This is a genomic window from Streptomyces aureoversilis (assembly GCF_042657885.1).
GTDB classification, from domain to species: domain Bacteria; phylum Actinomycetota; class Actinomycetes; order Streptomycetales; family Streptomycetaceae; genus Streptomyces; species Streptomyces aureoversilis.
In genome coordinates this window covers 56,603-169,456 of the sequence record NZ_JBHSKJ010000011.1, presented here as the reverse complement: position 1 = coordinate 169,456, position 112,854 = coordinate 56,603, and the positions used below count along the sequence as shown (strand labels likewise).

General features: G+C 71.5%; 101 protein-coding genes and 4 pseudogenes (2 of these 105 only partly in view). 54 read left to right on the top strand and 51 right to left on the bottom strand.

From position 1 onward, the window contains the following. The 4 genes from ACFPP6_RS20665 to ACFPP6_RS20650 form a co-directional block, all read right to left on the bottom strand. Nucleotides 1-98, bottom strand: the 5' portion of a protein-coding gene (locus ACFPP6_RS20665; RefSeq protein WP_382044379.1) for a GNAT family N-acetyltransferase. It extends 448 nt beyond the left edge of the window; the window shows 98 of its 546 coding nt (coding positions 1-98); it begins with the start codon at nt 96-98; its stop codon lies off the left edge, out of view. Nucleotides 99-102: 4 nt separating this feature from the next. Then, nucleotides 103-762, bottom strand: coding sequence for a thiaminase II/PqqC family protein (locus ACFPP6_RS20660; RefSeq protein ID WP_382044376.1), 660 nt, complete (start codon nt 760-762; stop codon nt 103-105). 139 nt (nt 763-901) lie between these two features. Next, nucleotides 902-1,063 carry a DUF6126 family protein gene (locus ACFPP6_RS20655; RefSeq protein WP_160330199.1) on the bottom strand — a complete coding sequence of 54 codons (162 nt, stop codon included), beginning with the start codon at nt 1,061-1,063 and terminating at the stop codon, nt 902-904. Continuing rightward, nucleotides 1,060-1,686 (bottom strand): helix-turn-helix domain-containing protein, encoded by a 627-nt coding sequence (locus ACFPP6_RS20650; RefSeq protein WP_382044373.1) that lies wholly within the window; start codon nt 1,684-1,686, stop codon nt 1,060-1,062. The genes ACFPP6_RS20655 and ACFPP6_RS20650 overlap by 4 nt, the downstream gene beginning before the upstream one ends. A 192-nt stretch (nt 1,687-1,878) precedes the next feature. Between ACFPP6_RS20650 and ACFPP6_RS20645 the strand changes: the two genes are divergently transcribed. The 3 genes from ACFPP6_RS20645 to ACFPP6_RS20635 all read left to right on the top strand — a co-directional run bounded on the left by ACFPP6_RS20645 (nt 1,879) and on the right by ACFPP6_RS20635 (nt 5,524). Beyond that, nucleotides 1,879-2,334, top strand: a complete 456-nt coding sequence (locus tag ACFPP6_RS20645; protein ID WP_382044370.1) for a guanyl-specific ribonuclease — start codon at nt 1,879-1,881, stop codon at nt 2,332-2,334. A 120-nt stretch (nt 2,335-2,454) separates the two neighbouring features. Beyond that, nucleotides 2,455-4,266: a coagulation factor 5/8 type domain-containing protein gene (locus ACFPP6_RS20640; RefSeq protein WP_382044367.1), complete on the top strand. Its 1,812-nt coding sequence runs from the start codon at nt 2,455-2,457 to the stop codon at nt 4,264-4,266. 52 nt (nt 4,267-4,318) lie between these two features. Next, nucleotides 4,319-5,524 (top strand): cytochrome P450 family protein, encoded by a 1,206-nt coding sequence (locus ACFPP6_RS20635; protein WP_382044364.1) that lies wholly within the window; start codon nt 4,319-4,321, stop codon nt 5,522-5,524. A gap of 23 nt (nt 5,525-5,547) precedes the next feature. Here ACFPP6_RS20635 and ACFPP6_RS20630 read toward each other — a convergent pair whose 3' ends face one another. Both ACFPP6_RS20630 and ACFPP6_RS20625 read right to left on the bottom strand, forming a co-directional pair. After that, complete coding sequence (locus tag ACFPP6_RS20630; protein ID WP_382044362.1) at nt 5,548-6,255, bottom strand: DUF6875 domain-containing protein; 708 nt, start codon at nt 6,253-6,255, stop codon at nt 5,548-5,550. Between the two features lie 125 nt (nt 6,256-6,380). Further along, nucleotides 6,381-7,010 (bottom strand): LysE family transporter, encoded by a 630-nt coding sequence (locus ACFPP6_RS20625; protein ID WP_336008378.1) that lies wholly within the window; start codon nt 7,008-7,010, stop codon nt 6,381-6,383. A 226-nt stretch (nt 7,011-7,236) separates the two neighbouring features. Here ACFPP6_RS20625 and ACFPP6_RS20620 point away from each other — a divergent pair, with 226 nt between their 5' ends. The 6 genes from ACFPP6_RS20620 to ACFPP6_RS20595 all read left to right on the top strand — a co-directional run bounded on the left by ACFPP6_RS20620 (nt 7,237) and on the right by ACFPP6_RS20595 (nt 12,999). Continuing rightward, the gene (locus tag ACFPP6_RS20620) at nt 7,237-7,986 is read left to right on the top strand and encodes a GntR family transcriptional regulator (protein ID WP_382044358.1); all 750 of its coding nucleotides are present in this window, start codon (nt 7,237-7,239) and stop codon (nt 7,984-7,986) included. Nucleotides 7,987-8,219: 233 nt separating this feature from the next. Further along, nucleotides 8,220-9,233 (top strand): sugar ABC transporter substrate-binding protein, encoded by a 1,014-nt coding sequence (locus ACFPP6_RS20615; protein WP_465269378.1) that lies wholly within the window; start codon nt 8,220-8,222, stop codon nt 9,231-9,233. Beyond that, a complete protein-coding gene (locus ACFPP6_RS20610) occupies nt 9,230-10,282 on the top strand; it encodes an ABC transporter permease (RefSeq protein WP_382044355.1) in 1,053 nt (350 codons plus the stop codon). The genes ACFPP6_RS20615 and ACFPP6_RS20610 overlap by 4 nt, the downstream gene beginning before the upstream one ends. After that, on the top strand, nt 10,279-11,106 hold the full coding sequence (locus ACFPP6_RS20605) for an ATP-binding cassette domain-containing protein (protein WP_382044352.1): 828 nt from the start codon (nt 10,279-10,281) through the stop codon (nt 11,104-11,106). The genes ACFPP6_RS20610 and ACFPP6_RS20605 overlap by 4 nt, the downstream gene beginning before the upstream one ends. A gap of 202 nt (nt 11,107-11,308) precedes the next feature. Then, nucleotides 11,309-12,427 carry an ROK family glucokinase gene (locus ACFPP6_RS20600; protein ID WP_336013916.1) on the top strand — a complete coding sequence of 373 codons (1,119 nt, stop codon included), beginning with the start codon at nt 11,309-11,311 and terminating at the stop codon, nt 12,425-12,427. Next, on the top strand, nt 12,427-12,999 hold the full coding sequence (locus ACFPP6_RS20595; RefSeq protein WP_382044348.1) for a hypothetical protein: 573 nt from the start codon (nt 12,427-12,429) through the stop codon (nt 12,997-12,999). Before ACFPP6_RS20600 ends, ACFPP6_RS20595 begins: the two co-directional genes overlap by 1 nt. A gap of 68 nt (nt 13,000-13,067) precedes the next feature. Here ACFPP6_RS20595 and ACFPP6_RS20590 read toward each other — a convergent pair whose 3' ends face one another. After that, a complete protein-coding gene (locus ACFPP6_RS20590; RefSeq protein WP_382044345.1) occupies nt 13,068-13,292 on the bottom strand; it encodes a hypothetical protein in 225 nt (74 codons plus the stop codon). Between the two features lie 144 nt (nt 13,293-13,436). Here ACFPP6_RS20590 and ACFPP6_RS20585 point away from each other — a divergent pair, with 144 nt between their 5' ends. Beyond that, nucleotides 13,437-14,486, top strand: a complete 1,050-nt coding sequence (locus ACFPP6_RS20585) for a helix-turn-helix transcriptional regulator (RefSeq protein WP_382044342.1) — start codon at nt 13,437-13,439, stop codon at nt 14,484-14,486. A gap of 166 nt (nt 14,487-14,652) precedes the next feature. Then, nucleotides 14,653-16,125 (top strand): helix-turn-helix domain-containing protein, encoded by a 1,473-nt coding sequence (locus ACFPP6_RS20580; RefSeq protein WP_382044339.1) that lies wholly within the window; start codon nt 14,653-14,655, stop codon nt 16,123-16,125. A gap of 7 nt (nt 16,126-16,132) precedes the next feature. On the opposite strand, the pseudogene cysC reads toward ACFPP6_RS20580, so the two are convergent. Further along, a pseudogene (cysC, locus tag ACFPP6_RS20575) lies at nt 16,133-16,678 on the bottom strand (adenylyl-sulfate kinase); the annotation flags it as partial. A gap of 889 nt (nt 16,679-17,567) precedes the next feature. Here cysC and ACFPP6_RS20570 point away from each other — a divergent pair. From ACFPP6_RS20570 to ACFPP6_RS20555, 4 genes are all read left to right on the top strand, one after another. Beyond that, a complete protein-coding gene (locus ACFPP6_RS20570) occupies nt 17,568-18,437 on the top strand; it encodes a P-loop NTPase family protein (protein WP_382044336.1) in 870 nt (289 codons plus the stop codon). Continuing rightward, entirely contained in the window at nt 18,389-19,789 is a 1,401-nt protein-coding gene (locus ACFPP6_RS20565) for a M16 family metallopeptidase (protein WP_382044601.1), read from the top strand. Before ACFPP6_RS20570 ends, ACFPP6_RS20565 begins: the two co-directional genes overlap by 49 nt. A gap of 65 nt (nt 19,790-19,854) precedes the next feature. Beyond that, nucleotides 19,855-20,724, top strand: a complete 870-nt coding sequence (locus ACFPP6_RS20560; protein WP_382044333.1) for a nucleoside-diphosphate kinase — start codon at nt 19,855-19,857, stop codon at nt 20,722-20,724. Between the two features lie 90 nt (nt 20,725-20,814). Then, entirely contained in the window at nt 20,815-21,501 is a 687-nt protein-coding gene (locus ACFPP6_RS20555; protein WP_382044330.1) for a sulfotransferase family protein, read from the top strand. A 30-nt stretch (nt 21,502-21,531) separates the two neighbouring features. On the opposite strand, the gene ACFPP6_RS20550 is transcribed toward ACFPP6_RS20555, so the two are convergent. The 5 genes from ACFPP6_RS20550 to ACFPP6_RS20530 form a co-directional block, all read right to left on the bottom strand. Then, a complete protein-coding gene (locus ACFPP6_RS20550; protein WP_382044327.1) occupies nt 21,532-22,563 on the bottom strand; it encodes an alcohol dehydrogenase catalytic domain-containing protein in 1,032 nt (343 codons plus the stop codon). Beyond that, nucleotides 22,544-23,620: a hypothetical protein gene (locus ACFPP6_RS20545; RefSeq protein ID WP_382044324.1), complete on the bottom strand. Its 1,077-nt coding sequence runs from the start codon at nt 23,618-23,620 to the stop codon at nt 22,544-22,546. The genes ACFPP6_RS20550 and ACFPP6_RS20545 overlap by 20 nt, the downstream gene beginning before the upstream one ends. Beyond that, entirely contained in the window at nt 23,617-25,767 is a 2,151-nt protein-coding gene (locus ACFPP6_RS20540) for an ROK family protein (protein ID WP_382044322.1), read from the bottom strand. The genes ACFPP6_RS20545 and ACFPP6_RS20540 overlap by 4 nt, the downstream gene beginning before the upstream one ends. Continuing rightward, a complete protein-coding gene (locus ACFPP6_RS20535; protein WP_382044320.1) occupies nt 25,764-27,047 on the bottom strand; it encodes an aspartate aminotransferase family protein in 1,284 nt (427 codons plus the stop codon). Before ACFPP6_RS20535 ends, ACFPP6_RS20540 begins: the two co-directional genes overlap by 4 nt. Nucleotides 27,048-27,111: 64 nt before the next feature. Then, complete coding sequence (locus tag ACFPP6_RS20530) at nt 27,112-28,191, bottom strand: hypothetical protein (RefSeq protein WP_382044317.1); 1,080 nt, start codon at nt 28,189-28,191, stop codon at nt 27,112-27,114. 851 nt (nt 28,192-29,042) lie between these two features. Here ACFPP6_RS20530 and ACFPP6_RS20525 point away from each other — a divergent pair. The 8 genes from ACFPP6_RS20525 to ACFPP6_RS20490 all read left to right on the top strand — a co-directional run bounded on the left by ACFPP6_RS20525 (nt 29,043) and on the right by ACFPP6_RS20490 (nt 38,171). Beyond that, nucleotides 29,043-30,425, top strand: coding sequence for a TldD/PmbA family protein (locus tag ACFPP6_RS20525; protein ID WP_382044314.1), 1,383 nt, complete (start codon nt 29,043-29,045; stop codon nt 30,423-30,425). 4 nt (nt 30,426-30,429) lie between these two features. Next, nucleotides 30,430-31,785 (top strand): metallopeptidase TldD-related protein, encoded by a 1,356-nt coding sequence (locus tag ACFPP6_RS20520; protein ID WP_382044311.1) that lies wholly within the window; start codon nt 30,430-30,432, stop codon nt 31,783-31,785. A gap of 244 nt (nt 31,786-32,029) precedes the next feature. Then, entirely contained in the window at nt 32,030-33,016 is a 987-nt protein-coding gene (locus ACFPP6_RS20515) for an ABC transporter ATP-binding protein (RefSeq protein WP_382044308.1), read from the top strand. Continuing rightward, the gene (locus tag ACFPP6_RS20510) at nt 33,013-33,801 is read left to right on the top strand and encodes an ABC transporter permease (RefSeq protein WP_382044305.1); all 789 of its coding nucleotides are present in this window, start codon (nt 33,013-33,015) and stop codon (nt 33,799-33,801) included. The genes ACFPP6_RS20515 and ACFPP6_RS20510 overlap by 4 nt, the downstream gene beginning before the upstream one ends. Next, nucleotides 33,788-34,573, top strand: coding sequence for an ABC transporter permease (locus tag ACFPP6_RS20505; RefSeq protein ID WP_382044302.1), 786 nt, complete (start codon nt 33,788-33,790; stop codon nt 34,571-34,573). Before ACFPP6_RS20510 ends, ACFPP6_RS20505 begins: the two co-directional genes overlap by 14 nt. A gap of 10 nt (nt 34,574-34,583) precedes the next feature. Continuing rightward, nucleotides 34,584-35,504: a sulfate adenylyltransferase subunit CysD gene (gene cysD / locus ACFPP6_RS20500; protein ID WP_382044299.1), complete on the top strand. Its 921-nt coding sequence runs from the start codon at nt 34,584-34,586 to the stop codon at nt 35,502-35,504. Between the two features lie 2 nt (nt 35,505-35,506). Next, complete coding sequence (locus ACFPP6_RS20495; RefSeq protein WP_382044296.1) at nt 35,507-36,814, top strand: sulfate adenylyltransferase subunit 1; 1,308 nt, start codon at nt 35,507-35,509, stop codon at nt 36,812-36,814. Further along, complete coding sequence (locus ACFPP6_RS20490) at nt 36,807-38,171, top strand: FAD/NAD(P)-binding protein (RefSeq protein ID WP_382044293.1); 1,365 nt, start codon at nt 36,807-36,809, stop codon at nt 38,169-38,171. Before ACFPP6_RS20495 ends, ACFPP6_RS20490 begins: the two co-directional genes overlap by 8 nt. 251 nt (nt 38,172-38,422) lie before the next feature. Here the strand turns inward: ACFPP6_RS20490 and ACFPP6_RS20485 are convergent, their stop codons facing one another. The 3 genes and pseudogenes from ACFPP6_RS20485 to ACFPP6_RS20480 form a co-directional block, all read right to left on the bottom strand. Continuing rightward, nucleotides 38,423-39,094: a helix-turn-helix transcriptional regulator gene (locus ACFPP6_RS20485; protein ID WP_382044598.1), complete on the bottom strand. Its 672-nt coding sequence runs from the start codon at nt 39,092-39,094 to the stop codon at nt 38,423-38,425. A gap of 57 nt (nt 39,095-39,151) precedes the next feature. After that, a pseudogene (locus ACFPP6_RS36665) lies at nt 39,152-39,394 on the bottom strand (class III lanthionine synthetase LanKC N-terminal domain-containing protein); the annotation flags it as partial. Between the two features lie 279 nt (nt 39,395-39,673). Continuing rightward, on the bottom strand, nt 39,674-42,073 hold the full coding sequence (locus ACFPP6_RS20480; RefSeq protein ID WP_382044290.1) for an ATP-binding protein: 2,400 nt from the start codon (nt 42,071-42,073) through the stop codon (nt 39,674-39,676). Nucleotides 42,074-42,650: 577 nt separating this feature from the next. Here ACFPP6_RS20480 and ACFPP6_RS20475 point away from each other — a divergent pair. From ACFPP6_RS20475 to ACFPP6_RS20465, 3 genes are all read left to right on the top strand, one after another. After that, complete coding sequence (locus ACFPP6_RS20475; protein ID WP_382044287.1) at nt 42,651-42,872, top strand: hypothetical protein; 222 nt, start codon at nt 42,651-42,653, stop codon at nt 42,870-42,872. Between the two features lie 205 nt (nt 42,873-43,077). Next, the gene (locus ACFPP6_RS20470; protein ID WP_382044285.1) at nt 43,078-43,233 is read left to right on the top strand and encodes a hypothetical protein; all 156 of its coding nucleotides are present in this window, start codon (nt 43,078-43,080) and stop codon (nt 43,231-43,233) included. A gap of 498 nt (nt 43,234-43,731) precedes the next feature. Further along, complete coding sequence (locus ACFPP6_RS20465; protein ID WP_382044282.1) at nt 43,732-44,349, top strand: hypothetical protein; 618 nt, start codon at nt 43,732-43,734, stop codon at nt 44,347-44,349. 19 nt (nt 44,350-44,368) lie between these two features. Here the strand turns inward: ACFPP6_RS20465 and ACFPP6_RS20460 are convergent, their stop codons facing one another. From ACFPP6_RS20460 to ACFPP6_RS20445, 4 genes are all read right to left on the bottom strand, one after another. Continuing rightward, complete coding sequence (locus ACFPP6_RS20460; RefSeq protein WP_382044279.1) at nt 44,369-45,532, bottom strand: hypothetical protein; 1,164 nt, start codon at nt 45,530-45,532, stop codon at nt 44,369-44,371. Between the two features lie 3 nt (nt 45,533-45,535). Beyond that, on the bottom strand, nt 45,536-46,648 hold the full coding sequence (locus ACFPP6_RS20455; RefSeq protein ID WP_382044276.1) for a helix-turn-helix domain-containing protein: 1,113 nt from the start codon (nt 46,646-46,648) through the stop codon (nt 45,536-45,538). Between the two features lie 344 nt (nt 46,649-46,992). Beyond that, nucleotides 46,993-47,976, bottom strand: coding sequence for a hypothetical protein (locus ACFPP6_RS20450; RefSeq protein WP_382044273.1), 984 nt, complete (start codon nt 47,974-47,976; stop codon nt 46,993-46,995). Between the two features lie 93 nt (nt 47,977-48,069). Continuing rightward, complete coding sequence (locus ACFPP6_RS20445) at nt 48,070-51,144, bottom strand: NB-ARC domain-containing protein (RefSeq protein ID WP_382044270.1); 3,075 nt, start codon at nt 51,142-51,144, stop codon at nt 48,070-48,072. A gap of 173 nt (nt 51,145-51,317) precedes the next feature. Between ACFPP6_RS20445 and ACFPP6_RS20440 the strand changes: the two genes are divergently transcribed. From ACFPP6_RS20440 to ACFPP6_RS20415, 6 genes and pseudogenes are all read left to right on the top strand, one after another. Next, complete coding sequence (locus ACFPP6_RS20440) at nt 51,318-51,584, top strand: short-chain fatty acyl-CoA regulator family protein (RefSeq protein WP_382044595.1); 267 nt, start codon at nt 51,318-51,320, stop codon at nt 51,582-51,584. A gap of 405 nt (nt 51,585-51,989) precedes the next feature. Continuing rightward, nucleotides 51,990-53,091, top strand: a pseudogene (locus ACFPP6_RS20435) (IS110 family RNA-guided transposase). Nucleotides 53,092-53,123: 32 nt separating this feature from the next. After that, nucleotides 53,124-53,924: pseudogene (locus ACFPP6_RS20430) on the top strand (alpha/beta fold hydrolase); the annotation flags it as partial. Next, nucleotides 53,904-55,259, top strand: a complete 1,356-nt coding sequence (locus ACFPP6_RS20425; RefSeq protein ID WP_382044592.1) for a carboxymuconolactone decarboxylase family protein — start codon at nt 53,904-53,906, stop codon at nt 55,257-55,259. The pseudogene ACFPP6_RS20430 and the gene ACFPP6_RS20425, both read left to right, overlap by 21 nt. Nucleotides 55,260-55,271: 12 nt before the next feature. Further along, the gene (locus ACFPP6_RS20420; protein ID WP_240976406.1) at nt 55,272-55,919 is read left to right on the top strand and encodes an MBL fold metallo-hydrolase; all 648 of its coding nucleotides are present in this window, start codon (nt 55,272-55,274) and stop codon (nt 55,917-55,919) included. A 39-nt stretch (nt 55,920-55,958) separates the two neighbouring features. After that, entirely contained in the window at nt 55,959-56,738 is a 780-nt protein-coding gene (locus tag ACFPP6_RS20415) for an exodeoxyribonuclease III (RefSeq protein WP_179083252.1), read from the top strand. 66 nt (nt 56,739-56,804) lie between these two features. Here the strand turns inward: ACFPP6_RS20415 and ACFPP6_RS20410 are convergent, their stop codons facing one another. Continuing rightward, nucleotides 56,805-58,676 carry an SGNH/GDSL hydrolase family protein gene (locus ACFPP6_RS20410; protein ID WP_382044264.1) on the bottom strand — a complete coding sequence of 624 codons (1,872 nt, stop codon included), beginning with the start codon at nt 58,674-58,676 and terminating at the stop codon, nt 56,805-56,807. Between the two features lie 148 nt (nt 58,677-58,824). Between ACFPP6_RS20410 and ACFPP6_RS20405 the strand changes: the two genes are divergently transcribed. Then, nucleotides 58,825-59,265 carry a DUF6278 family protein gene (locus tag ACFPP6_RS20405; protein ID WP_382044261.1) on the top strand — a complete coding sequence of 147 codons (441 nt, stop codon included), beginning with the start codon at nt 58,825-58,827 and terminating at the stop codon, nt 59,263-59,265. Between the two features lie 80 nt (nt 59,266-59,345). On the opposite strand, the gene ACFPP6_RS20400 is transcribed toward ACFPP6_RS20405, so the two are convergent. Next, a complete protein-coding gene (locus tag ACFPP6_RS20400) occupies nt 59,346-60,161 on the bottom strand; it encodes a GntR family transcriptional regulator (protein ID WP_382044258.1) in 816 nt (271 codons plus the stop codon). Nucleotides 60,162-60,370: 209 nt separating this feature from the next. Between ACFPP6_RS20400 and ACFPP6_RS20395 the strand changes: the two genes are divergently transcribed. The 4 genes from ACFPP6_RS20395 to ACFPP6_RS20380 all read left to right on the top strand — a co-directional run bounded on the left by ACFPP6_RS20395 (nt 60,371) and on the right by ACFPP6_RS20380 (nt 63,733). Further along, entirely contained in the window at nt 60,371-61,114 is a 744-nt protein-coding gene (locus ACFPP6_RS20395) for an amino acid ABC transporter ATP-binding protein (protein WP_382044255.1), read from the top strand. 18 nt (nt 61,115-61,132) lie between these two features. Beyond that, on the top strand, nt 61,133-62,137 hold the full coding sequence (locus ACFPP6_RS20390; RefSeq protein WP_382044252.1) for a glutamate ABC transporter substrate-binding protein: 1,005 nt from the start codon (nt 61,133-61,135) through the stop codon (nt 62,135-62,137). A gap of 88 nt (nt 62,138-62,225) precedes the next feature. Next, entirely contained in the window at nt 62,226-62,870 is a 645-nt protein-coding gene (locus tag ACFPP6_RS20385; RefSeq protein ID WP_382044250.1) for an amino acid ABC transporter permease, read from the top strand. Further along, entirely contained in the window at nt 62,867-63,733 is an 867-nt protein-coding gene (locus tag ACFPP6_RS20380; protein WP_382044247.1) for an amino acid ABC transporter permease, read from the top strand. The genes ACFPP6_RS20385 and ACFPP6_RS20380 overlap by 4 nt, the downstream gene beginning before the upstream one ends. A 12-nt stretch (nt 63,734-63,745) precedes the next feature. Here ACFPP6_RS20380 and ACFPP6_RS20375 read toward each other — a convergent pair whose 3' ends face one another. The 3 genes from ACFPP6_RS20375 to ACFPP6_RS20365 form a co-directional block, all read right to left on the bottom strand. Then, nucleotides 63,746-64,111 carry a cupredoxin domain-containing protein gene (locus ACFPP6_RS20375; protein ID WP_382044245.1) on the bottom strand — a complete coding sequence of 122 codons (366 nt, stop codon included), beginning with the start codon at nt 64,109-64,111 and terminating at the stop codon, nt 63,746-63,748. A gap of 155 nt (nt 64,112-64,266) precedes the next feature. Next, nucleotides 64,267-65,457: a globin domain-containing protein gene (locus tag ACFPP6_RS20370; RefSeq protein ID WP_382044242.1), complete on the bottom strand. Its 1,191-nt coding sequence runs from the start codon at nt 65,455-65,457 to the stop codon at nt 64,267-64,269. A 76-nt stretch (nt 65,458-65,533) separates the two neighbouring features. Then, nucleotides 65,534-65,974, bottom strand: a complete 441-nt coding sequence (locus ACFPP6_RS20365) for an RrF2 family transcriptional regulator (protein ID WP_382044239.1) — start codon at nt 65,972-65,974, stop codon at nt 65,534-65,536. Between the two features lie 136 nt (nt 65,975-66,110). Between ACFPP6_RS20365 and ACFPP6_RS20360 the strand changes: the two genes are divergently transcribed. The 3 genes from ACFPP6_RS20360 (at nt 66,111) to ACFPP6_RS20350 (ending at nt 70,554) form a co-directional block, all read left to right on the top strand. Beyond that, nucleotides 66,111-67,013 (top strand): SGNH/GDSL hydrolase family protein, encoded by a 903-nt coding sequence (locus tag ACFPP6_RS20360; RefSeq protein WP_382044236.1) that lies wholly within the window; start codon nt 66,111-66,113, stop codon nt 67,011-67,013. A gap of 566 nt (nt 67,014-67,579) precedes the next feature. Then, a complete protein-coding gene (gene ggt / locus ACFPP6_RS20355) occupies nt 67,580-69,430 on the top strand; it encodes a gamma-glutamyltransferase (RefSeq protein ID WP_382044233.1) in 1,851 nt (616 codons plus the stop codon). A gap of 128 nt (nt 69,431-69,558) precedes the next feature. Beyond that, the gene (locus ACFPP6_RS20350; protein WP_382044230.1) at nt 69,559-70,554 is read left to right on the top strand and encodes a ligand-gated ion channel; all 996 of its coding nucleotides are present in this window, start codon (nt 69,559-69,561) and stop codon (nt 70,552-70,554) included. Between the two features lie 8 nt (nt 70,555-70,562). Here ACFPP6_RS20350 and ACFPP6_RS20345 read toward each other — a convergent pair whose 3' ends face one another. From ACFPP6_RS20345 to ACFPP6_RS20335, 3 genes are read right to left on the bottom strand one after another with little or no spacing between them, the layout of a single operon-like run. Further along, nucleotides 70,563-71,114: an isochorismatase family protein gene (locus ACFPP6_RS20345; protein ID WP_382044227.1), complete on the bottom strand. Its 552-nt coding sequence runs from the start codon at nt 71,112-71,114 to the stop codon at nt 70,563-70,565. 22 nt (nt 71,115-71,136) lie between these two features. Then, nucleotides 71,137-71,280 carry a hypothetical protein gene (locus ACFPP6_RS20340; RefSeq protein ID WP_382044224.1) on the bottom strand — a complete coding sequence of 48 codons (144 nt, stop codon included), beginning with the start codon at nt 71,278-71,280 and terminating at the stop codon, nt 71,137-71,139. After that, the gene (locus ACFPP6_RS20335) at nt 71,277-71,726 is read right to left on the bottom strand and encodes a MarR family winged helix-turn-helix transcriptional regulator (RefSeq protein WP_382044222.1); all 450 of its coding nucleotides are present in this window, start codon (nt 71,724-71,726) and stop codon (nt 71,277-71,279) included. The genes ACFPP6_RS20340 and ACFPP6_RS20335 overlap by 4 nt, the downstream gene beginning before the upstream one ends. A 192-nt stretch (nt 71,727-71,918) precedes the next feature. Here ACFPP6_RS20335 and ACFPP6_RS20330 point away from each other — a divergent pair, with 192 nt between their 5' ends. Genes ACFPP6_RS20330 through ACFPP6_RS20315 form a run of 4 tightly spaced genes read left to right on the top strand, consistent with a single transcriptional unit; the run spans nt 71,919 to nt 76,534 of the window. After that, a complete protein-coding gene (locus ACFPP6_RS20330; RefSeq protein ID WP_382044219.1) occupies nt 71,919-72,761 on the top strand; it encodes a nitrilase-related carbon-nitrogen hydrolase in 843 nt (280 codons plus the stop codon). Then, on the top strand, nt 72,758-74,098 hold the full coding sequence (locus ACFPP6_RS20325) for an aspartate aminotransferase family protein (RefSeq protein WP_382044217.1): 1,341 nt from the start codon (nt 72,758-72,760) through the stop codon (nt 74,096-74,098). Before ACFPP6_RS20330 ends, ACFPP6_RS20325 begins: the two co-directional genes overlap by 4 nt. Next, on the top strand, nt 74,095-75,495 hold the full coding sequence (hydA, locus tag ACFPP6_RS20320) for a dihydropyrimidinase (protein ID WP_382044214.1): 1,401 nt from the start codon (nt 74,095-74,097) through the stop codon (nt 75,493-75,495). The genes ACFPP6_RS20325 and hydA overlap by 4 nt, the downstream gene beginning before the upstream one ends. Before the next feature lie 40 nt (nt 75,496-75,535). Further along, entirely contained in the window at nt 75,536-76,534 is a 999-nt protein-coding gene (locus tag ACFPP6_RS20315; RefSeq protein WP_382044211.1) for a TIGR03842 family LLM class F420-dependent oxidoreductase, read from the top strand. A 97-nt stretch (nt 76,535-76,631) separates the two neighbouring features. Here ACFPP6_RS20315 and ACFPP6_RS20310 read toward each other — a convergent pair whose 3' ends face one another. Then, a complete protein-coding gene (locus tag ACFPP6_RS20310; protein WP_382044208.1) occupies nt 76,632-77,687 on the bottom strand; it encodes a lipoate--protein ligase family protein in 1,056 nt (351 codons plus the stop codon). A gap of 159 nt (nt 77,688-77,846) precedes the next feature. On the opposite strand from ACFPP6_RS20310, the gene ACFPP6_RS20305 reads away from it, so the two are divergent. From ACFPP6_RS20305 to ACFPP6_RS20295, 3 genes are all read left to right on the top strand, one after another. Beyond that, nucleotides 77,847-79,628, top strand: a complete 1,782-nt coding sequence (locus ACFPP6_RS20305) for a gamma-glutamyltransferase family protein (protein WP_382044205.1) — start codon at nt 77,847-77,849, stop codon at nt 79,626-79,628. Between the two features lie 169 nt (nt 79,629-79,797). Continuing rightward, entirely contained in the window at nt 79,798-80,625 is an 828-nt protein-coding gene (locus ACFPP6_RS20300; protein ID WP_382044203.1) for an inositol monophosphatase family protein, read from the top strand. Between the two features lie 41 nt (nt 80,626-80,666). Beyond that, nucleotides 80,667-82,073: a phytoene desaturase family protein gene (locus ACFPP6_RS20295; RefSeq protein WP_382044590.1), complete on the top strand. Its 1,407-nt coding sequence runs from the start codon at nt 80,667-80,669 to the stop codon at nt 82,071-82,073. A 49-nt stretch (nt 82,074-82,122) separates the two neighbouring features. On the opposite strand, the gene ACFPP6_RS20290 is transcribed toward ACFPP6_RS20295, so the two are convergent. From ACFPP6_RS20290 to ACFPP6_RS20270, 5 genes are all read right to left on the bottom strand, one after another. Further along, on the bottom strand, nt 82,123-82,716 hold the full coding sequence (locus ACFPP6_RS20290) for a Clp protease N-terminal domain-containing protein (RefSeq protein ID WP_382044200.1): 594 nt from the start codon (nt 82,714-82,716) through the stop codon (nt 82,123-82,125). A gap of 2 nt (nt 82,717-82,718) precedes the next feature. Then, the gene (locus ACFPP6_RS20285; protein ID WP_058042480.1) at nt 82,719-82,943 is read right to left on the bottom strand and encodes a helix-turn-helix domain-containing protein; all 225 of its coding nucleotides are present in this window, start codon (nt 82,941-82,943) and stop codon (nt 82,719-82,721) included. Between the two features lie 32 nt (nt 82,944-82,975). After that, entirely contained in the window at nt 82,976-83,584 is a 609-nt protein-coding gene (locus tag ACFPP6_RS20280) for a hypothetical protein (RefSeq protein ID WP_382044197.1), read from the bottom strand. Next, nucleotides 83,581-83,871: a hypothetical protein gene (locus tag ACFPP6_RS20275; protein ID WP_382044194.1), complete on the bottom strand. Its 291-nt coding sequence runs from the start codon at nt 83,869-83,871 to the stop codon at nt 83,581-83,583. The genes ACFPP6_RS20280 and ACFPP6_RS20275 overlap by 4 nt, the downstream gene beginning before the upstream one ends. Nucleotides 83,872-83,975: 104 nt before the next feature. Then, entirely contained in the window at nt 83,976-84,716 is a 741-nt protein-coding gene (locus ACFPP6_RS20270; protein ID WP_382044191.1) for an SIR2 family NAD-dependent protein deacylase, read from the bottom strand. A gap of 317 nt (nt 84,717-85,033) precedes the next feature. Between ACFPP6_RS20270 and ACFPP6_RS20265 the strand changes: the two genes are divergently transcribed. The 3 genes from ACFPP6_RS20265 (at nt 85,034) to ACFPP6_RS20255 (ending at nt 87,791) form a co-directional block, all read left to right on the top strand. Beyond that, nucleotides 85,034-86,053 (top strand): collagen-like domain-containing protein, encoded by a 1,020-nt coding sequence (locus ACFPP6_RS20265; protein ID WP_382044188.1) that lies wholly within the window; start codon nt 85,034-85,036, stop codon nt 86,051-86,053. 224 nt (nt 86,054-86,277) lie between these two features. Further along, complete coding sequence (locus ACFPP6_RS20260) at nt 86,278-86,856, top strand: TetR/AcrR family transcriptional regulator (protein WP_382044185.1); 579 nt, start codon at nt 86,278-86,280, stop codon at nt 86,854-86,856. A 149-nt stretch (nt 86,857-87,005) separates the two neighbouring features. After that, nucleotides 87,006-87,791, top strand: coding sequence for an SDR family oxidoreductase (locus ACFPP6_RS20255; protein WP_382044182.1), 786 nt, complete (start codon nt 87,006-87,008; stop codon nt 87,789-87,791). Between the two features lie 29 nt (nt 87,792-87,820). Here the strand turns inward: ACFPP6_RS20255 and ACFPP6_RS20250 are convergent, their stop codons facing one another. Further along, a complete protein-coding gene (locus ACFPP6_RS20250) occupies nt 87,821-89,554 on the bottom strand; it encodes a BCCT family transporter (protein WP_382044179.1) in 1,734 nt (577 codons plus the stop codon). A 146-nt stretch (nt 89,555-89,700) separates the two neighbouring features. On the opposite strand from ACFPP6_RS20250, the gene ACFPP6_RS20245 reads away from it, so the two are divergent. Beyond that, nucleotides 89,701-90,834 carry a glycerate kinase gene (locus tag ACFPP6_RS20245; protein ID WP_382044177.1) on the top strand — a complete coding sequence of 378 codons (1,134 nt, stop codon included), beginning with the start codon at nt 89,701-89,703 and terminating at the stop codon, nt 90,832-90,834. Between the two features lie 398 nt (nt 90,835-91,232). Here the strand turns inward: ACFPP6_RS20245 and pssA are convergent, their stop codons facing one another. The 9 genes from pssA to ACFPP6_RS20200 all read right to left on the bottom strand — a co-directional run bounded on the left by pssA (nt 91,233) and on the right by ACFPP6_RS20200 (nt 102,089). After that, nucleotides 91,233-92,081, bottom strand: coding sequence for a CDP-diacylglycerol--serine O-phosphatidyltransferase (gene pssA, locus ACFPP6_RS20240; RefSeq protein ID WP_168091146.1), 849 nt, complete (start codon nt 92,079-92,081; stop codon nt 91,233-91,235). Then, on the bottom strand, nt 92,068-92,724 hold the full coding sequence (locus ACFPP6_RS20235) for a phosphatidylserine decarboxylase (protein WP_382044175.1): 657 nt from the start codon (nt 92,722-92,724) through the stop codon (nt 92,068-92,070). Before ACFPP6_RS20235 ends, pssA begins: the two co-directional genes overlap by 14 nt. Nucleotides 92,725-92,893: 169 nt before the next feature. Further along, nucleotides 92,894-94,099, bottom strand: coding sequence for an acyl-CoA dehydrogenase family protein (locus ACFPP6_RS20230; RefSeq protein ID WP_382044172.1), 1,206 nt, complete (start codon nt 94,097-94,099; stop codon nt 92,894-92,896). Nucleotide 94,100: 1 nt separating this feature from the next. After that, a complete protein-coding gene (locus tag ACFPP6_RS20225) occupies nt 94,101-94,613 on the bottom strand; it encodes a MaoC family dehydratase (protein ID WP_382044169.1) in 513 nt (170 codons plus the stop codon). A gap of 5 nt (nt 94,614-94,618) precedes the next feature. Continuing rightward, entirely contained in the window at nt 94,619-95,590 is a 972-nt protein-coding gene (locus tag ACFPP6_RS20220; RefSeq protein ID WP_382044166.1) for an HpcH/HpaI aldolase/citrate lyase family protein, read from the bottom strand. Further along, entirely contained in the window at nt 95,587-97,599 is a 2,013-nt protein-coding gene (locus ACFPP6_RS20215; protein ID WP_382044164.1) for a protein meaA, read from the bottom strand. Before ACFPP6_RS20215 ends, ACFPP6_RS20220 begins: the two co-directional genes overlap by 4 nt. 10 nt (nt 97,600-97,609) lie before the next feature. Further along, nucleotides 97,610-98,947, bottom strand: coding sequence for a crotonyl-CoA carboxylase/reductase (gene ccrA, locus ACFPP6_RS20210; RefSeq protein ID WP_382044162.1), 1,338 nt, complete (start codon nt 98,945-98,947; stop codon nt 97,610-97,612). Between the two features lie 381 nt (nt 98,948-99,328). Then, nucleotides 99,329-100,168: a TetR family transcriptional regulator gene (locus ACFPP6_RS20205; protein ID WP_058042495.1), complete on the bottom strand. Its 840-nt coding sequence runs from the start codon at nt 100,166-100,168 to the stop codon at nt 99,329-99,331. 100 nt (nt 100,169-100,268) lie between these two features. Then, the gene (locus ACFPP6_RS20200) at nt 100,269-102,089 is read right to left on the bottom strand and encodes a 3-hydroxyacyl-CoA dehydrogenase family protein (protein WP_382044159.1); all 1,821 of its coding nucleotides are present in this window, start codon (nt 102,087-102,089) and stop codon (nt 100,269-100,271) included. Nucleotides 102,090-102,458: 369 nt separating this feature from the next. Here ACFPP6_RS20200 and ACFPP6_RS20195 point away from each other — a divergent pair, with 369 nt between their 5' ends. Beyond that, nucleotides 102,459-103,088 (top strand): HEAT repeat domain-containing protein, encoded by a 630-nt coding sequence (locus tag ACFPP6_RS20195; RefSeq protein ID WP_382044156.1) that lies wholly within the window; start codon nt 102,459-102,461, stop codon nt 103,086-103,088. Nucleotides 103,089-103,208: 120 nt separating this feature from the next. Here the strand turns inward: ACFPP6_RS20195 and ACFPP6_RS20190 are convergent, their stop codons facing one another. Further along, on the bottom strand, nt 103,209-104,240 hold the full coding sequence (locus ACFPP6_RS20190) for an Rv2578c family radical SAM protein (RefSeq protein ID WP_382044154.1): 1,032 nt from the start codon (nt 104,238-104,240) through the stop codon (nt 103,209-103,211). A gap of 173 nt (nt 104,241-104,413) precedes the next feature. Here ACFPP6_RS20190 and ACFPP6_RS20185 point away from each other — a divergent pair, with 173 nt between their 5' ends. Continuing rightward, a complete protein-coding gene (locus ACFPP6_RS20185; RefSeq protein WP_382044587.1) occupies nt 104,414-104,857 on the top strand; it encodes an SRPBCC family protein in 444 nt (147 codons plus the stop codon). 224 nt (nt 104,858-105,081) lie between these two features. Further along, the gene (locus tag ACFPP6_RS20180) at nt 105,082-107,466 is read left to right on the top strand and encodes an MFS transporter (protein WP_382044151.1); all 2,385 of its coding nucleotides are present in this window, start codon (nt 105,082-105,084) and stop codon (nt 107,464-107,466) included. Nucleotides 107,467-107,599: 133 nt separating this feature from the next. Here the strand turns inward: ACFPP6_RS20180 and ACFPP6_RS20175 are convergent, their stop codons facing one another. The 6 genes in view from ACFPP6_RS20175 to ACFPP6_RS20150 are tightly spaced (at most 55 nt apart) and all read right to left on the bottom strand, a layout consistent with a single transcriptional unit that may run on beyond the window. Continuing rightward, a complete protein-coding gene (locus ACFPP6_RS20175) occupies nt 107,600-108,109 on the bottom strand; it encodes a flavin reductase family protein (RefSeq protein WP_382044148.1) in 510 nt (169 codons plus the stop codon). After that, nucleotides 108,106-109,344: an MFS transporter gene (locus tag ACFPP6_RS20170; RefSeq protein WP_382044145.1), complete on the bottom strand. Its 1,239-nt coding sequence runs from the start codon at nt 109,342-109,344 to the stop codon at nt 108,106-108,108. Before ACFPP6_RS20170 ends, ACFPP6_RS20175 begins: the two co-directional genes overlap by 4 nt. Further along, a complete protein-coding gene (locus ACFPP6_RS20165; protein WP_382044142.1) occupies nt 109,341-110,540 on the bottom strand; it encodes an acyl-CoA dehydrogenase family protein in 1,200 nt (399 codons plus the stop codon). The genes ACFPP6_RS20170 and ACFPP6_RS20165 overlap by 4 nt, the downstream gene beginning before the upstream one ends. A gap of 55 nt (nt 110,541-110,595) precedes the next feature. Further along, entirely contained in the window at nt 110,596-111,777 is a 1,182-nt protein-coding gene (locus ACFPP6_RS20160; RefSeq protein WP_382044139.1) for an acyl-CoA dehydrogenase family protein, read from the bottom strand. Continuing rightward, entirely contained in the window at nt 111,774-112,037 is a 264-nt protein-coding gene (locus ACFPP6_RS20155; protein ID WP_382044137.1) for an acyl carrier protein, read from the bottom strand. The genes ACFPP6_RS20160 and ACFPP6_RS20155 overlap by 4 nt, the downstream gene beginning before the upstream one ends. Beyond that, on the bottom strand, nt 112,034-112,854 hold the 3' portion of the coding sequence (locus tag ACFPP6_RS20150) for an amino acid adenylation domain-containing protein (RefSeq protein ID WP_382044134.1). 808 nt of this gene lie beyond the right edge of the window; the window shows 821 of its 1,629 coding nt (coding positions 809-1,629); its start codon lies off the right edge, out of view; the stop codon is at nt 112,034-112,036. Before ACFPP6_RS20150 ends, ACFPP6_RS20155 begins: the two co-directional genes overlap by 4 nt.

Genomic DNA, 112,854 nt, shown 5'->3' with positions numbered 1-112,854 from the left:
GCCGTCGTGAAGGAGTTGTCGATCGCCTCGGCCGCGGCGTGCTCGCCGGGGAAGGCGGGGCGGTAGACGACGGCTGCGGGCTGTGCGGCTGCTGGCATGGTTTCACCGTACAGCGAGTCCGTCCCAGAACATCAACTCGTAGGCCTGGAGCAGCCGTCCGTAGCGGTGGGCCAGCGGCTCGGACAGCCGGCCGCCCGCCAGGCCGGCCTCCACGGCCTCGACGGACCGCTCCTCCACCTCGGGCGCGGGCCCGGCGAAGAAGTCGAAGAAGCCGCACGCGGGGTTGTCGAAGCCGTAGTGCTCGCGCAGGGCCGCGCCGACGGCGGCGCAGTAGCCGCCCCACGCCGCGAAGTTGGCGGTCAGGGCGACCGCCGCGTCGACGGGCTCGGCGTTGAGCGCGAGCCGGGCCACGTACGACGGGTAGGCCTGGCATTCCGGGCGCGGCTCGTGGGCGCGGACGGCCTCCTCGTCCAGCCCGCACGCGAGCGCCAGCGGCCCCAGCAGCGGCAGGGCCAGGTCCTCCCCCTGGGCGAGGGACTCGAAGAACCGGGCCGCGGCCGGGTCCCCGGCCGCGCGCCCGGCGAGGTGGGCGAAGCTGCGCCGGTCGGCGGCGATGACGTGGTGCTGCTCCAGGGCGAACGCGGCGATCACTTCGCGCGGGGCCTCGCCGGCGGAGATCAGCGGGACGAGCCGGTTGGCGCCTTCGCCGGGGGCGAGCCCCCGCACCGCGTCCGCCAGTACTTCCTGGGCCGTACGGGTCATCGCTCCGCCTTCCTGTCCCGGGACGGTCCGCGTGCTGCTCCCGCGATCGTAGTCCCGGGGCATGCCGTCCGCAGGCGGCGCGCGGACCGCCTCACCCGGGCGGGAGGGGCCGCCCCGGGAGGTCCGCCCGGCCCCGGCCTCACCCTCCGGCGAGGAAGAAGAGGAGGAAGAGGAAGGCGGCGAAGAAGTGGACGGCCACGAGGTAGATGACGACCCGGACGGTCATCCCCATGGGGGCCCGGTCCTCCTCGTCCATGCGCTTGCCGGTGTGCGCGGATGCGTCGTTCACGGCGTCGTTCACGGCATGTCCCTCCGAGTGGGAGCTGCGCCGCCGAGGCACAGCTCGGTCGCGCCGCTCTGCAGCAGCGTGTGCATGAACAGCAGGTCTGCGCCGCCGCGCGACGCGGCGGCGATGCGGTGCGGGGTGAGCGAGTCGAAGTGGGCGGCGTCGCCCGGGTCCAGGAGGTGGGTGCTCCCGCCCAGGGTGAGGCGCAGCCGCCCGCTCGTGACGTACAGCCACTCCTCGCCCGGGTGGATGCGCACCAGCTCCGCCTGGCCGCCCGCCTCCGGCGGCACGTGCAGGCGCAGGGCCTGCATGGCGCGGCCGGAGCCGCCGGCCCGCCAGTACGTCCAGCCCCCGGCCCGCTGGGGCTCCATGTGGCTCGCGCGCACGATGGGATCGCGCTCCGGCGCCGCCTCGCCCAGCAGGTCGGATACCGTTGTTCCGTAGGTGCGGGCCAGGGCCAGCAGCATCGGCAGCGACGGCGTCCGCCGGCCGGTCTCCAGCCGGGAGAGGTGGGCGGGGGAGAGGCCGACGCGGGCGGCGGCGGCCTCCAGCGTCAGCCCACTGCGGGTGCGCAGGTCACGCAGGCGCGGGGCCACGGTGGGCAGGTCGGCCGCGGGCTCGTCGGGCAGCGGTGTCATGCTTCCGGTATAGGACCGTTCCTGCCTGAAAGGCAAAAGTTTTGCCTCTGGGGCAAAGGCCCCGGACAGAGGTCCCGCAAAGGCTCCCGAGGCGAGGGAATCGCCCGGTCGGGCCACGTCCCCGGTTAACTCCTGGAAAACAGTCGGCGTTGTCGTTGACATGACAATAGCTACGCGCGTCATGCTGATCCCATGAAGGCAACCCCCCATCGCCCCACGCGCACTTCGCGCTTCGCCCGCACCGCCGTCCTCGCCGCGCTGGCCTCGGCGCTGTTCGCCGGCGGCACGGCCGTCGCCGCGCCGCTCGCCGCCCCGGCGGCCCCCGTGGCCGTCACCGCTGCGGCGCCGGCCGCCGTGAAGGCCGTCGGCGACATCTGCAAGTCGGCCCTGCCGTCCCAGGCCCACGACACGCTGCGCCTGATCGACGCCGGCGGCCCGTTCCCGTACCCCAAGGACGGCACGGTCTTCTCCAACCGCGAGGGCGTGCTGCCCAAGCACGACTCGGGCTACTACCACGAGTACACGGTCAAGACCCCCGACTCGCCCGACCGCGGTGCCCGCCGCATCGTCACCGGCCAGGGGGACCACGAGGACTACTACACCGGTGACCACTACCGGACGTTCAACCGGGTCGACTTCAGCTGCTGACCGGTCGTCATTTCGACGCCATCCGAGCGGATTCCGCTCACCAACCGTCTCCTCACGCTCGAAAACGGGTTTGATCCGGTCACCAGGCAGCCGACCGGCACGTGAGGAGACACCGGCCCCTTGTCCAGAACCCGGCCCGCGGGGTGCCGAGCCCGGCTCGGCACCCTCGCCCTGGCCGCCGTGGCCACCGCCTGTCTCGCCCTCGCCCCGCAGCGGCCGCCCGCGGCGCCCGCTGCGTCTGCCGCGCCCCGTGCACCCGGCGCCCCCGACCTCGGGCCGGGCGTCCACGTCTTCGACCCGGCCATGCCCCGGCAGCGGATCCAGCGCACGCTGGACGAGGTCTTCCGGCGGCAGGAGCGCGCCCAGTTCGGGCCCGGCCGCGAGGCGCTGCTGTTCAAGCCGGGCACCTACGACGTGGACGTCGACGTCGGCTTCTACACGCAGGTGGCGGGCCTGGGACTGCGGCCCGACGACGTCACGGTCAGAGGCGCGGTGCACGCCGAGGCCGACTGGTTCAAGGGCAACGCGACGCAGAACTTCTGGCGCGCCGCCGAGAACCTCTCCGTCACCCCCGCCTCCGGCGCCGACCGCTGGGCCGTCTCCCAGGCCGCCCCGTACCGCCGCATGCACCTGCGCGGCGACCTCCGCCTCGACGACGGCGGCTGGTCGAGCGGCGGGTTCACCGCCGACTCGCTGATCGACGGGAGGGTGTTCTCGGGGACGCAGCAGCAGTGGCTCACGCGCAACAGCGAGCTGCGCGGCGGCTGGTCCGGCGCCACCTGGAACATGGTGTTCGCCGGGGTGCGGGGCGCCCCGCCCACGACCTTCCCCGACCCGCCGCGCACCAGTGTCGGGCGCACCCCCGTCGTCCGCGAGAAGCCCTTCCTGCACGTCGACCGGTCGGGCGCCTACCGCGTCTTCGTCCCCGCCCTGCGCAGGGCCGCCCGGGGCACCACCTGGTCCGGCGGGACGGCCGGGCCCGGCGCCTCCCGCCCGCTCGGCCGCTTCTTCGTCGTCCGGCCGGGCACCGGCGCCGCCCGGATCAACGAGGCGCTCGCGCGGGGCAGGGACCTGCTGATCACGCCCGGCGTCCACCACCTCGACCGGCCCCTGCGCGTCACCCGCCCCGGCACCGTCGTCCTCGGCCTGGGGCTCGCCACGCTCGTGCCCGACCGGGGCACCGCCGCCCTGACCGTCGCCGACGTCGACGGCGTCCGCATCGCGGGCCTGCTCGTCGACGCCGGGCGCGCGGCCTCGCCGGTGCTGATGGAGATCGGCCCGCCCGGCGCCCGGCACCGCCACGCCGCCGACCCCGTCTCGCTGCACGACGTCTTCTTCCGCATCGGCGGCGCCGGTCCCGGACGGGCCGTCAGGAGCCTGGCGGTGCACAGCCCGGACGTGATCGGCGACAACCTGTGGCTGTGGCGGGCCGACCACGGCAGCGGCGTCGGATGGAACGTCAACACCGCCGCCGAGGGGCTGGTCGTCGACGGGGCGGACGTCACGATGTACGGCCTGTTCGTCGAGCACTACCAGCGGAACCAGACGCTGTGGAACGGCGAGGGCGGCCGTACGTACTTCTTCCAGAACGAGCTGCCCTACGACCCGCCCGGCCGCGCCGCCTGGAGCGACGGCCGGGCCACGGGCTACCCCGCCTACCGGGTCGCCCCCTCCGTGACCCGCCACGAGGCCTGGGGCCTGGGCAGCTACTGCCACTTCACGGCCGCGCCCGGGCTCGCGGCCGACCGCGCCTTCGCGGCGCCCCGCAGGCCCGGCGTGCGCCTGCACAGCCTCGTGGCCGTCTCGCTCGACGGCGGCTGCACGCTGCGTCACGTCGTCAACGACTCCGGAGGACCGGCCGGTGCCGCGGCCCGGGTCGCCACTCTCACCTCCTGGCCGGAAGGCGAACAGCTGTCCGGAAAGCGCCCTTGAGTCGATCACTCTCCGCAATTCATGATGATCTTCCGGAGCGAGGGGGGACGTCATGGGTGCGACCGAAGCAAGGGCGATCGTCGATCTGGAGGCCATGGGGGAGGAGTTCGCCCGGAATCCGCACCGGGTCTACGCGGGCCTGCGCGAGCAGGGCCCCGTGCACCGCGTGCGCATGCCGGAGGGGGCCGAGGCCTGGCTCGTCGTCGGCTACGACGAGGTGCGCGCCACGCTCAACGACCCCCGGCTGAGCAAGGACTGGGCGACGTCCAAGTCGGACATCAGCCTGATCCGGGCCTCCGTCGGGCCGAACATGCTCGTCCTGGACGCACCGGACCACACCCGGCTGCGCAAGCTCGTCGCCAAGGAGTTCACGCCGCGGCGCGTCGAGGGGATGGCGCCCCGCGTGCAGCAGATGACGGACGAGCTGCTCGACGCCATGCTGGCGGCGCCCGGCCGCCGCGCCGACCTGGTGGAGGCCCTGTCCTTCCCGCTGCCCATGGGCGTCATCTGCGACCTCCTCGGCGTGCCCGACCTCGACCGCGAGTCCTTCCGCCACTGGTCGAACATCGGCGTCGGCGCGGGCCCGGCCGAGGAGAAGGCGACCGCCGCCCGTGAGGTCACCGCCTATCTGAACGCGCTCATCGCCGCCAAGCGCCGGGACCCCGGCGACGACCTGATGAGCGCCCTGATCAGCGCCGCGGACGAGGGCGGCGACCGGCTCTCGCCCGAGGAGCTCCTCGGCACGGCCTGGCTGCTGCTCGTCGCGGGCCACGAGACCACGGTCAACCTGATCTCGAACGGCGTCCTCGCCCTCCTGCAGCACCCGGACCAGCTGGCCGCCCTGCGCGCCGACCCCGGCCTGCTGGACAACGCCGTCGAGGAGATGCTGCGCTACGACGGGCCGCTGGAGACCCCCACGTACCGCTTCACCACCGAGCCCCTGGAGATCGGCGGCACGCTCATACCCGGCGGGGGCGAGCTCGTGCTGCCCGTCCTGGCCGACGCCGACCGCGATCCGGACCGCTTCCCGGACGCCGCGCGGTTCGACATCCGCCGCGACGCCCGCGGCCACGTGGCCTTCGGCCACGGCATCCACTACTGCCTCGGCGCGCCGCTGGCCCGCCTGGAGGCCCGGGCCGCCATCGGCTCCCTGCTGGAGCGCTGCCCGGATCTCGCCCTGGACGCCCACCCGGACTCCCTCACCTGGCGCGAGGGCCTCCTCATCAGGGGCCCGCACCGGCTGCCCGTCCGCTTCTGAGGATGCCCGGCCGCCCTCCGGCCTCAGGCGGGCGGCGGGTGCCCCAGCTCGTCGCGGGCGCGCTCCAGTTCGACGCGGGCCCGCTGCCGGGCGACGGGGCTCGCCCCCGGCTGGTGCCTCAGGAAGGACTCGACGAAGCCTGCCCGCCGCGCCGGCGGGTAGCGCTGCTCGGCCAGGAACGGCAGGTCGTTGCCGACCATGCTGCGGGCCACGAGCAGCGGGGTGTCGCTGTGCAGCGGGCGGAAGTCGGGGTTGTGCAGCCCCGGCCCCGGGTGCCCGGGGAAGAACTCGCCGAGCATCATCCCCTCCGCCACGAACTCCGGTTTGAGCCGGTCGTGGACGCGGACCACCGTCGCGGCCGCCACCCCGGGCAGGACCAGGACTATGGTCTTGTCGATGGTGTGCTGGCCGCTGTGCGGCTCCATGGCCAGCCAGTGCGCCTTGAGCGCGGCGACGGCGGCCACGAGCCCGGCCTCGTCACGCACCGGCGGCTCGGCGAGCGCGTAGCGGATCAGCCCGAGCCGCTGGGAGAGCGGCACGAACGGGCAGACCGCCCCGCGGCGGCCGAGGTCGGGGTGCGGCCGGGCGACGTGTCCGGAGATCCATTCGTGGACGGGCCGCAGCAGCTCCTCCGCGGCGGCCTCCCGCTGGTCGTAGAGCCGGATGCGCGCGAGGCCGGAGTCCGCCCCGCCGCCGTCCGGGAGGGTGCAGTGATCGTTTCCGTGGTTCATGGGTTGTCCCCCCGTCACGGTCTCTTGTCGGTAAGAAAAACCCACCGGACCGGGATTGAGGTTGAGCGATCGGGGCAAAGTGGCACTTTTGCGCCCCTAGCGGGCGGCCGCCGGTACCAGAAGGGCTACGCCGTCAGTGCGGAGCCGAACTCCACCAGCAGTAAGGCCGAGGCCGCCAGCAGCAGTACGCCCGAGCCGCCGAGCAGCAGCCGGTAGCCGCGGGTGCCGATCCGGTGCCGCGCCCGGGCGACCACGACGGCGAGCGCGGCCTTGCTGCCGACCAGCAGCCCGTAGAAGCCGAAGAGGAAGCCGCCGGCGCCGGGCGGTCCGTTGCGCCAGGCGGCCACGAGCAGCGGCGCCCCCGTCGTCAGCCAGAACATCCACGGGTGCGGGCTGAGGAGGTTGACGAGCGCGCCCTGCCAGAGGGTCCGGCGGCCCTGGACCCGGGCCTCCGCGGTGTCGCACACCTCGGGCACCTCGGCCGTACGGGCCTCGCGCAGGGTCGAGACGGCCAGCCAGGCGAGGAAGAGGCCGCCGAGCACGCCGCCGCCGGCGATCGCCCGCTCGGGCAGCACGGCCAGCACGGTCACGGCCAGCACGATCACCGGCAGGTCGGTGAGCAGGGGCACGGCCGCCACGCGCAGCCCGACGCCGAGCCCGCCGCGCAGGGTCCCCGACAGCACCAGCGCGAGCAGCGGGCCCGGGCTGATCCCCGCGCTGAAGCCGAGCGCCACCCCCAGAGCCAGCTCTTCCACGGCGCCGCCCATCTCCCCTCACCGGCCCCCGCAGGGGCATAGGTGAAAATCAGTGGATATCCAGTGACATCAGTATTGAGATCTGTATTGCACAAGACGCCTGCAAGGGGCACGAGGTTGACGCCGCGGTCACTCGTATCGGTAACACCGGATACGCACCGTTGCATGTCCGGACAACCTGACCTTCGAACTTCCCGTCATCCGGTCCCGCGGCTAGGCTCCCTTCGTGGCGAACCAACCACCCCTCCAGTTCAGCCTGGACCGCAGCAGCCCCGTCCCGCTCTACTACCAGCTGTCCCAGCAGCTCGAAGCGGCGATCGAGCAGGGCGGGCTCGCTCCCGGCAGCCTGCTCGGCAACGAGATCGACCTCGCCGCGCGGCTCGGCCTGTCCCGGCCCACCGTCCGGCAGGCCATCCAGTCGCTGGTGGACAAGGGCCTGCTCATCCGCCGCCGCGGCGTCGGTACCCAGGTCCTGCACAGCCAGGTCAAGCGCCCCCTGGAGCTCAGCAGCCTCTACGACGACCTCGAAGCGGCGGGCCAGCAGCCCGCCACCCGGGTGCTGCACCACGGGACCGAGGCCGCCGCGGCGGGCGTCGCCGCGGCCCTCGGCGTGCCCGAGGGCACCGAGGTCCTGCGGATCGAGCGGCTGCGCCTCGCGCACGGCGAGCCCATGGCCCACCTGTGCAACCACCTGCCCGTGGGCCTCCTCGACGCCGGCCCCGCCCGCCTGGAGGAGACCGGCCTCTACCGCCTCATCCGTGCCGCCGGCATCACGCTGCACAGCGCCCGGCAGACGATCGGGGCCCGCGCCGCGACCGCCGAGGAGGGCGAGCGGCTGGCCGAGCCGGAGGGCGCGCCGCTGCTGACGATGGAGCGGACGACGTACGACGACACGGGGCGCGCCGTCGAGTACGGCTCGCACGTCTACCGCGCCTCGCGCTACTCCTTCGAGTTCCAGCTGCTGGTCCGCTCGTAGCGGCCCGCCCCGGCCCGGCCCCGTTACGTCATGCCGTCAGAATGTTCGGACAAAGCCTTGACGCAGTGGGGCGCCCGCCACTAGAACTCCACCCACATGCAGCAGCCCCCAGCGGTACCCGCTGAAGCCCCCGCGGTCAGCGGTGACGGATGGTGACGGATACTTGGGCGGTTGGGCCCGTCGGAATCGGGGTCCGGCCGCACCGTGACAGACAGTGAGAAGGGCAACTCCTCGTGGCAAGGGTTCGGACAGGCGTACGTGCGGTGAGCGCCGTGCTGGCAGCGGTGCTCGGCGCCACCCTGGCGGGGTGCAGCGCTACGGGCGGCAAGCGCGCGGAGGAGCGGGCGGCGGCCAAGGCCGCCCAGGGCCGCGCCGCGGTCGACACGCCCCGCTGGACCTTCGCGATGGTCACTCACTCGGGCGATGGCGACACCTTCTGGGACATCGTCCAGAGCGGCGCCAAGCAGGCGGCCGCGAAGGACAACATCAAATTCCTCTACGCCCATGACGTGGAGGGCAACAAGCAGGCGCAGAGCGTCCAGGCCATGATCGACCAGAAGGTCGACGGCCTGATCGTCACGCTCGCCAAGCCGGACGCCATGAAGGACGTCGTGGCCAAGGCCAAGAAGGCCGGCATCCCGGTGATCACCGTGAACTCGGGCTCCGACAAGTCCAAGGAGTTCGGCGCGCTCACCCACATCGGCCAGGACGAGGTCATCGCCGGCGAGGCCGTCGGCGAGCAGCTCAACGAGCGCGGGAAGAAGAAGGCGGTCTGCGTCCTGCACGAGCAGGGCAACGTCGGCCACGAGCAGCGCTGCGACGGCGTGAAGAAGTCCTTCAAGGGCGAGGTGCAGAACCTCTACGTCGAGGGCACGAACATGCCGGGCGTGCAGTCGTCCATCGAGGCGAAGCTGCAGTCCGACAAGGACATCGACGCCGTCGTCACGCTCGGCGCGCCCTTCGCCCCCACCGCGGTCAAGGCCGCCGAGCAGGCCGGCAGCAAGGCCGAGGTCGACACCTTCGACCTCAACGCCAAGGTCGCCGAGGCCCTGCAGTCCGGCAAGCTCGGCTTCGCCGTCGACCAGGACCCGTACCTGCAGGGCTACGAGGCCGTCGACCTGCTGTGGCTCTACCGCTACAACCGCGACATGCTCGGTGGCGGTCGCCCGGTCCTGACCGGCCCGCAGATCGTCACCAAGGACGACGCCAAGACCCTCGCCGAGTACGCCAAGCGGGGCACGCGATGAGCGCCCCCGCAACGGCCCCCGTCCAGGACGCCCCCGACGAACGGCTGGTGCACCGCTCGAACCTGCGCCGGCTGCTCGGCCGCCCCGAGCTCGGTGCGGTCGTCGGCGCGGTGGCGGTCTTCGTCTTCTTCTCGGTCGTCGCCGACAGCTTCCTGCAGACGTCGAGCCTGTCGACGGTGCTCTACGCCTCCTCGACCATCGGCATCATGGCCGTGCCCGTGGCGCTGCTGATGATCGGCGGCGAGTTCGACCTGTCGGCCGGTGTGATGGTGACCAGCGCCGCGCTGGTCTCCTCGATGTTCAGCTACCAGATGACGGCCAACGTCTGGGCCGGCGCCGGCGTCTCGCTGCTCGCCATGCTCGCCGTCGGCTTCTTCAACGGCTTCGTGCTCACCCGCACCAAGCTGCCCAGCTTCATCATCACGCTGGCCACCTTCCTGATGCTGACCGGTCTGAACCTGGGCTTCACCAAGCTGATCGGCGGCACCGTCTCCACCAAGACCATCGGGGACATGGAGGGCTTCGAGTCCGCCCGCACGGTCTTCGCCTCGCACCTGACGATCGGCGGCGTGGACCTCCAGGTCACCGTCCTGTGGTGGCTCGGCCTGGTGGCCCTGGCCACCTGGGTCCTGCTGCGCACCCGCGCCGGCAACTGGATCTTCGCGGTGGGCGGCAACTCCGAAGCGGCCCGCGCGGTCGGCGTCCCCGTCAAGGGCACCAAGATCGCCCTGTACATGGCGGTCGCCTTCTGCGCCTGGATCTCCGGCCAGCACCTGCTCATGTCGTACGACGTGGTGCAGTCCGGCGAGGGCGTCGGCAACGAACTCCTCTACATCATCGCGGCCGTCATCGGCGGCTGCCTGATGACCGGCGGCTACGGCTCCGCCATCGGCTCCGCGGTCGGCGCGTTCATCTTCGGCATGGCCAGCAAGGGCATCGTCTACGCGCAGTGGAACCCGGACTGGTTCAAGTTCTTCCTGGGCGCGATGCTGCTCCTGGCGACGCTGCTGAACGCCTGGGTGCGCAAGAGGGCGGAGGCCCGCAAATGAGTGATGCCGCCCTGGTCAAGCTGACCGGCGTCAGCAAGTTCTACGGGAACATCCGCGCCCTCGAAGGGGTCTCCCTGGAGGTCCACGCGGGCGAGATCACCTGTGTGCTCGGCGACAACGGCGCCGGCAAGTCCACCCTCATCAAGATCGTCGCGGGTCTGCACCAGCACGACGCCGGCAGCTTCGAGATCGAGGGCGAGGAGACGAAGCTCGCCTCCCCCCGCGAGGCCCTGGACCGCGGCATCGCCACGGTCTACCAGGACCTCGCGGTCGTCCCGCTCATGCCGGTCTGGCGGAACTTCTTCCTCGGCTCCGAGCCGGTGAAGGGCGCCGGCCCCTTCAAGCGGCTCGACGTGCAGCACATGCGCGAGACCACCCGCAGCGAGCTGCTGCGCATGGGCATCGACCTGCGCGACGTCGACCAGCCCATCGGCACCCTCTCCGGCGGCGAGCGGCAGTGCGTGGCCATCGCCCGGGCGGTCTACTTCGGCGCGAAGGTGCTCGTCCTCGACGAGCCGACCGCGGCGCTCGGCGTCAAGCAGTCGGGCGTGGTCCTGAAGTACGTGGCCGCGGCGCGCGACGCCGGCCTGGGCGTGGTGTTGATCACCCACAACCCGCACCACGCGTACCTGGTCGGTGACCGCTTCGTGCTGCTCAAGCGCGGTGCGATGGCCGGCAGCCACGCCAAGTCGGAGATCGCCCTCGACGAGCTCACCCGCCAGATGGCGGGCGGCAGCGAGCTCGAGCAGCTCAGCCACGAGCTGCAGCGGGCCCCCGGGCCGGACGTGATCGGCGGCAAACCGGTCGCCTCCGGCGAGGGGTGACGCAGCTCTCACGAAGCGGGCCCGCCGGCGGCGGGCCCGCTTCCCGCGATGCGGTACGCAACGCTTCCTTGAGGCACAATCGGCCACGACCGTATCCACGAGGCGGAGACCTCCCGAGACCACCGCAGGGACGACGACTCTTGCGAGCACGCAACCGGAGCGACCGTAGAACCGCACAGCTCCACGCCGTGGCGGTGGTGTCATGAGCATGTATCGCGACCTCCACCGGGGCGCGGCGAAGGCCACCGTGCTCCGGACCGTCGGCACGCGCGAGCGCCGCTCGCACCTGACCGCTCCGCGCGTCCCCACCGTCGGCATCGACATCGGCGGCACCAAGGTGATGGCGGGCGTCGTCGACGCCGACGGCATCATCCTGGAGAAGGTCCGCACCGAGACGCCGGACAAGTCCAAGAGCCCCAAGGTCGTCGAGGACACCATCGTCGAGCTGGTCCTCGACCTCTCCGACCGGCACGACGTCCACGCCGTGGGCATCGGCGCGGCCGGCTGGGTCGACGCCGACCGCAACCGCGTCCTGTTCGCCCCGCACCTGTCCTGGCGCAACGAGCCGCTGCGCGACCGCCTCGCCGGCCGCCTCGCCGTCCCCGTCATGGTCGACAACGACGCCAACACCGCCGCCTGGGCGGAGTGGCGCTTCGGCGCCGGCCGCGGCGAGGACCACCTCGTCATGATCACCCTCGGTACGGGCATCGGCGGCGCGATCCTCGAGGACGGCCAGGTCAAGCGCGGCAAGTTCGGCGTCGCCGGCGAGTTCGGGCACATGCAGGTCGTGCCCGGCGGCCACCGCTGCCCGTGCGGCAACCGCGGCTGCTGGGAGCAGTACAGCTCCGGCAACGCCCTGGTGCGCGAGGCCCGCGAGCTGGCCGCCGCCGAGTCCCCCGTCGCCTACGGGATCATCGACCGCGTCGGCGGCAACATCCCCGAGATCACCGGCCCCCTCATCACCGAGCTGGCCCGTTCCGGCGACGCCATGTGCGTCGAGCTGCTGCAGGACATCGGCCAGTGGCTCGGCGTCGGCATCGCCAACCTCGCCGCCGCCCTCGACCCCTCCTGCTTCGTCATCGGCGGCGGCGTCAGCGCCGCCGACGACCTGCTGATCGGCCCCGCCCGGGACGCCTTCCGCCGCCACCTCACCGGCCGCGGCTACCGCCCCGAGGCGCGCATCGTCAAGGCCCAGCTCGGCCCCGAGGCAGGCATGGTCGGCGCCGCGGACCTGGCCCGGCTCGTCGCCCGGCGCTTCCGGCGCGCCAACCGCCGCCGCGTCGAGCGCTACGAGCGGTACGCGAGGGCGGGGCGCGCCTGATGGCCACCACGGAACACTCCGAGCGCACGGCGCCGCCGCAGGGCCCCGGGCAGCCGGACGGCGGCTTCCGCCGCCGCTGCCTGAAGGCCGTCATAGTCTTCCTGCTCATCGCCATCCCCGCCGGCTACCTCTACATCTCCGCGATGCAGAGCCGCGGCGGCAGCGAGTCCAAGAAGGAGCAGGCGGCCGCGTCCGGCCTGGAGGAGGGCTGGCCCACCCGGCTGCAGCGCCGCCTCTACGAGGTGAGCGTCCCGTCCTACGCGGAGGACGTCGCCAGCTACGAGACCAACGCGTGGAAGGCGAGCTCGCTCTTCCTGCAGTTCACGACCACGCGCGAGAAGTTCGACAAGTGGCTCTCCGACGTCGGCACCAGCGCCTCCGAGCTGGAGGACGGCGAGGTCACCATCGACGAGGACGAGGCCGCCGAGGTCGGCTGGGACCTGGGCGGTGAGCACCGCTGGGCGGGCACCACCGTCGAACAGGACAAGCCCAAGCCCTCCCTGGAGATCACCGCCAATCTCGACGACCCGAAGTACCCGCGGGTCTTCGTGGTGTCCACGACCACGCCCTGATCGCCCTTCCGGGCCGCCGGACAGCGCGGCGCGCGCCGTCCGGCAGCTGCGGCGAGGGCGGCGGGGCCTCACATGAGGGGCTTGCCGGGGCACCAGGAGTCGCCCCACGCCGTGGTCGTGACGCAGTGGGGGTCGCGGGGCTTCTCCCAGTCGTCGGGGAGCTCGAACCCGACCGGGGCCGTCACGGTCGTGTCCCCCTGCGGGCGGCCGGTGTCGGCCGTGGCCGCACCGCTCCAGCCCAGGCACGTCCCCAGCACGATCCCCGCCACCGCAATCCGCGCGATTGCCCGCATGTCAGCCCTCAGTTCCGTTCGTATCCCCGGACCGCTCAAGCCGGTCCGGCCGACAAGGCGAGCCTGTCACCCGCCGATCATGAGCGGTAGCCGATTAAGGGATCATAAAAGTGCCATGGCACTTTTATGTTGCAAGGGGAGACATTGATCCACGCTGTCTCTGAGGAACCGCCCGCGCTCGACGACGACGCCGTCGTGCTCTACCGCTGGGCCCTCCGGAACCACCAGCTCACCCGCGACGACCTGCCGCAGGTGTGCGCCGAGACCGGTCTGGACGAGGAGGCCTCCCGCCGGGCGCTGGCGACCCTCACCCGGGCATGCCTGCTGCGCGAGGTCTCCCAGGGCGGATCCGTCGCCTGGCAGGCGCTCAGCCCGCAGGCCGCCTCGGACCGGCTGCTGGCCACCCGGGGCGCCGAACTCCGGCTGCGGGAGGACGAACTGCAACGCCAGCGCACCCGGCTGCAGCAGGAGGAGGAAGCCCTCGGCGCCCTGGTCCCGGTCTACCTCCAGTCCCGGCAGACCCCCTTCCCGCAGGCCACCATCGACCGGCTGCCCGACCAGGAGAGCGTACGCACCCTGCTCACCGAGGTCATCGACAGCTGCACCAGCGAGATCCTGGTGTCCAAGCACGGCGGCTCCTTCTCGCCCCGCGCGCTGCGCGAGGCCCTCCCGCGCGACCTGGCGCTCCTCGCGCGCGGCATCCGGATGCACTGCCTCTACCAGCACACCACCCGCTACGACCAGGCCACGCGCGCCCACGCGGCCGAGCTCATCCGCGCCGGGGCACAGATCCGCACCCTGCCCGAGGTCGTCCCGCAGATGATCGTGGTGGACGGCAGGATGGCCTTCCTCCCGGCGGGCAGGAACGGCGCGCTCGTGGTGCGCGAACCCGACCTGATCTCCTATCTCCTCACCGTCTTCCACCGCGACTGGGCCAACGCCACGCCGTTCGCCACCGGCCCCCGCGCCGCGCACGAGGTTTCCGGAACCCTCAAGCAGAGCATCCTGGTCCTGCTCGCCAAGGGCCTCAAGGACGACACCGTGGCCCGCAGGCTGGGCGTCTCGCTGCGCACCTGCCGGCGCCACATCTCCGAGCTCATGGACGAGCTCGGCGCCCGGAGCCGCTTCGAAGCGGGAGCCATCGCCGAACGCCGGGGGCTGACCGCCCACCCTCACCACGACGACGGCCCGTAAGGCGCGGGCCGGACCCCGCGACCGGTCACGGCGTCCTCCCGCCCCCATGCCTCCGCAACGTGCATGGCAGCTAGATGACCCATCGCTCGCCTACCACCGGTCGCCGGGGGGTGCCAGGGTCGTGGAGCGAAACGGAAGCCGGCGAGCGGAGCGGGGCGTACAGGACATGACTTTCGGGGTGACGCTGCGGGAAAGGCGGCTGGAACAGGGGCTTTCCCTCACGGGGCTGTCGAAGCTGATCCACTACAGCAAGGGGCACCTGAGCCGGATCGAATCGGGGGACAAGCGGGCCTCGGAGGACCTGGCCCGCCGGTGCGACGAGGCCCTCGGGGCACGCGGCGAGTTGCTCTCGGCCCACCGGACCGGCAGCGCCCGCCGCCCTTCGCGCCGGACGTCCCGGCCGCCGTTCCAGCTTCCTCCCGGCGCGTCCCACTTCACCGGGCGGCACGAGGAGACGGACGCGCTCGACGCGGCCGCGGCACGGCCGGACCCCGCGCGCGGGGGATCCGTGCCCTTGGTGCTGATCGACGGGAAGCCGGGCGTGGGCAAGACGGCGCTCGCGCTGAGATGGGCGCACCGCAACGCCGCGGCCTTCCCCGACGGCGTCCTCTTCCACGATCTCGGGGCGTACGGGCCCGCCGGATCCGCCGTCCGTCCGGACGAGGCCCTCACCGCCGGCCTGCACGCCTTGGGCGTCGAGCACGGGGCGGAGCCCGCCGACCCCCGGGAGCGGGCCGCGCTGTACCGGAGCCTGCTCTCGGGGCGATCGGTCCTCGTCGTCATCGACAATGCGGCGAGCGCCGACGAGGTCCGTGCGCTCCTTCCCGGGGCCCCCGGCTGCACCGTGCTCGTCACCAGCCGCAGCCGCATGGCCGGACTGGTGGCGCGGGACGGCGCGGAACGGCTCTCCCTGCAGCCCCTCTCCCCGGCCGAGTCGTCGCTCCTGCTGGCCAGGACCGCCCCGTCCGGGCTGCGGGACGCCTGCTCCGGGACGGTCTCCGCGCTCGCCGAGCACTGCGGCCTGCTGCCCCTGGCCCTGCGCATCGCCGCCGAACGGCTCTCGGCCTTCCCTCCCGGACAACTGGACGGCGTGGTCCGGGAACTGGGCGAACCGGAAGCGCTGCTGGACTTCCTGGACTGCCCGGACGACACGACCGCTTCGGTGCGCGCCGCGTTCTCCTGGTCGTACGGCCGGCTGGGGGAGGACGCGGCCAGGGCCTTCCGGCTGATCGGCCCGCGCGCCGGGGCGGGCATGCCCGTCACGGACGCGGCCGGTCTGCTCGGGGTACCGGAGGCCGCCGCCGCGCGGCTGATGGAGGTCCTGCGCCAGAACAACCTCCTGGAACTGACGGCTCCGGGCCGGTACCGCTGCGACTCCCTCCTCGGCGCCTACGCGGCGGAGCTGGCCGTGCGGGATCAACGCCGGACCAGGGCCGGCGCCCGGTCGATGGACGCGTCCAGCCGCTCGTCCGGCAACACCGACCGGCCCCGCCGCCTCTCCGGGGACGAACGCAACTTCGTTGCTCGCTGCACCCATCCGATCAGCCGACCTCGGAGTGGTCGCAGAGCCGTTCCGCTGACCAAGGCCCGGCACTCGGCCCCACCACGCCGCCGTACGCCAACACCCCCGACAACGTGACAACGCCCGCGAGACCCCTCTCGGTCAGGAAGGCGTGCAGCTCTGCGGCGGACTCCGCCACCGTGCGGCCCTGTGTCTGGATGCGGAGCTCCGGGTTCTCCGGGGCTTCGTACGGGTCGTCGATGCCTGTGAGTCCCGAGATCTCCCCAGTGGCCTGCTTCGCGTAGAGGCCCTTGACGTCGCGCTCGGAGCAGAGCTCGACGGGGGTGGCGACGTGGACCTCCAGGAACTCGGTGCCGGCTGCGTTGTGCCGCTCGCGGACGGCGGCGCGGGAGTCGGCGTAGGGGGCGATCACGGGGGCGAGCACCTTGACGCCGTTGGCGGCCAGTTTCTGGGCGACGAAGCCGATCCGGGTGACGTTGGTGTGCCGGTCCTCGCGGCTGAACCCGAGGCCCTTGGAGAGGAATTCGCGGATCTCGTCGCCGTCCAGGACCTCGACCCGGTGGCCCTCGGCGCGCAGTCGCTCGGCCAGCGCGAGGGCGAGCGTGGTCTTGCCCGCGCTCGGCAGCCCGGTCAGCCACACCGTGGCGCCGATGGAGTATGAGCTTTTCATGGTTACCTCCGGTTGCTGCGACAGTGTCCGGAAACTCCACCGCAGCAAATCAAGCCCGCCAGGCAACCCGAGAGGACAGCTGGTTCGAATAGTCAAGCCACTAAAGGCAATGTGATGACCGGTCTTTGATGTGTGCCGACCTTGCGTAAGCGTCCGCGGGGCGTCGAAGAGATCTCGGGAAAATCATCTCCTCGCCAACGCAAGCTACCCCGGGGGGACATCCGGTCGCAACAGCCGGCTGCAACCAGAATGCAACGGACGCTATTCTCCCGCAACGCGACTGCCCGAAAGGGCAATTCTTTCGGCCCGAAAGGGCAGCCTTCCGGCCCGAAAGGGCAATGTGGCGCAGGCCTCGAAACGCTGCTTGACAACGATTCGGCCCGGCGGTTAGAAACGTCTCGAACGAAATTCCGGCGCATCGCATCCGGTACGGGTCGCGGATTCCAATTCATCAGGAAAAGCAGCGGCAGCGAGTCGTGCAGACTCGTCGAGCTGGGATCGACCGCCGCCGTTTCCGCGACCGGGACCTGCTCGCCTGGTTCATCCCGGAGCGGGCAGCGATGCCGGGCACAGCGAACCGCTCGACCGGAGCGGTTCCACGAGACCGTGGAAGGGAGGTACCACCATGTTCGACATCATCGAGGACGGCGACTACTCCGCCGAGCGCGCGAAGATCTGAGGCACTGTGCGGTGCCTGGCTTCGGCCGGGCACCGCACACTCGCTTGCTCCCCCAGCATGAGCACCGGCATCTCCGGCCATTCGTGCACCGAAAGAGACGGTTCCCAGACGCCGAGGCCGCTGTCACCCGGCTGCCACAGGCGCTGCCGGGCGGCTTCTTGACGTTGGCCCGCCGGAGTGTCCGGGGCCCAGGAATGAGAGAAGCGAAGTATGACGGATGCGCCGTTGCCACGTGGCGTTACGCTCATCGCTCCCAGTTCCGGTACTGGTAAGACGGCGGTGGCGGTCGGGATCACCCGCGCTCTTCGCCGCCAGAACATCGCGGTCGACCCGTTCAAAGCCACGAGCGTCGTTGACATATCGGATCGATCGAGCAGTCCGCTCAAGGTGTACGAGCGCGGGGTCTTCCACAACTGCGGTGCGGCCGGAGTCCCGGTGCGGTGGTGGAACAACCCTGTGGTAGCCGTGACGAGCGGAAATGGCCGCAGTCAACTGTACGTGCGAGGAGAGGCACTCGGCGAGGTGCCGGTCTTCGGCCAGGACAGTCTGGACCTGCGCGCGTTCCCCCCTGACCTGCGTACCAGGTGTCTGGACGCCGTCACCGAGGCCCTGGCCATTCTGGCCGAGCGTGGTTCCTTTGTCGTCATCGAGGGATCCGGAGGTGCCGGGAACCTGCCGTCCCGGGCGGATCTGGCCAACGATGTCGTGCCGCTGCGGGCAGGACTGCCGGTGGTGCTCATCGGCAACGTCAACCAGGAGGGGCACCTGACGTCCCTGGCGGGCCTGCCGGGTGTGCTGGGCGAGCCCTACCGCCGACTGATGGCCGGGTACATCCTCAACGGCGTCCGGGACAGCACCCGCCTCGCCGATGCACGAGAGCGGTTGGCGCAGGCCATGCCGATACCGGAACTGGCGGCCGTGCCCAGCTACATACCGCCTGACGGGTATGAAGACTCGCCGGATGCCTGTGAGGTCGTCTACGAGAAGCGCGCTGACCATGTCGCGTCCCCGGCCCTGATGGCCGCCATCTCATCCCATGCCCTGACGCCACTGCTGGTGTCGGCTCCGGGGGAGTCCTGACGCCGTTCTCCTTCTCGTACCTCACGTCCCGCAGGGTTCCCTCGACACGGCATTCCTGTGGGTTCCCGCAGATTCACCCTTCAGCCTGTGCAGGTGACGTCATAGCCGACCAGATCCCCACAACGCGCGTCGCGCAGCTCGACGGCGGTCTGCCGCTGCTGCTGACCTCGACGGCCGACCAGCATGCTGTCAGCATCGCACTCTCGCTCGGCCTCGGAAGCCGGGACGACCCACAGGACCTGAGCGGCGCCGCACACCTGCTGGAGCGCCTCGTCATGTCGGTGCCGCTACAGGGCGGCCCCTCACTGAGCGCGCGCATCGAACAGCTCGGCGGGACGTCGAGCGCCGTGACCGGACCCGAGTCGCTGACGATCCATGCCTGGGTGCTGACCGATGACGCTCCCGTAGTCGCCGGCTGGATGCTCGACGCGCTGACTCAACCAGCGCTGTCGAATGAGGCGCTCGACCGGGAACGGCAGGTCGTCGCGCAGGAGTTGGCAGTGGCCGCGGCCGACCCCGCCGATGCCCTGCAGGCGGCGTTTCTCGACGCCGTCTTTCCCGGTCACCCGCTGGGTACGGCGGTGGGCGGCACACCGAGCAGTGTCGAGCGGATCACCCTCGACCCGCTTCTGCAGGTGCATCAGCAGGCGCTGGCGACGGTTCCGCTGGCGCTGGCATGCGTCGGGAACGTGCAGGAGGCGGCACTGCGCAAACGAATGTCCCCCCTGGCGATGGCCAGGGCCGGCGGCGTCCGCCCGCGGCGCTCCCCCCACGCCCCCATCCGTCGTCCGAACCCGCAGGATCCCACCTGGCCGGACGGGTTCTGCCGGCTCCTCGCCGGTGCGCCGGCTCCGGCCGTCACGGACCCGCGGCATTACGCGTTCGTCCTTCTCGGCCACCTGCTCGGCGCGAGCCCGGCGTCCCGGATGTACCGGCGCCTTCGTGATGAGCACGGCCTCGCGTACGCGTTTCGGGCACGGACCCGCGCGTACAGCGATGCGGGGTTCTGGTGCTTCCTGGCCGGTGCCGACGGCGCCAACGGCCCCGCAGTGGTCCAGCTGCTCCACGCGGAACTCACCCGACTGGCGCAGCGGGGTCCAGCACCGGCGGACCTCGAGGCCGCGGTCCGCCACGCGCGGACGGAGTTGCTTCGGAAGGCGGAGAACGGTGTCGAGTCCGCGGTCGTCATGGCGAGCGACTACTGCGTCAACGGTGTCGTCCGGTGCCCTGAGGCGGAGGCGGCGCGGCTGGCCCACGTCACGGCGGCGGACGTCGCCGGCGCCGCCGCGGTGGTGGCGGATGGCCTGCTTGTTGTCGTACGCCCGGACGGGCGGGCCCGCCATGAGTGTTGATTCCCCTCTGTCGTGATGCCCTCTGCCGTGATGCCCTCGGACGTTCTACCGACGCTGGAGTACCTTTGCTGATCACGCCGGACACCCACCGTCGCAACGGCGCCGGACCAACGGAACGCGGTTTCCTGCTGTTCAAGCCGGACGCCCTCGAGCGGCGCCTCGTGAAGGACTGCGTGGCGGACATCGCCCAGGCGGGTCTGCGGGTGCTGAGGCAGCGCACCTTGCGCCTGACGGAGGCCCAGATCGCAGCCGTGTGGTCCGGCATCGACCCTGACCGCAGACCACTCACCGCAGGTCTCATGCGACGCTACCTGTCCGCGGGCCCGAGCAGGCTGGTACTGGTCGAGGGGACCGAGGCCACCACCCGGCTACTGGCACTCAAGTCGACGATCCGTCGTCGGCACGGCGCCGTCTACTACGCCAACCTCGTCCACAGTCCGGACTCGGCCGACGAGGCCCGTCGGGAGCTCGCGGTCCTTCTCGACGGCCGGTGCGACCCGCATGCGCTGTTCCGTCCCACCACCGCGACCTGGCGCGGCTGGAACATGGAAACGATCGAGGCGGGGCTCGACAGCTGGTGGGCATCCGTCCCCGAACAGCGCGGCCGGCAGCAGACCCATTGGAATCCGCCACTGCCGGCCGCGGGCCATCCCGTCCACATCCATGCCAAGCGCCATTGGGCGGTGGCGTTTGACGACATGGCAGGCTTCCTGGCCGAGACGGCGGGCGTCGACGACCTGGAATTCGCCGTGCGAGCCGGATTCGCGGTGCTGTACGACCGCGATGGATTCGTTCTTCCGACGACGTCGGCGAAGGCTGCCCACGAGACCTGCCGGGCGGTTCGCGCATTCGGCCTGATCGCCTACGGGCCCGGCGATACCGGGCAGTCCGACCCCGGTGCCGGAACCGCCCCTCGGTCGGACCCACGGGATTAGGGGGATGCGCGATGCGTTCACCGCCCCCGTACTGGGATGACCGTCCGGGGTTTATCTGATGAATGACACGACTTCCTCTGAGGTGGCTTCATGCAATTGCTCATCTGCGGTATGCATCGTTCCGGCACGAGCGCTGTGGCTCATATGCTCTCCGAGTCGTGCCGGCGAACCTTGCTGGAGGATCCTGACTGGGCCATGACCGGCCGCCTGATCGACGTGTCGGCTCCCGCGGAGGAGATCGCCCGGTTCGACATAGTGAAATGCCCGCGGATGACCGAAGTGCTCCCCGACGCGTTGGACGCCTATCCGCAGGCCCGCGCCGCGGTGTTGGTCCGTGACCCCCGTGACGTGCTGTGTTCCATCCTTGAGAAGGTGAACGCGGGGATGCCCACTCGCATGCTCGAATTCACCCGCCTGGGCGTTGCGGAGACCGGCGCGGCCGGCTTCGCAAGGGCGTACGCCACCTACGCCCGCACCATCCTCACCGCATCTGCCGGCGCAGGTGCTGGGCGCGTGCATCTTGTGCCCTACGAAGAGTTCTGCGCTGATCGGCCGGCCAGGATCGCCGCCCTGGCCGACTGGCTCGGTTGGACGTCCGACCGCCAGGTCTCCGAATCGATCCAGTCCCGTCAGCTGGGCCCGTTCCACACCAAGCACCCCAGCGATCAGTCGATCAAGGGGGCGGGCCGGTGGCGTACTGAGCTGAGCGAGTCCGACCAGGCCGCCCTCGAGCCCGCCCTGACTGCCTACGCGAGCCTGCGCGAAGCGGCTCGGTAGAGCGGGCTCGAGTGCGGTGGACGCCGGTCGCTACCGGCGGATGTCCACCACGTGTTTTCCGATCGGGTCCCTGCCCGTCCTGACCGCATCGTTGAGCAGCGCGGCCAGGCCAGGCAGGGTCACCCGGTCCACAATGAGCTCCTCGACGTGGCTGGTCGTCCAGGGAAGCGGCGCCGCCAGCACCGCGCCGGCCGCGGCGAAGTCGGCGCCGGTGGCGCCGTGCGTACCCACCAACAGCGCGCGGCGCCCGCCCCGCTCCAGCTCGCGCATCTGTTCACTGCGACGGATGCCGTCCAGCAGCACCTGCGTGCCCGGTACCCGCCAGTCCGGCCTGATGCCGCCGAACAGGACGAGACGTCCACCGTCCTGCGGCAACAGGTCCCAGGCGCTGTCGAAGGTGGCGCCGTCGAGCGACGCCGTGGTGACGACCACGGTGCTGAACGTGCGCGTTCCCACCTCGCGGCTGAGGACCTTCGGCACCTCCCGCAGCAAGGCCGTCCGGGAGAGAGCGGTCAGCCGTTCGGGGCTCCTGTTGACCAGTGTGACCTGGCACCCCTTGAGTCTCAGCAGCACCGTCAGCAGTACCCCCGCGGTTCCCGCACCGATGATCGCAACCTGGGAACCGGCCGGGACGTTGCCGGCGCAGTGGGCGGCGCACGCGAGAGGCTCGGTGAAGACCGCCCGGTCGTCCGGCGTGCCGTCGGGCACGGTCGGCAGGGCGGCGCGCAGCTGGTCGGGCGGTCCTTCCAGCAGTGCCGTCTCACCGAACGCGGTTGTCCGTGTCACCGGGATATGAGGGTCCAGGCACACCCTCAGGCCGGGCGGAAAGTCGTCCGTACTGCTGCTGTGAACCAGACCGACCATTTCGTGACCGAAGTCGGACCGGACATCGCGGCTCCGGTGGACCTCCTTGAGGTCCGAGCTGCACAGGCCTACGGTCTGTGGAGAGACCAGCACCCAGGACGGGGACGTCGAGCGCGGCCACGGACAGGTGGTGAGCCGAACCCCGCCGGGCACCAGTTCCAGGCGCCTGCTCCATCGTTCATCCATGGCGACCGCCATCAGGGAAGCGGACGACGACCTTGACGATTTCAGAGCCGTCAGCGGTCCGGAACTGTCCGTCGAGCCGACGATTGATCACATCCACTGCATCCTCGGGACTCAACTCGTGGGTGATGAGGGCGCCGTACCCACCGGGATCTGCGCGGAGGGCCGATTCTGCCGCGTGCAACTGAGCCAAGGAGGTACCCCGATGCCCGGTGAGCACCAGTGGTTTGCCCTCGTGCGAGACCGCCGTGACCATGCCCAGCTCAGGATCGACATTGCCGCAGACGTTGTGCCGACGCACCCGGCCGACCGTGGCGTCGACGAAGGTGGGAGCCGCTGCCGCCGCATCGAGCGCGGTGACGAGCACCATCGTCCCGTCGGGCCGCAGTGCGTCCGCTGCCTCCCGGACGGCGCTCGCCATCGCCAGCCTCGGGGCACAGACGATCGCTACATCGAGTGGCCGCGGCGTGCGGTGCCCGGTCACGGAGAGGTGGACGGGCGCGAGGCGGGAATGGTCCTCCACCCAGGCCAGACGTTCCGGCCGCGCCTCGACCAGCTCGACATCGTGTCCCTGATCGATCGCTCTGCGCACGTGGAGCAACCCGATCGGGCCCGCGCCCCAGATGCCGACCGACAAGGGGCCGGCCGGGGCCGAGCGCTCGATCAGCTCCCACGAGTAGAGGACGGTGCCGAGCGGCTCGCACAGCGTGAGGACCGCCATCGGGTCCAGCGGCTGGACCTCCTGCAACGTGCTGAGCGGCAGCTCCGGCCCCAGGGGGACCCAGCTGCGGAACAGGCCGTCGAAGCTGTGGCCGAGTATCGAATCCTGGTCTCGCACATCCACGGGGTTGAACACGACCATCCGATCGCCACCCGGGACGCCGTGCAGAATCCCGACGCCTTCGTGACCGAGCACCCCGGCCACGTCCCCCCGGTGGCCGGCGCCGATCTGAACATCGGTGCCGCACAGCCCCACGGCGAGCATCGACACGTACGGCTGGTCACCCCGTAGCCTCTCCATCGGCACGATCCGGACCCGGCGGCCGGAGCGGACCAGCTGCCACCCGGTCACGACGCCACCTGCAACTGCCGGGCCTGAAGCGCCGCCAGCGCCTCGCCCAGTTCTGCCTCGGTCACATCGTTGACGAACACGGCGCGGCCGACGTCCTCCAGCAGGGGCAGGCGTTGTTGGCCGTCACGGTGCAGGCTGGTATGGGCCAATGCCTCGACCAGCAGGTCGAGGGTCATGTCCCGATGAATCGTCGGCAGGCCCAAGCCGGTCAGGACGCGAATGATGCGGTCGGCGACGGCCGACGGCAGAAGACCTCGGTTCCGCGAGAGCATGACGGTCACAGCAAGGTCGATGGCGACGGCCTCACCGTGCAGAAGCGTGGGCTCGAGGGACATCTCCATGGCACCGGAGAACGCGTGCCCGATGTCTGCGAGCCGGTCCAGCCGGTCCTCGCCGAGATTTCCGACGAGTTCGCCGAGCATGGCCGAGATGCTGCGCTCGATGACCTCGGACTCCACTCGCGGGTCCGGCGTGCCCGCGGCCAGAGCACGGCTGTGCGTGTCGAGGAGGTCGAACAGCGCCGCATCGGCCACGACCGCTATCTTGATCGATTCGCCGAGGCCGCAGCGGTACTCGCGGGGGTCCAGCGTGCGCAGGAACCCCGGGTCGATGACGACTCGGCTCGGACGGCTGTAGGTGCCCAGCCGGCTCTTGTGCCCGCCGTAGTTGATCGCCGTCTTGACACCGATGCCCGCATCGATCATCCCCAGCAGGGTGGTCGGCACCTTGATGAGCGGAACACCCCGCCGGTAGATGCCGGCGGTGAAGCTCGCGAGGTCGAGCAGCACGCCGCCACCCACCGCGATGACCGGTTCCGATCGACGCAGCAGACCGAACCGGTCGAAGGCGTCCACCAGATCGGACACCGCCGCCAGGTTCTTGCACGACTCGTCCAGCTCGAGCAGCAACGTGTCGAGGGCGACGTTCTCCGATCCACCCGTCAGCGCGTCCGTCAGCGCGTCCCCGTAGAGCTCCCACACCCGCTTGTCGGCTACGACGAGTCGCCGTGCGGCGCCGTGCGTGCCCAGCCCTGCCGCTGCCCGCAGCGTGCTTCGGCCGGAAGCGAGCATGTCCGGAGCCATGACCACGCTGTACGACTTCGGATGGTCACCCGGCACGATCCAGCTTCGCGATCCGGCGGCGCCGGAGCGGGCCAGCATCCCGGCTCCCTGCAGCGCAGGCTCGGCACCGGGTGCAACCACCTGAATCCTGTCGGCCAGTGAGCCCGACCGTCCGTAGAGCCCCACCGCATCCATCCGGGCCGTCAGACACGCCAGATATTCACTGCCGAGCCCCTCGGGCACGCCACCGGTGAGAACCAGACGGTCGATCTCGGCATCGGTGCTGAGAACTGACAGCAACGCGTGTGCGAGCGGCCGCGTCACGGCTTCGAGCACTGTGAGCGCCTCTCGCTCACCACCGGCCACAGCCTGTGCGAACTGGCTGTTCAGAGGAGCGTCAGCGGCCAGCCAGGACGTGCCCTCGGCGGCGAGCAGCTTGAGAATCCGGTCGATGCCGCGACCCGACGCGTACGCGCTGAGATGCCCGGTCGCACCGCAGTCACAGGGCAACACGATCTCCCGTGCGCCGATACGGAACCCGGCCGGCAGATGCCCGATCTCACCCTGCAGTCCGGTGTCCGCGGATACGGGGACCCTGCCGGTGCCGACCTCGATGGTCCGCAGCCCGATACCGCTGCCGACGACGACAGCAGCCAGCCGGCGCAGGCGCTGGACGTCCGGCTGTGCCGCCAACGCCACCGCGGTCGCGGTGACGTCGTTGACGACCGTCCACCGGAACTCGGGCGCTGCGTCCCGTAGCGCCGCGGCGGTGTCGAACCGGTGCCCGACCCCGTCACCCCACAGGGGACCTGATCCCACCGTCATGCCGGTGCGTGCATCGATCGCCACGCCCAGCGACACTCCGACCGCGGTCACCGTATGGCGGCGGGCCAGCCGACGCGCATCGGCGACGATCAGATCCACGAGACGCCGGTGCAGCGAGGCCGCCCCCTCACCCGGGCAGCTGGTCCAGGACGGCGCCGCCTGAACGGCGAGGTCGTGCAGGCGGTTCTCGCCGTCCAGCACCGCCGAGCGCGCGTGGGTACCGCCGACGTCGAAGACCATCACGGTGTCGTCGGACATCATGAGCGCACCCGCATCATCTCCAGTGCCTCCCCGAAGCGTTCGACCACGAGCCGAGCGTCCTCGTGGGTCAGAATCAGCGGGGGCCGCAGTTCGATGGTGTTTCCCTCGCTGTGCTCGGACACCCGGGTGATGACCCCGCGGTCCATCAGCGCCGCATGCAGCGCATTGGCCAGGCGCGGCGATTTCGACCCGTCCGGCTCCGACAGCTCGATACCGAGCATCAGCCCCAGACCACGGACGTCACAGATCTCCGGGTACGTGCGACCGAGGTCGAGCAAGGCGGCCTTGAGGGCGGCTCCGACCGAACGGACGTTCTCGAGGAACTCCGGCCGGCGGACCAGCGTCAGCGTGGCGATGGCAGCCGCAGCGGCGACCGGGTGTCCGCCCGAGGTGAAGCCGTGCTGCGACCGGTCCATGCCTACGAGCCGCTCCTCGGTGATGATCGCCGCCAACGGCAGACCGGAACCGCTCAGCCCCTTCGACACGGTCATCATGTGCGGCTCGACACCGAAGGCCTCGGCTGCTGTCAGGAATCCGGTACGTCCGAACGACGTCTGGGTCTCGTCGAAGATGAGGACGATGTCCCGCTCGTCACAGAACTCCCGCAGACGCTTCAGGTATCCCGGCGGGGGGACGATGTTGCCGCCGGCACCACTGATCGGCTCGATCAGGATGGTCGCGACGCTGCCCGAACCGGCATACCTGATGAAGTCGTCTATGCGATCGATGCAGAGGAAATCGCAACTGCTGGGCTTCTGCCGGTAGAAACATCGGTGACAGTAAGGGTCCGGGACGTTGACCGCACCCGGGTAGACCGTCGGAAACGGCGCTCGCAGTCGGGACATGCCGTTCCAGCCACTGGCTGCGAGCGTCTGCCCGACGTGTCCCCGGAACGGCACGATCACATCGCGGCGCCCCGTGTGCAGCTGCGCGATCTTCACCGCCCCTTCCGTGGCCGTCGAGCCACCACTGCTGCGGAGGTTGACCCGGGTGAGGTTCGCAGGGCTCAGCTCGACGAGCATCTCCATCACCCGATTGGAGACGTCGGTCTGAAACATCGAGCTCGCGAACAGCAGGTCGTCGGTCTGCGCCTTGATGGCGTCCACCACGGCCGGGTGGTTGTGCCCGAGGGAGAGGTTGAAAGTGCCTGCCGCACAGTCCAGATACTCACGCCCGTCGGCGTCCCAGACCCGCAGGCCGCTCCCGCCGACCAGTCGGGCGGGGCCCAGCTGGTAGTAGGCAGGCGGAGGCTGGGTTGATTTGTCAAACGTATCGCTCATCGGGAATCGTTCTTCCTTGGGTGGACAGGCAGGTACCAGGGCTGGACGCGGTCGGCCGGTTGTCTCAGCCGGCCGACCGGTCCGCGGCCGGCTCCTCGACCGCGCCCAGCTCGACGAGTCGGGCGATCGCCGCGTCGAACTCGTCGTGCGCCGAACTGTCCTCGCCCAGCACCTCGGCACGGACCTGCTCGATGCTGCGGCCGTCGAGGGCCAACCAAAGCCGCGCGAGCGCAGGAGTCACCTTGTAGCCCCTGTCCGCCCCGGCGAGGGAGATCCCGTCAAGGTACTGGACCAGCCCGAAGTAAGGGCTGCGCAGCGGGCCTTCGGCGTCGTTGCGGTACTCGGGGAGTTCGGTCAGTGGCACGGTCCAGCCCGTCGTCACCGCGTGGCCGACGAGGAAGGACGCCAGCCGGCAGCGGCGGCGCGCCACGTCGAAGACCCGCTCCTTGGATCCGCCGTGCTCGAGAGGCGTGTGGAAGAGCTCCCAGACGACGTCCATCAGCGGCTGGAAGACCGCCGACCGGGCCAGCCTGCGGTAGAGGAACTTCTGGCCGTCGTAGATGTCCCCGCCGGCCACCAGCGCTATGTCGCATGCCTCCTGGAGAGCGAGGTAGGACGCCTGGTCGGCGGTGTAAGGGTCCTCGCTCAGGATCGCGCCGGCGACGTCCTCCTGCCAGCTCGCCGTGGCGAGAGCCCGCGGGAGGTTCAGGGACTGCTGGACGGCGATGCGGTCCATCCCGGCCAGGGTGCGGTCGAAATCCGCATCGGCGTGCAAGAGTTCACCGATGGACAGCCGGATGAGCAGGCGCCGCTCGGCCGGCGAGAGACGCAGCGCGTCCCGGTTGGTCGCGGTCATCGCGAAGCTGCCCGCCCGAGCCGCGATCCGCTCGGCCGCCGCCCGATCCACCTCGGTGACCTGCACCATGAAGCCGCGGCGCGGGTACGCGACGCTCTCGACCGGGGCGTTGTCGACGCGCGTGACGTACAGGTCCACATCGGAGGCGCTGTGGCCGAGCCCGGCTGCGAAGCTGCCGGACAGCATCAGGAGCGAGAACTGCTCGACGCCTCCGAGCTGCTCGATCACCTCCTGTGCGGCAGCGCGGTGTTCGTCCGTAAGGGAGACGTCGTGGGTGGTCCACAGCATGGGTGTGGCTCCTCTCAGCTTCTGCCCGGCAGGGCTGCCGAGCACGGTTGGCGTGATGCGGATGCGGTACGGGATCGAGACGTGGAGTAACTGCCGCCCTGGGTGAGGGTGCTGCGTCGCCGCACCACTGCGGGCGACGTCCCGGCCCGGCCCACCGCCTCGCCCTCGACCCGGCCGATCGTCAGCCGCATGTCAAGCGACGCCGGCAGGTCCTGCGGCGAGGGGCAGAAGAGGATGTTGAGCGGGTGGACGTCCTCGTACGAACCGAATTCCTGTGCGGCAGGATCGGAGGAGTTTCTCAGAAGAGTCAGAATTCTCGGAGGGGCGCCCGGCACCGAGTCCCGGCGGTCACCTCAGGAGAAGGTATTCCGGATGGTTTCCGGCGGAGCGAAGGCAGCGCCACCCGAGTTCTCCACGCCCGCCGCGCCCCTTTACTTCAAAGCCCTGCAACGGTCACGGGAATTCTGACCACAACAAACCAGGGGGATTTCCCCTGGCATCACGCAAGCTACCCCAGGGGGACATCCGGTCGCAACAGCAGGTTGCAACCAGAATGCAATGGACGCCATGCTCCCCCGAAAGAACCCGTGCGCGACGGGCCCGAAGTGCTGTGCGGACAACGCGACTGCCCGAAAGGGCAATTCTTTCTGCCCGAAAGGGCAGCCTTCCGGCCCGAAAGGGCAATGTGGCGCAGGCCTCGAAACAATGCTTGACAACGCTTCGGCCCGGCGGTTAGAAACGTCTCGAACGAAATTCCGACGCATCGCATCCGATGCGGGTCGCGGATTTCAATTCATCAGGAAAAGCAGCGGCAGCGAGTCATACAGAACCGGAACCGGAAGGAGAGTGAAATGATCGACCCTTCCGACGCCGCGTTGCGGCAGATGTTCTCCGCCGCCCTTTCGAGTGGCGGGGCATGGGCTGAACTGTTCACCGAGCGCACCACGGTCACCGAGCTCACCGGCACGACCAGGAGCGGGCTGACTGCCGCTCGCAGTCGTGTCCAGGGGGTCGGCCTGCGGGTGGGACTGGGGCGCGACACGGCCCTCGTCTACTCCACGGACCACGACCACGCCTCGCTCGTCGAGCTGGGATCGACCGCCGCCGCCGTCTTCCGGGCCATTCACGGCCGCCGGCCGGCCGAGCGGATTCCCGCCGTGCGCATCGGACGGACGGGCCGGGCCGGGATACCGGTGACCGGGCAGCTCCTGGATCTCGCGGACAAGCGCCGTCTTGTCGAGACCGCCCTCGGCGCCGCCCGGCAGCAGGGGGGCCGGGTCCGTGCGGCCTACGCCGACCGGGAGCGTGAGATCGGTGTCTGGGACAGCCTTGGCGGACATGCCGCGAAGACCGACTGGCAGACCCGGCTGCAGGTGGACGTCGCACTCGCCGGCCCCTCCGCGACCGGGACGGGAACCTGGTGCCGGGCGCTCCCCTCGTCGGCCCTGACCCCGGACGAGGCGGCCGCCGTCGGCGTCAGCGCGGCCGACCAGGCGCTGCGACTCGAATCGGCGGTGCCGGCACGTTCCGGCACCCGGGCCCTGGTCTGCGGGCCCGACGCGGCCGGGCTGCTCGTCCACGAGCTGTGCGGGCACGCGCTGGAGGCCGACGCACTGGCCCTCGGCTCCTCGATCTTCGCCGACTCGCTCGGCAAGGCGGTCGCGGACAGTGCGGTCACGGTCGTCGACGGTGGGGCTCCGGTCGGCGTCTGGGGGGTGTCCGCCGTCGACGATGAGGGGACCACCCCCGAACGCACCGAACTCATCCGCGCCGGGGTCATGGTGGGCAGCATGACCGATCGGCTGCACGCCGGTGCGTCAGGGGACCCGCGTTCCTCCGGCAACGCCCGCAGGCGCAGCTTCGAACACCCGCCGCTGCCCCGGATGACCCAGACCACCCTGGAGAGCGGTACGACCAGCCGGCAGGACATCATCGCCGGCGTCGGCACCGGACTGCTCGTCCTGGAAGCCACCGGCGGAACGGTGGATCCGGTCACCGGGCGCTTCAGCCTGGTGGTGAAGGAGGGCTGGGAGATCGAGTCCGGCGAGCCGACCCGGATCGTCTCCGGCTCGGTGCTCACCGGAGACGCACTCTCCAGCCTGCGTGACATCTGCGCGATCGGCGACGATCCACAGACGTTCGGGGCGTTCTGCGGAAAGAGCGGGCAATGGCTGCCGGTCTCCTACCGTTCGCCCTCGCTGGCTCTGGCCCGCATCACGGTGGGAGGGGTCTAGACCGATGAGCCGATCCGAACAGCTTGCCGCAGAGCTCGAGCCGCTCCTGTCCGAGGCCCGGCCGGGCGAGGACATCGAAGTGTTCGCCCGGTACGAGCGCCACACCCAGGTGGCTGTGCGACAGAGCACACCGAGCCAGGCGGGCGTCGCAGGCATACTGCGTGTCCACGTCCGCAGCGTGGGGAGTTCCTCCTCCGGCGCTGCCGTGGTCAGCAGCACCGATCCCGAATCTCTGCGCTGGGCGCTGGCCGGGGCCCGGCAGCTGCGCCGGCTGTCGCTCGGCGAGGGGCCTGTCAGCGCCGCGCCTGCCTTCGCCCCCGGGCCCGAGGCGGAAGCGCAGGACACGGAGGCCCGCGACAGCGTGACCGAGTGCATCGAGCAGGCACGGGAACTGGACCGTGCGGCACTGGCCACCCACTCGTCGGCGCGCCATGTGCCGGAGGCCTCGGTCCGCCGGTTCGACCTCTCGGCGGCTGTGGTGAACAGCCGCGGACTGCGCATCCACTACGCACACCAGGAGGCGGTGGCAGCCGTCCGCGTGGTGGCCGAGGAGCGGGACAGCCGAGTCACCGCACGGGCCGACTGCGCCGCCCGGATGCCTGCCGAACTCCCGCTGCTGGAAACGGCGCAGGCCGCGGCCGAGTCGGCGGTGCGACTGCTGCACCCGACCACACTGGACGCGACCGAGCTGCCGCTGATCCTGTCACCGAAGGCAACAGCCGGCCTGCTCGCCATGCTGGCCCCACGCTTCCACGGGGACCGGGCCGCTGCCAGCGACGCCGACCGGGCCACCCGGCTGTTCGCCGCCGGATTCGACCTGGTCGACCAGGGCCGCTCACCGGGCGGCCTGATCCGGGTTCCCTGCGACGACGAGGGCACCCCTACCCAGGACACCGTCCTGGTCCGTGACGGGTTCCCCACCGGCCTGCTGCAGAACCGGAGTTCGGCCGAGCGCGGAGCCACCGCGCCGACCGGAAACGGCTGGGTGAGCAGCACCCAGCCCACTGCGATCATCTCGGCGACGAACCTGGTCCTGCGGGGCCCGGAACTGCCGGCGCAGGAGTTGCTGACGCGTCCGGCCGAGGCGATTCACGTGGTGGACATCGGCCGCGCCCGCGGAGGCGTCGACCCGCACGCGGGCACCCTGAGCCTGGCCCTCGTCGGCTACCGGCTCCGGCACGGCGAGCCGGGGCCCGCCGTGGACGGCGCGGTGATCCACCTGCCGCTGGGAGCCTTTCTGCGCAGCGTGGTCGCTCTCAGCCCCACCGGTGGCTTCCACCGCCCGGGGCCCGCCGTGGCCGGTGCGCTACTGCTGCTCGACCCGGTCCGGGTCGAGGGCCGCGGTCGGACACCGCACTAGAGACTTCCGGCGTTCTGCTCGCCTGGTTCATCCCGGAGCGGGCAGCGACGCCGGGGCACAGCGAACCGCTCGACCGGAGCGGTTCCACGAGACCGTGGAAGGGAGGTACCACCATGTTCGACATCATCGAGGACGGCGACTACTCCGCCGAGCGCGCGAAGATCTGAGGCACTGTGCGGTGCCCGGCTTCGGCCGGGCACCGCACACTCGCTTGCTCCCCCAGACCCCCGGTTTCCGTTAGGACATGATGACCAGTCATCCCACACTGGAAGTAGTGGGCCTGCGCCGCACGTTCAGTGGCTCCGCCATGCCCAAGGTGGCGTTGGAGCACGTGGACCTGCAGATCGCCGAAGGTGAGATCGTCGGGGTGCTCGGTGTCAACGGAGCCGGCAAGACGACGCTGATCAAGATCCTCTCCACGCTGCTGCTCCCCACCGCGGGCACCGTCCGGGTGTGCGGACACGACGTCGTCCGCGAGGCCAAGCGGGTCCGAGCCCTCACCTCAATGGTCCTGGGCGGGGAACGCGGACTCTACGGCCGGCTCACCGCCCTGGACAACCTGCACTTCTTCGCCATGCTCTCCGGCCTGTCCCGAGCCGAGGTCAAGCGGTCCGCGCTGCCGGCCCTGGAGGCTGTGGGCCTTGGCGAGGCGGCCGGGGTACGCGTGGAGACGTTCTCGCGCGGAATGCGGCAACGGCTGCACCTGGCGATCGGCCTGATCGGCAGCCCCAGACTCCTCCTGCTGGACGAACCGACGGCAGGCCTGGACCCACCGGAGGCGGAGCGACTGCGTCAGTCCGTCGCGAAGCTCCGCTCCGAGGGCGTCTCCATCCTGCTGACCAGCCACCAACTGCTGGATATCGAGCGGCTGGCCGACCGGGTCGTCCTGCTGCAGGGCGGCCGGATCACGCACGACCTGGCGCTGCCGGAGTTCCTGCGCCAGGCCAGTTCCGTGGCGACCCTGGCCATCAGCGGCACCGGCACGGTCCTGAGCGCGATGACCGAGCACCCTGTGGTACGCGAGGGCCAGACCCGGCTGACCGCCGCGGAGAACTCCTGGACCCTGGAGCTGCCCGTGGAGCGCTGGACTCCGGAGCTGCTGCACTCGGTGGAGCAACTCGTGGGCCTTGCCGGGACCGCGGACGTTCAGGTCCGCCCGGTCGGACTCGAGGACGTCTTCCAGCTGCTGACCGGGTCCGCCGGTTCGGAGCCCCGGACGGACTCGCGATGAGCGCCGCGGCTCGAGCCCTGCGCTATCTGGAGGTCGGGCTGGCCGCCGCGCGGCTCCAGATCGCCGGCATGAGGGGAAGCCCCTTCCCCATCCTGCTCGGAGTGGTGCAGCCGGCGGCCTACCTCGTCATCACCATGTACGGTCGGGCCCTGACGCCCGAGGCCGCCACCACCGACATGCTCGGCATCGCGATGATGTCGCTGTGGGGCAGCACGATCTGGTCGGCCGGCGGCATCCTGCGACGCGAACGTGCGCAGGGCACGATGCCGCAGCTGGTCCGCAGCTGGTGCGACGCACGCGTGGTGCTGTTCGGCAAGTGCCTCGGCGCGGTGGCCGTCTCCGGAACGGCCATCAGCGTCACCACCACGGTGATGATGCTGGCCCTGGGGGCTCCGGTGCACATCAACCGCCCGCTGCTTTTCGCCGCCCTCATGGTGCTGGCGGCACTGAGCACCGTCGGGCTGGCCATGCTGCTCGGCTCTCTGTTCATCCTCACCCGGGCCGCGGTGCGCATCTCGGAGGCGCTGATGTACCCGGTGGTGCTGGCCGGTGGTCTGCTCATCCCCCTGACGCTGATGCCGAGTTGGTTGCGCTGGCCGTCCTGGTTCATCAGTCTGCACTGGGCGCAGGTACTCACCAGCGAATGTGCGCTGGGCAATTCGGTCCGACCGGGGCAGGTGGCGGCGCTGGTAGCGCTCGGCGTGCTCTACGCCACGGCCGGAGTCGTGGTCTTCGGACGCGCGGTCGATCTGGGACGGAGGCGGGGCACCCTTGAGTTCTTCTGACGTGGTGTGGCGGGCCCGGCTGGTCTTCCGGCTGTCCCTGCGCGACTTCCTGGTCGTCTACCCGGCCCGGGTCCTCCTCTCCAGCATGGTTCCGCAGGCCCTGATGCAGGTCCTGTTCCTCGTCCTGCTCGGGAGGATGCTGCACCTGGGCGACGACACCTTCCTGATGACCGGCGCCCTGGCGCAGGTCATGGTCGGCGAGACGGTCATCGCGGTCGCGGACGTCCTGGTCGACGACAAGGACTCCGGCACGATGCCGAGCCTGCGCCGGGGCGTCATGCCCGTCGGTCTGGTGGCGGCGCTACGGGCCTTGGTGCACGGCGCACACGGTCTCGTCCTGCTGGTGTGCTGTCTGCTGGTGGATTCGCTCCTGCTCGGCTCCCCCGGTCTGATCCTGCGCGTCCTGCCGCTTCTCCCGCTCTACGCCCTGATGGCGCTGTCCAGTCTGGGCCTGGGTCTGGCCGGCGCGGCGGTCGCCACCGGACGGCGCTCCGATGTCCTGGTCGGCAACCTCCTGAACACAGCGATCATGCTCGGTTCGGGCGTCCTGGTGTCGCTGGGCCACCCCGGTGGCTGGCTCAGGACCCTGACCGAGCTCCTCCCGGTCACCCACGGCCTCACCGCGGTAAGGGAGTTCATGGCAGGGCGGAGCGACTACGCCGACGTGGGCTGGGAGTGCGTGGTGGCCCTCGGCTGGTTCGGCGTCATGGCGGCCGTCCTGCAGGTCCAGAGTGTCCGGGCCCGCCGCACCGGTTTCGACGAGTTCGCCTGAGGGGCACGGTATGACGACAGTAACCGGCGGTTGCACTTTCACGCTCTCGCAGCTGGAGACGCTGGAGGCGGAGTCGGTGCACATTTTCCGCGAGGTGGCGGGGGAGTTCGAGCGTCCGGTGATCCTGTTCTCCGGTGGCAAGGACTCCATCGTGATGCTGCATCTGGCAATGAAGGCATTCCGGCCCGCGCCGGTTCCGTTCCCGCTGCTGCACGTCGACACCGGGCACAACTTCCCCGAGGTCATCGAGTACCGCGACCGCACCGTCGCCCGGCACGACCTGCGCCTGCACGTGGCGCACGTGCAGGACTTCATCGACGACGGCCGGCTGCGCGAGCGCCCGGACGGCACCCGCAACCCGCTGCAGACCGTTCCGCTGCTGGACGCCATCGAGTCGAACAGGTTCGACGCCGTCTTCGGCGGCGGTCGCCGCGACGAGGAGAAGGCCCGCGCCAAGGAGCGGGTCTTCTCGCTGCGCGACGCGTTCGGCACCTGGGACCCGCGTCGCCAGCGGCCCGAGCTCTGGTCGCTCTACAACGGCAGGCACGCGCCCGGCGAGCACGTACGGGTCTTCCCGCTCTCCAACTGGACCGAGCTGGACGTCTGGCAGTACATCGAGCGCGAGAGCATCGAACTCCCCGGGATCTACTACGCCCACCGGCGCGACGTCTTCGCCCGCAACGGCATGTGGCTCACCGCCGGCGACTGGGGCGGCCCCAAGGACCACGAGACGGTCCAGCGCCGCCTGATCCGCTACCGCACGGTCGGCGACATGTCCTGCACCGGAGCCGTCGACTCCCACGCCGCCACCATCGCCGACGTGATCACCGAGATCGCCGCCAGCCGCCTCACCGAACGCGGCGCCACCCGGGCCGACGACAAGATGTCCGAAGCCGCCATGGAAGACCGCAAGCGCGAGGGGTACTTCTGACCATGACCGCCACCACGGTCCGCACCGGACCCGCCTCGCTGCTGCGCTTCGCCACCGCCGGATCGGTCGACGACGGCAAGTCCACCCTGGTCGGCCGCCTGCTGCACGACTCCAAGTCCGTCCTCGCCGACCAGTTGGAGGCCGTCGAACGCGCCTCCCGAAGCCGCGGCCGGAACGCACCCGACCTCGCGCTGCTCACCGACGGCCTGCGGGCCGAACGCGAGCAGGGCATCACCATCGACGTCGCCTACCGCTACTTCGCCACCCCCCGGCGCCGGTTCATCCTCGCCGACACCCCCGGCCACGTGCAGTACACCCGCAACATGGCCACCGGAGCCTCCACCGCCGAACTCACCGTCATCCTCGTCGACGCCCGCAACGGCGTCGTCGAGCAGACCCGCCGCCACGCAGCCGTCGCGGCGCTCCTGCGCGTCCCGCACGTCGTGCTGGCCGTCAACAAGATGGACCTGGTCGACTACGCCGAGCCGGTCTTCGCCGCCATCGCCGAGGAATTCACCGTGCTCGCCGCGGCATTGGGTGTTCCCGAGATCACCGCGATCCCGATCTCCGCGCTCGCCGGCGACAACGTGGCGGAGCCCTCCGCGCGGATGGACTGGTACGGCGGCCCCACCGTGCTCGAGCACCTGGAGACCGTCCCCGTCAGCCACGACCTGACAGCCTGCCCGGCCCGCTTTCCCGTGCAGTACGTGATCCGCCCGCAGACCGCCGAACATCCGGACTACCGCGGATACGCGGGCCAGTTGGCCTCTGGTGTGCTGCGTGTCGGCGACCCGGTCACCGTGCTGCCCTCCGGTCGCACCAGCACCGTCGCAGCCCTGGACCTGCTCGGCGAGCCCGTCGACACTGCCTGGGCACCGCAGTCGGTGACGGTGCTGCTCGCCGACGAGGTGGACGTCTCACGCGGCGACCTCATCGCCACCGACCCGCTGCCGGCGCTCACCCGCGATGTCGAAGCTGCCGTCTGCCACCTCCACGAGCGCCCGCTGCTCCCCGGTGCCAAGGTGCTCCTCAAGCACACCACCCGCACGGTGCGGGCCCTGGTGGTGGAGGTCTCCCACCGGATCGACACCGACACCCTCGCCGCCGAGCTCGCCCCCGACGGACTCGGCATCAACGACATCGGCCGCGTCGTCCTGCGCTCCGCCGAGCCACTGGCTCTGGACCACTACTCCGACCATCGCCGTACCGGGTCGTTGCTTCTGATCGACCCGGCCGACGGCACCACCCTCACCGCCGGCATGGTGGGCGGGGCACGCTGGATCTTCCGAGGTGAACGCACCGATGCCTGAGACGCCCCGCATCGCCGTGGTCGGCGCCGGAGCCGCCGGCACCCTCACCGCGGCGCAGCTTCTCCGCAGGGCGGCCGCGCTCCAGGCCGAACTGCAGGTGTTGCTGATCGACCCGGGTGTCACCGGTCGAGGCGTTGCCTACGCCTCGACCGCCGCGCACCATCTGCTCAACGTCCCCGCCGGCCGAATGAGCGCGTACCACGACGCACCGGACCACTTCGTCCGCTGGCTGACCCGACGCGCCCCCGGCGTGCATGCCGGCGCCGATCACGTCCCCCGGGCCCTCTACGGCGAGTACCTCGCCGACGTGCTGGACGCCGCGGCGTCCGGGCCTGGCCCCGGACGCCTGCACCGGGTCCACGAACGGGCGGTGGGCCTACGCCGGACCGACCACGGCGTGACCCTCGACCTCGGCTCCGACGAGCCGGTGCCGGCGGATGCGGCCGTCCTCGCTCTGGGCAACTTTCCCCCCGGTTCGGCCTGGGTGCCGCCCGCCCTGCACCGCTCCTCCCGGTACCTGCCCGCCCCTTGGGCCCCGGGGGCCCTCGAATGCCTGCCGGACCACGGCGACGTCCTCCTCGTCGGGACCGGACTGACCATGGTCGATGTCGCACTCACCCTCAGTCGCGCGGGCCGTGCGGTCCGGGCGATTTCCCGGCACGGCCTGTTGCCCCAGCCGCACGCCGAATCGCCGCTACCCGTGGCTCCCCCGCCCTCCTTCGACTCGGGCGCGGACATCCGGCAGATCCGCCGCAGCCTGCTGAGCCACGTTTCGGCCTGTCGCCGCACGTACGGCGATTGGCGGGTGGGAATCGACGGCCTCCGCCCGGTTACCGCCGAACTGTGGCAGCACCTCTCCCCGGCCGCTCAGGCCCACTTCCTCCACCACGACCAGGCGTTGTGGAACAGCCACCGCCACCGCATCCCGCCGACCGTTGCCCGGGCCCTGCAGGACGAAATCGCCGCGGGCCGGATACAGGTCGGCCCGGGCGAGATCGCCGACGCCGCTGCGACTCAGGACTCCGTCCTGGTACGCCTGCGCGACGGCCGCACGCTGAGCGTCGGCGCCGTCGTCAACTGCACCGGGCCTCAAGCAGATGTACGCCACGTGGACGATCCGCTCGTCGCCGGCCTCCTCGCCACCGGCCTCGCTGCCCCCGACCCCACCGGCCTCGGCTTTCACACCACCCCCAACGGCCGCCTGCTCCCCGCTGATGGCACCGCCTCGGACGTCCTGTGGACCCTCGGCTCGCTGCGCCGGGGCGCCTTGTTCGAATCCACCGCCATTCCCGAGATCCGCGCCCAGGCTCACGCCCTCGCCGCCGATCTCCTCGGCTCCAAGAAGGCTGGGCGGTGAGGCGGAAGTCCTGGACTCCACATGTCCCTGCCGCCCGGCCCCGGGGTGCCCGTGCACAACGGCCCACTGCACAGCTCCGCCTTCACCCTGACCAGTCCGGCGGAACATCGACCAGCTGCCGCCGAACTCGCCCCGACGGCCTCGGGGCCCCGACTGCATCGCAGCCGGGGCCCTCACCGTTTTTTGGTTGGTCGCCCTGCTGTCCCCTTGCCTTGCCGACGTGAAGCGCCGATCACCGACTGACCGGGCCGTCAGATAAAGCCCTCACGCAGGGCGTAGGCCACGGCGTGCGTCCGGTTGCGCAGGCGGAGGCGGGTGGTCAAGCCGTGCAGCACGTTCTTGACGGTGCGTACCGAGCAGCCGAGACGGGCGCCTATCTCCGCGGTGTCCAGGCCGTCAGCGATCAGACGCAGGATGTCGGTCTCACGCGCGGCGAGGTCGGTCGGGACGCGGCAGGTGCCGTCACCGGCGTTGCGCTGCGACCGCCCGACCTGGTCGAGCAGGCGCCCCAGCAGGTCGGCGGGGAGGTCGCCCTGACTGCGGGCCGCCGCCAGAACGGCCCGCCGCAGGGCCTCCGGACCGGCCTCGTGCCGCCACAGGATCGCGCTGACGCCGCACTCCAGCACATGCATCAGCTCGGGCTCGCGGATCCGCCCGACGACCAGGACCACCCGTGCGGTGCCGCTGCGAGCCAACCGGCGCAGCTGCAGCAGGGCCGGCGTGTCCAGGGTGTCGGAGAGCACCACGGCGACGGAGGCCCCGGAGCTCTGCGGCCCATCGCCGATCAGGTCCATCTCGGGGTGCAGCCGGAGCTGGCTGACCGCCCCCGCCCGGGAGATCGGGTCGGAGGCATGGACCTCGACGGTGATGCGAGCGGTCTCGGTAGGCCGCTCATGCGTCTGAAGCACGGGTGACTCGCCGATCGTCTGCCTGTCCTGCGCACTCGTACTTTGGCAACGCGCCGAACGGGCCTCCTGCGACAGCGGGGTGGCCGAGACGTGCAGCTTCCGGCCCTGGGCGCGCGGGGGCGCGCCGGACGGGACGGCGTGGCACCAGAACTCGCCCGGTTGGATCCGCCAACCGTCCTGTCCGCTGCGGGAGACGGCCGCCCGGACGAGGTCGGGCAGCGGTGCGGCATCGGCGGTGCGTTCGGCGTGGGTGCGGCGGGGGCCCTGGACGGGTGGGTCGGCGGGGGCCCGAGTGGTGTTCAAAGCGGATGTCACGGCTGTTCGACCTTCCGGCTGTTCCGCTGTCTCCAGGCGGGTTGAGCGGTTCCTCGAGATGGATCCTGCTGTGTCGATCCGGTGTGCTCAACGTGTTGCCCGTTGCCCAATTGAACGGGCAACGTTCCACGCCGGGGGGCATTCGCGATGCCGGCGCCGGGGGGCCCGCAAAACGGAGCCTTCCCCCTGTTCGCGTGCCACGTACAGCTGGGGAGCCCGTGCGGGGGTCAAGTGGTCCGGATATGCGTGCTCCGGGCAGTGCTGTGCCTGCCGGCCCGGTCAGTCCTGTCGCGAGCGGAAGCCGTGGAGCCTGGTTGTCTGTCCCCCAGGGGGGTTCGACAACCGCCGGCTGCCGCCGCCCGCCACCCGGCAGGGCGCCAGCCCGGCGAGGCAGGTCCGGACATCCTGACCGCGAGGATCCCCCAGCGCCTCGTAGAACGCCCACGCTCGCAGCCAGGCCCGCCGAGCCTGCTGAGTCTTCCCCTGGTTGCTCAGGCAGACGCCGAGCTGGTGCAGGGCCTGTGCGGTGCCGGCGCGCATTCCGGTACGGCCGTGGAGTGCCAGCGCCTGTCGGTAGCACTCCTCGGCGCGCGCGTGTTCGCCCAGATCCCGGTACGCGGTCCCGGTGAGCGTCCAGGTCGACGCCTGCAACCACAACGAGCCGTGTGCACAGTGCAGTTCGTTCGCCCGGGCCAGCGGCTCGAGAGCCGCGTCCGGACGGCCCTGTGCGAGGCACGCCTCGCCGAGCCCGGACAGGGCCAGCGCCGTTCCCCAGGTGTTGCCTGCGGCTGTGAACAGTTCCAGCGCCCGGTCCACGTGCCCGGCCGCTTCCGCCGCGCGGCCCTGACGCAGGCAGGACATGACGTACCCGAGCAGCACGCTCGCCTCGCCCATGTGGTCCCCGGCGGCGGCGAATCGGTCGACCGCTCTGCGGTAGTGACCGTCTGCGGCCGCGTGCTCCCGCAGCCCGGCACGGGCACTGGCCAGAACCACTTCGGCACACGCCTCGGCCAACGGGCCGCCGTCGTCGGTGGCGGCCCGGCGGGCGATGAGCCCGGTATTCAGCTGGTCGTGGTGGTGGTAACGCAGGAAGAAGAAACCCCAGAGCGCATAGGGCAGTTGCCAAGCCATCGCGCCGCCCGCCGCACCCGCGGCCCGGGAGCAGGCCAGCAGGTTCACGCGCTCACTCTCGCACCACTGCAGAGCCTCGGCGGTGGACGCGAAGCGCAGGGGCTCGCAGCCCTTGGGCGGAGGGCCGATCGGTACACGGTGGCGCCCCTGCCCCAGCAGCTGGTCGGCCGCAGCCTCGGCCGTGTGCAGATACCAGGCGAGCACCCGCTCGGTGGAGGTACCGAGCGCCGCCGCGGACTCCTCGGCCTCGGCGCGTTCCAGCGCGTACTCCCGAAGCAGATCGTGCATCCGGTATCGGCCCGGCGCGACCTCCGTCACCAGGTGGGTGGCGTGCAGCTCGGCGAGCATCCGCGAGGCGACGGCAGTCGACTCGCCCAACAGCGCAGCCACGGCGCCCACCCCGGCCACGACGCCCGGATGAAGCGCCAACAGCCGGAACGCCCGGGCCTGTTCGGCCGGAAGCATCCGGTACGACCAGGCGAACGCCGAACGCACTGCGGTCTCGGCCTCTCCCGGTATCGCCAGTACGTCCAGCCGGGAACTCGCGCGCCCCAGTTCCTCGGCCAGCGAGGCGGCGAAGGCGAGTCCCTGCTCCGCCAGCCGCTCGGCCGTGATCTTCAGGGCTAACGGGAGATATGCACAGTGCCGCGCGATCGCCGTCAGCGCGCTGTCGGCGCTACCGGATCCGGTCGATGAGGCAGCTTCGACCGATCCGCTCCGCACGGTCGGCAGTGTACGGTGGCCGATCGCCCGTCGCAGCAGCAGCACGGCCTCATCAGTGGCCAACGGCTCCAGGCTCAGGCGAAGTGCACCGTGCCGAACGCTCAGGCCCATCAACCGTCGCCTGCTGGTGACCAGCACCAGACTGCTCCCCGCCCCAGGCAGCAGCGGTGCCACCTGCGCGGCCGAGGCCGCGTCATCGAGTATCACGACCACCCGGCGCTCGGCCAGGGCGCTTCGCAGCAGCGCCGTTTGCTCGGCCGGCCCGACGGCCAGGTCCTCCGGGGCCGTCCCAAGGGTGCGCAGCAGTCCGGTGGCCACGTCGCCCGGCATCACCGGGGCACCGGCCGGGCCGTGCGCCTGCAGGTCGGCGAAGAGCGCCCCGTCGGGGTAGTGCGGGCTCAGGCGCCGGGCCAGCGAGATGGCGAAGGTCGTCTTGCCGACACCTCCCATCCCGTCGACTGCGATCACGGCGGGGCCGTGCTGCTGCGCGAGGATCGCCTCGACGCCGGCCAGCTCCCTGTGCCGACCCCACATTTCCCCGGCGGCGGGGAGCTGCGCAGGGACGGGACGCCTGCGGTTCCCCGCTGCCGGAGCCGCCGGCTCCCGGTGCTCCCAGGTCTGCGGTCCCGCCATGGCCAGCCGGGCCAACTCGCCGTCCGTACCCATGACCTGGTCGCACAGGCGGGCCAGTTCGAGGGACGGCGCACGGGTACCGTTCTCGACCCGGCTCAGATAGCTCTTGCTGTAGTGAACGAGTTGCGACAGCTGTGCCAGGGACCAGCCGTGTTCCACACGCAAGGCCCGGATTCGTTCCCCGATCAGCACCCGTGCCCCCGCACTGTTGGCGGTTTGCCTGTCATGCACACCGTCCGAGGGAACATCCTAGGGCGTATGCCGAAAGCTCAAGGGTTCCGGCAGCGTCCGGATCCGCCGTGGCGAGAGGGCCGAGGCCCGCCAGGTTCACCCCGACGATGTGAGATCTCGTGACGGATGAGAGGGTCTGGCGGGTGACTGAGACACCGGTGAACACCCTGCAATACCGCTCTGACGGGCCAGAAGACGCCCCAGTCCTGGTTTTGGGCCCGGCCCTCGGCACCACATGGCACATGTCGTAGAAACCGTCTTCTGGCGTCATTGTGATCCAAGTCGGGGGCGTTTGGCCTGTTCAGGACCTTGTGGCGCAAGGGCGTCGACTCAGTTGGTGACATGGATGTGACTGATAAGACCCCCGTCGGCTCGTTCCGGCGGGGTCTTGGCGGCAGAGACGGGGTGCCGCATCGGCCGACCGTCGCTTGCCATCGATTCCTTGAACATCGGCTACTGGCTTCTCTCGCAGGTCCCTTGCTCCTTCGAGACAGAATGGTCTTCTGCTTGTAGCCGCTGTGCTCTGGGGAGGGGCGTCGTGGAGTTCAAGAAGAGAACGTTGGAGAGGCTCGGCGACCTCATCTGTGGAAGCTTCGGTGCCGACGTTCCACGAGGGGACACCGAGCCCCCTTACTTTCCATATCGATCGAGCAAGTACTTAACCGAATTCTTCGGCGAGCTCGACATGGATTGGGAGCATGATGGTTCGATGCGGCATCGCTGGGTAGCTGGCGTGCTCGAGCAGTTGCTGGCGGAGTAGCACGAGGGTCCTACCCACCCGCCGGAGTCGTTCTGCCGAGTCATGGATCACCTGATGGACCCGGCCAGCGCACTCAAATGGAACGAACAGTGTCTCGAGACCGGCCCAGAACCCGCACCGCCCCCTGAGTGTCGCCGAGACGCAGCGGCGTTCGGCCCTGGCTGCTTTCCTGGACACCTGCAGTGAAGACGCTCTCATTGAGGAAGTGCTGCTTCCATTGTTCCAGCAACTGGGCTTCCACCGCATTACCGCAGCCGGACACCGAGACAAGGCGCAGGAGTACGGGACCGAATTGATCAGCGGCTACCTCGACTTCAGCATCGGATCCCCGCTCGTCGTCGACTTCGCCGACTCCGGCTGAACCTTGGCTTCAGGCGCACCGATCACGCGTCTGGTCTGTAGCGGCCAGGGCCATGTACAGGGAGCAACAGCGTGCGCCTGCCGTGTAGTGATTGCGCTTTCAACTTCTGGTGGGATGGTAAGTGCCAGAATATTCGAACAAATGTAGGCGTCGTGGTCTGAGGTGGCTACGATCGTAGTCGTTCGTCGGCGCCCTGCTGCGGGCGCACCTTGGACGGCGATGGGCCGCTGATGACCGGTTCGGAGTCATCCGGGGAGGTGGTACATGATCGTACGAGCGTCCGCACTAGCCTTGGTATTCATGGGAAGCGTTCCGTACTTGGGCCGGTTTGGGTCGGTTGGCTCTTCGGTGCGTCATCCGCGCTGCGGTACAGCGGCGGAAGAAGACTCGTAGTAGGTCGACCGAAATTGCTTCCGATGGTGCAGGGCAAGCGGTAAGGATGAGCGCGTACAGCCCCGCTGGGGAGAGCGTCAGGTCAGGACGAGAGCGGGATGGTTCATGGCGATCGCGGCACGGAAGCCCATGGATGTGGTCGCGGGAGCGCTGGCTCCCGGCGATTTCGTACCCCGCGAGGCAAAGCTGGCGGTTGTCGAGGCTTTCGGGGCGAAGGCTGTGGCGGCATACCGGTACGAGGCGCAAGAGCGGGAGCGGCGGACAGCCGTGGGGATGCCACCGCTGACGCGCCCGGAGGTACTGAATCTCCTAATGGCCCTTCCACTCGGTGAGCCAGTTCCCGCTGGCTCGTTGAGTGAGAAGGAACGTCGGGTGTTGAAGTCTCTGCCGAAGGGCGCGGTGGTTCGCCGCGACGGATTGATCACCCGACAGGCGACGCAGCCAGTGCACATCGACATGGTGTTTGTGCCGGGACGCAGCTGGGAGTCGGCGATGGAGCAGGCTGAGCGGTTCACGCCGTTCACTGCTCGTTCGGTGTTGGTCGATGGTGTGCTGCGGCGCAGAGATGAGGCTGTGATGCGCGCGGACTTCTACGGCATCGGGTTGTTCCTGACCCAGGGGGACGCGGTCGAGGTTGTCGTGCCGCCGAGCCCCTTCGTGCGCAGGCGCCACACGGTTGCCGCCTGGAAGTTCCTGGAAGAAATCCACCGTCAGCTTCCCTGAGGGCTCTGCTTGCGACTGGCTAAGGAGCGACGGGCAGCGTCGCCCATGCTTTGAGTGGCGGGGGTACCTGGAATCCGGATCTTGAGCTTGCGCCCTGCCCGATGCGCTGATTCTCCAGCGCGTAGCGGTCGACGGCCGCAGTGCATTTGTTGCGCCACCACGTCTTGCGCTCGGTACCGGCTCGGTAGCTGGCCATTTCGCTGACCCAGCCGCTCCAGGTGGCGATGGTGTGGTTGTCGGCCTCGCGTCGCGTGTCGCCGTCGGGCAGGAAGAAGCGGTCGAGACCGCGCCCGTCGCATTCCTCGCAGTCGCAGGTTGCAGGATCCACGTTGGCGTAGAGGTTGGACAGGGACTCGGCACCCTTGAAGCACATCAACTGTGGCATCAGCACGTGCGGGTACGTGGGGCCGCCACCTCGCTTGCCTATCTGGGCCTTCTCGTCGGGAGGTATCGCGTGGCGGAGCGAGCTCTGGACGCCGATGCCCGCACAGAGGGCGCCATGCGCCAGCACATCGAGAGCTGCGAGATCCGTGCGCAGCAGTGCCATGTGCTCGACCTCGGTGAACAGCCGCCGCAGGTTGGCCGGAACGTCCTTCGCCTGTTCCAGCGGGTCGAACTGGCGGAAGAGGATCACGGCTTTGGGGTGACGGATCTTGGCGCAGACCGCGATGAGTTGACCGATGTTCTCCCGATTGAGCCAGGCGACGTCGATCGGGAGGGAGACCAGCGTGTCAGCCCGCTCGATCCGGTTGGCGTCCCGCATCACTGCTTTGAGGGCGCGGGAGCTCGCCGGCGGTATGTATCCGGTGGGAGTCAGCGCTGCGGTTGCCCCTCGAGCCTTCTGGAAGTTCAAGGAGTCGTCCACGGTGGCGAACAGTTCGTCGGGAGGCGCCATGAACGGCTCTTCCGCCGTTGCCGTGTAGGTGCTGTAGGCGGCGCTGTCTATCAGCAGAGTCCCCTCGTAACCAACGGCGGTGCGGAGCTGGAACGCTCGAGCGTCGGCGTTGGCGCCGGTCAACACCACGCCGCTCAGCTCATCATCCAGGGTGAGGCGGGGTCGAGGAATGTTGCGGGCATGCTCGTGCAGCAGCACGCGTCCCTGCAGGAGCGGCACAGCCGCCACCGTGTGGTCGAGCGTCTTCAAGGCGGGCGGCCGCCGCCTCGGATCATGGGCGTTGCTCATGAATCACCTCGCAGAAGGGTCCGGCACGTCCTTGTGTCCAGACGCAGAAGAAGCGCACACGTAGATCTCGTGGAACTCCTCGCGACCTAGGCCCGCCAGGTGGGCGGTCTCGGTCGGACTGAGGTGGAGCTGCTCCTCAAGCCGGGTGACGGCCTGAGCGATATGGCGCGGGGTTTCGCGCCGGATGATCGTCGGTTCGTTCGTGCGGTAGCCGAGTGCGGACAACTCGACCATGAACGTGCGGTACTGCCACTCGCTGATGACCCCCAGGTCGACGGCCCGCCGGATGAGAGCGGCCATCGAAACCCCCCACCTGGCTTTGAGATCCATGAGGCGGGCGGCGTCGATGCTGGGCTTCAGCTCGCTCAGGATCACCTCGTGTGGCATGAGGAACTCGGCGGCGAACCGGTCGGCCTGTGCCTCTTGGACGCGCCCCTCACCGGGCTCGCGATGCATGATCAGATGGCCCAGCTCATGCGCGAGGCTGAACCGTGAACGATCGCCAGGCGCTGCGGAGTTGAGGAGTATCAGCGGCGCCCTGCTGGGCGGCCACTGGCTCACGGCGTCGAGATCGGTGGTGCCAAGGTCGCGGACGACGACCTGCGCGCCGGCATCTTCGAGCAGCGCGACCAGGTTGTCGACGGGGCCGGCGGGAACGTTCCACTCTTCGCGTACCGTCTCGGCGGCGTCCGCGGGAGTGTCGAAGTCATTGACCTCAATGTGTCTGAACAGGTTGACATGGCGGAGGGCGGCTGCCTGGGTCACCGCTTCGACCTGGTAGCGGGTAAGTGCCAACGTGGCATGGATCCGGCGCAGCGCGGGGGCTCCCAGGGAGGCGCGCTTGCGGTGATGTATCAGCCCGATGCTGACCCCGGTTGTATCAGCGCCTTGGCACAGCGTTTCGGGCGTGAAGCGAAGTGCGGCGGCGAACAGGTGTACCCGTTCAGCTCGGACTGGGATGCGTCCGGCTTCGGCCCGGCTCACGTACCCCTGCGTCACGCGGCTGCCGTCCACGCGCGACATCTGCTCGGCAAGCTCGGATTGGGTCCAACCGCGCGAGTCGCGTGCGAGGGCGAGCATGGAGGGGTCTGCGACCAACTCCTTGTAACCACTCACGGCCACTCCATCCCTGACAAGTCGCGACTCTACTGAGGATACAGGACTTTATGCCTCGGAATATTCCGAACATGATCTTTGGAGTGCACTGCCTTCAGGGATACCACGCTCCACTGACAATCCAACTGGGCTGGGGCTGGCCGTTGTTGGGTCTCATTGGTACCTCAGCCCGAAACCCGATGCCGGGCTGAACGGCGGCGCCTGCTGCTCGGTGCCTGCGCGCGCTGAGGCCCCGCCCGGAAGTGCCGGTGGCGGTCTTGTGGAGACAGGCGACGGGCAGCGCCGCGGCGGGGTCGTGCTCGATGAGCGGCATGGTCGTCCTTAAGGAGGGCGTGGTCTGGGGGTCAGAGCTTCTCGAACCGTTGAGCCAGGCATCGCGGGCACATGCCGGGATCGTCCTCACCGGGCTCGTACAGGGCAGCACAGTTGGTGCACGTCGCGGTCTGCGGGCCGAGGGAGGTGGCACAGCCGAAGCACAGGGTGCGCGGGCTGGCGGGGGCGGCCGCAACGCGGGTCTGGCGGAGCATCTCCTCGTGGCCGCAGTCAGGACACTCCTCGGTGAGCTGGCCGGGCCGGTCGAAGGCCCTGAGGTAGTCGAACAGCAGCCCGTAGGAGTGGACCCAGCCCATGTGGCAGAAGCTGCACTGTGGGTCGGGGAAGCCGACCTGGACGGCGAACTGCGCGCACACCGGGCACTCGACGACGCTGTCCGCCACCAGGGCCAGCTCCGCGCGGATCTCGTTGTGACGCTGCTTCAGGTAGGACGTGATGGTGCCCAGCCGGGCCCGGATATCGGCCAGGTCCCGCTGCACGAGCTTGTCCTCGTCGATGCTCAGGTCGGGCTGGAGTTCGGTGGTGAAGAACTCCATGAGGAAGGTGAGCACTTCGGCGGCGCGGGCCTCGACGGCAGGGGCGGAGGTGGTCAGCCCATAGTGCTGCAATGCGTTGCGGGACTTGGTCAGCACGCCGAGCGTCTTCACGGCCTTGTCCGCGATGGTGACGCCGGCGATGCCCGCCAGCCGGTCGAGCGCAGCATCGGTGGTACAGCTCTCGAAGTCACCGGACTCGAACCGCACGCGGGTGGCGGCACCGGGGTTCTTGAAGACTTGGGACCAGTGCTCGCGTTGCAGGCGGGCCTTGAGGAGTACTTCGACGGCGGCCTGGAGGTGCAGGATCGCGTACTTCAGGTCCCGAGGCTCGGGCGGATCGCCGTGGGTGAGGTGGTCGGTGACGCTCAGGAGGTAGTCGATGCCGTTCTGGACCGGCGGGAAATCGACGTCTGGCTGGCTGCCGAGGGGTTCACGGCGGTTCCGGGGTCTGATCTCCAAGGTCTGCCTCCTCTTTGAGGGCCAAGTGGCCTGGGCTGAAGGGAAGTTAGAATCAAATCCTGGCCTAGTGGTAGTCACCGTTCAGAGACCAGCTCAAGCACCGCGCAGCATCAGGCTGACAGCGGATGCGATGACGGCCTCGGACAGCAACCGCCAACCGATTTCGTCATCCCGGGTGAGAGCCGCTGAGTCGTGCTCGGTGAGACCCGTGTGGGTGGTGCGAATTCTTTCGTGGTCCTGATCGCACACGGCCTCGAGGAGACGGAGCGTCTGCATCTTGAATGGCATGCACCTCATCCCGGCCTCGAGGCTGAGGTGTCCCGCGGGCATGTGCGCCACCATGCTGATGAGGGTGGACAGGAGCGGCCGGCACTCAGGGGCAGGCGATGCGTCGGCTCCGCCGATCAGAAGAGTCAACGCAATGCGGCACTCGGGCACGCCGGAGGCCATGGCCAGCCCAACCCGCAAGCCGACGTTGTGCACGGTCCTGGCCATCAACTGAGGGTGCAGCGGCCACTCGACCATGTACTCGCGGATGGCTTGCAGATTGTCCAGGGCATCGCTCCACTGGTGCTGAAACGCCAGGGCCTCGGTCAGGAACGCGGTCAGTTGGAGGCGCTGCGGGCGGGGAAGGCCCTCGTCCTCCAAGAGCGATCGGCAGCGCAGCTCGACTTCCTCGTCCGACATGTGCCCGTTGCTCAAAGCCAAGTTGATCTGGCGAATCTCGCGCTGTACCTGCGTGTGCCGCGTGCCTGGCACTCGCTCCTGCAGTGACTCAAGATCGTCTGCGAGGGCCTGTATCGCCGGGTCCGCAACCCCACGGCCCGCGTGACCGCCGAGGATCGTCAGGCAGTTGCTTACAACAAGGGAGACATCCTCGGGCCAGGAATCGACGAGTTGGCCGGCAAGGTCTCGGGCGTGGTAGAGCTGCTTCAGCCAGACTGCCAATTCTTCTCCGACGTTTCGCAGTACATCGGCGAGCTGGGCGCGGGTCTTGAGTTCAAGCAAGGGCGTGGGCTCCTTGCGGGCGAGGATGTGCGCCAGTTCGCTCTCAAGTGCCTCTCGGGCTTCGTCCAGCTCTCCCAGCAGGACGTATGCGCCAGCCAGGTTGCCCCACAAGACAGCCAGCATGTCGGTGGCGATGCCCAGCCGCCGTGCATGGTTGGCGAGGTTCTGGACGTGAGGCAGGACAGCGAGGAGGTGTTTCTCGTCATTCGCCTCGATGAATGCCGCCAGCCAACCCTGCGCATGGAAGGCGGCCTGGCTTAGGATGGCCGGCACCTCGTTGCCGGATTCGGCCAGTGTGCGGATGACGTGCTGCACAATCTCGTTGACGCTTATGGTGTCGTCGACGCCCTCGCAGTGAGCGGCCGACCATTGCTCCTGAGGCAGCGTGCACAGAGGTTCATCTCGCTGGGCAAGCGACTCGGTACGCAGTGCGCGATGCATTTCGTGGGCCGTGAAGGGCACCGTGGCTGACGGGCCCAAGACCGCTGGATGGCGAAGGCCCGCGCGGGCGGCATCTTCGCTGGACATCAGGGTGGCGAAGTAGAGCAGCCAGATTGGGATCTGCCGGGAAGCGAAGTAGGCAGCCGGGAACAGCGCGTAGGCGGCGCCATCCGACGCTGGCTGCAGCTCCTGTTTGTTCATCAGGCGCTGCAGTGCCAGCCGGATCGTTCCGACCAGCGTTTCGGGGTATCCATGCGGGATGGAGTACCTGTCATTCAGTGCCAGATCACGGATCTGCTCGAGGTAGGCGTCCGCCTCGCTAAGCCCGAACTCGCATCCGGCAAGGTAGCCGCAGGCGAGCTCCATCGCCAGCGGCCAGTACTCGAGACGCTCTGCAAGAGCTGCGGCAGTCCGTTCGCTGCGCGCGTCCCAACCTTCCTGCTCGCCCAGGCGCATCTGGATCAGTGCCGTCGCCTGATCGGGGGTCATGACCTGAACCGCGACCCTGGCTGAGTGAGTTGCCCAACTGACCTGGTTGGTCGAGGTGATGAGGATGTGGCCGCGCCCGCTGGACGGCATCCAGGGCTGTACGAGACGGCGGTCGATGACATTATCGATGATCATGAGCCAGGGTCGCGCCGAGGCGCCGAGCAATGTGCGCACTCTGTCGCGGAGCCGGCTGCCGTCCGCATCAGCGCCCTCGATCCCGCGGGAGACCAGCCAGTCATGAATGGACTGAAAGGAAGCTCGCAGGGACGCGCTGCTCTCGCCGTTGACCCAGAAGATGTGGTCGTAGGCATCGGCCCTGTCGTGGGCATAGCTGGCTGCGATACTGGTTTTACCGATGCCGGATGGGCCGAGTACCGCGCAGATGCTCACCGCGCGTGCCCTGTCACCGCCGGTCAGCGCCGTACGGATGTGATCGATAAGGTCTGGGCGGGGGATGCCCGGGGGAGCAGGCACCGCGCTCACCATGATTCCCCAGTCGAACTCGCCGAGTTCGTATGCGAGATGGCGGCCTGGAGTCAGTAGATCGTCGCGGAACTGTGTGAGGGTGAACACCCCGTGGAACTCGCCCGAAGCGCGCCGGTGGATTTCGAACGCCAGGTAGTTCGTGAGGCGGCCTGCAGAGGCATGGCCGAGCCCGTCGCGGTGCTCGTTGCGCAGCCGTCGCATGCGTTCCCGGAGCTGATTACGCAACTGATACCGCTCCCGGGAATCGACCGAGATTCGTGCCCGGTGGAGCCGGTCCAGCTCTTCGTCGCTCATCGCCGCAGGCTCTTGGCGCCAGCGGCTTCGCTCCATCAATCGTTGAAGCTGCTCGCGGAGGTCTTGCGGATCGTCGGTGCTCAAGGCTCGGTTGAGCTGCATGGCCTTGGGATGGAGCCGCATATTCGTGATCAGGCTGTAGGACTGTGCCCGGGGCCGTGCACGGATCATTCGAAGGAGGATGCCGAAGGCGTCGGGGGCCGACATTTCCGTGCCTGAGCCGCCCGATTTCACCTGCGCGGCGTGCAAGGTGCCGTTGTCGTGGTCGACGAGCTCAAAGTCGATTGCGTCGGGGTCGGTCGAGTCTTGATCGGGGGTGACGGCGGGTTCGATCAGTGCTGCGGCGACTCGGGGGATACGGTCTTCCGCGGCATCGAGGAGCGCTTCCAGCGTCACGAGGTACTGGTACTGAAATCCATCTGCTGCCGCCTGGCCTCCGCGCTCCGCCACTCCGGCTCCCATCTGTATGAAGGGATCAACTTACCGGTCACCTCGGGCAGCTGTTCTCGAAGGCTACGGAGCGGGAGTAAAGGGTGTGTAGGGTTTGCCCCGAAACGTGGACATCTCTTGAAGGTTGGATCGTGGGATCCGATGAGGAGGTGTCCAGGTAGCGGGGCAAGCCCATCGCGTGCCTGCCCCGACCACAGCCCCGAGAACCCAGCCCGCCACGCTCGCCCTCGGCTTTTACTTGCAGCGAGGTCCGCCAGGCCCACCGGCTCTTCCACCCCGACCGCCTCGACCTCGGCCGCACCGCGATCGTCACCCCCATCGGGATGGGCTACCGGGTCTGCGGACGCTTCGAGTGCCCACAGCGGACGCGTCGCCGCTTGGCCGCCCACTGCGGATCGGACCCGATCACCAGCACGTTGATGCGCTGTGCCGTGGTGTAGACGGTCGTGGAGAAGCCGCCCCGGTCGTGATGCGACCTGAGCAAAGATGCCGACTTTTGTGCCGTATATCGATCGGCCGGAGTCAGATCCGGATGTTCCAGGAGTTGGGACTGAGCATGCTCGGTGTTTCTGGGTGGGGTGCGGTGACGGGCGGGAGGATGGGTGGGTGCTGTCCCGGATCCGGGGTCTGACTCATGACTTTTCTGACCAAAGTGTCCTGATGTCACAATGTCGGCCGATGGTCGGGGATGGCGCGTTGTCGGTGCCGGGCCGACGGAGCGTGTCCCGATAGGGGCCTGCCGATTGTTGTGGCGTCCTCACGATTCTGACCGTCCGACGCGGCCCGGTACCGGCAACGCGACGCGCTATCAGACCGGAAGGGGAGCGGACATGTCCACATCGACCATGTCCAGTACGCCGCCTGCTTCGCAGAACCGCCGTCGCCGCCCTGCGGGGGAGGTGGTTCTGGGAGCGGACACGCACCGGGATGCCCATGTGGCTGCAGTGCTCGCCGTGATGGGGACGGTGCTGGCCACCGGCGAGTTCCCGGCCACCGCTGCGGGATACCGCGATCTGCTGAAGTGGGCCAGGAAGTGGGGAGCCGTGAAGCGGGCCGGTGTGGAAGGGACCGGCTCTTACGGGGCGTCCCTGTCCCGCTATCTGCTGTCCCAGGGCATAGATGTGTTTGACGTGAATCGGATGGACCGGGCAGATCGTCGCCGGCGCGGCAAGTCGGATCCGCTCGATGCCCAGAACGCGGCGCGAGCCGTATTGAGTGGGCGGGCGACTGCCCGGGCGAAAGCCGGCGACGGGCCGGTGCAGATCGCGAGAATGTACAAGCTCACGAAGGCGTCGGCGGTCAAAGCCCGTACCCAGGCTATCAACCAGCTCAAGTCCGTCCTCGTTACTGCTGACCCCGTCTTGCGGGAAGAACTGGCCGGACTGGGCAATGCCGAACTCTTCCGGACCTGTGCGCGGTTCGCCGACGTGAGCGGTCACGAGGAGGTCGGCGAGGAGTCGGTGCTGCAGGCGACTCGGATCACGCTGGGTCTGCTGGCCCAGCGGATCGGCCAGCTCTCCGAGCAGATCCGCGATGTGGACGCTCGTCTGGCTCGCCTCGTGGAATGTCATGCCCCGCAGTTGCTCGACGTGGTGGGCATCGGTCCGGACACGGCCGTCGCTTTGCTGATCACGGTGGGGGACAATCCGGAACGCCTGGGCAGTGAGGCTTCCTTCGCCGCCTTGTGCGGGGTCAGTCCTGTCGAGCGTTCCTCGGGACGACGTGCAGTACCGTCGCCTCAACCGTGGTGTCGACCGTCAGGCAAATGCTGCGCTCCATCGCATCGTGTTCACCCGTCTGTGGGTCGACCTGCGCACCCAGGGCAATTACGAGCGCCGGATCAAGGAGGGTAAGACCCGTCGCGAAATCGTCCGATGCCTCAAACGCTACGCGGCCCGGGAGGTCTTCCACCTGGTCAGACCGCTACAGCCAGGACCCCGCTCATAGGGGCTGTCGTGACAGATGAGAGGGTCTGGCGGGTGAGTGAGACACCGGCGAACACCCTCCAATACCGCTCTGACGGGCCAGAAGACGCCCCGGTCCTGGTCCTGGGGCCTGCGCTGGGTACCACATGGCACATGTGGGACCGCCAGACACCCGAGCTGACCCGGCACTGGCGGGTGCTCCGTTTCGACCTGCCCGGCCACGGCGGCGCCCCCGCCGCGCCCGCCCCCACCGTCGGCGAACTCGGCGACCGGCTCGTCGCCACGCTCGACTCGCTCGGCGTCGACCGCTTCGGCTACGCCGGCTGCTCCCTGAGCGCCGCCGTCGGCATCGACCTGGCCCTGCGCCACCCGCACCGGCTCGCCTCCCTCGCCCTCGTCGCCGCCTCCGCCCGCTACGGCACGGCCGACTCCTGGCGGCAGCGCGGTGCCGCGGTCCGCAGGGACGGCCTCGATCCCGTCGCCCGCTCCGCGCCCGAGCGCTGGTTCACCGCGAACTTCTCCGGCGCCCAGCCCGCCATCGTCGACTGGGCCGTGCAGATGGTCGGCACCACCGACACCTACTCCTACATCGCCGCGTGCGACGCGCTGGCCGCCTTCGACGTACGGGCCGAGCTGACCCGCATCAGCGTGCCGGCGCTGGTCATCGTCGGCGCCGAGGACACCACGACGCCGCCCGCCGACGCGCGCGTCCTGGTCGCGGGCATCCACGACGCGAAGCTGGCCGTGGTGCCGGGCGCGTCGCACCTGGCCCCGGTGGAACAGCCGTCGGCGGTGACGGACCTGCTGGTCCGCCACTTCACGACGGCCTGGCAGATGTCGACGCAGCAGGGGTTGTCGGCGGTCACGGGGGCGTCCACGGGGCAGGGCGCGGCGGGCTCGGCCGGCGGCGTGCCCGGAGCCGGCTTCGGTGCGCCGGGGTCCGGCGCGGGCGGGGCTTTCGGTACGGGCGCGCCGTCCGGCGGCCCGGGGTCCGGTACGGCTTCGGCCATGCCGCCGGGCACGGGCCGGGACGGCGCGAACCCGGCCTTCGGTGCGCCGGGCTCCGGTACGGGCGGCGCCTTCGGCGGCCCGGCGGCGGGCACGGGGCCGGCGGTGCCGCCGGGAGCGGGTGCGGCGGGGGCCGCCGAGACCGGCGTCGGCGCGCCGGGCACGACCCCGCCGGGCGCAGGCTCCGGCTTCGGCGCACCGGGGACGGGCCCCGCCGTTCCCGCTCCCGGCACGCCCGGCACGCCCGGCCCCGGCGCTTCCGGTCCGGGTGGTCAGGGTGGTCCAGGTGGACCGGGTGTGCCGGGCGCTTCGGGTACCGGTTTCGGCCCGGTGCGGCCGGGGGCCGGTGCCCAGGATGCCGCGGGCCCTGGCGCTACCGGTTCCGGTGCGGGCACCTCGGGGACTCCGGGGGCGGGCCCCGGGCCGGTGGGGCAGCCGGCCGGTGTTCACGGTTCCGCGGGATCCGGGGCCAACGGGCCCGGCGCGGAGTCGCCGGCACCTTCCGGTACCGGTTTCGGAGCCGTCGGGCAGGGGGCGGGTGCGCAGGAGACTGCGGGGAACGGAGCCTCCGGTTCCGGCGTGGGCGTCCCCGGCCCGGGGGCGCCCGGCGCGATACCCGGGCCGGCGTCGGCCGGTGGCGGATTCGGGGGCGTGGGCCTGGGCCTGCCCGCTCCCGGGGCGGGGCTGCCCGGCACGGCCGGTCACGCCGGTGCCGGCTTCGGCACGCCCGCAGGCGGCCCCGGCAGCGGCCCCGCGGCACCCGGCCCCGCCGCCCCGCTCGGGTTCGGGCCGCCCCCGGCGGACATGCACGGCCCCGCCGACGACCGCGAGCGCGGCGAGCGCGTCCGGCGCGAGGTCCTCGGCGAGGAGCCCGCCGACCGGGACGGCTTCACCGGCGACTTCCACGACCTCGTCACCCGTTCCGCCTGGGGCGGCGCCTGGTCCCGGCCCGGTCTCGACCGCCGTACCCGGGCCCTGATCACCCTGACCGCCCTCACGGCCCGCGGCCACGTCGACGAGATCGCCCCGTACACCCGCGGAGCGCTCCGCAGCGGCGTCACCCCCGACGAGATCAAGGAGACGCTGCTGCACACGGCCGTCTACTGCGGCCTGCCGGCCGCGGGCGCCGCGTTCGCCGCCGCGCAGCGTGTCATCGCCGAGGAGGCGGGCTCCGGGGCGTAGCAGTATGGGCTCATGGAGCTGAAGCTGAAGCTGACGAAGAAGAGCCACGCGTGCGTCCGCCTGGAGAAGGACGGCCGCACGCTCGCCATCGACCCCGGGGCCTTCAGCGAGGCGGACGCGGCCGTCGGTGCCGACGCGATCCTCGTGACCCACGAGCACCCCGACCACTTCGCCGAGGACCGGCTGCGGGCCGCGCTGGAGGCGAACCCCGCGGCCGAGCTGTGGACGCTGCGCAGCGTTGCGGAGCAGATCGCTCCGGCCTTCCCGGGCCGGGTGCACACGGTGGGGGAGGGGGACGCCTTCACGGCGGCGGGTTTCGACGTGCAGGTGCACGGGCAGCTGCACGCCGTGATCCACCCGGACATCCCGCGGATCACGAACGTCGGCTATCTCGTGGACGGTTCGGTCTTCCACCCGGGCGACGCGCTGACGCTGCCGGACGTGCCGGTGGACACGCTGATGCTGCCGGTCATGGCGCCCTGGAACAAGATCTCGGAGGTCATCGACTACGTGCGGGAGCTGGCGCCGCGCCTCGCGATCGACGTTCACGACGCGCTGCTCACCGACCTCGCGCGGCCGGTGTACGACCGGATGCTGACGCCCGCCCGGGTGGGCGCCGAGCACGCCCGGCTGGCGCCCGGGGAGTCCGTGACCCTCTGACGCACGGGGAATGTCGGACCCGGCCGTTAGGGTTGCTCCATGCGCATCGCCACCTGGAACGTGAACTCGATCACCGCCCGTCTCCCGAGGCTGCTGGCCTGGCTGGAGAGCAGCGGCACGGACGTGCTGTGCATACAGGAGACGAAGTGCGCGGAGGAGGCCTTCCCCTTCGACGAGCTCCGCGAGCTGGGCTACGAGGCCGCGGTGAACGCCACCGGCCGGTGGAACGGCGTGGCGATCGTCTCCCGGGTGGGCCTGGAGGACGTGGTGAGCGGCCTGCCGGGCGGGCCCGACTACGACGGTGGGCAGGAGCCCCGCGCGATCTCGGCGACGTGCGGCGGCGTCCGCGTCTGGTCGGTCTACGTGCCCAACGGCCGGGAGGTCGGCCACGACCACTACGCGTACAAGCTCCGCTGGCTGGAGACCCTGCGGGACGCCGTCGCCGCCGATGCGGAGGGCGAGCGCCCGTTCGCCGTCCTCGGTGACTACAACATCGCCCCGACCGACGAGGACGTCTACGACCCGGCCGTCTTCGAGGGCGCCACGCACGTCACCCCGGCCGAGCGGGCGGCGCTGGGCGCCCTGCGCGACCTGGGCCTGTCCGACGTCGTGCCGCGCCCGCTGAAGTACGACCGCCCGTACACGTACTGGGACTACCGCCAGCTGTGCTTCCCCAAGAACCGGGGCATGCGCATCGACCTCGTCTACGGCAACACCCCCTTCGTGAAGGCGAAGCAGGACGCGTTCGTCGACCGCGAGGAGCGCAAGGGCAAGGGCGCCTCGGACCACGCCCCGGTCGTCGTCGACCTGGACGTCTGAGCCCGGGCGCCCCGCCCGCCGCGCTCTGCCGCACGCGCCGCCGCGCACTGCCGGCGGTGGGCGCGGTCAGACCAGCTTGCGCAGGTCGATCGCGTCGCTGAACGCCTTCATGCCGGCGTCGTTGGGGTGCAGGTGGTCGCCGCCGTCGTAGGCCGGCAGCATCCGGTCCGGCCGCTGCGGGTCCCGGATCGCCGCGTCGAAGTCGAAGACGGCGTCGTACGTGCCGCCGCCGGCCAGGATGTGCCGGTTGATGGCGGTGCGCTGGGCCTCGGCGTCCGGCGTGCAGTCGTAGAAGCCGCCGCAGGGCGCGATGGTCGCGGCGACGACCCGCAGCCCGCGCTCGTGGGCGCGCGCCGCGATCTCCTTGAGCCCGGCGATGACCTGCTCGGCCTTCGTGCCGGACCGGATGTCGTTGACGCCCTCGAAGACGATGACCGTACGGGCCGAGGTCTGCGCCAGCACGTCCCGCTCCAGCCGGTGCTGGGCGCTGACGCCGCTCATGATGGTGCTGGTCCCGTCGCCGGGGTAGCGGTCGGTCACCACGCGGTTGCCGGAGATGCCGTGGTTGAGGATCCCGAACCGCGGCACGCCGTGCTGCCCCTGCAGCCGCCGCGCCAGCAGGTCGGGCCAGCGGCCGTTGGCGCCGGGCGTCGACCGCTCGCCGTCGGTGATGGAGTCGCCCAGGGTCACCACGGACCCGGGCCCGTCCGCGACGTCCACGCCCGTCAGCAGCGGCCACGTCGAGAGCGTGCCGGTGTACGCGCCCGCGCCGCGCTCGCCCGTCCGGTCGCCGCTGCCGTCACCGGTGAGGTAGGAGACCTGGCTGGTGTAGCTGTGCACGGGCACGGCCGGCACCGTGCCGGGCAGGTGGATGCTCACCAGTAGGTTGGTGTCCTCGGGCACCCGGAAGCCCAGCGGGTCGCTGAACGCCTGGGCGCCTGCGGGGATCACCGTGCCCGGCCGCCCGCCGAAGGCCAGGGCCCGCGGCGCGCCGGCCGTGGCCGCGCCCTTGCCCTGCAGGGCGACGGTGGCGTGGCCGATGCGCACCGGGCGCGGCGCGAAGGTGTTCTCCAGCCGGATGCGCGTCGCGGGCCCGCCGGCGCTGGAGTGCACGACCAGCCGCAGCGTGCGGTCCGTCCACGGCCCGACGGCCGCGTAGCCGGAGGTGGAGGCGGCCCAGGTGCCGGTCCAGCCGCGGGTGCCGCCGCGCAGCGCGAGCGAGAACACGTGCAGGTCGCGCTCGGGTCCGGGGTCCTGCGGCAGCACGACGGATTCGACGTCGCGGCCGGGCGCGACGGGCACGGACACCGTGTACAGCCGGGTGGTCGCGGTCTTCCGCCCGCTGCCCGTGTTGAGGTGGGGGAGGCCGACGGCCTTCGTGGTCAGGAGGCCGCCGCGCCAGTCCGGCGCGGCGAGCCGGTAGGTGCTGCGCGAGCCGTCGCGGTAGCGCACCGTGCCGGTGCCGGCGGCGTCGCCGCCCGGCGCGCCCTTGGTGGTGCCGGCGACGAGGAACGTCAGGGCCTCCCCGCGGCCGCCGAGGCGGACGGCCTGGCCGGCGGCGCGGACGTTGTCGGGCTTCCCGGGCGCGGAGCGGGGCCAGTGCAGCCGCGCGCCGTCGAAGGCGAGTTCGCGGCCGGGCGTCCAGCCGGCGGCCGTGAGGTCCTGGGCGGAGAGGGAGTTGCCGGCCCCGTCGAAGTCGGCACCGCCGGGGCGGGCGTCGTCGCTGACCGCCCGGTTGTCGAAGAGCCGCTCCAGCGGGAGCGGCTCTCTGTAGGGTTGCGCACCGGGTTGTGGTCCGGCGGCGAGCGCCGGAGTGTTTGCGGCAGCGACGGCGCAGGCGGCGCCCACGATCCCCACCGCGGCGGCCCGGGCCGTGGCCCGCGCCGCCGTCCACCGTCTGTGCCGTTTCCCGCCCGGTGTCTGCGTTCGGAGCAGCATGTGTCTCATGCCTCCCTTGGTTCCCCGCTCGGTCAGTGGCTGCATGAAGCTAAGGAGACGTATGGGCAACGTCAAGGAGGCCATCCGGTCACGTCGGGCGCCGCGCGCCTGTGGTGGGGCCATCCGTGCGAGTGCGATCCTGTCCGGTATGAACATTCCCTTCTTGGACAGTTGGCGAAAGCGACACGGACCGGAGCGCGGCGCGGCACTGGCGAACGCGGTCGACCGCGACCCGGAAGGTCTTGCGGAGCTGCTGTCCGAGTGCGAACTGCTGCGCACGCACGCGCAGTCCGCAGGGGTGGTGCTCGACGACTCCCCCGCTTCCCTGGAGGCGCTGGACCAGCTGCAGCCTCGCTGGCGGGACGACCCGGAGCTGGTGCCCTGGCTGGGCAACGACGCGGGTCTCTACCTGGGCACGGTCGTCATCCGTACGGTGCCGGGCGCGGGGTGGTGGATCTGGCCGGACGGCCAGCCGGTGGTGCGGCTCGCCAACGGCCGGGAGGTCGACGTGGTCGAGGCGGGCCGGGAGTGGGCGGCCGACGGTGCGCCGGAGCTGTCGCAGCTGTACGCGGAGCTCGCGGAGAACTGACCGGGCAAGCGGGGGCGGGGCGGCCGGGGGCGGCGGGGCAGGACGGGGACGGGCGGGGGCGGTGGGCCGGGGGAGCGGCCTCAGCTGGTGAAGGCGATGTCGTACTCGACCCGCCAGCGGTCGGCGCGCACGACGATGTCGGAGGTCTCCACGGCCCGGCCGTCGCCGTCGAAGTGCGTGCGCTCGATGACCGTGACGCAGCTCCCCGCGGGGCAGCCGAGCGCCTCGGCCTCCGGTGTGCTTGCCGGCCGTGAACCCACGAGCTCCCGGGCCCGCACGACCCGGATGCCGATGGCCGCGAGCCGCCCGCGGACCCCGCGCCGGGCGTAGGGGCCGCGCTCGGGCAGGGCGACGTCCGTGCCCTCGGTGATGGCGAGCGGCTCCCAGCTGGTGGCGAGCTGCACGGGGTGCCGGTTGGCCAGGTACTCGTAGTGCGTGCAGAGCACGCGGGTGCCCGCGCCGATGTGCAGCCGCTCGGCGATCCGCTCCGGAGCGGCGGTCTCGGTGGACGACGCTTCCCACGTAAGGGTGGTGTTGCGGGCGGTGCCGCCGTCGGGCGGGGGCTGCCGGCCGGACTGCTCGCCCCGGCGCGGGACGGGCGGCCCGTACCCCCGGATCTGGGCGGCGAAGGGGGAGTCGACGGCCCCGGTGGAGCGGAGCAGGCTGCCGAGGGGCGCCCGGTCGGTGACGAACACACCCCGCCCGAACTGGCCTTCCGCGTACCCGGCGGCCTTCAGCACGCGCACCGCCCGGTCCACGGTCTGGTCGCTCGCCGCGTAGGTGCGCTTGAGCTCGGAGCGGGAGGGGATGCGCTCGCCCACGGCGAGCCCGCCCTCGTCGATGCGCCGGCGCAGATCGTCCGCGATGCGCTGGTAGACGGGCCTGCTGTCGCCCACCCCCGGCTCCTTTCCCCCGAGTTCCCCCAGTCCGTCCCCCTCAGGCTAGGTACCCAGGCCCGGTCTGTGTACCTAGGGCAAATGGCGGGCAATGTGCAACGAATGCCCATATGAATGCGTGTCATGGCTGAAGTCCCCTATAGAGGGGAATAGCTTGCCCGGATGGTGAGCGTCGACCCGAAGAGCGCGGAGAGTGGGCGGGACTGGGCATGGCCGTCGATCCCCTGATCGAACTACGTGGTGTCAACAAGCACTACGGCAAGCTGCACGTCCTGCGGGACATCGACCTCACCGTCGGCCGGGGCGAGGTGGTCGTCGTCATCGGCCCCTCCGGCTCCGGCAAGTCCACCCTGTGCCGGGCGATCAACCGGCTGGAACCCGTCGAGTCCGGCACCATTCTCCTCGACGGGCGGCCGCTGCCCGAGGAGGGGCGCGAGCTCGCCAAGCTGCGCGCCGAGGTCGGGATGGTCTTCCAGTCCTTCAACCTCTTCGCGCACAAGACCGTGCTCGCCAACGTCTCCCTGGCGCCGCTGAAGGTCCGCAAGCGGTCCAAGGAGGAGGCCGACCGGCGCTCGCGCGAGCTGCTGGAGCGCGTCGGCCTGCTCGCCCACGCGGACAAGTACCCGGCCCAGCTCTCGGGCGGCCAGCAGCAGCGCGTGGCCATTGCCCGCGCCCTGGCCATGGAGCCGAAGGTGATGCTCTTCGACGAGCCGACGTCCGCGCTCGACCCGGAGATGATCAACGAGGTGCTGGAGGTCATGCAGCAGCTCGCCCGGGACGGCATGACGATGGTCGTCGTCACCCACGAGATGGGCTTCGCCCGCTCCGCCGCCAACCGCGTGGTCTTCATGGCCGACGGCCGCATCGTCGAGGACCGCTCCCCCGAGCAGTTCTTCACCGCACCCGAGAGCGAGCGCGCCAAGGACTTCCTCTCCAAGATCCTCAAGCACTGAGCGGGGAGTGCTGCGCACATGAACAGGCAAGGGAACCGGAACAGGCAAGGGAACGGGCGGGGGAGCAGGCAGGAGAACGGGCAAGGCAACCGGCACCTTCCGGGAGCCCGCACGCGGGGCCGCCGAGCCGCCGGCGGCCTGGTCCTCGCCGGGCTCGCCCTGCTCGCCGCCGCCTGCGGCAAGCCCGGCAGCCCGCCCGTCAAGGGCCCCAAACCCGAAGAACTGCCCGTCTACACGGTCGACAAGGGCTTCCAGCTCCCCGGCTCGCCCACCTGGCGGGCCGCGAAGGCCCGCGGCCACCTGGTCGTCGGCGCCAAGGAGGACCAGCCGTACCTGGGCGAGAAGGACCCCGCCACCGGCGTCTACTCCGGCTACGACATCGAGATCGCCCGCATGATGTCCGCCTCCCTGGGCTTCGACCCCAAGACCATCCGGTTCCGCACCATCGCCTCCGCCAACCGCGAAACCGCCCTCCAGAACGGCCAGATCGACTACTACGTCGGCACCTACACCATCAACGCCCTGCGCAAGAAGCAGGTCGGCTTCGCCGGGCCGTACTACATCGCCGGGCAGTCGCTGCTGGTCCGCACCGACGAGACGGACATCAACGGGCCCCAGGACCTGGCGGGCAAGCGCGTCTGCTCGGCCGCCGGCTCCACCCCGCTGCAGCGCATCCAGCGCGAGTACCCCAAGGCCATCGCCGTCGCCTACGACACCTACTCGGTCTGCGTGGACAACCTCCTCAGCCTCCAGGTCGACGCCGTCACCACCGACGACACCATCCTCATGGGTTTCGCGGCCAAGGCCCCCGACGAGCTGAAGATCGCCGGGAAGCCCTTCTCCAAGGAGCCCTACGGCATCGGCGTGCCCCGCGGCGACAACGCCCTGCGCTTCGCCCTGGACGACGCGATCCAGGCGCACGAGAAGAACGGCGACTGGAAGAAGGCGTACGACGCGACGCTCGGCCTCTCCGGGGTGCCCGCCCCGGCGCCGCCCGCCGTCGACCGCTACCCGGCGAGCTGAGGAGCCCCGTGCTGCATTCTCCCGGGGAACACCCCCCGATCCTCCGGCCGGAACGGCCCGCCCGTCACCTCACCGGGAGGCGCCCGCTGTGAACGTACTCACCGACAACCTCTCCCTCTACGGGGACGGCCTCCTCGGCACCGTGGAACTCACCGTCTACGCCTCGCTGCTCGCCCTCGTCCTGGGTTTCGTGATGGCCTCCTTCCGGGTCGCCCCCGTCGGCTCCCTGCGGGTCTTCGGCACGGTGTGGGTGACGGTGCTGCGCAACACCCCGCTGACGCTGCTGTTCTTCGCGGTGCTGCTCGGCCTGCCGCGCTTCGGCGTCGTCCTGCCCTTCGAGCTGTTCGCCGTCCTCGCCCTCGGCTGCTACACCTCGGCCTTCATCTGCGAGGCCCTGCGCTCGGGCATCAACACCGTGCCGACCGGGCAGGGCGAGGCGGCCCGCAGCCTGGGCATGACCTTCGCGCAGACCCTGAGCCTCGTCGTGCTGCCGCAGGCCTTCCGCTCCGTCATCCCGCCGGTCGGCTCCACCCTGATCGCGCTCGCCAAGAACTCCGCGATCGCCGGGTCCTTCAGCGTGACCGAGCTCCTCGGCACGTACAAGCCGCTCAACGAGCTCGGCTACAGCGTCATCTGGTCCTTCATCTGGATCGCCGTCGGCTATCTGATCGTCACCCTGTCCATCAGCGCGATCTTCAACGTGCTGGAGAAGCGCTGGGGAGTACCCCGATGACCGACACCGCGCTCTACGACATCCCGGGGCCGATGGCCCGGCGGCGCCACCTGATCTACGGACTGGTCTCCACCGCCGTGATCCTGGGGATCGTCGCCGGGGTGATCTACCTGCTGTTCGACACCCACCAGTTCACGGCGGAGAAGTGGCGGCCCTTCGCGTACGAGGGCATCCAGGAGCTGCTGCTGCGCGGCCTCGGCAACACGCTCAAGGCCTTCGCCTTCGCCGCCGTGCTCTCCCTCGCCCTCGGCGGGCTGCTCGCCGCGGGCCGGCTGTCCGAGCACCGGATCCTGCGCTGGACCGCCACGCTCCTCGTGGAGTTCTTCCGGGCCATGCCGGTCCTGGTCATGATCTTCTTCGTCTTCGTGGCCCTCAAGGTCCAGCCCCTGCCGGCCCTCGTCACCGGGCTCACCCTCTACAACGGCTCGGTGCTCGCCGAGGTCTTCCGCAGCGGGGTGAACTCCGTCGACCGCGGCCAGCGGGAGGCGGCGTACGCCCTCGGGATGCGCAAGACGCAGGTGATGACCCACGTCCTCGTGCCGCAGGCGGTCCGCGCCATGCTGCCGACGATCATCAGCCAGCTGGTGGTGGCGCTCAAGGACACCTCTCTGGGCTTCCTGATCACCTACGAGGAGTTCCTGCACGCGGGCAAGCTCATCGCCAGCAACCTCGACTACGGGCTGCCGTTCATCCCCGTCGTCATGGTCATCTCCCCGATCTACATCGGCATGTGCATGCTCCTGTCGTGGTTCGCGACGTGGGTCGCCAAGCGCCAGCGCCGCAGCCCGAAGACGGAGGCGGTGGAGGTCGCCCCGGCGGAGCCCGGCACCCTGCTGCCGGGCACCGGGCAGATCCATCCGTGACGCTCGCGGCGGCTACTGGACGGTGATGGTGCCCGTCATACCGAGCCCGGCGTGCGGGGTGCAGTGGTAGGGGAAGGTCCCCGGGGTGTTGAAGGACACGGGCGGGGACGACTGGCCGGGGCCGACGGTGAAGTCCCAGCGCGGTGCGTCGGACGTGGTGGTGTGCGTGCTGCCGCTGTTGTTGACCCAGGTGACCGTGTCACCGGCGTTGACCGTCAGCGTCTGCGGGACGAACTGGAAGTTCACCATCGAGACCGTGCGCGCGGCGAAGGGCTTGCTCTCGGCGGCTGTGGGGCCGGCCATGAGAGCCCCCAGCGAGAGGGCTGCGAGCAGGGTGGTGAGGAGGCGGAGGAGCGAACGGGCGGATGAGTGCGGCATGAGAGCCCTCCTCGGACGTGAGTGCGATGACTCTTCCCTCCGGCCGACCGGAGAACCGCCCGTCACTCGAAGGTGCTAACGAATAGGGGAGCGGGTGTACGGATGAGGCGCCGGTGGGTGACGGCGCCTCATCGATGGCTCGCGGTCCCTGCCGGTCAGGTGTCCTGCCCGAGCCACAGGTCCGGGCCGAAGACCTCGTAGTGGATGTCCGCGGCCGCGACCCCCGCCGCCAGGAGCTGCGTACGGGCCGAGCGGAGGAAGGGCAGCGGGCCGCAGAGGTAGGCCGTGGTGCCCACGGGGATGTCGATGCGGGAGAGGTCGGCGTAACCGGTGCGGTCGGCGGGCCAGTCGCCCTCGGGCTGCTCGTACCAGATGTGCGCGACCGCGTCGGGGAGCTTCTCCGTGAGCCGCAGCAGGTCGGTGCGGAAGGCGTGGGTGGCCTCGCTGCGGTCGGCGTGGACGGCGATCACGCGGCGGCGCGAGCCGGTCGCGGCCAGGTGGGAGAGCATCCCGGTCATCGGGGTGCACCCGATGCCGGCGGAGGCCAGCAGGACGGGGGAGGTGCCGTCGTCGAGGGCCACGTCCCCGCAGGGCGCGCCGATCATCAGCGTGGTGCCCACGCGCGCGTGGTCGTGGAGGTGGTGGGAGACCTCGCCGTCCGGGTCGCCGGTCACGCGCTTGACGGAGAACTGCAGGGCGTCGTCGGGGTGGCCGGAAAGGCTGTACTGGCGGATCTGCCGCGCGCCGTCCGCGAGCTCCGTCCGGACCGAGACGTACTGCCCGGGGCGGGCGGCGGGCAGCGGGCGGCCGTCCAGCGGCTGGACCAGGAAGGTCGTGACCTCCGCGGTCTCCTCGATGCGGCCGGTGACGCGGTACGGGCGGAAGACGTCCCCGGCGGCGGCGCCGGCCTGCTCGTACAGGCGGGCCTCCAGGGCGATGAGGGCGTTGGCCATCAGCCAGTAGACCTCGTCCCAGGCGGCCGCCACCTCCTCGGTGACCGCCTCGCCCAGCACCTCCGCGATGGCGGCGAAGAGGTGCAGGTGGACGACGTGGTACTGCGCGGGGGCGATCCCCAGCGAGACGTGCTTGTGGGCGATGCGCGAGAGCATCGCGTCGGGGCGGGTCCCCGGGTGCTCGAGCAGGGCGGTCGCGAAGGCGGCTATGGAGCCTGCGAGGGCCTGCTGCTGGGTGCCGTTCGCCTGGTTGCCGCGGTTGAAGAGGTCGCGCAGGAGCTCGGGGTGGGCGGCGAAGAGCTTGTCGTAGAAGAGCGGCGTGATCTCGCCGATGGCGCCGCCGACGGCGGGGAGGGTGGCGCGGACGATCTCGGTCGACTTGGGGGACAGCATCGGCGCTCCTTAATAGGCATCTTGAATGCGTATTTTTGATCGTGCGAAGGGCCACGGGGAGGGGAGGGGAGGGGCTTCAGTCCTGCGGCTTCGTGCCGAGGCTCAGCAGGACCGGCCCGGTCGGCGGGCCGGTCAGCTCCTCGACCGTGAGGGGGTCCAGGGCGGCGTAGAACGCCTCCTGTGCGTTCCGCAGGGCCCCGCGCAGCCGGCAGGCCGCGCGCAGAGGGCAGGGTGGATCGTCCTCGCAGCCGACGACGTCGCCGGTGCCTTCGAGCTCGCGCACCAGCCGGCCGACAGAGCCTGTCCGTCCGGCGGTGGTGAGGGTGAGTCCGCCGCCGCGGCCCCGGCGGGCCTCGACGACGCCCAGGTGCTGCATCCTGCTGACCACCTTGGCGGCATGGGTGTACGGCACGCCGACCGCCTCGGCCACCTCGCGGGTGGTCGGGCTGTCGTCGCCGGTCACGGCCAGGCGCATGGCGATGCGCAGCGCTATGTCGGTGCTCTTGGTCAATCGCACATCTGCACTCTACCTAATTCGAGTCTTGTACTCCAATTTAGCCTTGGGTTGTTAGTTGACAGACGGTCACCGCCCGGCGAGTCTGACGTCCGCGATCATCGCAAGACGTACACCGGACAATTTCATGGAGGCACTGGTGGCACACGCGCACAAACGTGGTGGGCGGTACGGGAAGGGACTCGCGGCGCTCGGCGTGGCGGCGGCCCTGGCGGCGTCCGTCGCCGGCACTGCGACGGCGGCGGACGCCGAGGCGACCGCGACCCCCGCGGGCGGCCAGCGCTACGTCGCCCTCGGCGACTCCTACACCTCCGCCCCCGGCGTCCCCGAGCAGAGCGGCGGCGACTGCGCCCGCTCCAGCGTCAACTACCCGGCGCTCACCGCGAAGGCCCTGCACCAGACGTCCTTCAAGGACGTCAGCTGCAGCGGCGCCAAGACCGACGACATGTGGCGCGCCCAGGGCGACAACCCGCCGCAGCTCAACGCGCTCGGCCCGAACACCCGCCTCGTCACGCTCGGCATCGGCGGCAACGACATCGGCTTCGGCGACATCATCGGCACCTGCGCCCAGCTGTCCGTCACCGACCCGGCCGGCGCCCCCTGCCGCACGAAGTACACCGAGGGCGGCACGGACCAGCTCACCGGCCGCATCGCCGATGCCGCGCCCAAGGTCGCCAAGGTGCTGAAGGACGTGCACAAGCGCGCCCCGCACGCGCGCGTGGTGCTCGTCGGCTACCCGGCGATCATGCCGGAGGACGGCGTCGGCTGCTTCCCGGCCGTGCCGATCGCCGCGGGCGACGTCCCGTACCTGCGGGACACCGAGAAGAAGCTCAACACGATGCTGCAGGGCGAGGCCCGCAAGGCCGGCGTCCGCTTCGCGGACACCTACAAGCCGACCCTCGGCCACGACGTGTGCAAGCCCACCGCGGACCGCTGGATCGAAGGTGCCCAGCCGGAGAACCCGGCCGCGCCGTTCCACCCCAACGCCAAGGGCGAGGCGGCCATGGCCACCGCGGTGACGTCGGCGGCCCGCGGCCGCTGACCCGCCGGCCACGAGCGCCGCACCGGGTCGCACCCGGCACCCCGCCGTCCCCCGACGGCCCGGGTGCCGGGCTTTTCCTTCCGCCGCAGCGGTGGCGTGCCACGACGGTGGTGTCCGGCGGTGCCGCACGGCCTGAGGCCGGTGCGGCACCGCCGTTCGCGTTGGGTGGGGGTTGCGCGCCGCGGCGGCGGGGGTGACTTGTTGCGGGGGGGCGAGTGCGCAAGCCGTCTCCTCTCGCCGCGACGGCGGCGCGCCACGACGGTGGTGTCCGGCGGTGCCGTACAGGCCGAGGCCGGTGCGGCATTGCCGGTCGCGGCGGTGGGAGTGGCTTGTTGCGGAGGTTTCTGCGCGTGCGCAGGCTTTTCCTTCCGCCGCAGCCGTGGCGCGCCACGACGGCGATGTTCGGCGGTGCCGTACAGGCCGAGGCCGGTGCGGCACCGCCGTTCGCGCGGTGGGTGAAGTCGGCGCACGGGCCGCACCGTCGGCGCCGCCGATTGCGTCCGGTGGGGTTGCGCGACGTGGCGGCGGGGGTAGGCTCCGGGGCCCGCTCGCCGCTTGGAGGCAGAATGGCCCGCCCGAGAACGAAGAAGCCATCCCACCGACGTCTGCCCGTACTCGCCGCGGCGGCCTCGCTGGTCGTCGGACTCGGCGCCCTCCCGGCCGCCGCCCAGCCCGGCGGCCCGGCCGCCGAGCCCGGCCGCGCCCCCGCCAAGACCCCCGTCGCCGCCGGCTACGGCGGCGCCGTGGCCAGCGTCGACGCCGACGCCTCGGCCGCCGGCATCGAAGTGCTCCGCAAGGGCGGCAACGCCGTCGACGCCGCCGTGGCGACCGCGGCCGCACTCGGCGTCACCGAGCCGTACTCCGCGGGCATCGGCGGGGGCGGCTACTTCGTCCACTACGACGCGAAGCGGCGCCAGGTCTCCACCATCGACGGCCGCGAACGCGCCCCGCTGAGCGCGGACAAGGACCTCTTCCTGGAGAAGGGGAAACCGGTCCCCTTCGCCGACGCCGTCACCAGCGGCCTGAGCGTCGGCACCCCCGGCACCCCCGCCACCTGGGACACCGCCCTGCGCACCTGGGGCACCCGCTCGCTCGCCCAGCTGCTGCGGCCCGCCGAGCGCATCGCGCGCTCGGGCTTCACCGTCGACGCCACCTTCCGTCAGCAGACGGCCGACAACGAGGCCCGCTTCAAGGACTTCCCGGCGACGGCGAAGCTCTTCCTGCCCGGCGGCCGCCCGCCCGCCGTCGGCAGCACCCTCAAGAACCCCGACCTCGCCCGCACTTACGCGCTGCTGGGCGAGCGCGGCGTCGGCGCCCTGTACCGCGGCGAGGTGGGCCGCGACATCGTCCGGACCGTGCGCAAGCCGCCCGTCGACCCCGCCTCCGGGCGCGTGGCCCGCCCCGGCGACCTGACCGAGCGGGACCTGCGGGCGTACGCGGCGAAGCGCCAGGCGCCGACCCGCACGTCCTACCGCGGCCTGGACGTCTACGGCATCGGCCCCTCGTCCTCCGGCGGCACGACGGTCGCCGAGGCCCTCAACATCCTGGAGAAGAGCGACGTTTCGAAGCTCGACGCGAAGACCTACCTGCACCGCTACATCGAGGCCGGCAGGATCGCCTTCGCCGACCGCAACCGCTGGGTGGGCGACCCGGCCTTCGAGTCCGTGCCCACCAAGGCCCTCACCTCCCAGCGCTACGCGGACTCGCGCGCGTGCCTGATCAAGGACGGCGCGGTGCTCACCAGCCCGCTGGCGCCCGGCGACCCGCGCCGCCCGGTGCCCTGCGGCACCCACGGCAAGGCCGCACCCACGCCCTACGAGGGCGAGCACACCACCCACCTGACGGTGGCCGACAAGTGGGGCAACGTCGTCGCCTACACGCTCACCATCGAGCAGACCGGCGGCAGCGGCATCACCGTCCCCGGCCGCGGCTTCCTGCTCAACAACGAGCTGACCGACTTCTCCTTCGTCCCCGTCACCCCGGGCGTCCACGACCCGAACCTGCCCGGTCCGGGCAAGCGCCCGCGCTCGTCGGTGTCGCCCACGATCGTCCTCGACCACGGGCGGCCCGCGTTCGCCCTCGGCTCGCCCGGCGGCGCCACGATCATCACCACGGTGCTGCAGACCCTCCTCAACCACGTCGACCGCGGGATGCCGCTCGTCGACGCGATCGCGGCGCCGCGCGCGAGCCAGCGCAACGCCGCCGCCACCGAGCTGGAACCCGGCCTGTGGAACAGCCCGCTGCGCGGCCGCCTGGAGGGCATCGGGCACGCTTTCAAGCTCAACCCCGAGATCGGCGCGGCGACCGGCGTCCAGCTCCTGCCGGACGGACGGTGGGCGGCCGCAGCCGAACGGACCCGGCGCGGCGGGGGCTCGGCGATGGTGGTGCACCCGAGCGGCAAGCCGCCGGTGCGCTGAAATGCGCCCGGGCGGGTGAGGGAGGAGGGTGAATCACCGGCCCCCGTTCCGGTCAGGATCACCGGCATATGGCTGTGCACTGTGGGGAAACCATTGGCCTGCGCCGGGCTCTCACCCGCGTCCCGGGCATGCTGGCAGCGCTGTTCGGCGCGCTCGCGGCGTGGCTGCTCGGCAGTCCCGCCGCGAGCGCGGCGGAGCCGAACACCTGCCGGACCGGCGCCTACCTCAGCGATCTCTACGGCCTCGACCCCGTCGGGCACACCTTCGGGGCACGGGTGACGGTGTGGAGCGTCTGCCCGCGGCGCGAACTGGACCCGCTGCCCGGCGTGGCGTTCAGCAACTACAACGACGACCTGGAGCGGAGCAAACCGGAACTGACCAGCGAGAAGGGCATGTTCCGGGACGTCGTCAGGATCCAGGGGACCTTCCGGCAGGACTGGGGCGTGCGGGCCTTCCCCTTCGACCGCCACCGCATCGAAATCAAGATCACCTCTCGTAAAGAGGCCGACCAGTTCCGCTTCGTGGCCGACAACGAGGACTCCGGGGTGAACTCCGGGATCGCGCCGCCCGGCTGGCGGATCACCGGCTTCCGGCTCGTCGCGGCCGACCGCCACTTCCCCACCAACTTCGGCGACGCCACCCTCCCCAGGGGCAAGGGCAGCACGCGCAGCCGGCTGCTCGTCCAGATCTCCCTGTCGCGCAGCGACCCCGTCATCTTCTGGAAGCTGACGGGCCCGCTCTACCTGATGCTGCTCATCGGCACCGCCACCTTCCTGCTGCCCTCGCACAGTGAGCAACTGGGCATGGGGGAGAAGCTCGACTCGATGCAGAGCCGGCTGTCCCTGCTGGGCGGCGGACTGTTCGTCGTCATGATCAACATGCAGCAGGTGAACACGGTCATCACCAGCACCGTGGGGCTCACGCTCATCGACGCGCTGCACCTGCTCACGCTCGTCTACGTGCTGCTGGCCGTGGTCGCCACCGTGCTGTTCTGGCGCTGGACCGTCCGCGGCGGCGACCCGGAGCGCGTCGAGAAGCTGCACCACCGCGGTGCGGTCATCGCCCTCGCGGCGTACGCGGCCGTCGCCGGGGCGATGGTCGCGTACGCCGCCTATGTGGGTTAGCCGCCGCGTCAGCCCAGCAGCTCGATCACCTCGTCCGTCGTACCGGTCTCCGCCAGCCGCGGCAGGACCTTCTCCACGGCGATGCGGTGCACCTCCGGGTCGGGGTCGGTGACGGCGTCGGTCACGACCGTCACGTGGTAGCCGTGCTCGTGGGCGGCGCGCGCGGTGGACTCCACGCCCGCGCCCGTGGCGATGCCCGCGAGGACGATCTGGGTGACGCCGCGGCGTCGCAGATGCAGGTCCAGGTCGGTGGCGTGGAACGCGCCCCAGGTGTGCTTGGTGACCACGATGTCGCCCTCCTCCCGGCCGAGTTCGGGCACGAGGTCGGCGAAATCGGCCGGCGGGCGCCCGTCGCGCAGGGGCGCCTCGGAGCGGCCGGGGGCGGTGCCGACGACGCGGACGAGGACGACCGGCAGGCCGCGGTCGCGGAAGGCGGCGGCCAGGCGCGCGCCGCGCTCGACGATCTCCCGGGCGGGGTGGGCGGTGGGCATCGCAACGATGCCCTTCTGGAGGTCGGTGAGCACGAGGGCGGTGGTGGTGTCGAGGGTGGTGACGGGCATGGCCGTGGGCTCCGTTTCGGGGTCAGGTGCGGGTACGCGCGCGAAGGGGCGCGGAGGAGGTGCAGCCGCGGGCTTCCTCCAGCCATTGGGCGTATCCGTACAGGGCGCAGTGGATCGCCAGGCAGACGAGCCCGTGGCGCAGGCAGGTGCGGCCTTGAGGCTTCACTCCTCCACCAGGCGCTTGAGCAGGAGGGCGGCGTCGGCGAGGGTCCGCTGCTCGTCCGGGGCGAGCCGGTGGGCGATGGCGTCGGCGAGCCAGGCGTGCTTGGAGTGCCGTACGGAGGCGACGGCCTCTTCGCCGTCCCCGGTGAGGGAGAACAGGACCCGGCGTCCGTCCGTGGGATGCGGGGAGCGGGCGACCAGGCCCAGCTCCTCCAGCCTGGCGACGATGACGCGCATGGACTGCGGCCGGACGAGCTCCGCGCGGGCCAGGTCCGCGGTGGTGGCGGGCCCGCCGTTGGCGAGGCGGCCCAGGACCGTGCGCTGGGAGGGGGTGAGGGAGCCCTGCGGGGACGCCACGCGCAGGCGGCGCATGAGCTGGGAGACCGTCGCGGCCAGATCGGCGGCGGCGCGTTCCTGATCGGTTTCCTGGTCGGTTTCCTGGTCGGGCATGCGCCCACCGTAAATATCGACAGGCAAACTTGCAAGTTTGTCTGTCCTGTCTTGCGGGGGCCGGGTTATCCACAGGACGATCGATGGTCTTGCCGCGCGGCGTGCCGCGTCCTACGGTCGCAACCACACGTGGATCTACGCGTGTCAGCCTGGCCGGTCGGCCCGGCTGACGCCCCCGTGAAGGAGCAGCTCATGGCCAATGTCGTCCGCGCCGCTCTGGTCCAGGCCACCTGGACCGGCGACACCGAATCCATGCTCGCCAAGCACGAGGAGCACGCCCGCGCGGCCGCCGCCCAGGGCGCGCAGGTGATCGGGTTCCAGGAGGTCTTCAACGCCCCCTACTTCTGCCAGGTGCAGGAGAGCGAGCACTACCGCTGGGCCGAGCCCGTCCCCGACGGGCCCACGGTCCGCCGCATGCAGGAGCTGGCCCGCGAGACCGGCATGGTGATCGTCGTCCCCGTCTTCGAGACCGAGGGCCCCGGTTTCTACTACAACACCGCCGCCGTCATCGACGCCGACGGCCGCTACCTCGGCAAATACCGCAAGCACCACATCCCCCAGGTCAAGGGCTTCTGGGAGAAGTACTACTTCGCCCCGGGCAACCTCGGCTGGCCCGTCTTCGACACGGCCGTCGGCAAGGTCGGCGTCTACATCTGCTACGACCGCCACTTCCCCGAGGGCTGGCGCCAGCTCGGCCTCAACGGCGCCCAGCTCGTCTACAACCCCTCGGCCACCTCCCGCGGCCTCTCCGGCCACCTCTGGAAGCTGGAGCAGCCCGCCGCGGCCGTCGCCAACGAGTACTTCGTCGCCGCCATCAACCGCGTCGGCCGCGAGGAGTACGGCGACAACGACTTCTACGGCACCTCCTACTTCGTCGACCCCCGCGGGCAGTTCGTCGGTGACGTGGCGAGCGACACCAAGGAGGAACTCGTCGTCCGCGACCTGGACTTCGGCCTCATCGACGAGGTCCGGCAGCAGTGGGCCTTCTACCGCGACCGCCGGCCCGACGCCTACGACGGGCTGGTCCGGCCATGACCTCCGCGCCCGGGCCCGGGGGCTCCCCGGCCACCCACCTGCACGCCCGGCACCGCGCGGTGATGCCCGAGTGGCTCTCCCTCTACTACCGCGAACCCCTGGAGATCACCCACGGCGAGGGCCGGCACGTCTGGGACGCCCACGGCCGGCGCTACCTCGATTTCTTCGGCGGCATCCTCACCACCATGACCGCCCACGCCCTGCCCGAGGTCACCAAGGCCGTATCCGAGCAGGCCGGGCGCATTCTGCACACCTCCACCCTCTACCTCGACCGGCACATGGTCGAGCTCGCCGAGCGCATCGCCGCCCTCTCCGGCATCCCCGACGCCCGCGTCTTCTTCACCACCTCCGGCACCGAGGCCAACGACGCGGCCCTCCTGCTGGCCACCTCCTACCGCGGCTCCAACCAGATCCTGGCGATGCGCAACAGCTACCACGGCCGCTCCTTCTCCGCCGTGGGCATCACCGGCAACTCCGCCTGGTCGCCCACCAGCCTCTCGCCCCTCCAGACCCTCTACGTCCACGGCGGAGTGCGCACCTCCGGCCCCTACGCCCACCTGTCCGACGCCGCCTTCACCGCCGCCTGCGTCGCCGACCTCGAGGACATGCTCGGCCAGACCCACGGCCGGGTGGCGGCCCTGATCGCCGAACCGGTGCAGGGCGTCGGCGGGTTCACCTCCCCGCCCGACGGCTTCTACGCCGCCTTCCGCGAGGTCCTCGCCGCCCGCGGCATCCTCTGGATCACCGACGAGGTGCAGACCGGCTGGGGCCGCACCGGCGACCACTTCTGGGGCTGGCAGGCCCACGCCGAGCACGGCCCGCCCGACCTCCTCACCTTCGCCAAGGGCATCGGCAACGGCATGTCGGTCGGCGGCGTCGTCGCCCGCGCCGAGGTCATGAACTGCCTCGACGCCAACTCCATCTCCACCTTCGGCGGCAGCCCCGTCACCACGGCCGCCGGCCTCGCCAACCTCACCCACCTCCTGGAGCACGACCTCCAGGGCAACGCCCGCCGGGTCGGCGGCCTGCTCATCGAGCGGCTCCGCGCCGTCGCCGCCGGCTTCCCCGTCGTCCGCGAGGTGCGCGGCCGCGGCCTGATGATCGGCATCGAGCTGGTCGAGCACGACGGGTCGCCCTCGCCCGAAGCGGCCTCCCTCGCCCTCGAACTGGCCAGGGAGGAAGGCCTGCTGATCGGCAAGGGCGGCCGCGAGGCCAACGTCCTGCGCATCGCGCCTCCGCTGTCGCTCACCATCGCCGAGGCGGAGGAGGGGGCCGCCGCCCTCGAAACCGTGCTGCAGCAGGTGCAGTTCACCATCGCCGGAAAGGAACGGCCATGACCACGACGGCCATCCGCGGCGGCCTCGTCATCACCGCCGCCGAGGAGACCCGCGCCGACGTCCTCGTCGAGGACGGCAAGGTCGCGGCCCTCGCCGCGTCCGGCAGCGCCTTCGCCCAGGGCTGGCACGCCGACCGCACCCTGGACGCCACTGGGAAGTACGTCATCCCCGGCGGCGTCGACGCCCACACGCACCTCGACTTCCCCTTCGGCGGCACCGCCTCCTCCGACGACTTCGAGAGCGGCACCCGGGCCGCCGCCTGGGGCGGCACCACCACCATCGTCGACTTCGCCGTCCAGAGCCGCGGCCAGGCCCTGCGCGAAGGCCTCGACCGCTGGCACGCCAAAGCCGCCGGCCGCTGCGCCGTCGACTACGCCTTCCACATGATCCTCTCCGATGTGAACGAGGGCTCCCTGAAGGAGATGGACCTCCTCGTCGCCGAAGGGGTCACCTCCTTCAAGCTCTTCATGGCCTACCCCGGCGTCCTCTACAGCGACGACGGGCAGATCCTGCGCGCCATGCAGCGCGCCGCCGGCAACGGCGGGCTGATCATGATGCACGCCGAGAACGGCATCGCCATCGACGTCCTCGTCGAACAGGCCCTCGCCGCCGGGCACACCGACCCCCGCTACCACGGCGAGGTCCGCAAGGCGCTGCTGGAGGCCGAGGCCACCCACCGGGCGATCCAGCTCGCCCGCGTCGCCGGCAGCCCCCTGTACGTCGTGCACGTCTCGGCCGAGGAATCCGTCGCCGAGCTCGCGCAGGCCCGGGACAAGGGCCTGCCCGTCTTCGGCGAGACCTGCCCGCAGTACCTCTTCCTGTCCACCGACAACCTCGCCGAGCCGGGCTTCGAGGGCGCGAAATACGTCTGCTCCACGCCGCTGCGCCCCCGCGAGCACCAGGCCGCCCTCTGGCGCGGCCTGCGCACCGACGACCTCCAGGTCGTCTCCACCGACCACTGCCCGTTCTGCTTCTCCGGCCAGAAGGAGCTCGGCCGCGGCGACTTCTCGAAGATCCCCAACGGCCTGCCCGGCATCGAGAACCGCATGGACCTCCTGCACCAGGCCGTCGTCGACGGCCACATCACCCGCCGCCGCTGGATCGAGATCGCCTGCGCCGCCCCCGCCCGGATGTTCGGCCTCGCCCCGCACAAGGGCACCATCACCCCCGGCGGCGACGCCGACATCGTCATCTACGACCCGCACGCCGAGCAGACCCTCTCGGCCGCCACCCACCACATGAACGTCGACTACTCCGCCTACGAGGGCAAGCGCGTCACCGGACGCGTCGAGACCGTCCTCTCCCGCGGCGAAGCCGTCATCGAGGAGCGGAAGTTCACCGGACGCGCCGGCCACGGTCGCTACGTCCCCCGCGCCACCTGCCAGTACCTGACGTGAGACGCAATGACGCACCACGTATGACGTAAGGAGCACCGCCGTGGACTTCGGCCTCGTCCTGCAGACCGACCCGCCCGCCACCGCCGTCGTCGACCTGATGCGTCGCGCCGAGCGCTCGGGCTTCCGCTACGGCTGGACGTTCGACTCCTCCGTGCTGTGGCAGGAGCCGTTCGTCATCTACAGCCGCATCCTGGAGCACACCGAGCGGCTCGTCGTGGGGCCGATGGTCACCAACCCCTCCACCCGCACCCCCGAGGTCACCGCCTCCACCTTCGCCACCCTCAACGACATGTACGGCAACCGCACGGTGTGCGGCATCGGCCGGGGGGACTCCGCGATGCGGGTGGCCGGCCGCAAGCCCAACACCCTCGCCTCGCTGCGGGAGGCCATCCGCGTCATCCGCGACCTCGCCGAGGGCCGTGAGGCCGACGTCGGCGGCACGGCGCTGAAGATCCCCTGGATCCGGGACGGCAGGCTGCCCGTGTGGATGGCCGCCTACGGGCCGAAGGCCCTCGCCCTCGCGGGCCAGGAGGCCGACGGCTTCATCCTCCAGCTCGCCGACCCGTTCCTCACCGAATGGATGATCAAGCACGTGCGGGACGCCGCCGCCGAGGCCGGCCGGGACCCGGCCGCGGTCAGCATCTGCGTGGCCGCCCCCGCCTACGTGGGCGACGACCTCGCCCACGCCCGCGAGCAGTGCCGCTGGTTCGGGGGCATGGTCGGCAACCACGTCGCCGACCTGGTCGAGCGCTACGGCGAACACTCCGGCCTGGTGCCCGAGGCCCTCACGGCCTACATCAAGCAGCGCCACGGCTACGACTACAGCCACCACGGCCGCGCCGGGAACCCCTCCACCGACTTCGTCCCCGACGAGATCGTGGACCGCTTCTGCCTCCTGGGCCCCGTGGCGGCCCACCGCGAACGGCTGGAGCACCTGCGCGACCTCGGAGTGGACCAGTTCGCGGTCTACGCCATGCACGACGCGAAGGAGGCGACCATCGACGCCTACGGCGAGCACCTGATCCCCGCGCTGAGCTGAGTTGAGCTGAGCTGAACCGAGCCGAGGCGAGCGGGGTGGGCCCGCCCCGCCGGACCACGGCGCACGTGCCCGCCCACCGTCCGCCCGCCCACCGGCCCTACGGCACGCGCGCCGTCCACTCCGGAGAGGAGAACTTCGCCGCCGCCAGCTCCTGTGCCCGCGCCATCTCCTCGGGGGTGACCGAGGAGGCCGTCAGCCCGTACCGGCCCCGGAAGGACTCGATCATCTTCTCGATCACGTCGGCACGCGGCAGCCCGGTCTGGCGGCGCAGGGGGTCGACGCGCTTCTTCGCGCTCTTCGTCCCCTTGTCCGACAGCTTCTCCTTGCCGATGCGCAGCACGTCCAGCATCTTGTCCGCGTCGATGTCGTACGCCATCGTCACGTGATGGAGGACGGCCCCCGCGCTGCCCACCAGCCGCTTCTGCGCCGCGCCCGCGATCTTCCCCGACTCGGTGGCGATGTCGTTGAGCGGCTGGTACCAGGCCTTCACGCCCATGCCCTCCAGCGCGCCCAGCACCCAGTCGTCCAGGTAGGCGTAGCTGTCGGCGAAGGACAGGCCCTGCACCAGGGCGTCCGGCACGCACAGCGAGTAGGTGATGGTGTTGCCCGGCTCGATGAACATGGCCCCGCCGCCGCTGATCCGGCGCACCACCGTCATCCCGTGGCGCTCCGCGCCCTCCGGGTCCACCTCGTTGCGCAGCGACTGGAAGCTGCCGATGACCACCGCGGGGGAGCCCCACTCCCACACGCGCAGGGTCGGCGGCCGCCGTCCGGCCGCCACCTCGGCCGTGAGCACCTCGTCCAGCGCCATGTGCAGCGCGGGGGACTGGGGGCCGTCGTGGATCAGCTGCCACTCGTAGTCGGTCCAGTCCGTGGCCTGGGCCAGGGCCCGGCGCACCGCCACGCCCACCGCCTCGGCGGAGAAGCCGAACATGACCGTGCCCTCCGGCAGGGCCGCGTCGATGCGCGCCGCGAGCTGCGGGGCGGTCAGGTCGGCGGGCGCGCCCTCCAGGGCGCGGTTGATGTCGAGGAGCGCCTCGTCGGGTTCGAGGAAGAAGTCCCCGCCCACCCGTACGTCGCGCAGCACCCCGTCGGCGACGTCCAGGTCGACGACGACGAGCTTGCCGCCCGGCACCTTGTATTCACCGTGCACGGCGCATCCTCCAGCTTGTTTTCCCCGGCCGGCCCGGCTGCCGGCAGCGGAATCAACCGTAACGCCGTGCCCTGTGCGGACGGCCCTCGGACGGACGGCCCACGGGTCCCCCGCAGGCGGTATTGCGCACCGGCGGGAGGATCTGCCTTTCTGGACGCCATGTTCACCACCCGGCCCACCCTGCAGGGCACCTTCGGCATGGTGTCGACCACCCACTGGCTGGCCTCGCAGTCCGCGATGGCCGTACTGGAGAGCGGTGGCAACGCCTTCGACGCCGCCGTCGCCGCCGGATTCGTCCTGCACGTCGTCGAGCCGCACATGAACGGCCCGGCCGGCGAGGTGCCCGCCGTGTTCGCGCCGGCCGGCGGCCCGGTGCAGGTGCTCTGCGGCCAGGGCCCCGCGCCCCGGGGCGCGACCATCGGGCACTACCGCTCGCTCGGCCTCGACCTGGTTCCCGGCACCGGCCCGCTCGCGGCCGCCGTACCGGGCGCGTTCGACGCCTGGATGCTGCTCCTGCGCGACCACGGCACCAAGCCGCTCGCCGACGTCCTCTCGTATGCCATCGGCTATGCGGAGCACGGCCACGCGCCCGTCGAGGCCATCGGCCGGACCGTGGCCACCGTCCGCAAGATCTTCGAGACGGAGTGGACGTCCTCCGCCGCGCTCTACCTGCCCGGCGGCCGCCCGCCGGCCCCCGGCACGCTCCTGCGCAACCCCGCCCTCGCCGCCACCTGGCGCCGCCTCCTCGCCGAGGCCGAGGCGGGCGGCGGCAGCCGGGAGCAGCGCATCGACGCGGCCCGCCGCGTCTGGCGCGAGGGCTTCGTCGCCGAAGCGCTCGTGGCCGCCGCGGCGCGCCCGACCCTCGACACCTCCGGCGAGCGCCACACCGCGCCCCTCACCGGCGACGACCTCGCCGGCTTCCGCGCGGCCTACGAGGAGCCGGTGCGCCACGACTGGAACGGCTGGACGGTCTGCAAGCCCGGCCCCTGGTCGCAGGGCCCGGTCCTCCTCCAGCAGCTCGCCCTGCTCGACGGGCCGCCGGACTACGGCACCCCGGAGTACGTCCACACCCTCATCGAGGGCAGCAAGCTCGCCATGGCCGACCGCGAGGCCTGGTACGGCGACGCCGCGGACGTGCCGCTGAAGGCCCTGCTCTCCGAGGGCTACAACGCCGCCCGCCGCGCGCTGATCGGCGACCTCGCCTCGTACACCCTGCGCCCGGGCAGCCCGGAGGGCCGCAGCCCGCACCTGGCCCGGCACGTCGTCGCCGCGGCGGAGCGGACCGCCCCGGCCGCGGCGGGCGCGGGCGAGCCGACCGTCACCGTCAGCGGAGCGACCCGCGGCGACACCTGCCACCTCGACGTCGTCGACCGCTGGGGCAACATGATCTCCGCGACCCCCAGCGGCGGCTGGCTGCAGTCCAACCCCGTCGTCCCGGAGCTCGGCTTCCCGCTCGGCACCCGGCTGCAGATGGCCTGGCTCGAACCCGGGCTGCCCAACTCCCTCACCCCCGGACGCCGCCCGCGCACCACCCTCACCCCGTCCCTGGCCCTGCGGGACGGCGAGCCCGTCCTCGCCTTCGGCACCCCCGGCGGCGACCAGCAGGACCAGTGGCAGCTGCACTTCTTCCTCGCCGTCGCCCTGCGCCCGCCCGTCCGCGGCGGCCTGGACCTGCAGGGCGCGATCGACGCGCCCAACTGGCACCAGGACTCCTTCCCCGGCTCCTTCTACCCGCGCACCATGAGCCCCGGAGCGGTCGTCGTCGAGCGGCGGATGGGCGAGACGGCGATCGGGGAGCTGCGCCGGCGGGGTCACCGGGTGACGGTGGGCGAGTCGTGGTCGGAGGGACGGCTGTGCGCGGTGGCGCGCGATCCGCGCACGGGCGTGCTGTCGGCGGCGGCCAATCCGCGCGGCATGCAGGGGTACGCCGTGGGCCGCTGACGGGGCCCGGCGGGCTGCGGCGGGCCCGTGGGCACCGGGCGAACATCCTGTGGTCCACCGAGCCCGCATCCCGGGGTTCACCGGGCGAACATCCCGGGGTTCACCGGGGAGACAACCGGGGGACGCCGGCCCGCCACCGATTGTCGGTGGGGCGTGGTTCGATGGACACATGCTCGAAGACTTTCTCGCAGGTGATCTGACCGACGTCGAGGAGGCGGTCCGCAAGGCGGCCGCCGCCGAGATCATGCCCCGCTTCCGGCAGCTCGCCGTGGACGAGATCGTCCAGAAGAACGGCCCGCACGACCTCGTCACCGTCGCCGACCGGCGCGCCGAGGAGCACCTCGCCGCCGCCCTCACGGCCCTGCTGCCCGGCTCGGTCGTGGTCGGCGAGGAGGCCGTGCACGCGGATCCGGGCATCCTCGGCGCCGTCGGCGGCGACGCGCCCGTGTGGATCGTCGACCCGGTCGACGGCACCCGCCAGTTCGTCAACGGCGAGCCCGGCTTCGCCACGCTCGTCTGCCTCGCCCACCGCGGCGAGCTCCTCGCCTCCTGGACGTACGCGCCCGCGCTCGACCTGATGGCCGTCGCCCGCCGCGGCGCCGGGGCCCGGCTCAACGGCGAGCCGCTGAGCGCCGGCTCGCCCGCCCCGGGCAAGGTCCTGGAAGTGGCGATCTCCCACTACGACTTCACCGACGACGAGCAGAAGCGCGTCCTGTCGGCGCTCGCCACGGAGGGCGTCGCGCCCCGCCCCTGCGGCTCGGCCGGCCTGGAGTACCTCAACGTGGCGCGGGGCGTCATCGACGGCCTCGCCTTCAGCTGGGAGAACCCCTGGGACCACGCCGCAGGGCTGCTGCTGGTCGCCGAGGCGGGCGGGGCGAGCGGGACCGTCGCCGGGGAGTCCTTCCGCATAGCCGGCGGCAACGCCCTCCCCTTCGCCGCCGCGCGGGACGAGGCGACGCTCCGTCATATCCTGGACCTGCTGGCGTCCGCCGGCTGATCCCGAGGACGAGACGAGGGGAGTGGCGTCCGGTGCCGACCATGCTCGACGCCGTCGTCGTAGGTGCCGGGCCCAACGGGCTCACCGCCGCCGTGGAGCTGGCCCGGCGCGGCCTGTCGGTGGAGGTCTTCGAGGCCGCCGGTGCCGTCGGCGGCGGCGCGCGGACCGAGGAGCTCACGCTCCCCGGCTTCCGGCACGACCCGTGCTCCGCCGTGCACCCGCTCGCCGCGGGCTCGCCCGCCTTCGCCGCGATGCCGCTGGACCGGCACGGCCTGGAGTGGGTGCACCCCGAGCTGCCCATGGCGCACCCCTTCCCGGACGGCACGGCCGCCGTCCTCGCCCGCAGCGTGGGGGAGACGGCGCACTCGTTCGGGCCGCGCGACGCCGGGGCGTACCGGCGCCTCGTCGAGCCCTTCCACGGCAGGTGGGAGACGCTCGCGGCCGACTTCCTGCGCACCCAGTGGGACGGCCTGCCGCGCGACCCCCTCCTCTACGCCCGCTTCGGCCTGGCCGGCATCCAGTCCGCGTCCCTGCTGGCCCGCCGCTTCCGGGACGAGAAGGCGGCGGCCCTGATCGCGGGCCTCGCCGCGCACGGCATCGCCCCCCTCACCGGCCCCGGCACCGGCGGCATGGCGCTGATCTTCGCGCTGGCCGCGCACGCGGGCGGCTGGCCGGTGCCGCGCGGCGGCTCCCAGTCCATCGCCGACGCCCTGGCCTCGTACCTGCGCGCGTGCGGCGGCGCCGTGCACACCGGCTTCGAGGTCAAGCGCCTGGACGACCTGCCGCCCGCCCGCGCCTACGTCTTCGACACCTCGCCCACCGCCCTCGCCCGGATCGCGGGCCTGGGCAACGCCTACCGCGGCTACCGCTACGGCCCCAGCGTCTTCAAGATCGACTATGCGCTGTCGGGCCCCGTTCCGTGGACGGCGCAGGAGGCCCGCCGCGCCGGCACGGTCCACATCGGCCCGACGTATGGCGAGATCGACGCCGCCCTCGGCGCCGCGCTGCAGGGCCGGGACCCGTCGGTGCCCTTCCTCATCACCGCCCAGCCCAGCCTCGTCGACCCCACCCGTGCGCCCGAGGGCAAGCACACCTTCTGGGTGTACGGGCACGTGCCGAGCGGCTGGGAGGGCGACGCCACCGAGGTGATTGAGCGTCAGATCGAGCGCTTCGCCCCCGGTTTCCGCGACCTCGTCCTGGCCCGCGCCACGGCCGGCCCCCCGCAGCTGGCCGCCCGCAACGCCAACTACGTGGGCGGCGACTTCGCCATCGGCTCCGTGGCGGGCCTCCGCCTGGTCATCCGGCCCAAACTCGCCCGCGTGCCCTACGCCACGGCCCACCCGGCCGTCTTCCTCTGTTCCTCCGCCACCCCGCCCGGCCCCGGCGTCCACGGCATGTGCGGGCACCACGCGGCGAAGGCGGTGTGGAGGAGGCTGCGCACGCGGTAGGCGGGCGCCGTGCGGCCGGGCGGCGCAGAGCCGCTCAGGTGCAGGCTGCTCAGGCGGCGCCCGGCAGGTCCGCCAGGATCCCGTTCCGTACGGCGACGGCGTCGGTCCCCAGCTTCCGCAGGACGCCGCCCGTCACCTTGTCGTCCGGGTGGAGGATGCCCAGGAGGACGTGTTCCGCGCCGATGTGGCGTTCCTTGCGGGCCAGGGCCTCGCGCAGGGAACGCTCCAAGGCCTTCTTCGCGCGGGGCGTGAAGGGGATGTGGCCCTGCCCGCCGGGTTCGCCCCGGCGGCGGCCGAACGGCAGGAACCGCCGCCGCCTCTCCTCCGGCGGACCGGTCCGGTCCAGGGCCCCCGGCCCGAACGTGCCCTCGGCCTGCGCCCGTACGGCTTCCAGGTCGATGCCGAAGGCGCGCAGTGCCTCCGCGTCGTCCGTACCGAGGGCTCCGGCGGGCGCGACCGCGCTCCGGCACCTCTCGGGCGTGATGCCGAACCGGGCCAGCGTGGCGACTCCGGGCGCCCCGTCCTGCATGAGGACGCCGAGCAGCAGGTGCTCGCTGCCGATCCACGGATGACCCAGCGTGCGGGCCTCCTCCTGCGCCTGTACGACGGCGACACGTGCATCCCGGGTGAACCGTTCGAACATGCCTACCTCCTGGCGTGTTTCTTGTGCACTGCCTGCCTGCTGACTCCGAGCGCGGCCCCGATCTCCTCCCAGGACCAGCCCTGCCGGCGCGCACTGTCGACCTGGAGCGCCTCCAGGCGCTCGACGAGCCGGCGCAGCGCGGCGACGGCGCGCAGTCCCACATGGGGATCGCTGTCCATGGCGGCCTCGGTGGTGCCGACCGCGTCCTTCGCATCCGTTCCGGCCATGCTGTCAACCTAGGATGACAGGCGCGGAGGTGTCAACGGTTGTTGACGGATGGGTCGTTGACGGATGGGTCGTTGGCGGGTGGGTCCAGCGGGCGCTTGAAGTAGCTCCACGGAAAGGAGTCCGTGCCCACCTGGGTCCACCCGTCCGCCTCCATGCGCCGCCGGCGCCCGGCGACCGCGAGCGGGACGCGGCGGTACTCCCACTGCCGGTCGGACGCCTCCACCGCGTGGTACAGCGGGCCGAACTCGATCAGCTCCCAGCGGTCCAGGCCCGCTTCGGCCAGGGCGGCCATCTCGTTGAACGCGGTCAGCGGGGTGAGGATCCGGCGCTCGGGGGATCCCTCGGGGACGGCTCCGCTCTTGGCGGCGAAGCGCTGCTGGGCGGCCTGGCGGCTCACGCCCAGCAGGCGTCCGATGGTGTCCCAGCTGTGCCCCGCGGCCCGGGCGCCCTGTACGGCCTCGCACAGCAGCCTGCTCGTCTCCTCCGCGCCGGTCCGGGTGGCGGCCACCAGGCGCAGATAGCCCTCCGGGTCGTGCTCCAGGGACTCGGCGAGCCCTTCCGGCGCACCGAGGACGGCGCTCGCGATGCCCTCGCGGATGCGGGCTTCCTCCTCCGGGCTGAGCGGCGTCATTTCGCTCATCGCCGCTCGCCGCCGTGCAGCGGTTCGAGGGCGTCCAGGGCCTCCTCGTCGCGCTGCCGCTGGGCGGTGTCGGCGATGCTCTGCGCGTGCACCGACCCGTAGAGGGCGCCCATCGTGGCGATGAGGACGATCTCGGCGGCGATCAGCGCGAAGAACGCCCCGTCGCCGAGGTCGTCGGAGATCGACAGGGCGAGCGTGATCAGGGCGATGGCGCTCATCAGCAGCGCGATGGCGGTGTTGACGAGGGTGGACTGCGAGGCGGCCCCGGGCCGCGGCGAACCGATCATGACGTCAACTTTTCCTTGACGCCACCTCTTTGTCAACCTTTCCTTGACGCGCGCCCGGGCCGGACGCCCGCCTGCCTGCCGACCGGCCTGTTCGACCGGGCAGGCTACCCCGCGGCGATCCGCTCCAGCAGCGCCGGGAGCGCCGTCCCGATCGGCTCGCGCACCAGTTCGTCGGCCCGGTCGTCGTACGGCGTCGGCTCCGCGTTGACGATCACCAGCCGCGCGCCGTGGTCGGCCGCCAGTCCCGCCAGCGATGCGGCGGGGTGCACCTGCAGGCTCGTGCCGACGGCGATGAAGACCTCGCACGCCTTGGTCACGGCCACCGCCTCGCCCAGCACCACCGGGTCGAGGCCCTCGCCGAACATGACCGTCGCCGACTTGAGGATGCCGCCGCACGCCTCGCACGCCGGATCCGGATCGCCCGCCGCCACCCGCTCCAGCGCCGCCTCCATGCCGGAACGCGCCTTGCAGCGGGTGCACTGCACGGCCCGCGCCGAGCCGTGCAGTTCGAGGACCTTGCGCTCCGGCATCCCCGCCAGCTGGTGCAGCCCGTCCACGTTCTGCGTGATCACCCGTACCGGGACGCCCGACTCCTCCAGGCGCACCACCGCCTCGTGCGCGACGTTCGGCCGGGCGCGCAGCGCGGGTCCCTCGCGCCGCATCCGCCACGACCGGCGCCGGATCTCCGGGTCGGACATGTAGTACGTGTACGTGACGAGCTTCTCGGCCTCCGGGTCGCGGCGCCACAACCCGTCGGGGCCGCGGTAGTCCGGGATGCCGGAATCCGTGGAGATCCCGGCGCCGCTGAGGATGGCCACCAGGGGGCGCTTCTTGGGGGTGTTCATGGCGGGAGCGTAGGTGGGCCGGTGGCCGCCCGGCGACGGGTTTTCCTATGGATCTGTCGATATTTCGGGCCCTTGGCCGGACCTCGCCGAGCGGGCCGTCGAGCTAATGATTTATCGACTTTTCCGCGCGTCATTCCAATGGCGTCGTTTTTTATGCCCGGGGCTCCTTCGCGCGGGTGAATGCGGAGGCGGCATCCGGGCCAAGGGCCGGACTCGCCTCGCCGGTGTGCGGCCACGGCTGTGTTCCTGTGCCATTCCGGGTCCCTGGGAGTGAAAGGAGCGATATGTCGCTAAAACAGAGACGTGCCGGGGTCTTTGTGGCGGGAAGCGGTGTCGTCGCGCTGGGCGTGCTGTTCACGTTCTGCGCCGCGGCGGGCGCAGGGGTGTCCGACGGCAACGAAGACGCGCGCGGTGGAGTGCCGGGTGAAGTGATCTCGCGGGTGGGTCAGAAGGTGCGCAAGAGTCCTGCGCTCTCCGCGCCGGTCGTCGGCAGCTACGGGCCCGGAGCGCATGTGCTCATCGCCTGCCAGGCCGCCGGTGGACGGGTGGAGGGCGACGGCCTCTGGTACCGGCTGGCCGACGGACGGGGGTGGCTGAGCGCTCACTACGTCCACGTGTCCGGGCTCGTCCCGGTCTGCAAGGGCGGCGGAAGCGGGGGCTCAGGCAAGCCGGCGGGCGCCAAGGGGCAGCAGGGCGGCCCGAAGGGGCAGAAGGGTGACCCCGGGCGTGGCGGCCCGTCGGGCCCTGTGGCCGGTGCGGGAGTGCCGGACCCGCAGGGGGCGCCCGGGACTGCCGGTCCCGCGGGCCAGGCGAGCCCGCCCGCCGCCGGAGGCGAGGACGGTGCCGGCTCGACCGGTCCCGCCCGGCCCGCCGTGCCCGTCAAGCCTGCCGCCCCCGCCAAGCCCGCTGCGCCGGTCAAGCCTGCCGGTGCCGCCAAACCCCACAAGCCCGCCAAACCTACTAAGCCCACCAAGCCCACCAAGCCCACTAAACCCGTCAAACCCACCGGCGCCACCAAGCCGACCGGACCGGTCGGCCCCGGCGGCTCCGCGGGCCTGCCGGACGTCCCCGGCGCCTCCGGCCGGATGCAGACCGTCGCGCAGGACTACACCGTCCCGCCGATGTCCCTCCGTCAGCTGCTGAGGAGCCCCACATGCCCCGACGGCACGCGGATCGCCGGAGGGGGCTACTTCCAGCCCGGCGGCCGGATCGGCGGCGTGGAGACGGTCGACGCGTACCCCAGCGTCACCGGGAACGTCTATCTGGTGGGCGTGAACAACACGAGCCCCGCCGCCGTCAACCTGCGGGTCTTCGCCGTCTGCCAGCCGGTGGCCTGACCGGTGGCCTGACCGGTCGTCCGGCCAGTTGTCCAGTCGGCCGTCCGGCCGATTGCGCGGCCGGGGGCGGCGGAGCGGCGGCAGTGGAGCGCCGGCAGTGAAGCGGCGGCGGCCCGTCCGGCATGGCGGGCCGCCCGCCCTCCGCTCCGCGCGCGACCGGGGTCACGGGCAGGCCACGACCCCAAATAATTGACCTGCAGGTCAAAAAGTCATACGGTCCCCCCATGGGAAGACCCAAGCAGTTCGACCCGGACGTGGCCGTCGGCAAGGCCATGGACGTCTTCTGGCGCAAGGGCTACGCGGCCACCACACCGCAGGACCTCGTCGACGAGCTCGGCATCGGAAAGGGCAGCCTCTACAACGCCTTCGGCAGCAAGCACGCGCTCTTCGAGCGCACGCTGGAGCGCTACCGCGACACCCAGTCGGCGGCGCTGGTCGAGCTGCTCGATCAGGCGGGCCCCGTCCGGCCGCTGCTGCGTTCCGCGCTGGAGCTGCTGATCGAGACCGACCTCGGCCCGGCCGGCCGCCGCGGCTGCTTCGCCGTCAACACCGCCACCGAGCTCGGGGGGAGGGACGACGCCTCCACCGAGCTCGTACGCCGCATGTTCGAGCGCACCGAGGGCGCCTTCAAGGCGGCCGTCGAGCGCGGGCAGCGCACGGGCGAGTTCCCCCCGGACCGGGACGCGGACGCGGCGGCGAGCCTGATGCTCGCGGCGCTCGTCGGGATGCGGGTCATCGCCCGGGCCCAGGGTGGCCGGGAGCGGCTGCACCGCATCGTGGACGCGGTGCTCGACTCGCTGTGAGGCGCGCCCTCCGGCGGGCTCCGAGGCCTTCCGGGGCTTCCGGAGCCTCCTTGGCTGCGGCTCTTCCCGCGGTTCCGTTTGCTGTTCCGTTTGCTCCGCGGTCCCGCTTATCCAAATTTTGTACCTACAGGTAAAGAAAGAGTGTCCTCATGGATCTCCACCTCAACGGCAGGACCGCCCTCGTCACCGGTGCCAGCCGCGGCATCGGCCTCGCCACCGTCCGGTCGCTCGCCGCCGAGGGCGTACGGGTCGTCGGCGCCGCCCGGACGATCACCCCCGAGCTGAAGGAGGCCGCCACCGCGGTCGTCGCCGTGGACCTCAGCACCCCCGACGGCGGGCGCCGCCTCGTCGAGCAGGCGGTCGCCGGGCTCGGGGACGGGCTCGACCTGCTGGTCAACAACGTCGGCGGCGGCGACGAGGTCGTGCTCGGCGGGTTCCTCGACTCCGGCGACGCCGAGTTCCAGGCGAACCTCGACCTCAACTTCCTCAGCGCCGTGCGCGTCAGCCGCGCCGCCCTGCCGTCCCTGGTCGAGCGGCGCGGGTCCGTCGTCAACGTCTCCTCCATCAACGCGCGGCTCCCCGCCGCCGGACCCGTCGCCTACAGCGTGGCCAAGGCCGCGCTCACCGCGTTCGGCAAGTCCCTGTCCGAGGAGTTCGGGCCGCGGGGCGTGCGCGTCAACACCGTCTCGCCGGGCGTGGTCCGCACGGCGATCTGGGAGGACCCGGAGGGGTTCGGCGGCAAGGTGGCCGCGGCGGCCGGCGTCGGCCACGCCGAGTTCCTGGAGCAGCTCCCGGAGCGCTTCGGCATGGCCAGCCCGCGGATCACCGAGCCCGGCGAGGTCGCGGCCCTCATCACCTTCCTGCTCTCCGACGTGGCGGCCAACATCAACGGCGCGGACCACGTCATCGACGGCGGCACGGTGAAGACCGTCTGACGCACCGCCCGGCCCGGCCGCGGGCGGCCCTAGCCCCGCGGCCCGCCGCCCTTCGGGCCGTCGTCGCGGTCGTCGCGCTCGCGGACGCTCTCCGCGACCCGGCGCAGCCGCGGGTGGCGCACCGGGCCCGGGGCCCGCTCCTCCATCGCGTCGCCGACCATCGTCCGCAGCGCGTCCCGCAGCCCGTGCACCGCGTGGTGCCGGGCCGGGCCCGCGCCCGGGTCCTCGCGCAGCTCCTTCATCAGCGACCAGCACAGCGCCAGCATCACCAGCACGAACGGCAGCGCCACCAGGATCGTCGCCGACTGCAGCGACTGCAGCCCGCCGGCCACCAGCAGGACCGCCGCCACCGCCGCCATCAGCACCCCCCACGTCACCACCAGCCACGTGCGCGGGTGCAGCGCGCCCCGGCTGGAGAGCGAGCCCATCACCAGGGACGCGGAATCCGCGCTGGTGATGAAGTACGTCATCACCAGCGCCATCGCGATCCACGAGGTGAGCGTCTCCAGCGGCAGGGTGTCCAGGAGCGCGAACAGGGACGCCTCCGCGCCGTCCTTGACGGTCCCGGCCATGTCGGCCGCGCCCGTCATGTCCAGCCGCAGCGCGCTCCCGCCCATCACGCAGAACCACACCACCGTCGCCCCGCTGGGCACGAGCAGCACGCCGACGAGGAACTCGCGGATCGTCCGCCCGCGCGAGATCCGGGCGATGAAGGTGCCCACGAACGGCGCCCACGACAGCCACCACGCCCAGTAGAAGATCGTCCACGCGCCGAGCCACTTCGAGTCGGTGAACGCGCCCGTACGGGTCGCGAGCGTCAGCAGGTCGTGCAGATAGCCGCCGGTGGCCGCGGGGATGGTGTTGAGGACGAAGACGGTGGGGCCGAGGAGGAAGACGAAGAGCATCAGGCAGGCGGCCAGCGCGATGTTGAGCGTGCTGAGCCACTTCACGCCCTTGTGCAGCCCGGAGAAGGCCGACAGCACGAACGCGGCCGAGAGCCCGCCGATGATCACCAGCTCCAGGGCCGTGCTGTCCTGCACGCCCGTCGTGATGTTGAGCCCCTTGGACACCTGGAGGGCGCCCAGGCCCAGGCTGGTCGCCGTGCCGAACACGGTCGCGAAGACCGCGAGCAGGTCGATCACCCGGCCCGGCCATCCCGCCGCCCGCTCCTCGCCGAGCAGCGGCACGAACGCCGAGCTCAGCCGGTTGCCGCGGCCCTTGCGGAAGCCGGCGTAGGCGAGCGCGAGGCCGGCCATGCCGTAGATCGCCCACGGGTGCAGGGTCCAGTGGAAGAACGAGTACTCCAGCGCCGTGCGGGCCGCCGCGGGCGTGTTCGCCGTGATGCCGCTGCCCGGCGGCGGGGAGACGAAGTGCAGGAGCGGCTCGCCGACGCCGTAGAACATCAGGCCGATGCCCATGCCCGCGCTGAACATCATCGCGATCCACGCGAGGTTGCCGAACTCCGGCCGGTCGTCGTCCCGGCCGAGCCGGATCCGGCCGAAGCGGCTGATGGCGATGACCACGCACAGGACGAGGAAGACGTCGGCAGCGATCACGAACAGCCACGCGAAGTTGGACAGCACCCAGTCCAGCGCCGACTTCGTCACCCGGTCGAAGGAGTGCTTGCCCAGCGCCGCCCACGCGACGACCGCGAGCACCGCGGCACCGCCGATCGCGACCAGCGCCGGGTCCGGGGGCTCCTCCCCGCCGCCTGGAGCGGCAGCGGAGGACGGGCCGGGCGGATCATGTACATCGGTGCTCATGACGCCCCACTATGGCCGGAAGTGTGCGGAATCGGGCGGACTGGCACGCCGTGCACGGGCATGGGCAAGGGCGGATCCGCCCCGGTAGGGTCCAGGCCGCGCGGCCCTGCGAGGCGGGCCGGGCCCGATGCGAGGGGTGGCGCGCGATGACGGACGCGGTACGGGTGCTGATCGCCGCGGACAAGTTCAAGGGATCCCTGACGGCCGCCGAGGTCGCCCGGCACGTCGCCGCCGGGCTCCGGCGCGGCGCGGACGCCGCCGGCCGGCGGCTCGCCGTCAGCGAGCTGCCCGTCGCCGACGGCGGGGACGGGACGGTCGACGCCGCCCTGGCGGCCGGGTTCGAGCGCCGCGAGGTACGGGTGACCGGGCCGGCGGGGGACACGGTCACCGCCGCGTTCGCGCTGCGCGGCGCCACCGCCGTCGTGGAGATGGCCGAGGCGTCCGGGCTGCGGCGGCTCCCCGGCGGGGTCCCCGCGCCCCTCACGGCCACCACCTACGGCACGGGCGAGCTGCTGCGGGCCGCGCTCGACGCGGGGGCCCGCACGGTGATCCTCGGGATCGGCGGCAGCGCGGGCACGGACGGCGGGGCCGGGATGCTGAGCGCGCTCGGCGCGCGGCTCCTCGACGCGTCCGGCACGCCGGTCGGCCCGGGCGGCGCGGCCCTCGCCGGTCTCGCCACGGCCGACCTCTCCGGCCTCGACCCGCGGCTGCGCACCACGGCCCTGGTGCTCGCGAGCGACGTCCGCAACCCGCTGACCGGCCCGGCGGGCGCCGCGGCCGTCTACGGCCCGCAGAAGGGTGCCGGAGCGGACGACGTGGCCGTGCTGGACGCCGCCCTCGCGCACTACGCCGCCGTGCTCGACGGCGGCGCGCTCGCGGGCGCGCCCGGCGCCGGTGCCGCGGGCGGGCTCGGGTACGGGGCGCTGGCCGGGCTGGGCGCGAGGTTCCGGCTCGGCATCGAGGTCATGCTCGACGTCCTCGGCTTCGCCGGCGCCCTGGAGGACGCGGACCTCGTGATCACGGGCGAGGGGTCCCTGGACGCCCAGACCCTCCACGGCAAGGCGCCCGCGGGGGTGGCCGCGGCGGCCCGCGAGCGGGGCGTGCCGGTCGTGGCGGTCTGCGGCCGCCTGGCCCTGGAGAGCTCCGCGCTCCAGGGCGCGGGGATCGGGCGTGCGTACGCCCTGACGGACCTGGAGCCGGACCCGCAACGGTGCATGGCCCTCGCCGGGCCGCTGCTGGAACGCCTCGCGGAACGCATCGCGGCCGACTGCCTCCCGTAGGCACGGCACGGCCCGTAGGAACGACCAGTAGGCACGGCCCGTGGGTACGGCACCGCCGGATACGTCCGGTGGGGGCTGCGCGCCGTTGCGGCGGGTTTTCTCTGCCTGCGGCAGAGGCGGCGTGAAGCCGGCCGGGAGGCCCGGCTCTCGCCTCTGCCGGGGTACGGCAGGGTCGAGAGGCCTCGCCTCTCACTCCCGCCGCAACGGCGCGCAACCCCCACCGGAGGTGCCCGGCGGTGCCCGTCCGCCTCAGGATCTGGATGGGCACCGAACGCGACGGCCCCGCACCGGGCACAGGTACCGCCCCGCGAGGCGACGGCGCCGGAAAACGCCGAGTGGGTGGTCCCGAACCCGGAGGTTCGGGACCACCCACTCGTGGTCACCCCGCGACGCAGTCGCTACGGCAGTTGCGTCGCCCTCGCCTCGCGGCGGTTGTCACGGAACGTGTTCACCCGGCGCGCCGTGGCGAACAGGGGGATCACCGCGCCCAGGACGACCTGGAGCGCGCAGCCCGTCTGGAGCAGGAGCTCACCGCCGGGCGCGTCGAACGCCCAGGCGGCCAGCAGGCCCATGCTGAGCACGATCCAGCTGAGCATCGCCACCGCGAGGCGCCCCCGCGGCTTCGGGTACTCGACACGGCTCACCATCAGCCACGCCACGCCCACGATCGCCAGCAGCGTCGGGACGAAGGGCAGCTCCAGCAGCACGATCGAGACGACGGTCAGCGCCCCGAAGGGGCTCGGCATGCCCTGGAAGATGCCGTCCCGCAGCTGGACGCACGAGAAGCGCGCCAGTCTGAGGACGACCGCCAGCAGGACCACCACGGCCGCCACGGCCGACACCCGCTGGTGGGCGTCGTCGGCGACCATGCCCCACACGACCACGAAGTACGCCGGGGCGAGCCCGAAGCTGATCAGGTCGGAGAGGTTGTCCAGCTCCGCGCCCATCGCCGAGCTGCGCAGCTTGCGCGCCACGAGCCCGTCGAAGAGGTCGAAGACCGATGCCAGCAGCATCAGTATCACCGCGGTGGCCGCGCTGTGGCGGGCCATGCCGCCGTCCTCGTTCCCCGTGAGGTGGGGGATGAGGACGCCGGTGGTGGTGAAGTACACCGCCATGAACCCGCAGATCGCGTTGCCCAGCGTGAGCGTGTCCGCTATTGAGAGCCGGGTGGACAGCGGCATGTCCTCCGCGTCCTCGGCCTCGTCGGCCTCGGGCACCCAGGATGCCTCTTGATCAATCACGGTCAAGGCGTGTCACCCCCGCCGTGGTCTTCTGTCCGACCTCCACCGCGACCTCGACGCCTTCCGGAAGGTAGAGGTCGACGCGCGAACCGAAACGGATCAGACCGATCCGCTCACCCTGCTCCACCTTGGTGTCCGCGGGGAGGTAGGGCACGATCCGCCGGGCCACGGCGCCGGCGATCTGCACCATCTCGATGTCGCCGAGCTCGGTGTCGAAGTGCCAGACGACGCGCTCGTTGTTCTCGCTCTCCTTGTTGAACGCCGGAACGAAGCCGCCGGGGATGTGCTCGACCGACGTCACGGTGCCGGCCAGCGGGGCGCGGTTGACGTGGACGTTCAGCGGGCTCATGAAGATGGCGACGCGGGTCCGGCCGTCCTTCCACGGCATGATGCTCTGCACCACGCCGTCGGCCGGGGAGATGACCCGGCCCTTGGCGATCTCGCGATCGGGGTCGCGGAAGAACCACAGCATGCCCGCCGCGAGCGCGGTGGTGGGCACGGCCAGCGCCGCCCAGCGCCCGGAGCGCCGGGCGCGGGTGAGGCTGACCGCCGCCGTGGCGACGGTCGGAAGAAGCCACGGCGATGCTCCGCGCGCGAGGCGTACGCCGGCGAGGCTGTCGCGGTGTGCAGAGGAAGAGCTGTGGGGCATGGGTGACCTTCGTAGCGGAGGGTGCCGCGAAACGATTGGGGGACGGCGGCTTTCCGGGGATGCTATCGGTTGCGACCGGCAACTGGCTAAGCGCCAGGGCCAGTAGATGGCCGAACTCCGATGACTGGGTGTGATCTTCTTCTCGGTCAAATCACCCCTAATCGGATATTTATCCCTGGATCCGGTACTCCTCGAGTAGCCGGCGGCCGATGATCATTTTCTGGATCTCTGCCGTCCCTTCACCGATGAGCAGCATGGGGGCCTCTCGGTAGAGGCGCTCGATCTCGTACTCCTTGGAGAACCCGTATCCGCCGTGGATACGGAAAGCGTCCTCCACCACCTCCTTGCAGTACTCGGAGGCCAGGTACTTGGCCATTCCGGCCTCGAGATCGTTGCGACGGCCCGAGTCCTTCTTCCGGGCCGCATTCACCATCATCGCATGCGCCGCTTCGACCTTTGTCCCCATTTCGGCAAGTTTGAACTGGATGGCCTGGTGTTGCGCGATGGGTTTTCCGAAGGTGTGCCGCTGCTGCGCGTAGGCCGCACCCAGCTCGAACGCGCGCTGAGCGACGCCGCAGCCACGCGCTGCGACATTCACCCGGCCCACCTCGACGCCGTCCATCATTTGGTAGAAGCCCCGGCCCGTGACCCCGCCGAGCACGCGGTCGGCCGGAACGCGCAGGCCGTCCATGATCAGTTCGGTGGTGTCGACGCCCTTGTAGCCCATTTTGTCGATCTTTCCGGGGATGGTCAGACCCGGCTTGACCTCGCCGAACCCCGGCTCCTTCTCGATCAGGAAGGTGGTCATCGACTTGTGCGGGGCGGTCCCCTCCGGATGGCCCTCGTCCGTCCTGCACAACACGGCCACCAGCGTGGACGTGCCGCCGTTGGTCAGCCACATCTTCTGGCCGTTGAGGACGTACGCGTCGCCGTCGCGCACACCCTTCGATGTGATTGCCGACACATCCGAGCCCAGACCGGGCTCCGACATCGAGAAAGCACCCCTGATGTCGCCCGCCACCATCTTTGGCAGGAAATAGTCCTTCTGTTCCTGGGTGCCGTGCTGCTTGATCATGTAGGCCACGATGAAGTGGGTGTTGATGATCCCCGACACGCTCATCCAGCCCCGGGCGATCTCCTCCACGCACAGCGCATATGTGAGAAGGGACTCACCGAGGCCGCCGTACTCCTCCGGGATCATCAGGCCGAAGACCCCGAGTTCCTTCAGGCCCTCGACTATCCGGGTGGGGTACTCGTCACGGTGCTCCAGCTCGGTGGCCACCGGGATGATTTCCTTGTCGACGAAGTCACGGACCGTCGCCAGGATTTCCTGCTGGACGTCCGTCAGCCCGTCGGTCTGCGCCAGGCGGCCCATCTCACTTCTCCCGGATGATCGGCTCGGGGCGGCCGGGCTGCTCCCCGCCGCGCTCCTCGATGTACGTGGCGGTGGGCACCATCACCTTGCGCCGGAAGGTGCAGACCACGGTGCCGTCCTGCTTGTAGCCGATGGTCTCGACGTGGACGATCCCGCGGTCGCTCTTCGACTTCGACGGCGTCTTGCCGAGCACCTTCGTCTCGCCGTAGATGGTGTCGCCGTGGAAGGTGGGCGCGATGTGCTTCAGCGACTCCACCTCCAGGTTGGCGATGGCCTTGCCCGAGACGTCCGGGACGGACATGCCCAGCAGCAGGGAGTAGATGTAGTTGCCGACCACGACATTCTTGCCGAAATCGGTCGTCTTCTCCGCGTAGTTGCTGTCCATGTGCAGCGGGTGGTGGTTCATGGTCAGCAGACAGAACAAATGGTCGTCGTACTCGGTGACGGTCTTCCCGGGCCAGTGCTTGTAGACGTCGCCGACGGTGAACTCTTCGTAGGTCCGGCCGAACTGCATCGTGCTCAGGCCTCCGGGATCTCGAACTTCGACGTGCGCGTCATGCCCGCCGCACGGCCCTTGCCCGCGATCACCAGCGCCATCTTGCGGCTGGCCTCGTCGATCATCTCGTCGCCGAGCATCGCCGAGCCCTTCTTGCCGCCGGCCTCGGAGGTGCACCAGTCGTAGGCGTCCAGGATCAGCTCGGCGTGGTCGTAGTCCTCCTGCGTGGGGGAGAAGACCTCGTTGGCCGCCTCCACCTGGCCGGGGTGCAGCACCCACTTGCCGTCGAAGCCGAGGGCCGCGGCCCGGCGGGCGACGTCCTTGTAGCCGTCCACGTTCTTGATCTGGAGGTAGGGGCCGTCGATGGCCTGCAGGTCGTGGGCGCGGGCCGCCATCAGGATCCGCATCAGGATGTAGTGGTAGGCGTCCGCCGGGTAGCCGGGCGGCTGCTCGCCGACGACCAGGGACTTCATGTTGATCGAGGCCATGAAGTCGGCCGGGCCGAAGACGATCGTCTCCATGCGCGGCGACGCGGCGGCGATCGCGTCCACGTTCACCAGGCCCTTGGCGTTCTCGATCTGCGCCTCGATGCCGATGCGGCCGACCTCGAAGCCCATGGTCTTCTCGATCTGGGTCAGCAGCAGGTCCAGGGCGACGACCTGCTGGGCGTCCTGGACCTTCGGCAGCATGATGCAGTCGAGGTTCGGGCCCGCGCCCTCGACGACCGTGACGACGTCCCGGTACGTCCAGTGCGTCGTCCAGTCGTTCACGCGGACCACCCGGGTCTTGCCCGTCCAGTCGCCGTTGTTGAGCGCATCGACGATCGAATGGCGGGCGCCCTCCTTGGCCAGCGGGGCGCAGGCGTCCTCCAGGTCGAGGAAGACCTGGTCGGCGGGGAGGCCCTGGGCCTTCTCCAGGAAGCGCGGGTTGCTGCCGGGGACCGCGAGGCACGAGCGGCGCGGGCGCAGCCGGTTCACCGGGGCGGGCGTGGTCATGCGGGGACCTCCAACGGGTCGAGGTGGTTCGCTTTCCGGATCTCGTCGACGATACGGCCGATGATCTCCGTGATGCCGAAGTCCTTGGGGGTGAAGACCGCGGCGACGCCGGCCGCCCGCAGGGCGGTGGCGTCCGCGGACGGGATGATGCCACCGACGATGACGGGGACGTCGTCGGCCCCCGTGGCGCGCAGCCGCGCCAGCACGTCGGGCACGAGCTCGGCGTGCGACCCGGAGAGGATCGACAGGCCGACGCAGTGCACGTCCTCGGCGACGGCCGCCGAGACGATCTGCTCCGGGGTCAGCCGGATGCCCTGGTAGACCACTTCGAAGCCGGCGTCGCGCGCGCGGACGGCGATCTGCTCGGCGCCGTTGGAGTGGCCGTCCAGGCCGGGTTTGCCGACGAGCAGGCGCAGCTTGCCGCTGCCCAGGTCGTCGGCGGTGCGGGTCACCTTGGCGCGGACGGCGGCCAGTGGGGTGCCGGCCTCCGCGGTGACCGCCACGGGGGCGCTGCTCACGCCCGTGGGGGCCCGGAACTCCCCGAAGACGTCGCGCAGGGCCCAGGACCACTCGCCGGTCGTCACGCCCGCGCGGACGCACTCCAGGGTGGCCGCCATGAGGTTGTCCGAGCCGGCCGCGGCCTTCTTCAGCGCGGACAGCGACTCCTGGGCGCGGGCCTCGTCGCGGTCGTCGCGCCAGGCGTGCAGGGAGGCGACGACGCGGGCCTCGTTGGCCGGGTCCACCGTCATGATCGCGGTGTCGAGATCGGCGGTGAGCGGGTTGGGCTCGGTCGACTCGTAGCAGTTGACGCCGACGATCTTCTCCTCGCCGGCCTCGATCCGGGCCCGGCGCTCGGCGTGCGAGGAGACCAGCTGCGACTTCAGGTAGCCGGACTCGACGGCCGCCATCGCGCCGCCCATGCCCTGGATCCGCTCGATCTCCTCCAGGCACTCGGTGACCAGGCCGGACACCTTGGCCTCGATCACGTGCGAGCCCGCGAAGATGTCGTCGTACTCCAGCAGGTCGCTCTCGTGCGCGAGGACCTGCTGGATCCGCAGGCTCCACTGCTGGTCCCAGGGGCGCGGCAGGCCCAGCGCCTCGTTCCAGGCCGGCAGCTGCACGGCGCGGGCGCGGGCGTCCTTGGAGAGGGTCACGGCCAGCATCTCCAGGACGATGCGCTGGACGTTGTTCTCCGGCTGGGCCTCGGTCAGGCCGAGGGAGTTGACCTGGACGCCGTAGCGGAAGCGGCGCTGCTTGGGGTTCTCGATGCCGTAGCGCTCGCGGGTGATCCGGTCCCAGATGCGGCCGAACGCCCGCATCTTGCACATCTCCTCGACGAACCGGACGCCCGCGTTGACGAAGAAGGAGATGCGGGCGACGACGTCGCCCTTGCGGTCCTCGGGGACCTGGCCGGAGGCGAACACCGCGTCGAGCACGGCGATCGCGGTGGACATCGCGTACGAGATCTCCTGGACCGGAGTGGCCCCCGCCTCCTGCAGGTGGTAGCTGCAGATGTTGATCGGGTTCCACTTCGGGATGTTGTTGACCGTGTACGTGATCATGTCGGTGGTCAGCCGCAGCGAGGGGCCCGGCGGGAAGACGTGCGTCCCGCGCGAGAGGTACTCCTTGACGATGTCGTTCTGCGTCGTCCCCTGCAGCCGGGTGATGTCGGCGCCCTGCTCCTCCGCGACCACCTGGTACATGGCCAGCAGCCACATGGCGGTGGCGTTGATGGTCATGGAGGTGTTCATCTGCTCCAGCGGGATGTCCCGGAACAGCCGCCGCATGTCGCCGAGGTGCGCGACCGGCACGCCGACCCGGCCGACCTCGCCGCGGGCGAGGATGTGGTCGGAGTCGTAGCCGGTCTGCGTCGGCAGGTCGAAGGCGACCGAGAGACCGGTCTGGCCCTTGGCGAGGTTGCGCCGGTAGAGCTCGTTGGACGCCTCGGCGGTGGAGTGCCCGGCGTAGGTCCGCATGAGCCAGGGCCGGTCCTTTTGACGCTCAGTCATTCCTGGGCTCTCACACGTTCCGGAAGCGGTTGATGGCGTCGATGTGCCGTGCCCGCATCTCCTCGTCGCGGACCCCCATCCCCTCCTCGGGGGCCAGCGCGAGCACGCCGACCTTGCCCTGGTGGAGGTTGCGGTGCACGTCGTACGCGGCCTGCCCGGTGTCCTCCAGGCGGTATGTCTTCGACAGCGTGGGGTGGATCTTCCCCTTGGCGATCAGGCGGTTGGCCTCCCACGCCTCGCGGTAGTTGGCGAAGTGCGAGCCGACGATCCGCTTCAGCGACATCCACAGGTAGCGGTTGTCGTACTCGTGGTTGTAGCCGGAGGTCGAGGCGCAGGTGACGATCGTGCCGCCCTTGCGGGTGACGTAGACCGAGGCGCCGAAGGTCTCGCGGCCCGGGTGCTCGAAGACGATGTCGACGTCCTCGCCGCCGGTCAGTTCGCGGATGCGCTTGCCGAGCCGCTTCCACTCGCGCGGGTCCTGCTCGTGCTCGTTCTTCCAGAACTTGTAGCCCTCGGCGGAGCGGTCGATGATCGCCTCGGCGCCCATCCGCCGGCAGATCTCCGCCTTCTTGTCGCTGGAGACCACACAGATCGGGTTGGCGCCGCCGGCGAGCGCGAACTGGGTGGCGTACGAGCCGAGTCCGCCGCTCGCGCCCCAGATCAGGACGTTGTCGCCCTGCTTCATGCCGGCGCCGTTGCGGGAGACGAGCTGGCGGTAGGCGGTGGAGTTGACCAGGCCCGGGGCCGCGGCCTCCTCCCAGCTCAGGTGGCGCGGCTTGGGCATCAGCTGGTTGGACTTCACCAGCGCGATCTCCGCCAGGCCGCCGAAGTTGGTCTCGAAGCCCCAGATGCGCTGCTCGGGGTCGAGCATCGTGTCGTCGTGGCCGTCGGCGGACTCCAGCTCCACGGACAGGCAGTGGGCGACGACCTCGTCGCCGGGCTTCCAGGCGTTGACGCCGGGGCCGGTGCGCAGCACGACGCCCGCGAGGTCGGAGCCGATGACGTGGTACGGCAGGTCGTGCCGCTTGGCGAGCGGGGAGAGCTTTCCGTAGCGCTCCAGGAAGGCGAAGGTGGACAGCGGCTCGAAGATCGAGGTCCAGACGGAGTTGTAGTTCACCGAGCTGGCCATGACGGCCACGAGCGCCTCGCCGGGCCCGAGTTCGGGCACCGGCACCTCCTCGACGTGCAGCGACTTGCGCGGGTCCTTCTCGCGGGTGGTCAGGCCCTCGAACATGCCGGCCTCGTCCTTGTGCACGGTGACCGCGCGGTAGGACTCGGGGACGGCCAGGGCTGCGAAGTCCTCGGACGTGGTGTCCGGCGCGAGGATCGCGTCGAGTATCTGGTTCACGGTATTGCCTCCGGCGAAGCACGTCGGGAAACGGCTTGAGGGAACGTCGGGGGTGGTGCAGAGGGTGGAGCAGAGGCGGTGCCGTCGGTTCGGCGGTGGTGCGGGGCGGTGCCTTGTGCGGTGATCCGGCGCCGGTGGGCGCGCTGGGAATGCCTGTGACGCAGGCGTCCGGGCGCACAACGTTCTTGTGGGGACAGCCGGCGCACGACGGTTGTCGTCTGCGCGCCGGCCGCCCGGACACGCACAACGTATGGCACCGCGTGCCACACGACAAGACACTCGGTGCCAACAATTTCTCTCAGATGTCATCCGGAAGGCACGTATGAGCAACGAAGGCCGCCCCGAGGGGGCGGCCTTCGTCGGTAAAAGAGAGCTTTTGTTCTACTTCGTCTTGAGCGCCTTCTCGATCGCCCGCATGACCTCGCCCAGCGGCGCGTCCGTCCGGGCCACGGTCACCAGCACCTCGCCCTCGGTCCGCGCCGAGGCGGCCGGGCCGTCCTCCGCCCGGGCGCGCCCGGCCCCGATGCCCGTGCCGAAGGTCTCCCGCACGATGGCGAACGCGTGGTCGAGCTGGGTCTCCACGTCGCCCTGGCCGCCGCCGCGCAGCCAGCGCCGCAGCACGTGGTTGTGCGCGGTGACGACGGCCGAGGCGGCGACCTCGGCGAGCAGCGGGTCGTCGTCGCCGACGTGGTGGGCGCTCTCGTCGAAGTGGCCGAGGAGGTAGCGGGTGAAGAGCCGCTCGTAGCGGGCCACGGAGGCGATCTCGCGCTCGCGCAGGGCCGGCACCTCGCGGGTCAGGCGGTAGCGCTCCACGGAGACGGCGGGGGAGGCCGCGTACATCCGCATGACCTCCTTGATGCCCCGGCAGACGGTGTCGAGGGGGTTCTCGTGCGGCGGGGCCGCGTCCAGCACCCCCGCGGCCCGCACCAGGGTGTCGTCGTGGTCGGGGAAGATGGCCTCTTCCTTGGAGCGGAAGTGGCGGAAGAACGTCCGGCGGGCGACGCCGGCCGCGGCCGCGATCTCGTCGACGGTCGTCGCCTCGTAGCCCTTCGTCGCGAACAACTCCATCGCGGCCGCGGCGAGTTTGCGGCGCATGGTGAGCCGCTGGGCGGCGGCGCGGCGGCTGCCGGCGCTCTCGGTGTCGGGGTGCGGGTCTCTGGTCTCGCGGGGTACTTCTCCGGCCGTGCGCGGGGTGCGGACGGCCTTGGCGGGCTGGGGCATGTGGGGAACGTAACACGCGTCCGTACGGGCGTGCCGGGGCGGACCGTCCCCGGGTTCGAGCAGTCCGCCCCAGCCCACGTCGCGCTCGCGCGCGGTCCGGTCAGGCCTTCGCATACTCGCGGAAGCCGCGGCCCGTCTTGCGCCCCAGGCAGCCCGCCGCCACCAGGTGCTCCAGCAGGGGCGCCGGAGCGAGCCCGGGGTCGCGGAACTCGCGGTGCAGGACCTTCTCGATGGCCAGGGACACGTCCAGCCCCACGACGTCGAGCAGCTCGAAGGGCCCCATCGGATAGCCGCCGCCGAGCTTCATGGCCGCGTCGATGTCGTCCGGGCTCGCGTAGTGCTCCTGCACCATCTTCACGGCGTTGTTCAGGTACGGGAACAGCAGGGCGTTGACGATGAACCCGGCCCGGTCGCCGCAGTCCACGGCGTGCTTGCGCACCTTCGCGCAGACTGCGCGGACCGTGGCGTGCACGTCGTCGGCGGTCAGGACCGTGCGGACCACCTCCACCAGCTTCATCGCCGGCGCGGGGTTGAAGAAGTGCATCCCGACGACGTCCTGCGGGCGCGAGGTGGCGCGGGCACAGGCGACGACCGGCAGCGAGGAGGTGGTCGTGGCCAGCACCGCGCCCGGCTTGCAGACCTTGTCCAGCGTGGCGAACAGCTGCTGCTTGACCGCCAGGTCCTCGGCGACCGCCTCGATCGCCAGGTCGACGTCGGCGAAGGCGTCCAGCGACCCCGCCGGCTCGACGGCCGCCAGCGCGGCCTCCCGCTCCGCCGCCGTGATGCGGCCCTTCTCCACCGAGCGCGCGAGCGACTTCGCCACCCGGGCCCTGGCGGCCTCGGCCTTCTCCTGCGAGCGGGCCGCGAGCACGACGCGGTAGCCGGCCTTGGCGAAGACCTCGGCGATGCCGCTCGCCATCGTGCCCGACCCGGCCACGCCGACCGCGCGCACCTCGCGCGCCTGCGCCGCGACCCCGCCGCCGGCGCCGGGCGTCTCCGCGTCGGGCACCACCACGGCCGAGTCCGGCCCGTCGTAGGTGTAGAAGCCGCGGCCCGTCTTGCGGCCGGTCAGGCCCGCCTCCGCGAGCTGGCCGAGGACGGGCGCGGGAGCGTGCAGCCGGTCGTGGGAGGCCGCGTACATGGCCTCCAGGACCGTGCGCGCGGTGTCGATGCCGATCAGGTCCAGCAGGGCGAGCGGGCCCATCGGCAGCCCGCAGCCCAGCCGCATCGCGGCGTCGATGTCCTCGCGGGTGGCGTAGCGCGCCTCGTACATCGCGGCGGCCTGGTTGAGATAGCCGAACAGCAGCCCGTCGGCGACGAAGCCGGGCCGGTCGCCGACCGCGACGGGCTCCTTGCCCAGCTCCCGGGCCAGCGCGGTGACGGCCGCGACGGCGCCGGGCGCCGTGAGCACCGACGAGACGACCTCCACCAGCTTCATCGCCGGCGCCGGGTTGAAGAAGTGCATCCCGAGGACGCGCTCGGGGCGGGCCGAGTCGGCGGCCAGCCGGGTCACGGACAGGGCGTTGGTGCCCGTCGCCAGGATCGCCTCCGGGCGCACGATCGCGTCCAGGGCGGTGAACACCTCGTGCTTGACGGCGTAGTCCTCGGGCACGACCTCGATCACCAGGTCGGCGCCGGCCGCGGCCCGCAGGTCCGTGGCCGTGCGGAAGCGGGCGAGCGCGGCCCGCCGCTCGTCCTCCGTGATGCGCTCGCGGCGCACCGCGCGGGCGGTGGCGTTCTCGAGCGCGCGGACGGCGTGCGCCGCCGCGGCCTCGGAGACGTCGATGCCGGTGACCTCGCGGCCGGCCCGGACGAGGACTTCGGCGATGCCGGTGCCCATGGTGCCGAGGCCGACGACGGCGACGGTCCTCAAGGGGGAGGGGGAGGAGAGGGACGGCTCAGGGGTGGACGTACGGTCCATCGCGAGACTCCAGAAGGTGTTCCCCGGGCGCGGGGATGCGTCGGTCGGTTGCCGGTGCAGGCGGGCGGCCCCGGCGGGCCGCGGCGGCTGCGGGATTTTCCGGGTGCGGGATTTCCGGGTACGTACGGGTAAGGGGCGACCACGGAAAGGGAGTTGTGCGACCGGCAGGCCCTGTCCCGGGGCCGTGCCGTACTCGACGGGCCGAACCGACGAACCGACGTCGAAAGCAGCGGGCGGCTGCGTCACCAGGCCGCCCGAGCGGGGGTGCCGCTCTTGCGGGGAGATTAACTCACGGGTAACCAAGAGCGCCAGGGGCGGGGCCGGCGACTTACGATGTGGCGCAGGCCACTCGGGGAGGAGAAGCGGGCAGTGACAGGAGCCGAGAGGGCAGAAGAGGAATTCCGTGCGCTGGTGAAACGGGTGCGGGCCGAACTGGGCACGTCGGCCGAGTTCTCGGAGTTCGAGCGGCTCCTCGCGCTCGTCCGCTCGCGCGAGGGCGGACCCCCCGCCCGGCGCGCGCGGCGCGACGAGCTCGCCGGGATCCTGGTCGCCCCCGAACGACCGCTGTGGGCCCGCGAGATCGCCGCCTTCGTCCTGGGGGCGGAGGGCGACCGGCGGGCCTTCGAGACCCTGATCCTGCTCCTCAACTACCGTGAGCCGGTGCGCTGCGCCACCGCCGCCTTCGTCCTCGCCCGCCTCGGGGACCCCCGCACCGCCCGCGCGGCCGCGGCCCTCGCCACCAACCCGCTGCGCACCGCCTACGCCCTGCACCCCGTCCGCCTGCTGACCGAGCTGCGCGCACCCGAGTCCGTCCCCGCCCTGCTGGCCACGCTCGAACGGCTGCTGGCGGCCCGCGACCACTGCTGGCCGATAGCCCGCGCCTGCGTGGAGGGCCTGGGCGCCCTGGGGGACCGGCGCGCGGAGGACGCCCTGGTCGCGGCCCGCGCGCACGACCGCCTCCGGGCGGCGGCGCACGAGGCGCTGGAGCGGCTCATGTGACGGGGAGGGGCATCGCGTGGCGCACCTCCGGTACGGGGGTGCCGTCGAGGCGCCCGCGCCCGCAGCGGTGGCCACGGCCGTCGAGGCGCCCGCGGCCGGCTGCCCGGGCGGCGGCGAGCCTCACAGCAGGGTCAGCTGGGTCGCCTGCGGAGGGGCCGGGGCTGGGTCCGGCGGTGGGGCGGGGATGCGGCGGTGGTCTCCGGGGCCCGTGGGGCCTATGCCGAACTCGGCCGCGTATTCGTGGACTTGCCGGGTGATGCGCCGCTGGTACCACTTCGGGGCGTAGGCGCCGTCCGCGTACATCGTCTCGTAGCGCCGCACCAGGTGCGGGTGGTGGCGGGCCAGCCAGGCCGTGAACCACTCCCGCGCGCCCGGCCGCAGGTGGAGCACGAGCGGGGTGACCGAGGTGGCGCCGGAGGCGGCGACGGCGCGCACCGTCGCCCGCAGCTGCTCGGGGGAATCGCCGAGAAAGGGGATGACCGGCGCCATCAGCACCCCGCAGGGGATGCCGTGCTCGGTGAGCGTCCGGACGGCGTCGAGCCGGCGCCCGGGCGAGGGGGTGCCGGGCTCGACCGTGCGCCACAGCTCGCGGTCGAGGAAGCCGACGGACATCGACACCCCGACGTCGGTCACCGTGGCGGCCTCGCGCAGCAGCTCCAGGTCGCGCAGGATCAGCGTCCCCTTGGTGAGGACCGAGAACGGGTTCGCGCGCTCGCGCAGGGCGGAGATGATGCCGGGCATCAGGCGGTAGCGGCCCTCGGCGCGCTGGTAGCAGTCGACGTTGGTGCCCATGGCGATGTGCTCGCCGCGCCAGCGCGGGGCGGCCAGCTCGCGGCGGAGCGCCTCGGGGGCGTTGACCTTGACGACGATCTGGGTGTCGAAGCCGAGGCCGGTGTCCAGGTCGAGGTAGCCGTGCGTCTTGCGGGCGAAGCAGTACACGCACGCGTGCGTGCAGCCGCGGTAGGGGTTCACGGTCCACTCGAAGGGCATCCGGGAGGCGCCCGGCACCCGGTTGACGATCGTCTTCGCCCGGACCTCGTGGAAGGTGACCCCGCGGAACTCGGGGGTGTCGAGGGTGCGCGTCACCACGTCCGTGCCGAAGAGCGCGCCCGGACCGTCGTCGGCGCCGCCGCCGAGGCTGGACCAGCGCATGGCACCTCCTTCACGTCATTCGTTCGAATGTTCGATCCCTCTCGACGAGATTAGAACACATGTTCGTGCGTGGCGAGGGGGCCCGGATTTGGGCGGGTGTGGCGATGGTGGTTGGCTGTGCCGCGTAGCAGGTACGGCAAGCACAGCTTTTTCACATGTCCCGGAGGGCAGCCATGGGCCAGGTCGAGGCCACGACGGAGCGGATCATCGCGGCGGACCCGGAGGAGGTGTTCGACGCGCTGGCGGACTACACCGGCACCCGGGCCAAGCTGCTGCCCGAGCACTTCAGCGAGTACGAGGTGCGCGAGGGCGGGGACGGCGAGGGCACCCTCGTGCACTGGAAGCTCCAGGCCACCAGCAAGCGCGTCCGCGACTGCCTGCTGGAGGTCGCCGAGCCCACCACCGGGCAGCTGGTCGAGAAGGACCGCAACTCCTCCATGGTCACCACCTGGACCGTCACCCCGGCCGGCGAGGGCAAGGCCCGGGTCGTCGTCAGCACCGTGTGGAACGGCGCCGGCGGCATCGGCGGCTTCTTCGAGCGCACCTTCGCCCCCAAGGGCCTCGGCCGTATCTACGACGCCGTCCTCGACAAGCTGGCCGCGGAGACCGAGAAGTAGGCGGCGCGCGGCCGAGAGGCAGTCGGTGGAAGCCCGGACCGGTCGCGGTCCGGGCTTCACCGTTTCGGGTGGTTTCCCCCGGCGCCGCAGGGGGCCGCCGTATGCCTCCGACCGGCGCAAAAGCCCCACCGATGGTCTCTCGGGTCAATCCCCTCGGTTGCCCGCCGTTGTCGCGAAATGCGAGAAAAGGGCGGCGATAGCAGGTGCTACGAGGGGAGCGGCACGTGGGTGGGACCACTTTGGTACAGAGCGACGGGCCGCCGGTGCCCGTCCTGCTCGCACCCGAGGCCGCCCCCGCGCCTCCGGCGCCACCCGAACCCCCCGCCGCCCGGGGGCGGTTGGGCGTGGTCCTCGCCGGCCTGCTGCTCGCCCTGTTCCTCGCCGCGCTCGACCAGACCGTCGTCGCCACCGCCCTCCCGGCCATCGCCGGAGAGCTGCACGGCGCCGGCCGGGCGACCTGGATCATCACGGCCTGCCTGCTCGGCTCCGCCGTCGCCGTCCCCGTGCACGGCCGGCTCGGCGAAACCGCCGGCCGCAAGGGCGTCTTCGCCTTCGCCCTCGTCCTGCTCGTCGCCGGCTCCGCCCTCGCGGCCCGGGCACAGACCATGGACCAGCTCCTCGCCTTCCGCGCCCTCCAAGGCATCGGCGGCGGCGGCGTGCTGGCCGGCGTCCACGCGATCATCGCCGACCTGACCCCCGCCCGCGAGCGCCGCCGCCGCCTCGGCGCGGCCGCCGCCGTCCTCGCACTCGCCTCCCTCGCCGGGCCGCCGCTCGGCGGCCTCCTCACCGACCACGCCTCCTGGCGCTGGTGCTTCCACCTCAACGTCCCCCTGGGCCTGCTCGCCCTCCTCGCGGTCGCCTCCGGACCGCGGCTCCCCCGGCCCGCGCGGCGGGCGCGCTTCGACACCCTCGGCGCGCTGCTCCTCGTCGCCTTCTCGGTCTGCGCGGTCCTGCTGGCCGACCGGGCAGGGACCGCCCCCGCCTGGCACGCGCGCGTCGTCCTCGGCCTCGCCGCCGCCACCCTCGGCACCGCCCTGCTCTTCATCGTCGTCGAGCACCTCGCGGCCGACCCCCTCGTCCCGCCCCGCCTCCTCCGCGACCGCACCTTCCTCGTCTGCGCCGCCCTCGGCGCGGGCACCGGCGCGGCCCTCTTCGGCGCCGTCGGCTGTCTGCCCACCTTCCTGCAGATGGCCGACGGCGCAGGCGCCGTCCGGGCGGGGCTGCTGCTCCTGCCCCTGACGGCCGGCGCCGTCCTCGGCTCCCTCCTCAGCGGGCGGTTCGCCCGGCGCACCCGCCACTGCCGCCTCCACGCCGCCGCCGGCTGCGCCGCGGCCGCCGCCGGGGCGTACGCGCTCTCCCGCCTCGGCACCGGGACCACCTGGCCCGCCTACACCCTCGCGACGGCGGCCCTCGGCGCCGGCACCGGGCTCGCCCTGCCCGCCCTCGCCCGCGCCGTGCGCAACTCCGTGCCCGCCGCGGACCTCGCCGCCGCAGGCGGCGCCACCATGTACCTCCGGCAGCTGGGCGGCGCGCTCGCCGTGGCCTCCCTCGGCGCCCTCCTCGCCCACGGCCTCGCCGGCGGGCCGGGCGGCAGCGGCGGGCCGTCCGCCCCGCACGCGCTCACCCCGCGGCTGCTCCGCGCCCTGCCCGCCGGGCTCCGCAGCGGCTACGTGCACGCCTACGCGGACGCCATGCCGCGGATCTTCCTGTACCTCGTACCCGTCCTCGTCCTGGGCCTTTTACTCGCCTTCCTGCTGAAGGAGAAACCGCCGGTGTCCCAAAACCTCGCCGAAGCCCCCGTCATCCCCTCCGCGCGGACCGCGCCGCCGGAGGAGGATCCCCCCTTCGTCCCGGGCATCCCCGTCACCGGAGTCGTCCAGCACCACGACGGCACCACCGTGCCCCGCGCCGCCCTCACCCTGATCGACAGCGGGGGACGGCAGATCGGGCGCGGGGCCACCGGTGAGGACGGGCGGTACGCCCTCAGCACGCCCGGCACCGGCTCCTACGTCCTCATCGCTGCCGCGGGCGGCCACCAGCCCCAGGCCGTCACCGTCACCGTCGGCGAACGCCCCGTCGAACTCGACGTGGTGCTCGGCGGCGCCGGCCGCCTCGCCGGGACCGTGCTCACCGCCGACGGCTCGCCCGTGCGGGACGCGCTCGTCACCCTCACCAACGTGCACGGCGAGGTCGTCGCCTCCACCCGCACCGGGCGCGACGGCGGCTACGACATCACCGAACTCGTCGCCGGCGAGTACACGCTGGCCGGCAGCGCACCCGTCTTCCGGCCCGCCGCGCTGCCGGTGACCGTCCAGTCCTGCCGCGAGACCCGCCAGGACATCGAGCTCGCCGGAGGGGCCGTCCTGCGCGGCGTCGTCCGGGCGGGCGGCGGCCGGCCGGTCGAGGACGCCCGCGTCACCCTCCTGGACGCCGCGGGCAACGTCGTCGACACCGCCACGACCGGCCCCGACGGGTCCTTCCGCTTCGTGGACCTCTCGGCGGGCGAGTACACCGTCATCGCCGCGGGGTACCCGCCGGTGGCCACGGTGCTCCAGGTCGCCGGCGGAGGCCGCACGGAACGCGACCTCCAACTCGGCCACGCGGACTAGCCGTCCGGCCGGGTCCGGGGGCACCCACGACGCGGGGCCCGGCTCATGCCGGGCCCCGCGTCGTGGCTCTGCCGGGTGCCTGGGCGGGGTTCCGGGGCACCCGGGGCCGTCGCGGGTGGCGGCAGGCGGACCCCTATGGCACCGGCCACGTCGCGTACCGGCGCATTCCGTACAGCAACGGGGGCTGGTCCGCGCCCCGCGTGGTGGTCGTGCGGACTATTTCGCCGATGATCACGGTGTGGTCGCCGACCGGGTCCAGGCGGTGGACGCGGCATTCGGCGGCCGTGTGGGCGTCCTCCGGGAGGAGGGGCAGGCCCGTGGCCGGGGAGGGGCGCCAGGGGACGGCCGAGAAGCGGCCCGCGTCGCGGTGGGCGAAGGCGTCCGCGGCGCGGCGCCCGGCCCCGTGCAGGAGGTTGACGGCGAACCAGCCGCGCCCGGCGAGCACCGGCAGGGTGCTGCCGGTGGTGGAGGCGCACACCAGCAGCAGCGGCGGGTCGAGGGACACGCCGCACCACGCGGTGCAGGCGAAGCCGTACGGGGTGCCGAGGCCGTCGTCCGTGGTGACCACGGCCACCCCGCCGGGATGGGCGGCCATCAGGGCGCGGTAGCTGTCGGGGTCGACGGGGGAGAGCGCGGTGGTCATGGCGGGGTCCTTCGGGTGGGTGTGCGGTTGCCGAGGGCCGCGGTGACGCCGATGCTGCCCAGGCAGAGCACCGTCACCACCCCGGCGAAGACGCCGGCCGCCGTCATGAGCGTGCCTTCGGCCAGCAGCACGGCCACGCCGACGACCGGCACGGTCAGGCCCAGGTACGCGGCGACGAAGTAGCCGGAGACCAGCTCCGAGACGCGGTCGGGCGCGGCCTGGGACGTCACCAGCGCCAGGCCGGACTTGAAGGACGTGCCCGCCCCCGCGCCGCCCAGCACCGAGCCGCACAGGAAGGCGGGCAGGGACGCGGCGGACAGGCCGGTGACGATGAGCCCGAGCCCGAGCGGGACGGCGGTCATGCCCGCGACCAGGCCGGCGCGCGGCGTCATCCGCCCCGCGAGGAGCTGGGCCGCCCCCGCGGAGCCGAAGGCGCTGAAGGCCACCAGGCCGACGGCCAGGTGGCTGTGGTTGTGCAGCCCTTGCACGAGGAAGTTGCCCGCCAGCGCGGCCAGCAGACCCAGCAGCGCGAACGAGGCGAAGACGGCGACCGCCGCGGCGGTGAACGGCCGCCGCACGGCGGGCGGCACGCCGATCCGCTGCGGGCGGATCCCGCCCCCGCGCGCCACGACCCGCTCGGGCAGCAGCACGAGCGCCGCACCCGGCAGCAGCAGGGCGATCAGGACGGTGTACGGCAGCACCTCGGGCGAGGGCGCGTACTCCACGAGGACGCCCGACAGCAGCGCCCCGCTGCCGAGCCCGGCCATGTTGGTGACCGAGGCGATGAGGGCGGCCCGCGGCGGCGAGGGGTGCAGTTCTCTCAGGTACGCGGTGGCGGCGCCGGTCGTCAGGCCCACCGAGACGCCGGAGAGCAGCCGCCCGGCGAACAGCCCCGGCAGGGTGGGCAGGGCGATGAAGACGACGCTGCTCGCCGCGGCCACGACCAGCGCCGGAACGAGCGTGGCGCGCCGCCCGATCTTGTCCGACAGCCCTCCGAACAGCAGCAGGGCGGTCACGATGCCCACCGCGTAGGCCGCGAAGACCAGGGCGACGACCGGCGGGGACAGGTGCAGCCGCTGCGCGTACAGGGCGTAGACGGGCGTGGGCAGGGTGCCGCCGGCCATCACCACGAACAGCACGTACGTGACGGTGGGGACGGCGGTGCGAGGTACGGCGGGCAGGGCGGGGGCCGGGGCCCCCGCCGCGGCGAGCCGCCGCTGTCCGTCGGCCCTCACCAGTCGAAGGCCGTCGCGTCGTACAGGTTCACGCCGAGCGCGGCCTTGCCCAGGTACTCCAGGCACTCCTCCGGTTTGGCGGGCATCACGGAGGCGAAGGACGCCTCCCGCAGCAGCCGTTCGAGCGGCTGCGACCGGCTCACGGCCACCGAGCCGCAGATCCGCACGGCGTCCTGCGCGAGGGCGGGCCCGGTCTCGCCGACGACGTACTTCGCGGCGTGCACCGCGGCGTTGGCCCCGGCGCTGCCGCGCGCGGCGTCCACGCGCGCACCGGCCTCGGCGACCAGGGCCCGGGCGGCACTCAGCCGCGCGGACATCCGGCCGAGCTCGCGCTGCAGCACCGGCGACCCCGCGCGCCGCGGCGAGGCGGCCACGTGGTCCGTGGTGAAGCGGAGGATCGCCTCGGCGATGCCCAGGTAGGCGCCCGTGTACCCGGCGATCATCCAGTGGGGTTCGCGCACCAGCTTGTACAGGGACATCCCCTCGACGCCGAGGAAGAGCCGGGAGCGCGGCACGGTCACCGCGTCCAGGGTCATGCCCGCGGTGCTGGTGCCGTACATGGCGGACAGGTTGTGCACCTCCCCGAAGCTCACGCCGGGGTCGTCCGCGGCGACGACGAAGTGCGAGACCTCGCCGCTGCCTTCGGTGCCCTCGGCGCGGGCGGCGACCACGTAGTAGTCGGCGACGCCCGCCAGCGAGACGAAGGACTTCTCGCCGGTGATGACGTACCCGCCGTCCTCGGTGCGGCGGTAGGAGGTGCGCACGCCGCGGAGCTTGGCGCCGCTGCCGGCCTCGGAGGTGGCGGATGCGAACAGCTTGCGCCCGTGGACCACCTCGTCGAAGAGCCAGGACCGGAAGGCCTCCGCCGCGGGCGGCAGGGGCGTGCCGGCGGACTCGCACAGGGAGCCGATCGCGACGTTGTGCATGTTGAAGCCGAGGGCGGCGGCGCCGTTGTGCGCGCCCAGCACGGCGAGCACCCGGGAGTACGCGGCGAAGCCGAGCCCGGCCCCGCCGGCCTCGCGGGGCACGAGCAGGCCGAGCAGCCCGGCCTCGCGCAGGAGGCGGTAGGTCTCGTGGCCGGTGGATCGGCCCGCGTCCACCTCGGCGGCGAACGGGGCGAGGGCCGCCCCGGTCGCCTCGGCGACGTCGAGCAGTTCGTCGAATTCGGCGGGCGGCAGCTCGGTGGGCAGGGACATGGCCATGAGGGGCCTTTCGGAAATCGGGTTCCCGGCTCGGGAATCGGTTCGCGAATCAGTTTTCGACGGGGAGCCCGAATTCACGGGCGACCCCGATGCGCAGCAGGTCGTTGGGGCCTGCATAAGTGAGCGCCGCCATGGGGCTGTGCAGATCGGCGGGCAGTTCGGAATCGGCGATGAAGGCCCGTACGCCCGACAGCGCGGTGGCGTGCTCGGTCAGCCGTACGTAGTCCTCGGAGACGGAGATCTTGGTCAGGGCGGCCTCGGCCGACAGCCGGCGGGTGGGCGTCCCCGCGTCGAGCCGCGCCGCCATGGCGTACAGCAGCGTGCGGGAGCGGTGCAGGACGAGCGCCATGTCGCTGATGCGGGCGGCCACTTGGTGGCTGGAGCCCATGCGGCGGCCGAAGTGGCCGCGCCCGCAGGCCCAGTCCGTCAGGCGCTGCAGGGTGCGGCGCATCGGGCCGAGGGCGTAGCCGAGCAGCAGGGCCCGCTCCCAGGTGGTGGTGGAGGAGAGGATCGCCAGGCCCGATCCCTCGCCGCCCACCAGGCTGCCCGCGTCCAGCCGTACGCCGTCGAAGACGAGCTCGCCCATCGGCACGCCGGGCAGCGCGGTCTTGGCGAAGGCGTCGGCACGGGTGACGCCCGGGGTGGCGACGGGGAACAGGAAGGCGGACAGGGAGAAGGGCGAGCGGCCCTGCTCGGTGCGGGCGAAGACGAGGGCCAGGTCGGCCACGGGGGCGGCGGTGATGAAGGTCTTGGCACCCTCCAGTACGTAGCCGTCGCCGTCGCGCGTGGCACGGGTGTCCATCGACAGCGGGTCGCTGCCGCCCTTGCGCTCGGTGAGGGCGTGGCACAGCAGCTCCCGCCCCTCCTGGATGCGGGCGACGGACCGCCACGCGCCGGATGGGAGCACGGCGCGCAGCGGGTACTCCATGCCGAACACCTGGGAGGCCATGGCGTAGACGACGCCGGGGTCGGCGCCGGCCAGGCCGATGCCCTCGACCATGGCCAGCGAGCGGGTGACGGGCCCGGGGCCGGCGGCGTCCGCGGACGCCCCCGGCTTGGGTGCCGGGGGGTCCAGACGGAGCACGCCGAGTCCGGCCAGGGCCTCCCACTGGTCGCGGAAGCCCTTGCCGGTCAGCTGCTCCACCAGGGGCAGCGCCCGGTCGCGGTACTCGTCCACCACGGCCTCGGTCCCCGGGGGACCGGAGCGCAGCAGGCGATCGGCGGCGCTCACCGGGTCACTCCCGCCCGGAGCTCCTCCAGCACGCCCCACAGCGCCTGCGGGCTGCGGAAGTTGGCCGCGACGATCTCGGTGTCCGGCAGCACGATGCCGGCCTGCGCGTCGAGCGCGGCGACGATCTGCATGATGGACAGCGAGTCCAGCAGGCCCTGTTCGAGCAGCGGGGTGTCGGGCCGCAGCTGCCGGGGCTCCTCGCCGCGCCCCCAGGTGATCTTGCTGCTGATCAGGGTGCAGAGGTCCTCTACGGTGTTCACGCTCGGGCTCCTTCTGTGGGAGTGGTGGACGGGGCAGGCGGTAGGGGCCCGTCGGTGCGGGCGGCGAGCGCGCGGCGGTCGACCTTGCCGCGGGCGTTGAGGGGCAGGGCGGCGGCGGGGACGACGCGGTCGGGCAGCATGCGCAGCGGCAGGAGCCCGCGCAGACCGGCGAGGACCTCCTCGGCGAACCCGGAGGAGGTCTCCGCGGCGGCCGCGGCTCCCGTCCCGCCCCCGCCGCCCTGGACGTACGCCCAGATCTCGCCGTGGTGCGCGCCGTCCTTGGCGACGACCGCGGCGGCGGTGACGCCGGGCAGCGCGAGCACGGCGCTCTCGACGTCGAGCAGGTCGATGCGGTGGCCGCGCCGCTTGACCTGGGTGTCGCCGCGGCCGCGCAGGAACACGCGGCCGTCGGCGGTGATGCGGCCGATGTCGCCGGTGGCGTAGGCGCGGCGGGCGACGCCGTCGCGGAAGCGCACCGTGCGGGTGGGGTCGGTGAGGGTCCCGTCCTGCAGGTAGCCCTGGAAGACGGTGGCACCGGCGACGTGGATCTCGCCGGTTCCGTCGGTGGGCAGGCCGTCCTCGCCGAGGACGTCGACGACGTCGCCGTCGACGGCCCGGCCGATGGTGACCTCCTGGTCGGCGGTCCAGTCTGCGGGCACCCGGCTGTACGTGCAGACGTTGGTCTCCGTCGGCCCGTAGAGGTTGTACAGCGGTACGTCGCCCAGGAGCCGCAGGTAGCGCTCCAGGGGGCGGGGGGCGAAGGGTTCGCCCGCGAAGGCCGCCACGCGCAGGGAGGGCGGGAAGTCCTCTGCGATGC

Bases quoted from the DNA above. Each gene is read 5' to 3' on its own strand.
- ACFPP6_RS20205 (WP_058042495.1), bottom strand. From the start codon at position 100,168: ATGCCCCAGCCCGCCAAGGCCGTCCGCACCCCGCGCACGGCCGGAGAA.
- hydA (WP_382044214.1), top strand. From the start codon at position 74,095: ATGACCACGACGGCCATCCGCGGCGGCCTCGTCATCACCGCCGCCGAG.
- ACFPP6_RS20235 (WP_382044175.1), bottom strand. From the start codon at position 92,724: ATGCCCCACAGCTCTTCCTCTGCACACCGCGACAGCCTCGCCGGCGTA.
- ACFPP6_RS20270 (WP_382044191.1), bottom strand. From the start codon at position 84,716: ATGAACACCCCCAAGAAGCGCCCCCTGGTGGCCATCCTCAGCGGCGCC.
- ACFPP6_RS20165 (WP_382044142.1), bottom strand. From the start codon at position 110,540: ATGTCCCTGCCCACCGAGCTGCCGCCCGCCGAATTCGACGAACTGCTC.
- ACFPP6_RS20530 (WP_382044317.1), bottom strand. From the start codon at position 28,191: ATGCTGTGGACCACCCACGACGTCTCCCTTACGGACGAACACCGCGCT.
- ACFPP6_RS20540 (WP_382044322.1), bottom strand. From the start codon at position 25,767: ATGATGTCCGACGACACCGTGATGGTCTTCGACGTCGGCGGTACCCAC.
- ACFPP6_RS20490 (WP_382044293.1), top strand. From the start codon at position 36,807: ATGCCTGAGACGCCCCGCATCGCCGTGGTCGGCGCCGGAGCCGCCGGC.
- ACFPP6_RS20595 (WP_382044348.1), top strand. From the start codon at position 12,427: ATGGCCACCACGGAACACTCCGAGCGCACGGCGCCGCCGCAGGGCCCC.
- ACFPP6_RS20290 (WP_382044200.1), bottom strand. From the start codon at position 82,716: ATGTTCGAACGGTTCACCCGGGATGCACGTGTCGCCGTCGTACAGGCG.
- ACFPP6_RS20330 (WP_382044219.1), top strand. From the start codon at position 71,919: ATGGCCAATGTCGTCCGCGCCGCTCTGGTCCAGGCCACCTGGACCGGC.
- ACFPP6_RS20335 (WP_382044222.1), bottom strand. From the start codon at position 71,726: ATGCCCGACCAGGAAACCGACCAGGAAACCGATCAGGAACGCGCCGCC.
- ggt (WP_382044233.1), top strand. From the start codon at position 67,580: ATGGCCCGCCCGAGAACGAAGAAGCCATCCCACCGACGTCTGCCCGTA.
- ACFPP6_RS20535 (WP_382044320.1), bottom strand. From the start codon at position 27,047: ATGAGCGATACGTTTGACAAATCAACCCAGCCTCCGCCTGCCTACTAC.
- ACFPP6_RS20410 (WP_382044264.1), bottom strand. From the start codon at position 58,676: ATGCTGCTCCGAACGCAGACACCGGGCGGGAAACGGCACAGACGGTGG.
- ACFPP6_RS20300 (WP_382044203.1), top strand. From the start codon at position 79,798: ATGCTCGAAGACTTTCTCGCAGGTGATCTGACCGACGTCGAGGAGGCG.
- ACFPP6_RS20610 (WP_382044355.1), top strand. From the start codon at position 9,230: ATGAGCGCCCCCGCAACGGCCCCCGTCCAGGACGCCCCCGACGAACGG.
- ACFPP6_RS20370 (WP_382044242.1), bottom strand. From the start codon at position 65,457: ATGCTGTCCCCCAAGTCGACCGAGATCGTCCGCGCCACCCTCCCCGCC.
- ACFPP6_RS20630 (WP_382044362.1), bottom strand. From the start codon at position 6,255: ATGAACCACGGAAACGATCACTGCACCCTCCCGGACGGCGGCGGGGCG.
- ACFPP6_RS20260 (WP_382044185.1), top strand. From the start codon at position 86,278: ATGGGAAGACCCAAGCAGTTCGACCCGGACGTGGCCGTCGGCAAGGCC.
- ACFPP6_RS20635 (WP_382044364.1), top strand. From the start codon at position 4,319: ATGGGTGCGACCGAAGCAAGGGCGATCGTCGATCTGGAGGCCATGGGG.
- ACFPP6_RS20515 (WP_382044308.1), top strand. From the start codon at position 32,030: ATGATGACCAGTCATCCCACACTGGAAGTAGTGGGCCTGCGCCGCACG.
- ACFPP6_RS20285 (WP_058042480.1), bottom strand. From the start codon at position 82,943: ATGGCCGGAACGGATGCGAAGGACGCGGTCGGCACCACCGAGGCCGCC.
- ACFPP6_RS20325 (WP_382044217.1), top strand. From the start codon at position 72,758: ATGACCTCCGCGCCCGGGCCCGGGGGCTCCCCGGCCACCCACCTGCAC.
- ACFPP6_RS20190 (WP_382044154.1), bottom strand. From the start codon at position 104,240: ATGCGCTGGTCCAGCCTCGGCGGCGGCGCCGACGACGGTCCGGGCGCG.
- ACFPP6_RS20275 (WP_382044194.1), bottom strand. From the start codon at position 83,871: ATGATCGGTTCGCCGCGGCCCGGGGCCGCCTCGCAGTCCACCCTCGTC.
- ACFPP6_RS20415 (WP_179083252.1), top strand. From the start codon at position 55,959: ATGCGCATCGCCACCTGGAACGTGAACTCGATCACCGCCCGTCTCCCG.
- ACFPP6_RS20220 (WP_382044166.1), bottom strand. From the start codon at position 95,590: ATGACCACGCCCGCCCCGGTGAACCGGCTGCGCCCGCGCCGCTCGTGC.
- ACFPP6_RS20295 (WP_382044590.1), top strand. From the start codon at position 80,667: ATGCTCGACGCCGTCGTCGTAGGTGCCGGGCCCAACGGGCTCACCGCC.
- ACFPP6_RS20345 (WP_382044227.1), bottom strand. From the start codon at position 71,114: ATGCCCGTCACCACCCTCGACACCACCACCGCCCTCGTGCTCACCGAC.
- ACFPP6_RS20215 (WP_382044164.1), bottom strand. From the start codon at position 97,599: ATGACTGAGCGTCAAAAGGACCGGCCCTGGCTCATGCGGACCTACGCC.
- ACFPP6_RS20465 (WP_382044282.1), top strand. From the start codon at position 43,732: ATGGCGATCGCGGCACGGAAGCCCATGGATGTGGTCGCGGGAGCGCTG.
- ACFPP6_RS20520 (WP_382044311.1), top strand. From the start codon at position 30,430: ATGAGCCGATCCGAACAGCTTGCCGCAGAGCTCGAGCCGCTCCTGTCC.
- ACFPP6_RS20225 (WP_382044169.1), bottom strand. From the start codon at position 94,613: ATGCAGTTCGGCCGGACCTACGAAGAGTTCACCGTCGGCGACGTCTAC.
- ACFPP6_RS20350 (WP_382044230.1), top strand. From the start codon at position 69,559: ATGCTGGCAGCGCTGTTCGGCGCGCTCGCGGCGTGGCTGCTCGGCAGT.
- ACFPP6_RS20600 (WP_336013916.1), top strand. From the start codon at position 11,309: ATGAGCATGTATCGCGACCTCCACCGGGGCGCGGCGAAGGCCACCGTG.
- ACFPP6_RS20525 (WP_382044314.1), top strand. From the start codon at position 29,043: ATGATCGACCCTTCCGACGCCGCGTTGCGGCAGATGTTCTCCGCCGCC.
- ACFPP6_RS20390 (WP_382044252.1), top strand. From the start codon at position 61,133: ATGAACAGGCAAGGGAACCGGAACAGGCAAGGGAACGGGCGGGGGAGC.
- cysD (WP_382044299.1), top strand. From the start codon at position 34,584: ATGACGACAGTAACCGGCGGTTGCACTTTCACGCTCTCGCAGCTGGAG.
- ACFPP6_RS20555 (WP_382044330.1), top strand. From the start codon at position 20,815: ATGCAATTGCTCATCTGCGGTATGCATCGTTCCGGCACGAGCGCTGTG.
- ACFPP6_RS20375 (WP_382044245.1), bottom strand. From the start codon at position 64,111: ATGCCGCACTCATCCGCCCGTTCGCTCCTCCGCCTCCTCACCACCCTG.
- ACFPP6_RS20255 (WP_382044182.1), top strand. From the start codon at position 87,006: ATGGATCTCCACCTCAACGGCAGGACCGCCCTCGTCACCGGTGCCAGC.
- ACFPP6_RS20280 (WP_382044197.1), bottom strand. From the start codon at position 83,584: ATGAGCGAAATGACGCCGCTCAGCCCGGAGGAGGAAGCCCGCATCCGC.
- ACFPP6_RS20380 (WP_382044247.1), top strand. From the start codon at position 62,867: ATGACCGACACCGCGCTCTACGACATCCCGGGGCCGATGGCCCGGCGG.
- ACFPP6_RS20185 (WP_382044587.1), top strand. From the start codon at position 104,414: ATGGGCCAGGTCGAGGCCACGACGGAGCGGATCATCGCGGCGGACCCG.
- ACFPP6_RS20550 (WP_382044327.1), bottom strand. From the start codon at position 22,563: ATGGCGGTCGCCATGGATGAACGATGGAGCAGGCGCCTGGAACTGGTG.
- ACFPP6_RS20250 (WP_382044179.1), bottom strand. From the start codon at position 89,554: ATGAGCACCGATGTACATGATCCGCCCGGCCCGTCCTCCGCTGCCGCT.
- ACFPP6_RS20650 (WP_382044373.1), bottom strand. From the start codon at position 1,686: ATGACACCGCTGCCCGACGAGCCCGCGGCCGACCTGCCCACCGTGGCC.
- ACFPP6_RS20405 (WP_382044261.1), top strand. From the start codon at position 58,825: ATGAACATTCCCTTCTTGGACAGTTGGCGAAAGCGACACGGACCGGAG.
- ACFPP6_RS20510 (WP_382044305.1), top strand. From the start codon at position 33,013: ATGAGCGCCGCGGCTCGAGCCCTGCGCTATCTGGAGGTCGGGCTGGCC.
- ACFPP6_RS20580 (WP_382044339.1), top strand. From the start codon at position 14,653: ATGACTTTCGGGGTGACGCTGCGGGAAAGGCGGCTGGAACAGGGGCTT.
- ACFPP6_RS20495 (WP_382044296.1), top strand. From the start codon at position 35,507: ATGACCGCCACCACGGTCCGCACCGGACCCGCCTCGCTGCTGCGCTTC.
- ACFPP6_RS20395 (WP_382044255.1), top strand. From the start codon at position 60,371: ATGGCCGTCGATCCCCTGATCGAACTACGTGGTGTCAACAAGCACTAC.
- ACFPP6_RS20420 (WP_240976406.1), top strand. From the start codon at position 55,272: ATGGAGCTGAAGCTGAAGCTGACGAAGAAGAGCCACGCGTGCGTCCGC.
- ACFPP6_RS20645 (WP_382044370.1), top strand. From the start codon at position 1,879: ATGAAGGCAACCCCCCATCGCCCCACGCGCACTTCGCGCTTCGCCCGC.
- ACFPP6_RS20660 (WP_382044376.1), bottom strand. From the start codon at position 762: ATGACCCGTACGGCCCAGGAAGTACTGGCGGACGCGGTGCGGGGGCTC.
- ACFPP6_RS20460 (WP_382044279.1), bottom strand. From the start codon at position 45,532: ATGAGCAACGCCCATGATCCGAGGCGGCGGCCGCCCGCCTTGAAGACG.
- ACFPP6_RS20570 (WP_382044336.1), top strand. From the start codon at position 17,568: ATGACGGATGCGCCGTTGCCACGTGGCGTTACGCTCATCGCTCCCAGT.
- ACFPP6_RS20425 (WP_382044592.1), top strand. From the start codon at position 53,904: ATGTCGACGCAGCAGGGGTTGTCGGCGGTCACGGGGGCGTCCACGGGG.
- ACFPP6_RS20200 (WP_382044159.1), bottom strand. From the start codon at position 102,089: ATGGACCGTACGTCCACCCCTGAGCCGTCCCTCTCCTCCCCCTCCCCC.
- ACFPP6_RS20245 (WP_382044177.1), top strand. From the start codon at position 89,701: ATGACGGACGCGGTACGGGTGCTGATCGCCGCGGACAAGTTCAAGGGA.
- ACFPP6_RS20605 (WP_382044352.1), top strand. From the start codon at position 10,279: ATGAGTGATGCCGCCCTGGTCAAGCTGACCGGCGTCAGCAAGTTCTAC.
- ACFPP6_RS20230 (WP_382044172.1), bottom strand. From the start codon at position 94,099: ATGGGCCGCCTGGCGCAGACCGACGGGCTGACGGACGTCCAGCAGGAA.
- ACFPP6_RS20175 (WP_382044148.1), bottom strand. From the start codon at position 108,109: ATGACCACCGCGCTCTCCCCCGTCGACCCCGACAGCTACCGCGCCCTG.
- ACFPP6_RS20305 (WP_382044205.1), top strand. From the start codon at position 77,847: ATGTTCACCACCCGGCCCACCCTGCAGGGCACCTTCGGCATGGTGTCG.
- ACFPP6_RS20590 (WP_382044345.1), bottom strand. From the start codon at position 13,292: ATGCGGGCAATCGCGCGGATTGCGGTGGCGGGGATCGTGCTGGGGACG.